Origin of the sequence: Enterobacter cloacae complex sp. ECL411, assembly GCF_021869665.1 — a bacterium.
In the GTDB taxonomy this organism is placed as follows: Bacteria; Pseudomonadota; Gammaproteobacteria; order Enterobacterales; family Enterobacteriaceae; genus Enterobacter; species Enterobacter intestinihominis.
The window spans coordinates 1667396-1780023 of the sequence record NZ_CP091486.1 but is presented as its reverse complement, the minus strand read 5'-3'; the positions used below and the strand labels follow the sequence as shown (position 1 = coordinate 1780023).

Sequence of the window (112628 nt, the reverse complement as noted above, 5' to 3'; positions counted from 1 at the left end):
GCCGCGCTCTCCGGCATGGCACAGTCGATTGGCTATCTGCTGGCGGCCTGTGGCCCACCGCTGATGGGGAAAATTCACGATACCGCCGGAGACTGGCGCATTCCGCTGCTGGCCTGCGCGCTGGCTGCGGTAGTGATGGCCCTGTGCGGCATGCTGGCCGGGCGTGACCGGGAGATCACACCCCGCTGACATTCAAGGCAGACCTGACGGTCTGCTTTTTTTATCCCTGCGCCGCCCGCAGCATGGCCTGCACCAGCACGACCGGGCGCCCTTGAAGCGCAGCCCGCTCATGCTGGAACAGGGTGATGACAAAGAAAGGATGGGTCAGCAGCTCTGCCGCGCGGATTTCGCCCTGCTCGTCCCAGCCCGTTACGCGCATGTCGCCCCGCTCAAGCTGGCTGGCAAACTCAGACGAGACGCCGTAATTGCAGTGATAACCTTCCTGAATTTCCGGCTTGCCGTACGCTTTGGCAATCAGCGTGTTGTTCCGCAGCTCAATCGCGTCGGTTTTTTCCACCAGCGAGCAGGCCAGCGGCGCAATCACCATCCTCCCCTCGGTATCGGTTTCGGCATGGCCTGCATCGTGCCAGCCCAGCACATTACGGGCATACTCAATCAGCGCATGCTGGAACCCGCCGCAGGTGCCGAGAAAAGGGATGCTGTTCTCACGCGCGTAACGCGCGGCAATAAACGCCGCCTCGGTGTTTTTATACGGGCTTGCCGGTACCAGCCAGATGGCATCATACCCGACCAGGTCTTCGGGGTTGGTCAGCTCAGGCGTGGCGAGCCAGTCATAATCAGCGGTGAGATCCAGAACCGCAGCGGCGTCGTCAATCGCCAGCGGGATCGCCTGGTGCGCAATAACATCGGGATTGTAATCACCAACCAGCGCAATGCGCAGCGTCGTTTTAACCGGGGAGAGTTCCATGAGAGATTCCTTATGCCGGAGGATTTTCAGATAACATAAGGAACCTCAGACTACCGATCTTTTGCAATTATCACAATACCTTAAATTGGGTGGTTAAACGCCGGGTGCTATAGTGTTCTTGCCGAACGTCGCACGGTAGGAGGAAAACGGATGATTCAATGTAAGCGCGTCTATGAACAGGCAACGTCAGACGATGGTTACCGGGTGCTGGTAGACAGACTCTGGCCGCGAGGGATAAAAAAGACCGACCTCGCCTGTGATGAGTGGTGTAAAGCGCTAACGCCGTCCAGCGAACTGCGAAAGGCCTTTCACAGTGAAACGATAGATTTCACCGCGTTCAGTGAAGCCTATCGTAAAGAGCTGGCGCAGCAGCAGGATGAAGGCAAACGCCTGGCGGCCCTCGCCCGACAGCAGACCGTGACGCTACTCTATGGGGCGAAAAATACGGAGCAGAATCACGCGCGGGTACTGGCGGACTGGCTGCGTGAACTGTGATTAACCGATTGCCAGCTCATCCACGTTGTGTGGCATCTCGTCGGGAGTAAGCGGCATCAAATGTTCCGGGCGAACAAACGCAAAACCGTGCTGATTATCAAAGGCGTAAACATCACCGGTGACCAGCCACAGCGCACGCGCTGATGTATCAGGTAATTGCGTCATGACGCCGTTAACCGGGTTCACAAAACGCTGGCCCGGCTGACAAAGGCCAAACAGCTCCACGGATTTACCGATATTTCGACGGCCCGCCGTCGTACGCGCACCCACAATTATCGCCATGCTGCCCGGTTTTAACTGAAACATACTTCTTCTCGCAAACGTACCGCCAGAAACTGGCTAAGAATAATCCTAAAGAGAAGTGTATCGCAGTTTTATTGCCGTTGTCATCTGGTCGGTTACGGGTGATCGCGGCGATAGAGATCCCATTCATCGATCACTTCCCCGCCTGGCAATTTGCACTCGGTACGTACGCCCTGCGGGCTTTGTACAGGGATTTGCTCTCCCCCTTTCTCCAGACAGTACACTGACGCCGGATTTGCCATACCAATAGCGTGCGGCGGTTGAGGCGCATCGGGAGGAGGTGCCTTTGTTGAGCATGCGGCCAGCGGTAAAACCAGCGCCAGGAGAAGATATTTCATTATCATGATCCTTCAGGGTGTTGAAAACGTCAGAGTAACGGGTCATCGCCGTTTTCTCCATGATTTCTCCATTAAACCTGCACGATTCATCCCTATAGTGGTGTCTGTTCTCACTCTGACCAGAGAACATCATTCCGTAATCAAGATGTTTTGCCCCGATCTCAACATCGGGGCTTTTTTTTAGCCTCTCCTTCATCCGCTTTCAGAAGAATCTATAAAATTAATCCTGTTCATGTTTTACTATGACCGGAGTCTATATTTTCAGCATAACATTGAAGTGGTCAACAAAAACTGGCCACCGCGTTAGAGTTTTTCCAGTATCGGTTTTCTGATTCGTTTGGCGGTAACCCACCATTATATTCGTGCGGTCTTAGTGCGCTGTAATATCCAACGATATAGTCCGTTATTGCGTGAGCTGCATCGCTGAAGCTTACATAGCCCGTCGCCGGCACCCATTCGTTCTTCAGACTCCTGAAGAAGCGCTCCATTGGGCTGTTATCCCAGCAGTTTCCACGCCGACTCATACTCTGCCTGATCCGGTATCGCCACAGTAACTGCCGGAACTGCCTGCTCGTATAATGGCTGCCTTGATCGCTGTGGAACATCACCCCGACGGGCTTACCACGGGTTTCCCATGCCATTTCCAGTGCTTTCATGGTGAGCCTGCTGTCCGGCGAGAACGACATGGCCCAGCCCACTGGTTTTCTTGCGAACAGGTCGAGAACAACGGCGAGGTACGCCCAGCGCTTACCCGTCCAGATATAGGTCACATCACCGCACCACACCTGATTTGGTTCCGTTACGGCGAACTGTCGCTCAAGATGATTCGGGATAGCAACGTGCTCATGACCGCCACGCTTATACCGGTGAGTCGGCTGCTGGCAACTGACCAGCCCCAGCTCTTTCATGAGTCTGCCAGCAAGCCAGCGCCCCATCTGGTAGCCTCTCTGGGTTGCCATTGTGGCGATGCTTCTTGCTCCGGCAGAGCCGTGGCTGATGCCATGCAGTTCAAGTACCTGACTGCGTAATACAGCCCGTCTGCCGTCTGGCTTTTCAGGACGGTTTTTCCAGTATTTGTAGCTGCTGCGATGAACCCCGAACACATGGCAGAGAGTGGCCACAGGATAACGCGCCCTGAGTTTCCCGATTATCGAGAACTGTTCAGGGAGTCTGACATCAAGAGCGCGGTAGCCTTTTTTAATATTTCATTTTCCATTTCAATACGTTGTAGCTTTTTCCTGAGCTCACGGATTTCAATTTGTTCCGGGGTAATGGGGGAGGCTTTTGGTGTTTTGCCCTGCCGTTCATCACGTAATTGTTTCACCCATCGCGTCATTGTGGAAAGGCCGACATCCATAGCGCTGGCTGCATCTGCCACGGTGTAGTTCTGGTCAACGACCAGTTGAGCGGATTCGCGTTTAAACTCTGCGCTGAAATTTCTTTTTTTCATTATGACACCTGTGTTGTTCTGAGGTGAGCATATCACCTCTGTTCAGGTGGCCAAATTCAGTAAACCACTTCACCCGACCGCTGGCCGGAGTGTGAAGCGGCAAAAGCACTGGGTATTACAACCTATATGAGCGTGCCGGTTCACCTGGCTGACGGTTCTCTGTACGGCACGCTTTGCGCTGCCAGCACCGCACAGAAACAGTTCAGCGAGCGTGGCGAGCAGGTGATCAGGCTCTTTGCCGGGTTAATTGGTCAGTACATTCAGAAAGAGTCGCTTGTGCTTCAGCTTCGTGAAGCAAATGCGGCGCTCATTGCCCACTCTTACACCGACGCCCTTACCGGCCTGCCGAATCGTCGCGCCATTTTTGAAAACCTTACCACCCTGTTCTCACTGGCGCGCCATCTTAACCGCAACGTCATGATTGCCTTTATTGACCTCGATGATTTCAAGCGAATCAATGATCAGTACGGTCATGAAGCGGGCGATCGGTTCCTCGTTCAGGTCGGCAATCGACTGACTCACCAGCAAACGCAGGACGAAATTATCGGCCGGCTCGGCGGCGATGAATTTCTGGTTGCCAGCCTGAGTCACAGCAATGATGGCGACGCCAGCACAGAGGTCAACGCTATCAAAACCCGCCTCAACGGCCGTATCGCGGGTGAATATGGGTTAGGTAATGTCACTATTCTCTATCCCGGTGCAAGCTATGGCGTCGTTATTGTTGATCCTCACTGCACAGATGAAGATAGTGCCCTGCGCACCGCAGACCTCGCGATGTATCAGGATAAAAAAGGAAAAAACAAAACAGGCTTTGTCGCGTTAGATTAAAACCGTACACTCTACGGCCTTATACAAACTCAAACAGGTGATGGCATGAGAATAGGGATCCTCTTTCCGGTGGTTATTTTTATCACGGCAGTCGTGTTTTTAGGCTGGTTTTTCCTTGGCGGTTACGCCGCGCCGGGGGCATAAATGAGAAAAACGACCCTCATCATGCTGATTGTCGCCATCGTGGCCGTCGCCGGTACGCAGTTAGGCTGGTGGTAACGCCCAAAGTAAAAAGGCCGCCCTCAGGCAGCCTTTTTTAACACAGGTCAGATTTAGCTTTTGATTTTTCTGTAGATAAACAGAACAACCAGCGCGCCAATCACCGCGACGACAAAGCTGCCGAAGTTGAAGCCATCAACTCTGCCAAAGCCGAACAGGGTACTGATCCAGCCACCGACGACTGCACCCACAATCCCCAGAACGATCGTGACGATGAAACCGCCGCCATCTTTGCCCGGCATAATCCACTTCGCCAGGATCCCCGCAATCAGCCCAAAGATAATCCAGGATAAAATTCCCATAGCTTTCCTCTCTGTATGGTTTTTGTCATTAAATCAACGACACAGAAAAGGATAGCACAGGATCTGAGAAAGGAAATTTGTGATAAGAATCACACGGTTCGTTTGAGTAAAATCTGAGCAATAAAAATTGCCGTTCCACACTCATCGTGGGGTTGCATCTTTTACTGAGAAAGATTATCTTTCTCATTACTGAATAGTTGAGCAAATCACTCAGGTATTCAGTACGACATTGCTCACATTGCTTCCAGTATTTCTTGCCCACTTTTTAGTGGGCTTTTTTTTGCCTCACCCCACCAAAATCTGGCGTTTTTTCCCAGGAGGTGAACCGCTATTCTCTGTGGCTACTGAACAGCAAAGTGAATCTGATAACATGAACGTATCGAGCAAGTTCGTCATCTGCCTTAATCTTGTTTCTGCCAGTACGCTACTGTTACTGCTCTCAACACGGTTTGAGTGGTTCTGAGATGTAATGAGTCGGCATGGTGGCTTTCCTTTCAATCACGTGCGGGCTCAACGCGCATACTTGTAGCTTTAATGACCTGTGTTAAGATCCCTGCACCTCAGGACGTGGCGGGACAGCAGGAAAATGAACAAGGCCATTGCCGTTGCTATCATCTCAACCTTTATGGTCGTCCTGTCGCTGTATGCGGTTAACGCCATTATCGTTGAGCAGCAAAAGGACCGGCAGAGGGAGATCTCCCACACGCTCTTACGCTATTCCGAAGACTTGACGCAAAATATCGCCAGTACGCTTAAAAATACCTCCGCGAAGGGATGCGATAACGCCAGCCTGAACGTCTACCGTAATTTAAAGATGCAGAGTCTCTATTTCGCCGATGTGGGGTTTATTGAAAATGGGAAAATCACCTGCACCGCATTTTGGGGCAAGCTGGCAAATCCCATCGCCCTTCCCTCTGAGCTTCACAACACCCTGAACGGATTCAGTCTGGCGCAATTTTCAAAGAAAGATTTTTTTGTAGGCAATGCGACAATTTATAACCATCTTATTATCTTCACATCACGTTCAGCCTACGATAAATTCTCTCCGGTCACCGCCAACTATTCACTTCGTTCTACCACGAAAGATTTCGACCGAACCTTTTTTACCGTTACGTCACCTACAGAAAACCTTAGCCGCTTGTCGTCACTGTTATTCACACAGACCGTGACGCAGTGCAGCACGCGCTGGGATTTGTGCGTTACCGTCACCCACCACAATGCCGGACTGGCATCGCTCTCCCGCGTAGTGATGGTGCTCCTGTGCCTGTTTTTATACTTTATCTGGGTATCCCTGACGCTGTTTTCTCTTCGACTTTATGAAGATCGACTTTCTCTTGAGCGAACGCTGGTCAAGGCGGTGATAGCGAATACTATCAGCGTTCATTTTCAGCCCATAATTCGGGTTGCTGATAAGAAAATCGTCGGGGTTGAAGTCTTATCAAGATGGCAGGATAACAATCACAAAGAGGTTTCTCCTGAGCTGTTTATCCCGTTAATTGAAAAAATTGGTCTGTATAACGTTTATTATCAGAACATGATAAAGAAATCCCTGGCGGAAATTGCCGGGCTGGCGGCCGAACATCAGTTAAAGATTTCACTGAACGTTGGCCGGACGGAAATTGAAGACGGCAAATTTCTGGCGGTATTACGTCATGCATGCTTAGAGAACGCTATTCCCTTATCGTTAATCAAAGTTGAATTATCCGAGAATGGCGTTTCCACCTCGGCCATCCTTGAAGAGTTTTGTGAGGATCTTAAATCGGCAGGCGTCAAAATTTCAATAGACGATTTTGGCGTGCAAAACTCTAATCTGGCAAGGCTGTCCAATCTCAAATATGACGAAATCAAAGTGGATAAGTCGTTAGTGGATGGCATCAACGAGCATTATAAACAGGATATCCTGGTGATCTTTAGCGACGCGCTCGCTAAACTGCACAAAACCCTGGTGTTTGAGGGAGTCGAAAGCGAAACGCAATATCAGTTCATCGCGCAGAGATACCCCGATGCCCTCGTGCAAGGCTGGTACTTTTCAAAATCACTAACCCGGCACGACCTCGCCAGCCTGCTGGCTTACTCAGCGCGATGAAGCGTTATTCATTGCCCCATTGATTCAGGAAGTTCGCAATATCGTCAATGCGCGCTTCATCAATCTCCGCCTGGACAGCCATCTCCCGCTGCGCCTCTTCACTGATTTCCTCATTGTTGTATAAGCGAGTGAGCAGCAGCTGAAAATAGTGTGCCAGTGGCGTACGCTCCGCCTCTTCTGGCGGTTTTGCCGTTTCAGTCGCATACTCGTCGACGATGTCATAATACTTGAGCGGGATATCATGGGTCATAGCGTTGTTTTCCGTCTTGTGTGCATAAAAAACGGGAACCCTCAGGCTCCCGTTGTCATTTAACCCAGCGAGTGGATTACATGTTCGCGATAATCGCGTCGCCAAACTCTGAGCATTTCAGCAGTTTAGCGCCTTCCATCAGACGTTCAAAGTCATAGGTGACGGTTTTCGCGTTAATCGCGCCTTCCATACCCTTAACGATCAGGTCTGCGGCTTCGAACCATTCCATATGACGCAGCATCATCTCTGCGGACAGAATGATAGAGCCTGGGTTGACTTTGTCCTGGCCTGCATATTTCGGTGCAGTACCGTGAGTTGCTTCGAACAGGGCGCACTCGTCACCGATGTTCGCGCCCGGGGCGATACCGATACCACCGACCTGCGCTGCCAGCGCATCAGAGATGTAGTCGCCGTTCAGGTTCATACAGGCGATCACGTCATATTCAGCAGGACGCAGCAGGATCTGTTGCAGGAACGCATCGGCGATCACATCTTTAATGATGATCTCTTTACCGGTGTTCGGGTTTTTAATTTTCTGCCATGGGCCGCCGTCGATCAGTTCACCGCCGAACTCTTCGGTCGCCAGCTGGTAGCCCCAGTCTTTGAACGCGCCTTCGGTGAACTTCATGATATTGCCTTTGTGAACCAGGGTCACAGAGTCACGATCGTTGGTGATAGCGTATTCGATGGCGGCACGCACCAGACGCTTGGTCCCTTCTTCGGAGCACGGCTTGATGCCGATGCCGCAATGCTCAGGGAAGCGAATTTTCTTCACGCCCATCTCTTCGCGCAGGAATTTAATCACTTTTTCTGCATCAGCAGAATCCGCTTTCCATTCGATACCGGCGTAGATGTCTTCAGAGTTTTCACGGAAGATGACCATGTCGGTCAGTTCCGGGTGCTTAACCGGGCTTGGAGTGCCCTGGTAGTAACGCACCGGACGCAGACACACATACAGATCCAGTTCCTGACGCAGCGCCACGTTCAGGGAGCGAATGCCGCCGCCAACTGGCGTGGTCAAAGGGCCTTTGATAGCAACGCGATAGTCGCGGATCAGGTCCAGCGTTTCGGCTGGCAGCCAGACGTCCTGGCCATAAACTTGAGTCGATTTTTCACCGGTGTAAATTTCCATCCAGGAAATTTTACGCTCGCCTTTGTAGGCTTTCTCAACAGCGGCATCAACCACTTTCAGCATTGCCGGGGTAACGTCTACACCGATACCGTCACCTTCGATGAACGGGATAATCGGGTTGTGAGGAACGTTAATCTTGCCGTTTTGCAGGGTGATCTTTTTACCTTCCGCCGGAACAACTACTTTGCTTTCCATTAACCTCTCCTTCGAGCGCTTCTGGTTGTTACTGATCTTATGTTAATAAATTGTAATGAGCCTTCCGATAGTACCTGATTGTCCGACGCCATGAAAGGTCTTCGTTATTAGGCTATAATGCGGCAATTGATAACGCCTGAAAATACCATGACGAAAACTTCTTTTAGAAAACACCGGGTTGAGCGATTCAGCTCACGACAAGCCACCAGAAGAACGCCAGAACCCCAGCCAACGCGGGTCATACTGTTCAATAAACCCTACGATGTATTGCCGCAGTTTACCGACGAGGCCGGGCGCAGCACGCTGAAGGATTTTATCCCCGTTCAGGGGGTCTACGCGGCCGGGCGTCTGGATCGCGACAGCGAGGGGCTGCTGGTGCTTACCAATGACGGCGTGCTCCAGGCCAGGCTTACTCAGCCGGGCAAACGTACCGGAAAAATTTACTATGTGCAGGTTGAAGGCGAGCCGGACGACGCGTCGCTGGCAAAGCTGCGCAACGGCGTAACGCTGAACGATGGTCCTACCCTGCCAGCTGGTATTGAGCGCGTGAATGAACCCGAGTGGCTGTGGCCGCGCAACCCGCCGATTCGTGAGCGCAAATCGATTCCCACCAGCTGGCTTAAAATCACCCTTTATGAAGGCCGCAACCGACAGGTCAGGCGCATGACTGCGCATGTGGGCTTCCCTACCCTGCGACTCATTCGCTACGCCATGGGCAGCTACACGCTGGACTCGCTGGCTAACGGGGAATGGCAGGATGTTACCCCTAAGGAGAACTGATGTTTAAACCCCATGTTACGGTCGCCTGCGTGGTCCACGCGCAGGGGAAATTCCTTGTGGTGGAAGAGACCATCAACGGCAAAGCGCTTTGGAATCAGCCAGCCGGGCATCTTGAAGCCAACGAAACCTTATTGCAGGCAGCGAAACGCGAGCTCTGGGAAGAGACGGGTATCCGCGCCGAACCGCAGCACTTTATCCGTATGCATCAGTGGATAGCGCCTGACCAGACACCTTTCCTGCGCTTTTTATTCGCCGTTGAGCTTAACGAAACGTGCGCCACTGAACCGCACGACGACGATATCGATCGCTGCCTGTGGGTGACCGCAGACGAGATCATGAACGCGTCAAACCTGCGCTCGCCGCTGGTTGCGGAAAGCATCCGCTGCTGGCAGTCTGCGGCGCGCCTGCCGCTGGATGTCATTGCAGAATTTAACTGGCCGTTTACAGAGGGTGTCAATGGTGGGGGGGCGTGATAGAATACGCCGCCTTGAAGTTCAATGTCGTGAGTATTCCATGTCAGATAACAGCCAGAAAAAAGTGATCGTCGGCATGTCCGGCGGTGTCGATTCCTCCGTTTCCGCCTACCTGTTGCAGCAACAGGGCTATAAGGTGGAGGGCCTGTTCATGAAGAACTGGGAGGAAGACGATGGCGAGGAATACTGCACTGCCGCTGCGGATCTCGCCGATGCGCAGGCCGTGTGCGATAAGCTCGGCATCGAACTGCACACCGTTAACTTTGCCGCAGAATACTGGGACAACGTTTTTGAACTCTTCCTCGAAGAGTACAAAGCGGGCCGCACGCCAAACCCGGATATCCTGTGTAACAAAGAGATCAAATTCAAAGCCTTCCTGGAATTCGCCGCGGAAGATCTGGGCGCAGACTACATTGCGACCGGCCACTACGTGCGTCGCGCGGATGTGAATGGTAAAAGCCAGCTGCTGCGCGGTCTGGATGGCAATAAAGATCAGAGCTACTTCCTCTACACGCTGAGCCATGAACAGATTGCCCAAAGTCTGTTCCCGGTCGGCGAGCTGGAAAAGCCGGAAGTGCGTAAGATTGCTGAAGATTTGGATCTGATCACCGCGAAGAAAAAAGACTCCACCGGTATCTGTTTTATCGGCGAGCGTAAATTCCGCGAGTTCCTGGGGCGCTACCTGCCTGCACAGCCGGGCAAAATCGTCACCGTTGACGGTGATGAGATTGGTCAGCACCAGGGGCTGATGTACCACACTCTCGGCCAGCGTAAAGGTCTGGGTATCGGCGGCACCAAAGAGGGCAGCGAAGATCCGTGGTACGTGGTCGACAAAGATGTCGAAAACAATATTTTGGTGGTGGCTCAGGGTCACGACCATCCGCGCCTGATGTCCGTTGGACTTATCGCGCAACAGCTGCACTGGGTCGATCGCGAGCCGCTGAAAGGCACGCTGCGCTGCACCGTGAAAACGCGCTACCGCCAGACGGACATCCCTTGCACCGTCACCGCACTGGATGACGATCGCATTGACGTGCGTTTCGACGAGCCGGTTTCCGCCGTTACCCCTGGCCAGTCTGCTGTTTTCTACAGCGGCGAAATTTGCCTCGGCGGTGGGATTATTGAACAGCGCCTGCCGCTGCCTGCTGTTTAAACCGTTTGCACACATAAAGGAGACCGTGTGGCGAAGAACTATTACGACATCACCCTGGCGCTGGCGGGAATTTGCCAGTCAGCCCGTCTGGTGCAACAGCTGGCGCATCAGGGTCATTGCGACGCTGATGCCCTGCACGTTTCACTCAACAGCGTTATCGATCTTAACCCAGGCTCCACGCTGGGCGTCTTTGGCGGCAGTGAAACCAATCTTCGTCTCGGTCTTGAAACCCTGCTCGGCGTGCTCAACGCCAGCAACCGTCAGGGGTTGAACGCGGAACTGACCCGCTACACCTTAAGCCTGATGGTGCTGGAACGTAAGCTGAACGCGGCGAAAGGCGCAATGAATACCCTGGGCGATCGCATCGCCGGGCTACAGCGCCAGCTCGACCACTTTGACCTCCAGTCTGAGACCCTGCTGAGCGCGATGGCCGGTATCTACGTCGACGTAATTAGCCCGCTCGGCCCGCGTATTCAGGTCACCGGTTCGCCTGCCGTATTGCAAAGCCCACAGGTACAGGCGAAGGTACGTGCTTCGCTGCTGGCAGGTATCCGTGCCGCCGTGCTGTGGCAACAGGTCGGCGGTGGCCGCCTACAGCTCATGTTTTCTCGTCATCGCCTGACGACTCAGGCAAAACAAATTCTTGCTCATTGTTAACCTCCCGGAGTTGCGAATTATGGAATTATCCTCACTGACCGCCGTATCCCCTGTCGATGGACGCTACGGCGATAAAGTCAGCGCGCTGCGCGGGATCTTCAGCGAATATGGCCTGCTGAAGTTCCGTGTTCAGGTTGAAGTGCGCTGGCTGCAAAAGCTGGCCGCCCAGACAGCAATCAAGGAAGTTCCTGCTTTTGACGCAAAGGCAAACGATTACCTTGATAAAATCGTTGCTGAGTTCAGCGAAGAAGATGCCACGCGTATTAAAACCATCGAACGCACCACCAACCACGACGTGAAAGCGGTTGAATACTTCCTGAAAGAGAAAGTGGCAGGCGTCCCTGCCCTGCACGCGGTATCTGAATTTATTCACTTTGCCTGTACCTCTGAAGATATTAACAACCTGTCTCACGCGCTGATGCTCTCTACCGCACGCAAAGAGGTAGTACTCCCTTACTGGCGTAAAATCATCGATGCGGTGAAAGCGCTGTCCGTGGAGTACCGCGATATTCCGCTGTTGTCCCGTACTCACGGCCAGCCAGCAACCCCATCCACCATGGGTAAAGAGATGGCAAACGTGGCGTACCGCATGGAACGCCAGTATCGTCAGCTGGAGCAGGTTGAGATCCTCGGCAAAATCAACGGCGCGGTGGGTAACTACAACGCCCACATCGCGGCGTACCCGGAAGTGGACTGGCACCAGTTCAGTGAAGAGTTCGTGACGTCTCTGGGGATCCAGTGGAACCCGTACACCACCCAGATTGAGCCGCACGACTACATCGCCGAGCTGTTTGACTGCATTGCGCGCTTCAACACCATCCTGATCGACTTCGATCGTGACGTCTGGGGCTACATCGCCCTGAACCACTTCAAGCAGAAGACCATCGCCGGGGAAATCGGTTCGTCCACCATGCCGCACAAAGTGAACCCAATCGACTTCGAAAACTCCGAAGGTAACCTGGGCCTGGCGAATGCCGTGTTGCAGCATATGGCGAGTAAGCTGCCGGTCTCCCGCTGGCAGCGCGACCTGACTGACTCCACGGTGCTGCGTAACCTGGGCGTGGGTATTGGCTACGCGCTGATCGCCTACCAGTCCACCCTGAAGGGTGTGAGCAAGCTGGAGGTGAACCGCGACCGTCTGCTGGACGAGCTGGATCACAACTGGGAAGTGCTGGCGGAGCCGATTCAGACGGTGATGCGTCGTTATGGCATCGAAAAACCGTACGAGAAACTCAAAGAGCTGACCCGCGGTAAACGCGTTGATGCTGAGGGTATGAAACAGTTTATCGATGGTCTGGCGCTGCCCGAAGAAGAAAAAGCGCGCCTGAAAGAGATGACCCCGGCAAACTATATTGGCCGCGCCATTACCATGGTTGACGAGCTGAAGTAATCTCCCTCCCCCTTTCCACCCGGAAAGGGGGCTGCTTTTCATCATCGTGTCGACGTTCACACCCCGTTACAGGCTCTGCCGGGATTACAACCTGTTGTCAGGCTGGTTGTTATTTTTCGCCGTGAAATAACTTTCCGGAATATATCGTTTTAAGCCGAACGGGCACAGCCTGAACTGGCACGGGGTCTCAACCGTGCATGGACGATCCATCTCCTGCCGGTTACCTGGACACGCGTTTTTCTGTTTGAACCCCATCCAGCCTATTGATGTATAGGGCATTGCCTGCGCTATCCATACCCTACGCCGCCGATCGTTAATCAGGATACCCTGGTTTGAGGTGGTGATGATTTCACCGGCACGAACGTAATAATCCCCTTTTAGCCAAAGGATATAATTCAGGCCATATTGTGTTTCAACTTTGCAAAAGATGGTTCCACTTTCCGGGCTCGCAATAGTCTCAACAACCTTCCATTCCATAGAATCCTCTTTACTCGCTATATTGCTGTTTTGTTGTGTAAAAATGCTGTTTTTCTGGCACATCTTATGCAAATCTAATTTCGCACCATAAAATAAGCGTAGACAAAGACAGACATAGTGAGAACATCCTTACAAAAAAAAGGGCAATCTTTACAAAACTGGCGTGCCCGTTCTGTCAAAAAAGCGACTCGCCTTCAACCGTTCATAAACGGATGGATGTTTTATCCGGATTGCGAAAGCGTGCGAAAACAAGTCAGTTTATATTACCCGCGCCTTCTGGGGGCGTATGAGGCTTATGTGAGGTGGGTGGGCGATATGAAACAGGATCAGGTCAACATACTTAATAATCAGATGCCTGGCGTAATGCCACCTGTCTTCGGAAGCATGAAAAAAATCATTTAATTTCATAACGCTGGTGTCAACCTGGATAATCAGCGTTAAACTATTCATACCATTTATAAAGGGAGAAATGATGATGCGCGTACTGGTTGTTGAGGATAACGCATTGCTACGTCATCACCTGAAAGTTCAACTTCAGGAGATGGGTCATCAGGTGGACGATGCTGAAGACGCAAAAGAGGCCGATTATTATCTCAATGAACACCTGCCGGACATCGCCATTGTCGATTTAGGGCTGCCGGATGAAGACGGATTATCTCTTATCCGCCGCTGGCGTAGCCATGACGTTTCCCTGCCGGTACTGGTGCTGACTGCTCGCGAAGGCTGGCAGGACAAGGTTGAAGTGTTGAGCGCAGGCGCAGATGACTACGTGACCAAACCCTTCCATATTGAAGAAGTCGCCGCGCGTATGCAGGCGCTGCTGCGCCGCAACAGCGGGCTGGCGTCACAGGTGATCTCTCTGCCGCCGTTCCAGGTGGATCTCTCCCGCCGCGAATTTTCAATAAATGATGAAGTAATCAAGCTGACCGCATTCGAATACACCATCATGGAAACGCTGATCCGTAACAACGGTAAAGTGGTGAGCAAAGATTCCCTGATGCTTCAGCTTTATCCGGATGCCGAACTGCGCGAAAGCCACACCATTGACGTGCTGATGGGCCGCCTGCGCAAAAAAATTCAGGCACAGTACCCGCACGACGTGATTACCACCGTGCGTGGTCAGGGCTACCTGTTCGAATTACGCTAAATGAAAGGGATTTTGCGCCACATTTTACCCCTTTCACTGCGGGTTCGCTTTCTGCTGGCAACCGCCGCCGTCGTGCTCGTGCTGTCCCTCTCTTACGGAATGGTGGCGTTGGTCGGGTACAGCGTAAGCTTCGATAAAACCACCTTCCGCCTGCTTCGCGGCGAAAGTAATCTGTTCTATACCCTGGCGAAATGGGAGAACAACCAAATCACCGTCGAGATGCCGGAAAACCTGAACCAGCAGAGCCCAACGCTGGCACTCATTTACGATGAAAAAGGAAAATTGCTGTGGGCGCAGCGCGACGTCCCCTGGCTGAAAAAGCGCATCCGTCCGGAATGGCTTAAAACCAATGGTTTTCACGAAATAGAAGCCGACCTCAACTCTACCAGCATCCTGCTGCGTGACGATCGGGCGTTACAGAACAAGCTCAATGAGATCCGCGCTGAAGATGACGACACGGAGATGACCCACTCGGTGGCCATCAACCTGTATCCCGCCACTCTGAACATGCCGCAGCTGACCATTGTAGTGATCGATACCATACCGGTTGAGCTAAAACGTTCGTATATGGTCTGGAACTGGTTCGTGTACGTTCTGGCTGCCAACCTGCTGCTGGTGATCCCTCTCCTGTGGGTTGCTGCGTGGTGGAGCCTCCGCCCGATTGAATCCCTTGCCAAAGAGGTGCGCGAGCTGGAAGAACATCACCGCGAGAAGCTTAACCCGGAAACTACGCGCGAACTGACCAGCCTGGTGCGCAACCTCAACCGCCTGCTGAAAAGCGAACGTGAACGTTACAACAAGTATCGCACGACGCTCACCGATCTTACGCACAGCCTGAAAACCCCGCTGGCAGTGATGCAAAGTACACTGCGTTCAATGCGCAGTTCGAAAATGAGCGTGGATGACGCCGAGCCGGTAATGCTGGAGCAAATCAGCCGTATTTCACAGCAGATTGGTTATTACCTGCACCGCGCGAGCATGCGTTCCGGAAGCGCCTTATTGAGCCGTGAACTGCACCCGGTAGCCCCGCTGCTGGATAACCTCACCTCTGCGCTGAACAAGGTTTACCAGCGTAAAGGGGTAAACATCAGTCTGGATATCTCACCGGAAATAAGCTTTGTTGGCGAGAAGAATGACTTTATGGAAGTGATGGGAAATCTGCTCGATAACGCCTGCAAATATTGTCTGGAGTTTGTCGAGGTGTCCGCGCGCGTAACGGATAACGAACTGCATATTATCGTTGAGGATGATGGTCCTGGCATTCCCCATAATAAACGCGAAGTGGTATTCGATCGCGGTCAGCGCGCCGATACGCTGCGCCCGGGCCAGGGTGTCGGATTATCCGTCGCCCGGGAAATTGTCGATCAGTACGAGGGCAAGATTGAAACCGGCGAAAGTCTGCTGGGCGGTGCCCGTATGGAAGTCATTTTTGGCCGCCAACAGCCCGGATTGAACGATAGTTAACCCGAAATGTGAAAAATACGCGGATCTCGCAGCCAGGGGTCGGTGCTTCCGTTATAATCCGTCTCAGTAAGAGCCTGCGGAATACAAAAATATGGATTATCAATTAACGCTTAACTGGCCCGAATTTATTGAACGTTACTGGCAAAAACGCCCGGTCGTTCTTAAACGCGGGATCAGCAATTTTATCGACCCTATTTCTCCTGACGAACTCGCTGGTCTGGCGATGGAAAACGAGGTAGACAGCCGTCTGGTGAGCCATCAGGACGGGAAATGGCAGGTCAGCCACGGTCCCTTTGAAAGCTACGATCACCTGGGCGAAAGCAACTGGTCTTTACTGGTGCAGGCGGTCAACAACTGGCACGAACCCACCGCAGCCTTGATGCGTCCCTTCCGCGCCCTCCCAGACTGGCGAATGGACGATCTGATGATCTCCTTCTCTGTTCCCGGTGGCGGCGTGGGTCCGCATCTTGATCAGTACGACGTGTTTATTATTCAGGGTACCGGTCGCCGTCGCTGGCGAGTGGGCGAAAAAGTGCCAATGAAGCAGCACTGCCCGCACCCGGATCTGCTTCAGGTTGATCCGTTTGAAGGGATCATTGATGAAGAGCTGGAGCCAGGCGACATTCTGTATATCCCGCCAGGCTTCCCGCATGAAGGTTATTCCCTGGAAAACTCGCTAAACTATTCGGTTGGTTTCCGCGCGCCAAGCGGCCGCGAGATGATCAGCGGATTCGCTGACTATGTTTTACAGCGCGAGCTGGGCAGCCATCGTTACAGCGATCCGGATGTTCCGGCGCGTGAGCACCCGGCCGATATTCTGCCAGAGGAGCTGGATAAGCTGCGCGGTATGATGCTGGATCTGATCAACGAACCGGAGCACTTCAGACAGTGGTTTGGCGAGTTTATCAGCCAGTCGCGTCACGAACTGGACGTCGCACCGCCAGAGCCGCCGTATCAGGCAGATGAAATTTATGATGCCCTCCAGCAGGGCGATAAGCTGGTTCGTCTGGGCGGATTACGCGTATTGCGCATTGGCGAAGAGGTATTCGTCAACGGCGAGCGCCTGGACTCTCCACACCGTCCGGCACTGGAAGCGATTGCCAGCCATATGGTGCTGTCTGCGGATACCTTTGGCGACGCGCTGGACGATCCCTCCTTCCTCGCCATGCTGGCCGCGCTGGTGAACAGCGGGTACTGGTTTTTTGAGGACTGAGTCATGATGTTTGCCGGGTGGCGGCTACGCCTTACCCGGCCTACAAAAGCCGTTCCCGTAGGCCCGGTAAGCGATGCGCCACCGGGCTTTTTTTACTTCCGCTCCCCCGCCGCAAAATCCTCAATCTCACCCGCCCAGTCTGCCGGATATAACCCCTCCCGCACGTCCCGATGAAACGATGAATAGGGCCAGTCGACGACTTTCCCGACATAGCCATGCTTCAGCGGATTGATGTAGACGTAATCCATATGCCGCCGATAATCCTGTTCATTGCGAATAGTGTGTTCCCAGAAACGCGGCTGCCAGACGTGGTGCATCTCAATGTTGCGGCTAAACATTTTTTTAATGTCGCGCCAGCGCGACGAAAAGTCACTGTCCCCTTCCGGTAAGGTCCAGATACAGTGCATATGTTCAGGCAGGATAACCCAGGCGTTAATGGTGAAGGGCTTCGCATGCTTAACCGTGGCGGTAGCGGAACGCAGGCTGTCGATGTGGCGGGTAAGTAAATCGCTCTGGCGGTTTTGCAGATTGACGGTGAAAAACCAGGTCCCACCGGGGATGTAGTGGCGGCGGTAGTTTGACATTGGCACTCCTTGCCCATTGCCCGGTGGCGCTTCGCTTACCGGGCCTACGATCGAAATGTAGGCCGGGTAAGGCGTAGCCGCCACCCGGCATGAAACATTACCGCTTCGCGGTTAACTCTGCTATCCGCACAATCACCTGCACCGCTTTTTCCATCCCTTCCAGCGTCACGAACTCATGCTTGCCGTGGTAGTTATATCCACCGGTAAACAGGTTCGGGCACGGCAGGCCCATAAATGACAGCTGCGAACCATCGGTTCCACCACGGATCGGTTTCATCACCGGCTCGATATCACAATCGCGCATCGCCTGCTGGGCGATATCAAGAATGTGCGGATGCTCCATCACCTTCTCGCGCATATTGTAATAGCTGTCTTCGATGATGAGCTCAATATAGCAATCCGGATGCAGCCCCTTGCCGACCTTTTTCGCGATCTCCATCATCTTACGCTTGCGCGCTTCAAAGGCTTTGCGGTCAAAATCGCGGACGATATAGTGCATCTGCGCGCTGTCCACGTTCCCCTTGATGTTGGTCAGATGATAAAAACCCTCATACCCTTCCGTCATCTCCGGGCTCTCTTCGGCAGGAACTTCCGCATGAATACGCGCAGCCAGCGACAGCGCATTCACCATCACCCCTTTCGCAGAGCCCGGGTGCACGTTATTCCCGACGATTTTGATCGTCACCGATGCCGCGTTAAAGTTTTCATACTCAAGTTCACCCACGCCGCCACCGTCGACGGTGTAGGCCCACTGAGCGTTAAACGCCTCGACGTCAAAATGTTTCGCGCCTTTTCCTACCTCTTCATCCGGCGTGAAGGCCACGCGGATATCGCCATGTGGGATATTTTTGCCCTTCAGCACCGCCAGCGCCGTCATGATCTCGGCGATACCCGCTTTGTCATCGGCCCCCAGCAAGGTTTTGCCGTCGGTGGTGATTAACGTCTGCCCCAGCAGCTGATGCAGTACAGGGAACATCACCGGCGACAGCACTTCGTCGCCAATGCCCAGCGCAATATCTCCGCCGCGGTAGTTTTCAACAATCTGCGGATTAACGTGTTTACCGCTAAAATCAGGTGAGGTATCGACATGAGAAATAAAGCCAATCGCCGGGATATCTCCCTCAACGTTGGCCGGCAGCGTTCCCATCACGGTCCCTTTTTCACTGAGCGTGACATCAACCAGCCCCATGGCCTCCAGCTGCTCTTTCAGCAGATTTAGCAGCTTCCACTGGCCTTCGGTGCTTGGCACCTGTCGGACCCCCGGCTTAGATTGGGTATCCAGCGAAACGTAATGTAAGAAACGCTCAAGTAGTTTATCCATGCAGTCACCCTCACTTTTTGTGACAACATTATCATTAAGCAGCAAAACGCAAATATTGCGTCAGGTCACTTTTATCCCGCAAACGAGAACTTTTTACGTTTATATCGTTCTGCGTTAATAAATGTAGCTTATGAATAAGTGAGAAGGATTGGCGATTCAATGGGTTTGCCGTAGAATGTCCGCCCTCATTACGAGTCACCAAGGTGGTTACACACAAACCCCGCTTCAGTCTGCTGCCTGAGGCGTCTATATGGGACAGCGCGAAAATTGAATACACAACCCCGTTCCCTTTCACCGCTGGTGCAACTGGAACGAATTCGTAAAAGTTTCGATGGCAAAGATGTCATTTCCGATCTTAATCTGACCATCAATGACGGTGAGTTTCTCACGCTGCTTGGCCCCTCCGGCTGCGGCAAAACCACCGTCCTGCGCCTTATTGCCGGGCTGGAAAGCGTCGATAACGGCCATATCCATCTTGAGAACCAGGACATTACCCAGGTCCCTGCCGAAGATCGCCACGTCAATACCGTCTTTCAGAGCTATGCCCTGTTCCCGCACATGACCGTGTTTGAGAACGTGGCGTTTGGCCTGCGGATGCAAAAAACACCCGCCAGCGAGATCCCGCCGCGCGTTACCGAAGCCCTGCGCATGGTGCAGCTGGAGACATTCGCCCAGCGCAAGCCGCATCAACTTTCTGGTGGTCAGCAGCAGCGTGTGGCCATTGCCCGCGCCGTGGTCAACAAACCACGCCTGCTCCTGCTGGATGAATCCCTCTCCGCGCTGGACTACAAGCTGCGCAAGCAGATGCAGAACGAGCTGAAAGCGCTTCAGCGTAAGCTCGGCATCACGTTCGTGTTTGTCACTCACGATCAGGAAGAAGCCCTGACTATGTCAGACCGTATCGTGGTGATGCGTGAGGGCAAGATTGAGCAGGACGGCACACCGCGTGAAATTTACGAGGAGCCGAAAAACCTGTTCGTCGCCAGCTTCATTGGCGAAATCAATATTTTCAACGCCACGGTGATTGAGCGTCTGGACGAGCAGCGCGTGCGCGCCAACGTGGAAGGCCGCGAATGCAACATCACGGTGAACTTTGCCGTGGAAAAGGGACAAAGGCTCAACGTTCTGCTGCGCCCGGAAGATCTTCGCGTCGATGAGATCCACGACACGGCTGACGCCGAAGGTCTGATCGGTTACGTTCGCGAACGCAACTACAAAGGGATGACCCTCGAATCCGTTGTGGAACTGGAAAACGGCAAAATGGTGATGGTTAGTGAGTTCTTCAACGAGGACGATCCGGACTTCGACCACTCGCTGGATCAGAAGATGGTCATCAACTGGGTAGAAAGCTGGGAGGTTGTACTGGCTGATGAAGAACACAAGTAAGTTCCAGAATGTGGTGATTGCCACGATCGTCGGTTGGCTTGTGTTGTTTGTCTTTCTTCCCAACCTGATGATCATTGTAACCAGCTTCCTAACCCGCGACGACGCGAACTTCGTCGCGATGGTCTTTACGCTGGACAACTACGCACGCCTGCTCGATCCGCTCTACTTTGACGTGCTGCTGCACTCGCTCAATATGGCGCTGATTGCCACCGTTGCCTGTCTGGTGCTGGGGTATCCGTTCGCGTGGTTCCTGGCTCGCCTGCCGCAAAAAGTGCGTCCGCTGCTGCTGTTTTTACTGATTGTGCCATTCTGGACCAACTCGTTAATCCGCATCTACGGGCTGAAAATCTTCCTCAGCACCAAAGGTTATCTGAACGAGTTTCTGCTGTGGCTTGGGGTTATTGATACGCCGATCCGCATTATGTTCACTCCGAGCGCGGTGATCGTCGGCCTGGTCTATATCCTGCTGCCGTTTATGGTGATGCCGCTTTACTCAAGCATTGAAAAGCTTGATAAACCACTTCTGGAAGCCGCGAGAGACCTGGGGGCCAGCAAGCTGCAAACCTTTATCCGCATCATTATCCCGCTGACCATGCCGGGCATTATTGCCGGATGTCTGCTGGTCATGTTGCCTGCGATGGGCCTGTTCTACGTGTCGGACCTGATGGGCGGGGCGAAAAACCTGCTGATCGGCAACGTGATCAAGAGCCAGTTCCTGAACATCCGCGACTGGCCGTTCGGCTCGGCCACCAGCATTACGCTGACGGTGGTAATGGGGCTGATGCTGCTGGTTTACTGGCGTGCCTCACGCCTGCTGAATAAGAAGGTGGAGCTGGAATGATCGGTCGACTGCTTCGCGGCGGTTTTATGACCGCCATTTATGCGTATCTTTATATTCCGATAATCATTTTGATCGTGAACTCCTTTAACAGTTCACGCTTCGGGATCAACTGGCAAGGGTTTACCACCAAATGGTATGGCCTGCTGATGAACAATGACAGCCTGCTACAGGCCGCTCAGCACTCGCTGACGATGGCGGTATTCTCTGCCACCTTCGCGACGCTGATTGGCTCGCTGACCGCCGTGGCGCTGTACCGCTACCGTTTTCGCGGTAAGCCGTTCGTCAGCGGTATGCTGTTTGTGGTGATGATGTCCCCGGACATCGTGATGGCCATTTCACTGCTGGTGCTGTTTATGCTGCTGGGCGTCCAGCTCGGTTTCTGGTCGCTGCTGTTTTCGCATATCACCTTCTGCCTGCCGTTTGTGGTGGTAACCGTCTACGCGCGACTGAAAGGATTCGATGTACGCATGCTGGAAGCGGCGAAGGATCTGGGAGCCAGCGAGATGACCATTCTTCGCAAAATCATCCTGCCGCTGGCGATGCCTGCCGTGGCAGCCGGATGGCTGCTCAGCTTTACCCTGTCGATGGACGACGTGGTCGTGTCCTCCTTCGTCACCGGGCCGAGCTACGAAATTCTGCCGTTGAAGATCTACTCAATGGTGAAAGTCGGTGTTTCACCCGAAGTGAACGCGCTGGCGACTATTCTGTTGGTGTTATCGCTGGTTCTGGTGATTGCCAGCCAGGTTATTGCTCGTGATAAAACAAAATCTCAGGGGACACAGAAATGAAAAAAATGCTTGCCGCTGCGGCACTGGTGCTCGGAATGGGTGCCGCGCATGCTGATGACAGCAAAACGCTCTATTTCTACAACTGGACCGAGTATGTGCCGCCGGGCCTGCTGGAGCAGTTCACCAAAGAGACGGGCATCAAGGTGATCTATTCGACCTACGAGTCGAATGAAACCATGTACGCCAAGCTCAAAACCTATAAAGATGGCGCGTATGACCTGGTGGTGCCGTCGACCTATTTCGTCGACAAGATGCGCAAAGAAGGCATGATCCAGAAGATCGATAAAACGAAGCTAACCAATTTTTCAAACCTCGATCCTGAGATGCTAAACAAGCCATTCGACCCGAACAACGATTATTCGATTCCGTACATCTGGGGCGCGACGGCAATTGGCGTCAACAGCGATGCCGTTGATCCAAAAACGGTTTCATCCTGGGCTGATCTTTGGAAGCCGGAATACAAAAGCAGCCTGCTGTTAACCGATGATGCGCGCGAAGTGTTCCAGATTGCGCTGCGTAAACTCGGCTACTCCGGCAACACCACCGATCCGAAAGAGATCGAAGCGGCGTATAACGAACTGAAAAAGCTGATGCCAAACGTGGCGGCGTTCAACTCGGATAACCCGGCTAACCCGTATATGGAAGGTGAAGTGAATCTGGGGATGGTCTGGAACGGCTCTGCGTTTGTGGCGCGTCAGGCCGGTACGCCGCTGGAGGTGGTCTGGCCGAAAGAGGGCGGCATCTTCTGGATGGACAGCCTCGCGATCCCGGCTAATGCGAAAAACGTCGATGGCGCCCTGAAGCTGATTAACTTCCTGCTGCGCCCGGATGTGGCAAAACAGGTGGCGGAAACTATTGGTTACCCGACACCAAACCTGGCTGCGCGGAAGCTGTTAAGTCCTGAAGTGGCGAATGATAAATCGCTTTATCCGGACGCTGAAACCATCAGCAAAGGGGAATGGCAGAACGACGTCGGTGACGCGAGCCGCCTGTATGAAGAGTATTATCAGAAGCTAAAAGCAGGCCGTTAATGCACAACGGGCGACGCAAGGTCGCCCGTTACCCTTACAGCCCCTTCAGGAGTTTATCCACAAAGGCTGGCACCACCTCGCTGGCCAGACCGTAATGCTTCTCTTCAAACTCACTCCCGACCTGGCTTGGCTCCAGATTAAGCTCCACCGTATGGGCACCTTGCAGTCGCGCTTCGTGAACAAACCCCGCCGCCGGATAGACATGCCCTGAGGTACCAATGGCGATAAAGACGTCCGCCATGGCCAGGGCGCTGTAGATCTCATCCATTCCCAGCGGCATTTCGCCAAACCAGACCACATGGGGACGCAGACGCGAAGGGAACTGACAGCAGTGGCAGCGGTCTTCGTCCAGCACGTCCTCTTTCCACTCCAGCACCTGCCCACTCCATGCGCACCGCACCTTGAGCAGTTCGCCGTGCATGTGAATGATGTTGTGGTTTCCGGCTCTTTCGTGAAGATTGTCGATGTTTTGCGTCACCAGCAGAAAACGATCCCCCAGCGCCTCCTCCAGCTTTGCCAGCGCCAGGTGCGCCGCGTTTGGCGCAATCTCCGGCTGCTGAAGCTGGCGACGACGGGCGTTGTAAAACGCCTGAACCAGCGCCGGATCGCGGGCGAAACCTTCCGGCGTCGCCACATCTTCTACTCGGTGTTCTTCCCACAGCCCGTCCGCCGCGCGGAAGGTCTGAATACCGGATTCGGCGGAGATCCCCGCCCCGGTCAACACCACCACTCTGGGTTTATCCATCGCTTCTGGCATCATCCTGTCTCTGAAAAAGATCCGCTGACGCAGGCGTTCACGTAAGCGGCGTTTATTTTTGCGAAAACGGCTGAGTCGACCCTGGCGACGCGACAGCATAGTAACCTCGTAAACTAATCGGTGAGATGAAGGAATGCGGCTCCGCGCATGCCTCCTGCGTCCCCGTGTCGCGCACGCTCAATGCGCGGCACGCGGGCGACCGGCAATAAATGTCGGGGCAAACGCCCGGACAGCTGTTCCGTAATCGCAGTGAAATTTGACAGCCCTCCCCCGATCACCAGCAGATCCGGGTCGACGATGGTCAGGATATTCCCCAGACACACCGCCAGCAAATCAAGATAGCGCTCAACGTGCTCACGCGCCTGCGCGTCTCCCTGCTCCCACAGCGTAATGATTTGAGGGGCCTCAAGTTTCTGATGATAGAAGTGTTCATAAAGCCATGCAAACCCGCGCCCTGAAAGGTAACTCTCAATGCAGCCGTGCTGACCACAGCCGCAGCGGGTAAGCGGGAAATCACGACCAACGACGTCCAGCGCATCCACCGGCAGACGGATATGACCAAATTCTCCGGTAATGTAGCTGCGCCCGGTTATGGGCTTACCGTTAATGACAATCCCGCCACCGACGCCCGTTCCGAGGATCAGCCCCATCACCAACGGATAGCGACGAAACTCGTCGTCCCAGGCCTCTGAGAGAGCAAAACAATTGGCATCGTTGTCTAAGCGCACGTCGCGCTCAAGGAGAGCAGAAAGATCGGCACGCAGGGGTTTGCCGCTGGCAGCAGGAACGTTGGCGGCATACAGCGTGCCGTCGTCGGTTTCGGGCATACCCGGTATACCAATGCCGATGCTGCCTTTTACGCCAAAGCGTTCATCCGCCTGCGCCACCAGCGCGGCAATGGCGGTTAAAAATTCATCGTAGCTATCGCGCGGCGTAGGCACGCGGGTTTCCCATTGTAGCTTAAGGTCTTTATCGAACACGCCGAGCGCAATCTTGGTGCCGCCAATATCAAATCCGTAATACATGATGCATTCCTCTGTTTGATTCAGCGGCCAAAAGACCGCTAAACCATGACGAAATTACTGGCCACTTAATACCCTCGCCGGATCAATTCGGCTTGCGCGACGCGCCGGATACCAGCTTGCCAGCAGACTCAGTAAAAGTGCTGTAACCAGCACATAAATGACGTCCAGCCAGTGCAGTTCAGACGGCAGGAAGTCAATAAAATAGATATCGCCTGACAGGAATTGATGGCCGATAAGCGCCTCAATCCCGTTGATAATCGGCGTCAGCTGAAGAGACACCACCACGCCGATGACCACGCCGCAGAGGCTACCAAACAGCCCCGCCAGCAAACCGTACCAGACGAAGATGGCGCGAATAAGACCGTCTTTCGCCCCTAAGGTACGCAGCACGGCAATGTCGCCGCTCTTGTCCTTAACGGCCATGACCAGCGTAGAGACGATATTAAAGCACGCCACGCCAATCACCAGCACCATCGCCAGATACATAATCGCGCGGATCATCTGGATATCACGGTACATATACCCGTAAGTGCCGATCCAGCTTTTGATGTAGACATAGTTATTGGTCACGCTGCCAGCGTCACGCACCAGTGTATTGGCGTTGAAAACGTCGTTAACCTTAATGGCAATGCCCGTCACGCTGTCGCTCATATCCAGATACTGGCGCGCATCTTCCAGCGGCACCATCGCGAAGCTGTGATCGAGCTGGCCGCTCAGCTGCAAAATACCGGTGACGTGCAGACGCACGCGCTTAGGTTGCTGCAATTTGTGATCAGCGCTGGCGTTCGGGATCATGATCGAGACCCAGTCGCCCTGCTTCACCTTCAGTGCATCGGCAACGCCTTTGCCCATGATGATCTGCTGTTCGCCAGCCTTAAAGTTTGCCCATGCACCATTTTGCACATAGCGAGGCAGCGCGCTCAGACGCTCCTCCTGACGTGGGTTCACCCCTTTCACCTGAATGGCGCGCAGGTTTACCCCGCTCTCTACCAGCCCGGTAAAGTTGATGTAAGGTGCAGCCGCCGCAATGCCGGGTACCTTTTCCACTTTGTTCAGGGCATCACGCCAGTTGGACCACGGCTGGTTAACCGGCTCGATTTCACCGTGGGGTACAACGGCCAGAATGCGGTTATTCAGTTCGCGCTCAAAGCCATTCATGGCGCTTAAGCCCACGATTAGAACCGCCACGCCCAGGGCGATACCGATGGTGGAGATCACGGAGATAAGGGAAACCATCCCGCTCCGGCGACGACCGCGGCTAAAGCGTAACCCAATGAGTAACGATAACGGTGAAGCCATTACTCCGCTCCCATCAGCGTCAGTTCTGCATTCAGACGACCGTCGCGCATTTCCAGCTGACGGCCCATCCGCTTAGCCAGCTGCAAATCGTGCGTGACCACCAGAAACGCGGTTCCCTGCGCGGCGTTCAGTTCGCCGAGAAGCTGGAAAATGCTGTCTGCGTTACGCGCATCGAGGTTACCTGTCGGCTCATCCGCCAGCACCAGGCGCGGGTTGTTGACCAGCGCACGGGCGATGGCCACACGCTGACGCTCGCCGCCGGAAAGCTCAGACGGACGATGATTCCCGCGATGACCCAGCCCTACCGCGTTTAGCATGTCGCTGGCGCGGGCATTGATTTCTGCGGGTTTCTTTTTACCAATCAGCAGCGGCATCGCCACGTTTTCCAGCGCCGTAAAGTCCGGCAGCAGGTGGTGGAACTGATAGATAAAACCCAGCTCACGGTTACGCAGTTCGGCTTTCGCCGTAGACGACATTTTACTCAGCGGCTGCCCGGAAAAGATCACATCGCCTTCGGTTGGCGTGTCCAGCCCGCCCAGCAGGTGCAGCAGCGTACTTTTGCCGGAGCCGGAGCTGCCAACAATCGCCATCATCTCGCCTTCACCCACGCTAAAGCTGACATTGTGCAGCACGTCGGTCTGCACAGCGCCTTCCTGATAGCGTTTGGACAGGTTGTCGCACTGCAACAGGATCTTATTCATAACGTAAAGCCTCAGCGGGTTGAGTGGCGGCAGCCCGCCAGGAAGGATAAAGCGTAGAGAGCAGCGCAATAGCCATCGCGGCCAGCGCAATACCGACCACCTGGAGCGGCTCGATAGCCACCGGCAGCGCCGCACCATCAAGCAGCGCGCCGATAATCGGCATGAGATTGTTGAGCTGGCTGGCGAGCAGCGCACCCAGCGCCGCGCCGAGCAGCGCGCCGATGATGCCAGCGCTGGCGCCCTGCACCATAAATACAGCCATGATCTGGCGCGGCGTCAGCCCCTGGGTTTGCAGAATGGCGACTTCGCCTTGCTTCTCCATCACCATCAGCCCGAGCGAGGTGATGATATTAAACGCGGCAACGGCCACGATCAGGCTCAGCAGCAGCCCCATCATGTTTTTCTCCATGCGCACGGCCTGGAACAGTTCGCCTTTGCGGTCGCGCCAGTCCTGCCATTTCGTTCCTTCCGGTAGCGTCTGCTGGCTAAGGGTATCCACCTTCAGCGGCGCATCAAGCCACAGACGCCAGCCGGTGATATTTCCCGCCGGGTAGCGCATCAGACGCGAGGCGTCCTGAATGTTAACCAGCATCTGGTAACCATCGACTTCGCTGTTCGCCGCAAACGTGCCAATCACGTTGAACAGGCGCTGGCTTGGCAGACGCCCCATCGGCGTAAACTGACTGGCTGAGGGCACCATCACGCGCAGTTGATCGCCACGGTTGACCCCGAGCTGCCCGGCAAGCTGCTCGCCGAGGATGACGTTGTATTTACCCGCTTCCAGGTCGGTTTGTTTTACGTTGACCAGGAACGGCGTCAGCGGATCTTTTTGCGCCGGATCGATACCCAGCATCACCCCGACCGCCACGCTGCGGGCGCTTTGCAGCACCACATCGCCCGTCGTGAGGGGCGCAACGCGCGTGACACCCTGTAACTTCACCGCGCTTTCCGGCAGCTGTTGCGGGTTAACGGAGCCCTGAGTGGAAGAGAGAACGGCCTGCGGCATCAGCCCCAGGATATTGTTTTGCAGCTCGCGCTCGAAGCCGTTCATGACGGAAAGCACCGTCACCAGAGCCATCACGCCAAGCGTAATGCCAATAGTTGAAAGCCAGGAGACAAAGCGACCGAAGCGGTCCGCGGCGCGCCCACGCATGTAACGTAAGCCTATGAAGAGTGCGACAGGTTGATACATGAAATCCGTCTGTTTGCTGATAGCAGACCCACGAGTATATAAGCGAATCCGCTAAGCGTAAATGACTGAAACCGTAAGATTCGGTAATCATTTTTCCGAAAAATTCAGATAAATCATCATGCTACTGACTGAACTTCCGCCATACAGCCTCCACCTTTTCCGAAAATCGTCCTGATACAGACTGTTACCCGTTACATCGGGGTTTCATTTTACAACAATCGACCTTTCGTTTATGGCAACAAGGTCGTCACGCACAATGAAACAAAAAGCATTATGGATTAACCAGATAAAAGGGCTGTGCATCTGCCTGGTGGTGATTTACCACTCGGTGATCACCTTTTATCCTCACCTGGACGGGCTACAGCATCCGTTGTCGGGCCTGCTCGCCAAATGCTGGGTCTACTTTAATCTTTACCTCGCACCGTTCCGTATGCCGGTGTTTTTCTTCATCTCCGGCTATTTGATTCGTCGATATATTGACGAGGTGAACTGGCGCACCAGTCTCGACAAGCGGATCTGGAGCATTGTCTGGGTGCTGGCCCTGTGGGGCGTCCTGCAATGGCAGGCGCTGACCCATCTGAATGCCTGGCTCGCCCCCGAGCGTGAACTGGCGACAGCATCCAATGCGGCCTACGCCGATTCCGTTTCAGGGTTTGTACTGGGAATGCTCACGGCCAGCACCAGCCTGTGGTACTTGTACGCCTTAGTAGTCTACTTCACGCTCTGTAAACTGCTGAGCCGCTGGAAACTGCCGATGCTGGGGCTTCTGGCGCTGGCAAGCATCGCCATTAACCTCCTGCCTTTACCATGGTGGGGAATGAACAGCGTGGTGCGCAACATGATCTACTACAGCCTCGGCGCATGGTACGGCGCGCAGTTGATGACGTGGATGAAAGGGATGAATTTGCGCCGCAGCTGGCTGGTACTTATCGCCTCTGGCGCGGTGTCGGTTGTGCTGTGGTTCGCTAATGTTCCTCTGCCGCTATCACTGCTGTCGATCGTGGTCATCATGAAGCTCTTTTACAGCTTCGAGCAGCGTTATGCCGTTCATCCCAATAATCTGCTGAACGTCATCGGTTCAAACACCATCGCGATTTATACCACCCACCGCATTTTAATTGAGGCGTTTAGCCTGCTCCTGATTCGCGAAATGAATGCGGCGTACTGGCCGATCTGGGCGGAGTTAACGCTGATTCTGGTCTATCCGTTCGTCAGCCTGCTCGTCTGCACGCTGGTTGGACTGGGCGCACGTAAGCTCTCGACCGCCCTCTTTGGCGACCTTTTCTTCTCCCCTCCCGCACGGCTTACGCCACAGCTCGCCAGCCGCTAACCTACCCTGCCCCCATCCGGGGGCACTTTTCCTCTTGTGCGGTTACGATTTGCTTATGCATAACGATCGAGGATAATAAAGACATTGCGTATCAGTGATATGCCCCAATACTGTTGGTATATCCCCAAGAGACCCTGACATAGCCATGCCTGAACACTATCGTTTTTCCTTGCCTGTAAAAGCAGGTGACCAACGCCAGCTGGGCGAACTGACAGGCGCGGCCTGCGCCACGCTGGTGGCGGAAATTGCCGAGCGCCATCCGGGGCCGGTGGTGCTGGTTGCCCCGGACATGCAAAACGCCCTGCGCCTGCACGACGAAATTCGTCAGTTCACCGAAAGTCTGGTATTCAGCCTGGCCGACTGGGAAACGCTTCCCTACGACAGTTTCTCTCCGCACCAGGAGATCATCTCCTCACGCCTGTCGACGCTGTATCAGCTCCCCACCATGCAGCGCGGCGTGCTGATTGTGCCGGTGAATACACTGATGCAGCGCGTCTGTCCGCACAGCTATTTGCACGGCCATGCGCTGGTGATGAAAAAAGGCCAGCGCCTGTCGCGCGATGCCCTGCGCGTGCAGCTTGACGGAGCCGGTTACCGCCATGTCGATCAGGTGATGGAGCACGGCGAATACGCGACGCGCGGTGCGCTGCTGGATCTCTATCCGATGGGCAGCGACCAGCCGTATCGTCTGGATTTCTTCGATGATGAGATCGACAGCCTGCGCGTGTTCGACGCCGACACCCAGCGCACGCTGGAGGAAGTGGACTCCATTAATCTGCTGCCCGCCCATGAGTTCCCGACGGATAAAACCGCCATCGAACTGTTCCGCAGCCAGTGGCGCGACAGGTTCGACGTGAAACGTGATGCCGAACATATCTACCAGCAGGTCAGCAAAGGCACCCTTCCGGCCGGGATCGAGTACTGGCAGCCCCTGTTCTTTAACGAACCGCTGCCGGCGCTGTTCAGCTACTTCCCGGCGAATACGCTGATTGTTAACACCGGGGATATCGACGCCAGCGCCAGCCGCTTTGAAAGCGAAACGCGCGCCCGCTTTGAAAACCGGGGCGTTGACCCGATGCGTCCGCTGCTGCCGCCGGAAATGCTGTGGCTGCGTACCGACGAGCTCAACGCCGAGCTAAAACGCTGGCCGCGTATGCAGCTCAAAACCGATTCGCTTGCCGATAAGGCGGCGAACACCAATCTCGCGTTCCGGACGCTGCCCGATCTGGCCGTCCAGGCGCAGCAGAAATCCCCGCTCGATAACCTGCGCAAGTTTCTTGATTCCTTCACCGGGCCAGTGGTGTTCTCCGTTGAGAGTGAGGGTCGTCGTGAAGCGCTGGGCGAACTACTAGGACGGATCAAAGTTGCGCCGAAGCGCATTCATCGCCTGAGCGAAGCGACCGGAAATGGTCGTTACCTGATGATCGGCTCCGCCGAGCACGGATTTATTGATACGCTCAATAACCTGGCCTTGATTTGTGAAAGCGACCTGCTGGGCGAGCGCGTGGCGCGCCGTCGTCAGGACAGCCGTCGCACCATCAACCCGGACACCCTGATCCGCAACCTGGCCGAACTGCACCCCGGTCAGCCGATCGTTCACCTGGAACACGGTGTGGGTCGCTATCAGGGAATGACCACCCTCGAAGCAGGCGGCATCAAAGGTGAATACCTGATGCTGACCTACGCGAACGACGCCAAACTGTACGTGCCAGTGTCGTCCCTGCACCTTATCAGCCGCTACGCCGGTGGCGCGGAAGATAACGCGCCGCTGCATAAGCTGGGCAGCGACGCCTGGTCACGCGCGCGGCAGAAGGCGGCGGAAAAAGTGCGCGACGTGGCCGCCGAGCTGCTGGACATTTACGCCCAGCGTGCGGCCAAAGAGGGTTATGCGTTTAAGCATGATAAAGAGCAGTACCAGCTGTTCTGCGACAGCTTCCCGTTTGAAACTACGCCGGATCAGGCTCAGGCCATAAATGCCGTGCTGAGCGACATGTGCCAGCCGCTGGCGATGGATCGCTTAGTCTGCGGCGACGTGGGCTTCGGTAAAACCGAGGTAGCAATGCGTGCCGCTTTCCTGGCGGTGGAAAACAACAAGCAGGTGGCGGTGCTGGTGCCGACTACCCTCCTCGCCCAGCAGCACTTCGACAACTTCCGCGACCGCTTCGCCAACTGGCCGGTACGCATTGAGATGCTGTCGCGTTTCCGCAGCGCCAAAGAGCAGACGCAAATCCTGGAACAGGCAAGCGAAGGCAAAATTGACATTCTGATCGGCACCCACAAGCTGCTGCAAAGCGACGTGAAGTGGAAAGATCTGGGGCTGCTGATCGTCGATGAAGAGCACCGCTTTGGGGTGCGCCACAAAGAGCGCATCAAAGCGATGCGCGCCGACGTCGACATTCTGACCCTGACCGCCACGCCGATCCCGCGCACCCTGAATATGGCGATGAGCGGCATGCGCGATCTGTCGATTATTGCCACCCCGCCGGCGCGCCGTCTGGCGGTGAAAACCTTTGTTCGCGAGTACGACAATCTGGTGGTTCGCGAGGCGATCCTACGTGAAGTGCTGCGCGGCGGCCAGGTATATTACCTGTATAACGACGTTGAAAACATTCAGAAAGCCGCCGACAGGCTGGCAGAGCTGGTGCCGGAAGCGCGCATCGCCATTGGTCACGGCCAGATGCGCGAGCGCGAGCTGGAGCGGGTGATGAACGACTTCCACCATCAGCGTTTCAACGTGCTGGTATGTACCACCATCATTGAGACCGGGATCGACATTCCGACGGCGAACACCATCATCATCGAACGCGCGGATCACTTCGGCCTGGCCCAGCTGCATCAGCTGCGCGGGCGCGTCGGGCGTTCGCACCATCAGGCCTACGCGTGGCTGCTGACGCCGCATCCGAAGGCGATGACCACCGACGCGCAAAAGCGTCTGGAAGCTATCGCCTCGCTGGAAGATCTGGGTGCTGGTTTTGCGCTGGCGACGCACGACCTGGAGATCCGCGGCGCCGGTGAGTTGTTGGGTGAAGACCAGAGCGGCTCCATGGAAACCATCGGTTTTTCTCTGTATATGGAGCTGCTGGAAAATGCCGTCGACGCGCTTAAAGCCGGACGTGAACCGTCTCTGGAAGATCTCACCAGCCAGCAGACCGAAGTGGAACTGCGCATGCCTTCCCTGTTGCCGGATGATTTTATTCCTGACGTGAATACCCGTCTGTCGTTCTACAAACGCATTGCCAGCGCGAAACGCGAAGGCGAGCTGGAAGAGATTAAAGTCGAACTGATTGACCGTTTTGGGATATTGCCCGATGCGGCGCGCAACCTGCTGGATATTGCCCGCCTGCGTCAGCAGGCGCAGAAGCTGGGCATTCGTAAGCTTGAAGGCAACGAGAAAGGCGGCGTAATTGAGTTTGCCGAGAAGAACCACGTCGATCCGATGTGGCTGATTGGCCTTCTGCAAAAACAGCCGCAGCATTTCCGTCTTGATGGCCCGACGCGTCTGAAATTTACTCAGGATCTGACGGAACGTAAAATCCGCATGGACTGGGTGCGTAACTTTATGCGTCAGTTGGAAGAGAACGCCATCGCATAACGGTTTCCCCCGCCAGCGCCCGGCTGGTGGGGGACAATTTACAAACTCTTTGCACTTCGCCCGATCTTCCCGACCATACATTCACCATAATTATCATTAACGCCTTATAAAACAATAACCTTATCATTTGCATGGATTATGATAATGATGATTTCTTCGCGTTTTACCCGCTGGTTAACTGTGGTTGCGCTGGCCGCGACGGTTGCCGTCGCGCTCCCTGCTCGCGCCAATACCTGGCCTCTTCCGCCCGCCGGCAGCAACGTCGTAGGTGAAAACCGCTTTCACGTGGTTGAAAACGATGGCGGTTCGCTGGAAGCGATTGCTAAAAAATATAACGTCGGGTTCCTGGCACTGTTGCAGGCCAACCCGGGCGTAGATCCCTATGTGCCCCGGGCGGGCAGCGTACTGACGATTCCGCTGCAAACCATCCTGCCGGACGCGCCGCGTCAGGGCATTGTAATTAACCTCGCCGAACTGCGTCTGTATTACTACCCGCAGGGCAAGAACGAAGTGACCGTTTACCCTATCGGTATTGGTCAACTGGGGGGCGATACGCTGACCCCTACCATGGTCACCACCGTCTCTGATAAGCGCGCTAATCCAACCTGGACCCCGACGGCAAACATTCGCGCCCGTTATAAAGCTCAAGGTATCGACCTGCCTGCCGTGGTGCCTGCTGGCCCGGATAACCCGATGGGGCACCACGCGATCCGCCTGGCGGCCTACGGTGGGGTTTATCTTCTGCACGGAACGAATGCGGATTTTGGGATCGGGATGCGCGTCAGCTCCGGCTGCATTCGCCTGCGCGATGACGACATCAAAACGCTCTACCGCGTGATCGCCCCTGGCACGAAAGTGAATATCATCAATACGCCGATTAAAGTGTCTGAAGAGCCGGGTGGCGTCCGTCTGGTTGAGATCCACCAGCCGCTATCGAAAAACATTAATGACGATCCGCAGACGCTGCCGATTAATCTGAATGCCTCGATGGTGAGCTTTAAAACGAATGCAAACACCGATGGCGCAGTGATGGAGCGGGCGATGGAAGCGCGCTCGGGGATGCCAACCGATGTCACGCGGCATCATGAGGTTGCTCAGCAGTCAATGTAGAACGGTAATAACGACAAACGCCCTGCATAAGCAGGGCGTTTTTTTTGCAGTGGCATAACGGAGGGTTGCGTTACGCTTATTTGTAGATAACTGCGGTACCGTGCAGGGTGTTAGGACCGGTCACAGAGGTGATGCGGAATGATTTCGCACCCATTTCGTCAGCTTTTTGTGCCAGCTGATCTTCCAGAGAGCCGAGGTTAGTCCCGGCAGTGGCAGAGATGGTACCGACTTTCTGCTGGTCTGCTGGAGTGGATTGCACTTCAACAGCAGCGAAGCTTGCGAAAGAGAGTGAACTCAGAACGGCGGCAGCGATGAGGGTTTTAACGTTTTTCATGATTTTATACCTTTGGGCAGATGATGTAGTGGTCGTTAGTTATTTAGTTAACGATCGATAGGTAAATGATAGATGTGATCCAGGTCACACGTCAACCTATTTTTATAATGGTCGTTAAATTAATTTCATTTTCCTTATATTTCATAAAGATAAAATTAAATTATTTTTAAGAAATCACCGCTGGTCGTCGCAGACGTTTATTTTTATAATGACTATTCAACAAAACAACAGAGGACCAACGGCACATGACAACCGATGTCACGCGTTGCGCAAAGAAAAGCCGTGGCCGACCAAAAGTGTTCGACAGGGATGCGGCGCTCGATAAGGCCATGACGCTCTTCTGGCAGCATGGGTATGAAGCCACGTCGCTCTCCGACCTGGTGGAAGCAACGGGCGCGAAAGCCCCTACCCTGTACGCAGAGTTCACCAACAAAGAAGGCTTATTCCGGGCCGTTCTGGACAGATACATCTCGCGCTTCGCGGCAAAACACGAAGCCCAGCTATTCTGTGAAGAAAAAACGGTTGAGCAGGCATTGCAGGATTATTTCTGCGCAGTCGCAACCTGCTTTACCAGTAAAGACACGCCCGCGGGCTGTTTTATGATCAACACCTCCGCGACCCTCGCGGCATCGTCGAAAGAGATTGCCAACACGGTCAAATCGCGCCATGCGATGCAGGAGGAGACGCTCAGCACGTTTCTGGCTCAACGCCAGCAGCGCGGTGAAATTCCGGCGCATTGCCGTCCGCAGGAGCTGGCCCAGTATCTGAGCTGTATTCTACAGGGGATGTCCATCAGCGCCCGTGAAGGCGCGACGCTGGAAAAACTGCAGGGGATTACGCAAACAACGCTGCGCCTGTGGCCTGAACTTCTTAAACTCTGACGCAAAAAAAAGCTCCTCAGCCTGAGCGCATGAGGAGCTAAGTTCAGAGAACATCTTTTTTACACTTTGTTATTCAGTATCAGCTGACCATTGCTGTCGAGAGGGATCTGCGTACCAGGATCTTTATCCATGCGGATTTTGCCCTGCTGATCGCCAATTTTGTAGGTTACGTCGTAGCCCAACATTTTTTCAGACTTGTCATACACGGTTTTACAGCGCTGCTGCGTTGTGGTGTAGGTATCATTTTCCTGCATCGCGCCCTGCACCTGGTTACCGGCATAACCGCCACCCAGCGCACCAACTACCGTCGCGACATCCTTACCACGGCCACCACCAAACTGATGACCAATCACCCCACCAGCAACCGCGCCCAGCACGGAGCCAGCGATACGGTTTTCATCCTGAACCGGACGACGATGGGTGACAGAAACATTCCGGCACTCCTGACGAGGCGTCTTGACCGTCTCTTTGATCGGTGTAGCGGAAACCACCTGCGCATACTGCGGGCCACGATCAAGTACGTTCAGACTGGCAACGGCAGCCACACCTAACGCAGCTGCGACGCCAATCCCTATACCCGCCAACATTGATTTATTCACGGGACTTCCTCCTTTGTTGCAATTGGTAGCAATTTTGCAGCGCAATAAACGCTTCGCCAATAAGATAAAGGATCAAAAAACCGGGGGATGAGCTGGGATAGCGTTTGTTTAAGAGAACTCTTAAGCGTCAGGAGCGAAATGCACAGCATGATGTGCTAAGAACTCCCTCCGGAGAGCCCGGAGGGAGGGAGAAATTAGTGCAGCTTCAGGCGTGGGCGGATAACGCGGTTGATGCGGCCGACCAGCATCATCAGGCCGGTTTTGAAGTAGCCGTGCAGCGCAATCTGGTGCATACGGTACAGAGAAATGTACACGAAGCGGGCGATGCGCCCTTCCACCATCATGGAGCCGCGCATCAGGTTGCCCATCAGGCTGCCCACGGTGGAAAAGTTTGAGAGCGACACCAGAGAGCCGTGGTCTTTGTAGACATAGGCTTTCATCGGTTTGCCTTTCATCTGCGCCAGGATGTTATGCAGCACGAGGCTTGCCATCTGGTGCGCGGCCTGGGCGCGAGGAGGCACAAACCCGCCTTCCGGACGCGCGCAGGAGGCACAGTCGCCGATAGCGAAGATGTCCGGATCGCGCGTGGTTTGCAGCGTCGGCTCTGTCACCAGCTGGTTAATACGGTTTGTCTCCAGCCCACCGATATCTTTCATGAAATCAGGCGCTTTGATCCCCGCAGCCCAGACCATCAGGTCGGCCTGGATGTATTCGCCGTCTTTGGTATGCAGTCCGCCCTCATCCGCGCTGGTCACCATGGTCTGGGTCAGCACGCGCACGCCCAGTTTGGTCAGCTCGTTGTGCGCCGCGCCAGAAATACGCGGCGGCAGCGCAGGCAGAATACGTTCACCTGCTTCCACCAGCGTCACATTCAGCGCTTCATTAGTCAGTCCTTTGTAGCCGTAGCTGTGCAGCTGTTTGACCGCATTGTGCAACTCCGCCGATAATTCAACGCCCGTTGCGCCGCCGCCCACGATAGCAATGTTAACCTTGCCGTTAGCACCCATGTTGTTGGTGTACTTCAGGAACAGGTTAAGCATCTCCTGATGGAAACGACGCGCCTGATGCGGGTTATCCAGGAAGATACAGTGCTCTTTTACGCCTGGGGTGTTGAAATCATTGGACGTACTGCCCAGGGCCATCACCAGCGTGTCATAGGCCAGCTTGCGCTCAGGAACCAGCAGCTCGCCTTTATCATCACGCAGCTCAGCCAGCGTGATGGTTTTATTTTCACGGTTGATGTCCACCACCGAACCCAGCTGGAACTGGAAGTGGTGGTTACGCGCATGCGCCAGATAGCTGAGCGCATCCACGCCCTCATCCAGCGACCCGGTCGCCACTTCGTGCAGTAACGGCTTCCACAGATGGCTGTGGTTACGATCCACCAGCGTGATTTTGGCTTTCTTACCGCGACCCAGTTTCTTACCCAGCTGCGTCGCCAGCTCCAGCCCGCCAGCACCACCGCCGACAATCACTATCTTTTTCAATGGCGTAGTCAACGTGACCCCCTCAAATTATTAACCAATTGTTAATTAAAAGTTATATAAATAACCCTTAATTAACAACAGGTTACTGCGCTGAAACCATTCAGATTCACTGAGAATAGCACGTCAGGCGCATTGGTCATACCAAAATTGATATGTATCAAGTTTTGATGGTTTAAAAGTAGACAACTCTGACAAAAAAGAGGCCCGGCACGCTTTCACGTACCGGGCCTTTGTCAGGTTCAGGGAGTTCAGCCCAGCGTTTTAAAGGCCTTAATACGCTGCAAGTGCGGGGAAATATTTTTGAACTTGTGGGTCTGCTCTTCGTCCCAGACAATTTCGTAGTAATGATGCAGAAGTTCGGCAGCGCGGGAGCTGTCCAGCGCTTCATCGTTGCGGGAGAGGATCGCCAGACACCGGTCGCGGTTCTTTTCGCGGAAATTGCTCACGCATTTTGTTGCGATATCGGCGTACTCTTCCGGACGGTCAATCTTGCCTTCCATGTTTTCGTTTGGAAACAGGTTAGGATTAAAAATGACCTGACGGATATCGCACAAAAAACCGATGCGCTCTGCCCAGTATCCCCCCAACCCCACGCCGCAGATCAGCGGACGATCGTCGATATTGAGCTGCAACATTTTGTCCACTTCTTTAAGCAGATGCTGCATGTCATGCTTCGGATGACGCGTGCTGTAACTGATTAGCCGGACATCCGGATCGATAAACTGCAATTGCAGCACTTTCTCATGATTACCAGGACTGTTTGAGTCAAAACCGTGTAAATAAATGATCATCGTCTCACCACGCTACGCCTTCCGGGATGAATTAAAGGGCTGCTTTATGTGCCTGCCAGCGCTCGTTCAGGGCTTCAAGCCGGGCGTTTACCGTTTTCCAGCGCGCCGAGTCCATCAGCTCCTGACGACTAAATGAACCTTTATGATACAATTGTGTAACACGTTCAGCATTGATCGGCGACAGGTTATCCAGCACGCTCACCGCCCCTTTACGATTATTGCAGACGAGGATCATATCGCAACCCGCATCCAGCGAAGCCTGCCCACGTTCGGCATAGCTTCCCATGATCGCCGCCCCTTCCATGGATAAATCGTCAGAGAAAATAACGCCATTGAAGCCCAACTCCTGACGCAGCACGGTTTTAAGCCAGTGCGGAGAGCCGCTGGCCGGACGCGGATCAACGTCACTATAGATGACGTGCGCAGGCATAATAGCGTCCAGCTTGTTATCGGTAATCAGCGAGCGGAAAACAGACATATCTTTAGCGCGAATGTCTGCTTCCGGGCGCGGATCGCGCGGGGTTTCTTTATGGGAATCCGCCGTCACCGCCCCGTGGCCCGGGAAATGCTTGCCGGTGGTTTTCATGCCCGCATCGTGCATACCGTCAATGAAGCGCGTCGCCATTGCCAGCGCGATACGTGGATCGTCATGATACGAACGCTCACCTATTGCCGCACTAATGTGTCCTACGTCCAGCACCGGGGCGAAGCTGATATCGATATCCATGGCGATCATCTCGCTGGCCATCAGCCAGCCAGCGTCCTGCGCCAGTTGACCGCCCTCTTCGGTTCCCAGCAGCGCTGCGAAAGATTGCGCGGCAGGTAAACGGGTAAACCCTTCCCGGAAACGCTGTACGCGGCCACCTTCCTGATCTACCGCGACCACCAGGTGATTGCGCGAAGCCGCGCGGATCTGACGAACCAGCTCACGCAGCTGCGCCGGATCGTGATAATTGCGGGTGAAAAGAATCAGCCCCCCTACCAGCGGGTGCGCCAGGATTTCGCGCTCTTCCGCATCCAGCTCAAACCCCTCAACATCCAACATTACTGGACCCACACCAACCTCTCTTATCCTTTCGTTTGTAACTGGCGCCAGGCATCATCTGCCAGCGCAATAAATTGTTCGTCATCTGTTTGCTGAAAGCGCATTTCAAACCAGCCCGCCATGAGCATGATTACCCATGGTCGCCAGCGCGCAACCTGCCGCGCAAGGGTGAGCGCATTCATGTTGGCGTTTCGGGCATAAGCGGCTATCAGCTGTCCGCGCGAGGCCTCGTCGGGCATCCAGACCGCGGCAAGTTCGAGCGCCACGTCACCGTCCCCGGCATATTCCCAGTCGATAAGTTTCTCGCCTGCCGCCGTATGAACGATATTCCCCGCGTGGACGTCCATATGCAGCGGTGCCAGGCGTAACGCCTGCGGCTCTCCTGCTTTACGCAGCCGCTTCAGCTGCGCCAGCCAGAATGGCGTGCGTCGTCCCGGCGCGGCCTGCTGCCAGTAGCGTTCCAGCAAGGGGAGCAACGTTACCCGCCAGCCCAGACGCGGCTGGCGATGCAGATGATACAGCATGGCTGCCAGCGTCGGGGGATCGGGTAGCTCGCGTTTGATCTCACCCGCAATAAACGTCACCGCCATCCAGTCCCTGATAAAGAGATGAGGTTTCGGGGCAAGGTCGGCGGGAAGGCGCTTCAGGGCGCGGAACTGGCGACGAAAATGGGCGGCAGGCGCGGCGGCATCGTGATGCTGACGTAAAACCAGCCGATGGTCGCCACGCTCAATAATGCAACTCGCGCCGCCAAGCCCGGCGGGGGCTTGCGGCGCGATAACACGGTACTGAGGGAAATAACGCGTCAGGACGTCATGACGCGTGCGCTTATTGTTGCGTAACGGCACCTTTACCTGACCAGATAATTTCGCCGGTCTGAACCAGCATTAACTGCATCTGCAACGACGGCGTGTTCACGTTGCCTGTCGCGTTAGAATAAAGGACATACTGCGCGCCAACGTTGCGGGCGATACCAATCGCTTTACTGCGCGAACCCAGGCTGTCCTGAGGCGACAGACCAAGCTGTTGCTTGGCGACCGCGAGCTGCTGGGCTGAGACCAGCGTAAATTTACCGTTGTTTGCCAGCGCGTTGCGCAGGGTTTCCGTCGCTTCTCCCGCATTCAGGGAACCGTTTGTACGGTTGTTCACGCTGTCCACCAGCAGCACACTGCCAGGCGTAACGCCCTGTGCCTGCAACATTTTGCCCACCATCGGCTGCATCGCGCCGTTCCAGTCATAGTGCCGCACTCGCGGCGCAGGCTGCGCGGTATCGTCCGGATGTTCGATCGGGCCAGGCTGCGCAGGAATAGTCGGTACAGACGGCACGGTTGGAACAGGTTGCGCCGGTGTGGTCGGCTGTTCCGTTCCCGGCTTCGCCTGATCCACCGGTGCAGGTTCTTCCGTTCGCGTCACACAGCCTGCCAGAAAGAGTGCGAACGCACTCAGGAGCGCATAACGGCTCATTGTTTTAATCAAGGTTCACTCCTTACAAATAAAGATAAAGTCTCACCTTATGTGCACCCAGATAGCTGGCGCTGCCGTAGAGCGTGACCGACGATCTTGCCGGGACCGTCACGCTACGCGGCGCCTCAAGCGGGTGCATCTCAAGACCTCTCACGTCATACCAGTAGAAGCGATAATGCACCGTCACTGGCTCTTGCCTTTCGTTATAGAGCGTAGAGGAGGCAGAAGACTGGATTTCGCTTATGGTCAGCGAAGGCTTTTCCGCCGTGATGCCCGCAGCAAGCACTGAGGACTCCATCACCAGCGTCTGTTCTTCACTGACCGGGATGGCGGGACGCGCGCTGCACCCAACCATAACCAGCGTCACGATCAGCGCTGCAATACGCCCAGTTAACATATTAAAGACCTTTATGTGCCAGCATCGGTCCCAGTGGACGTCCACCCAGAAGATGCATATGAATATGATAGACTTCCTGGCCGCCATGGCGATTACAGTTCATGATCAAACGGTATCCATCTTCAGCAATCCCTTCCTGCTCAGCAATTTTCGCGGCCACCGTAAGCATACGGCCCAGCGCCACTTCATGCTCGGTTTTAACGTCATTGACGGTCGGAATCAGAATATTGGGAATAATAAGGATGTGCGTCGGCGCCTGGGGAGAAATGTCGCGGAAAGCCGTGACCAGTTCATCCTGATAGACAATATCCGACGGAATTTCCCGGCGGATAATTTTACTGAAAATCGTTTCTTCAGCCATGACCTTTTCCTTTTATGTTTAATCTGGCGTCGTGCGTCCGTTGTTAACACACATTGTCTGTTTTACTGTGTGACACAACACAAGAGTATGAGCGAGTTTCTCCTGTCCTTTCAACCTTCTCCCGTGATTTCTTTCCTGATTATCGCCCATCTGGCTGAAGAGGCATCGCTTTAGGACATTTCTTTTCTGAAACCTGATTTCAGTTCATCCCGAAACATCTGTTTACAGCGTTAATCACAATGCGTATATTTCGCATTTGCATTTTCATGCGCATTTTTAACATAGAAAACGACGTCAGCCCGTGCTAGCGGGACTGTCGCGCATTACCTTCACCATTCACTAAGGGTTTGATGATGTCTTTCATTAATCACACCAGGGATGGGCAACGTCAGCCTGCCGCAACACCTTCGTTGCTGGCCGCCTGCATTGCTATGGCATTGACGCCAACCACCGCTTTCGCTGCTTCAACAGCCGAAGATACCGTCGTCGTTGATGGGGGTTTTGATAACACACAGGATCTTTCTGCCAGCCAGGATCAGGATTACAGCGTAAAAACCACCACCACCGGCACCAAACTGTTGCTGGTTCCCCGCGACATCCCACAGTCCGTCAGCGTTATCAGCCAGCAACGTATGGCTGACCAGAATCTGCAATCCATCGGCCAGGTGCTGACGAACACCACGGGCATTACGGCGCAGGTGCAGGACAGCGATCGTACCGTATTTTACTCACGCGGATTTTTCGTCAGCAACTACGCCTATGACGACCTTCCAACGTCCATCAGTGAAGTGTGGAACTTTGGTGATACCGCCGCCGATACCGCAATCTATGACCGCATTGAAGTGGTCCGCGGCGCCACAGGCCTGATGTCCGGGACGGGCAACCCGGCGGCGTACGTTAATATGGTGCGCAAGCATGCGGACAGCCAGGAATTTAAAGGCAACGTCTCCGCCAGCTACGGCAGCTGGGACAAGCAGCGTTACGTGCTGGATCTCCAGGCGCCGCTGGTGGAATCAGGTAAGGTACGGGGTCGTCTGATCACGGGTTATCAGGACAACGACAGCTTCGTGGATAACTACCACTACCGGAAGAAATTCCTCTACGGCGTGATGGATGCAGATGTTACCGACAGCACGACCCTCTCGGTAGGGTATGAGTATCAGGAAAGCCATACCGCCGACCCAACCTGGGGCGGGCTGCCGACCTGGTACAGCGACGGAAGTAAGACCAACTACAATCGCAGCCAGACCGTCGCGCCTGACTGGGCCTATTCAGATAAAGACAGCACCCGCATCTTCGCTAACCTGACCCAGCGTTTCGATAATGGCTGGGAAGCGCACATCAACGGCATGCATGCTGAAACCAACTTTGACTCTAAGCTGATGTATATGTCCGGTTATCCGGATAAAGAGACCGGCGCGGGCCTGGTGGGTTACGGCGGCTGGAACCGCGGGGAACGCAAACAGGATGCGGTCGATGCCTTCCTGCGCGGCGGTTTCGATCTCTTTGGCCGTCAGCACGAGATGATGTTCGGCGGCAGCTTTAGCCGTCAGCGTAACCATTACGACAACACCATGCCGGATGCAGTATACGGCATGGTTGATGTCGGCAACTTTAAGAACTGGAACGGGAACATTGCCGATCCGCAGTGGACGCCGTGGAAACTCTACAGCAAGGATGATATTCGCCAGTCTTCAGCCTATTCCTCTGCGCGTTTCTCACTCGCCGATCCGTTGCATCTGATCCTGGGGGCGCGTTACACCCAATACAACATTCGCTATAACCCCGCTGGTTCGCCGAATACACGTCTGGAAAGCACCAAAGATGATGTCACGCCGTATGCCGGCCTGGTGTATGACATCAATAAGGACTGGTCGACCTACGTCAGCTATACCTCTATCTTCCAGCCGCAGGATAAGCGCAATGCCAGTGGACGTTATCTCGACCCTACCACGGGTAAAAGCTACGAAGCCGGGGTGAAGGCAGACTGGTTTAATACCCGCCTCACCACCTCGTTGGCGATTTTCCGCATTGAGCAGGATAACGTGGCCAGCAACACGTATACCTACATGCCGAGCGGTGAGTCGATTTATGAATCGCTGGACGGGGTGGTCAGCAAAGGGGTCGAGTTTGAGCTCAACGGTGCACTGACCGATAACTGGCAGCTGACCTTTGGCGCGACGCGTTACATTGCAGAAGATAAGAATGGCAACGCCGTCAGCTCCGATCAGCCGCGCACAACCATGAAGCTGTTCACCCGTTATCAACTGCCAATGCTGCCGGAACTGACCGTGGGCGGTGGCGTAAACTGGCAGAACAAAGTGTGGACGGACGTGGAAGGCGGTCCGGCAGGACGTTCCCGCGCGGAGCAAGGCAGCTATGGGCTGGTGAACCTGTTCAGTCGCTATCAGGTCACCAAAGACTTTGCTGTTCAGGCTAACGTCAACAACCTGTTCGACAAAGAGTATTACGACTACGTCGGATCGTATGTAGTGTATGGCGCGCCACTGAACGTTTCGGTGAGCGCGAGCTACGATTTCTGAGTATTAAGCCCGGTGGCGCTGCGCTTACCGGGCCTACCCATCACGTAGGCCGGGTTAGGCGCAGCCGCCACCCGGCACCACAAACCGCAATAATAAAAAAGGCAGCCAATCGGCTGCCTTAGTCTCCCCAGATCACAGCTTAGTTGTTGCGGATGTACTCATCCATTTCGGTTTTCAGGTTATCGGATTTCGTTCCGAAGATTGCCTGAACACCAGAACCTGCAACAACGACGCCTGCTGCGCCCAGTTTTTTCAGACCCGGCTGGTCGACTTTCGCAACGTCGGCAACGCTCACACGCAGACGAGTGATACACGCGTCCAGGTTAGTGATGTTCTCTTTACCGCCGAAAGCAGCAACCAGAGCAGGTGCCATTTCGCTGGTCACACCGGCTTTGCTGTCTTCCGTTGCATCTTCACGACCCGGCGTTTTCAGGTCCAGTGCTTTGATCAGCACGCGGAAGACGGTGTAGTACACCACTGCGTAGCCCGCACCCACGATTGGGAACAGCCACAGCTTGCTGCTGTTACCGGACAGAACGATGAAGTCGATCAGGCCGTGAGAGAAGGACGTACCGTCACGCATACCCAGCAGGATACAGATTGGGAATGCCAGACCTGCCAGTACCGCGTGGATGATGTACAGGATCGGCGCAACGAACATGAAGGAGAACTCGATCGGCTCGGTGATACCGGTCAGGAACGAGGTCAGCGCTGCGGAGATCATGATACCGCCCACTTTTGCACGGTTCTCTGGTTTAGCAGAGTGCCAGATAGCAATTGCAGCGGCCGGCAGACCGTACATTTTGAACAGGAAGCCACCAGACAGTTTACCTGCCGTTGGGTCGCCCGCCATGTAGCGTGGGATGTCGCCGTGGAACACCTGACCTGCTGCGTTGGTGTATTCACCAATCTGCATCTGGAATGGAACGTTCCAGATGTGGTGCAGACCAAATGGTACCAGGCAGCGCTCAATGAAGCCGTAGATACCGAACGCCACAACCGGGTTCTGGTAAGCTGCCCACTGAGAGAAGGTCTGGATTGCCGTACCGATTGGTGGCCAGATGAAGGACAGGACCACACCGGTGAAAATCGCGGCCAGACCAGAAATGATCGGCACAAAACGTTTACCCGCGAAGAAGCCCAGATACTCAGGCAGCTTGATGCGATAGAAGCGGTTAAACATATACGCTGCAATCGCACCGGAGATGATACCACCGAGAACACCGGTGTCCGCCAGGTGCTTAGCGGCAATCTCTTCAGCAGGTAAATGCAGTACCAGCGGCGCAACCACAGCCATGGTTTTCACCATGATGCCGTAAGCAACAACGGACGCCAGAGCGGAAACACCGTCGTTATTGGTGAAGCCCAGAGCAACACCGATAGCGAAGATCAGCGGCATGTTAGCAAAAACAGAACCGCCTGCTTCGGCCATCACGTGGGAAACTACGGCTGGCAGCCAGCTGAAGTTTGCAGAACCGACACCCAGCAGGATACCTGCGATAGGCAGTACGGATACTGGCAGCATCAGCGATTTACCGACCTTTTGCAGGTTAGCAAATGCATTCTTAAACATAATTGAGAGTGCTCCTGAGTATTTGTGCTTTTTTTTACGTTTTCACGCATTGGCCCGGGGGGAGTACCGCGCCGTGGACAGGACATCTAAGCGCCCTTTATTTATTACACAGAGTAAAATAATTCCCTCTGAGTTTGTTTGACGGCTATCACGTTTCAGTTCAAGACGGCCAAAAAACTTGCAGATATTTACATAAAGCATGTCTGGATGTGTCTAAAAACGCCATCACCGCCCCGAATGAGGCGGTGAACTTTACTCGCTTTACTTATTAATTACGAGCCTAAAAATAACAGGTGTATCAGACAGATTGCAGGCGGGCGGGGTCAATATGGAACAGGCTGGCGAAGTTTTCCGTTGTCACGCGAGCCAGTTCTTCAATACTGACACCTTTCAGAACGGCCATATACTCAGCGACATCCCGGGTCATCGCTGGCTGGTTCTCTTTGCCACGATGAGGCACCGGCGCCAGGTACGGGGAATCGGTTTCCACCAGAATACGATCCAGAGGAACATAGCGCGCCGCATCACGCAGTTGCTCAGCATTACGGAACGTGACAATCCCCGAGAACGAGATATAAAAGCCCAAATCAAGCAGCTTACCCGCCGTTTCTCTGTCTTCTGTGAAACAGTGTAGTACGCCACCGCAATCCGTCACCTTTTCTTCCCGCAGGATACCCAGCGTGTCGGCGCGCGCATCTCGGGTGTGAACGATAACCGGCTTATTCAGTTCCCGGCCAATGCGGATGTGGTTACGGAAGGATTCCTGCTGGCGAGGTTTCGTTTCCGGAGTGTAGAAATAGTCCAGGCCGGTCTCGCCCATCGCCACTACGCCCTCTTCTGCGGCAAGACGGCGTAAATCCTCAACGTCGTACGCTTCATCCTGATTCAGCGGATGCACGCCGCAGGAGAAGACGACATTATCGCGCTCGCCTACCAGTTCACGCATGGAGCGGTAACCCGGCAACGTGGTTGCCACGGCCAGGCAAAATTTCACATCGCGCGCGGCGGCTTTCGCCAGCACGTCGTCCACATTTTTATGCAGGGATTGATAATCCAGGCCATCGAGATGGCAGTGTGAGTCGACTAAAAACATAATGTCTCTCTCAGAGGTGGGAAACCGGCGGTATGACGCCCGGTTGCAGGTAGTGTTCGATACGCAGTAACTGGTCAGTCAGTAAAAGCTCGCGATTGAGACCGGTTACCGTCAAAAGTTGTTCACGACTCTGGCAGATATCATGAAGGATAGCGTGCAGCGACTGCCCTGACAGGCGATTCGCCAGCGTGGTGACCAGCGCCCACACGTCAGGGTTAGTCAGAAGCGTAGCCCCCTGCTGAATTTTGAGCGCATCCAGCAGCAGCGCGGCCAGCCAGTGCAGCCGTTCCGGAGCCTGATCGCTGTTCAGCGCTGGCAGCACGCTCAGCCAGTCATGGCTGTCGAGGGCTGATTCAACCGCACGACACAGCGTTTCACGCTGGGACCACACCTCGGGCTGTAATAAGGCCAGCGCAGCCGCAGGCGCACCGCTGCACAGGCGCAACGCTGAGAGCGCCGCGTCTTGTGACACCGTCACTTCCCGCTCAAGCCAGGCGAGTGCCCAGGATTCCTGAGGGACAGCAAGGTGGTGAAGACGGCAGCGACTGCGCAGCGTCGCCAGCAAGCGTTCCGGCTCGCGGCAGGAGAGGAAAAACCAGGTGTTTTCTGGCGGCTCTTCCAGGGTTTTTAACAGCGCGTTGGCTGCGGCTTCCGTGAGCAGCGCGGCGTCTTTCAGCCACACCACTTTCGCCCCCCCCAGACGCGCATATTCGTACAGTTTCTCACTGACCTCACGCACCGCGTCGATACCGAGCGTATTTTTGCCCTTCTCAGGTTCGAGGGTGTAATAGTCAGGATGCGTGCCCGCCTGCATGAGCTGGCAACCCCGGCACTTACCGCAGCTTTTATGTCCTTCCGGCTGTTGGCACATCAGAAAGCGGGTGATGGCATAAATCAACGCATCATCACCCATTCCCGGCAGCGCCTGGATCAGTAACGCATGATGCCCCCGACCAACCTGATAGCTGCCGATCAGCTGTTCAAAGTGTGGGCGCAACCATGGATACCATTTCATGCCTGCTGCTCCTGTAGCCACTGCGTAACGGTCTGCTGAATATCACATGTAACGTCTTCAAGGGATTGCGTCGCATCGATGGTACGAATGGTCTTGTCCTGCCCGGCCAGTTCCAGATAACGCGCACGGGTGCGGTTAAAGAAATCAAAAGACTCCTGTTCAATGCGGTCCAGTTCGCCGCGGGCACGGGCGCGCTTCAGGCCCACCTCAGGGGTCACGTCCAGATACAGCGTCAGGTCAGGACGGAAATCGCCCAGAACCGCGTCGCGAAGCGTAGCCAGCATGGCCTGATCGATACCCCGGCCACCGCCCTGATACGCCTGGGTTGAGAGATCGTGGCGATCGCCAATCACCCATTTGCCTTCTGCCAGAGCGGGTTTGATCACCGTCTCCACCAGCTGAACGCGCGCCGCATAGAACATCAGCACTTCCGCTTTGTCGGTAATAACTTCATCGCCAACGGATTTGATATCCAGAACCAGGCTGCGCAGTTTTTCCGCCAGCTGCGTACCGCCCGGCTCGCGGGTGAAGACCATGTCGGCGACGCCAAGCGATTTCAGCGTATCCACCACCACGTTACGGGCGGTGGTTTTGCCCGCCCCTTCGAGTCCCTCAATGACAATGTATTTACTGCGCATTTTTTTCCTTAAGTGCCTTCAGATAGTCCTGAACGGAGCGATTGTGACTGGCCAGGTTGGTATTGAACGTATGCCCCCCTTTTCCGTCAGCCACAAAATAGAGATACGGCGTTTTGGCCGGGTGCGCGGCGGCCTTCAACGATGCTTCACTCGGCGTCGCAATCGGTCCAGGCGGCAGGCCGCTAATCACGTAGGTATTATACGCCGTTGGCGTTTCCAGATCTTTTCTGGAAATCCTGCCGTTGTAGTTTTCGCCCATGCCGTAGATGACGGTAGGATCGGTTTGCAAACGCATGCCGATGCGCAGACGGTTAATAAACACCGAGGCAACCTGGTCACGTTCGGCAGCAACGGCCGTCTCTTTCTCGATGATCGAGGCCATCGTCATGAACTGGTTTTGATCTTGATAAGGCAGGCCCTCTGCTCGCCCTTTCCACGCAGCGTCTACCGCCGCGACCATTTTGTTGTGCGCGCGCTTCAGAATTGCCACATCCGTCGTGCCTGCCGTATACATCCACGTATCGGGCCAGAACCAGCCTTCCACCCACTCGGGATGTTCGAATTTTAAGGCGTCTGCCACGGTCTGGTAGCGGTCATCTTTCAGCGTATGCTTGATGTACGGCGCGTCACGCAGTTGCCTGAGATAATCGCTCAGACGCATACCTTCCACAAAACGCAATGGAAACTGGGCTTCTTTACCACTCTCCAGCAGTTGCAGCATCTCGCGCACGGTCATGCCAGGGGTGAAACGATAGGTACCGGCCTTGAAATGGGACAGGTCCGGCTGAATACGCAGCAGCCACTGGAATACGCGTGGACGATTGATAATTTTGTCGTCATACAGCTGCTGACCAAGCGCCTGCCGCCCGGTCCCCGCTTTCAGGGTAAAAATCGTCTCGTCTTTAATCAGGATCTGACTTTCAGCCAGCTGACGGACTTTCCACACTCCCGCTCCGCCAGCGATTCCGAACGCAACGATAAGAAGGAGGACAAAGCGTAACATTTTCTTCATGACTACCTGGTTTGCTCACATAACGGGGCCAGAAACTGGAACAGCTCGCGGGATGACCAGCACTTGCGGTCATAAGCGCGAACGGGGACAACGGGCATCAGCGCATTGCAGATAACAACTTCTTCGGCAGCCAGCAGCGCCTCTTCCTTAGCGTTAAGTTCGACAACGCGAAAGCCTGCGCGTGCCAGCTGTTGCAAACAAAACTGCCGCATAATGCCGTTGACTCCGGCCTGCTCCAGCGAAGGCGTGAATACGTCACTGCCCTTCCGCCAGAGTAAATTAGCCGCACAGCATTCCGTAATGTACCCTTCGCTGTCAAGAACCAGCGCCTCCCCGGCCTCCGTCTGCTCAAGATGAGTACGAATAAGCACCTGTTCAAGACGGTTAAGATGTTTTATGCCAGCGAGCATCGGGTTTCGCCCCAGACGTACCGGGCTAAGCGCCAGGACTACGCCCTCTTCACGCCAGTGCGCGTAATGGGAAGGATAATCTGAAACGGAAAGGATCCGCGCAGGATGCTGGCAGGCAGAACCGCTATAGCCCCGACCACCGCTGCCGCGGCTGATAATGACTTTCAGGACGCCGCTTGCTTTCTCTGACGCCAGCCGACGCATTTCACTTTCAAGAATGTCCCACTGCGAAAAGGGGATCAGTAATGCTTCGCAGGCTTTTTGTAAACGAAGGATATGGGCCCCGAGCAGGCACACGCCACCGTCGAGAATACGCGCGGTCGTGAAACAGCCATCGCCAAACTGGGTCGCCCTGTCGCTTGCCGGCAGCATTTCTTGCTCAAGGCCATTAATTAAAAACATAGTGGCTCCTTATGCATGGAGGCTCAGTCTGGCAGGATGTGGTTAGCCGGACAAGGGGATATCACCTAATAAAAAAGGCCCGGCAAGCGGACCTTTATTATCGTCAGCGACTAACCAGACTCAGACCTTTTTGAAGATCAGAGAACCGTTAGTCCCACCGAAGCCGAAGGAGTTACACAGGGTGTACTCCATACCGCTAACCTGGCGCGCTTCGTGGGGAACGAAGTCCAGATCGCAACCTTCATCTGGATTATCCAGGTTGATAGTTGGCGGTACAGCCTGATCGCGCAGCGCGAGAATAGAGTAGATTGATTCTACTGCACCCGCCGCACCCAGGAGGTGACCGGTCATGGATTTCGTGGAGCTCACCAGTACACGGCTGGCAGATTCGCCGAAGATAGACTTAACCGCCTGCGCTTCTGCTTTATCGCCCGCAGGGGTAGATGTCCCGTGCGCGTTAACGTAGCCAATCTGTGCCGGCGTAATGCCCGCATCACGGATGGCGTTTTCCATCGCCAGCGCAGCACCTGCGCCGTTCTCTGGAGGAGACGTCATGTGGTAAGCATCGCTGCTCATGCCAAAGCCAACAACTTCAGCATAAATTTTCGCGCCACGTTTTTTCGCGTGTTCGTACTCTTCCAGTACGATCATGCCTGCACCGTCACCCAGCACGAAACCATCACGGTCTTTATCCCACGGACGGCTCGCCGCCTGAGGATTATCGTTTCGGGTAGAGAGCGCACGCGCTGCACCGAAGCCACCGACGCCCAGCGGGGTACTGGCTTTTTCAGCACCGCCCGCAACCATAGCATCTGCATCGCCGTACGCGATGATACGCGCGGCCTGGCCGATGTTATGCACGCCAGACGTACAGGCTGTCGCGATTGAGATGCTTGGGCCACGCAGGCCGAACATAATGGTCAGGTGACCTGCCACCATGTTTACAATCGTAGACGGAACGAAGAACGGGCTGATTTTACGCGGGCCGCCATTCACCAGAGATGTATGGTTTTCCTCGATCAGGCCAAGACCGCCAATCCCGGAGCCGATAGCAGCGCCGATACGGGTAGCGTTCTCTTCCGTAATCTCAAGGCCAGAATCCTGCATGGCCTGAACGCCAGCGACAATTCCATATTGAATGAAGGCATCCATCTTGCGCTGTTCTTTGCGCGAGATGATCTCTTCACAGTTAAAATCCTTTACTAAGCCAGCAAATTTCGTTGCATAGGCGCTAGTATCGAAATGGTCGATTAGGCTGATGCCGCTCTGACCGGCAAGGAGAGCTTTCCAGGTGGACTCTACGGTATTGCCGACAGGAGACAACATGCCAAGTCCGGTCACAACTACACGACGCTTAGACACGTTTGTCCTCCAGGGAGGGATAAAAAAAGAGATTCGTGGGACTACAAAAGATAAAACTCAGGCGGTCGAATGACCGCCTGGAGATGTTCACTTACGCCTGGTGACCGTTGATGTAATCAATGGCAGCCTGAACGGTGGTGATTTTCTCAGCTTCTTCGTCCGGAATCTCAGTATCAAACTCTTCTTCCAGAGCCATTACCAGCTCAACGGTGTCAAGAGAATCTGCGCCCAGGTCTTCAACAAAGGAAGCGGAGTTCACAACTTCTTCCTGCTTAACGCCCAGCTGTTCGCCGATAATTTTCTTAACGCGTTCTTCGATAGTGCTCATACTCTTAAATTTCCTATCAAAACTCGCTTTCGCGATGGTTTTCGTAGTGTATAAAATGTTGAAAAATTTGCAACTAAATCCCGGCAGGTCTTACCACGATTTTACGTTATTTTGAGGCCATTTGCCCAAATAACGCAAATATTTTCGATCGTGATTAAACCATGTACATCCCGCCGTTGACGTGGAGGGTTTCACCAGTGATGTAACCCGCTTCGTCAGAGGCTAAAAATGCAACCGCGCTGGCGATTTCTTTAGGGTCGCCAAGACGACCCGCTGGAACTGCCGCCAGCGTACCCGCACGCTGATCATCGGTCAGCGCACGCGTCATGTCCGTTTCAATAAAGCCCGGAGCAACAACGTTTACAGTAATTCCGCGGGACGCGACTTCGCGCGCCAGCGACTTACTGAAACCGATCAGACCTGCTTTCGCCGCAGCGTAGTTAGCCTGACCAGCATTTCCCATGGTACCAACCACAGAACCTACAGTGATAATACGTCCATGACGCTTTTTCATCATAGCGCGCATTACCGCTTTTGACAGACGGAATACCGATGACAGGTTGGTTTCGATAATATCGTTCCACTCATCATCTTTCATTCGCATCAACAGGTTGTCGCGAGTGATCCCGGCATTATTGACCAGAATATCCACTTCGCCAAACTCTGCGCGAATATTTTCCAGAACAGATTCGATAGATGCTGGTTCAGTCACATTCAGTACCAGACCTTTGCCGTTCGCACCCAGATACTCGCTGATGGCCTGTGCGCCATTCTCGCTGGTCGCAGTCCCGATCACCGTCGCGCCGCGCGCAACCAGTGTTTCAGCAATAGCACGCCCGATACCGCGGCTTGCGCCGGTCACCAGGGCAATTTTTCCTTCAAAACTCATGGTATTCCTCTTTTATTGCGAGAGTGCCGCTTTCATTGCTTCCGGCTCGTTAATCGCCGAGGCAGTCAGGGTGTCTACAATACGTTTTGTCAGACCGGTAAGTACCTTACCTGGACCGACTTCATACAGATGTTCAACGCCCTGAGACGCCATAAATTCAACGGTTTTGGTCCACTGAACTGGGCTGTAGAGCTGGCGAACCAGCGCGTTACGGATAGCCTCCGGCGCGGTTTCGCACTTGACATCGACGTTATTCACAACGGTAATCGTCGGTGCGTTAAAGGTCATTTTTTCCAGCTCAACCGCCAGCTTATCGGCAGCGGGCTTCATCAGCGCACAGTGAGACGGCACGCTCACCGGCAGCGGCAGTGCACGTTTTGCACCCGCAGCTTTACAGGCAGCGCCTGCACGCTCAACCGCTTCTTTATGACCCGCGATAACGACCTGGCCTGGCGAGTTAAAGTTTACCGGAGAAACGACCTGACCTTCAGCAGATTCTTCACAGGCTTTAGCAATAGAAGCATCATCCAGACCGATGATGGCAGACATGCCGCCCGTGCCTTCTGGCACCGCTTCCTGCATAAACTTACCACGCAATTCAACCAGACGGACCGCGTCAGCGAAGGCAATCACTCCTGCGCAGACCAGCGCAGAGTATTCACCCAGGCTATGACCCGCCATCAGCGCCGGCGTTTTGCCGCCCTGCTGCTGCCATACGCGCCACAATGCGACGGAGGCTGCCAGCAGTGCCGGTTGAGTCTGCCAGGTTTTGTTCAGCTCTTCAGCTGGGCCCTGCTGGGTCAGCGCCCACAGATCATAACCCAGCGCGTCAGAAGCTTCACGGAAAGTCTCTTCAATAACCGGATAGTTTGCTGCCATTTCAGACAACATCCCAACAGTTTGTGAGCCCTGTCCCGGGAACACAAAAGCAAATTGCGTCATTTTTTAATCCTTATCCTAGAAACGAACCAGCGCGGAACCCCAGGTGAACCCGCCACCAAAGGCTTCAAGCAAGACCAGTTGGCCCCGTTTAATTCGTCCATCGCGTACCGCTTCGTCAAATGCGCACGGTACCGATGCCGCAGAGGTGTTGCCGTGGCGATCAAGCGTCACCACAACGTTATCCATAGACATGCCCAACTTCTTCGCCGTCGCGCTGATAATACGCAGGTTAGCCTGATGCGGTACCAGCCAGTCGAGTGCGGCGCGATCCAGATTGTTCGCTTCCAGCGTCTCATCAACAATGTGAGCGAGTTCGGTCACGGCCACCTTGAACACTTCATTACCCGCCATTGTCAGGTAAATCGAACTGTCCGGATTAACGCGATCGGCGTTAGGCAGCGTTAACAGCTCGCCGTAGCGACCGTCAGCGTGCAGGTGCGTGGAGATAATGCCTGGTTCTTCGGACTGCCCCAGCAGTACCGCGCCCGCGCCATCGCCAAAAATAATGATTGTGCCGCGATCGGTTGGATCGCAGGTACGCGCCAGCACATCAGCACCGATCACCAGCGCATATTTTACGGCACCCGATTTAACATACTGATCGGCGATGCTCAGCGCATAGGTGAAACCCGCGCACGCCGCTGCAACATCAAATGCCGGGCAGCCTTTGATGCCGAGCATGTTCTGCACCTGGCACGCTGCGCTTGGGAAGGCATGAGTGGCAGATGTTGTCGCCACCACAATAAGCCCGATCTGTTCTTTATCAATGCCAGCCATCTCAAGCGCTCGCTGAGCGGCTTCGTAGCCCATGGTGGACACAGTTTCGTCTGACGCGGCGATACGACGTTCACGGATACCTGTGCGCGTGACAATCCACTCGTCAGACGTATCTACCATTTTTTCAAGATCGGCGTTGGTACGCACTTGTTTTGGCAGGTAGCTGCCGGTACCTAAAATCTTCGTATACATGTACGCTCAGTCACTTTTAGCTAATACAGATCCCAGGCGAGCGGCAATCCTCTGAGGGACTTGTCGCTGCACCGCCTGCACTGCCTGTTCAATCGCGACGGTAAATGCTCGCTGATTGGCGGCGCCATGACTCTTAATCACGATGCCGCGCAATCCTAACAGACAGGCGCCATTATACTGGTCGGGGTTGAGGTGACTGAATCGCCGCGTCAGGCTTTTTTGTAACCAACGCTTTAATAAAATCAGCCACCAGGACCTTTTTTTACCTTCTCCCTGCGATTTCAGCAGAGAAAGGAACATTCGTACGACCCCTTCCATGGTCTTCAACGTCACGTTTCCGGTGAAGCCATCACACACTAATACATCCGTTTTGCCCGTCAGCAACTCATTGGCTTCGAGATAACCAATATAGTTGATGGAGGGAACCTGTTTGAGTAATTCCGCAGCGTCGCGGATACTGTCCAGGCCTTTGGTCTCTTCTTCACCAATATTCAATAACGCAACGCGGGGATTGGTAATCCCGACCACGTCTTCTGCCAGCACCGACCCCATCACGGCAAACTGAGCCAGCATTGTACTATCACAATCTACGTTAGCGCCCAGATCGAGCACCACCGTTTTGCCCTTCTGCTGATGCGGTAACACCGTCACCAGCGCCGGACGCTCAATGCCCTCAATCGGCTTGAGCAATAATTTCGACAGCCCCATCAGCGCGCCAGTATTTCCCGCGCTGACGCAAGCCTGCGCTCGCCCTTCTTTCACCAGCTCCAGCGCCATGCGCATAGAGCTGCCGCGGCTATTACGAATAGCCTGCGATGGCCGGGCATCACTGGCAATAACTGACTGCGCAGGAATAATCTGCAGACGCGAACGTTGTTCAAAGTCAGCTTTTGCAAGTAATGGCGTGATTGTGTCGGGATTACCGACTAAAAGAAGTGTGAGTTGCGAATTAGAATTCAGTGCCTGCAATGCTGCAGGCACTGTCACGGTAGGGCCAAAATCTCCCCCCATGACATCTAACGCCAGGGTTAGACGTGTCAAGGTATCGTCGCAGCCTGGTTCGGTAAACTCCCCGTTTTCACGGGGAAGTTCCTCACTAAGCCTAATCACGCTGACGCGTGATTACTTAGTGATAACCTTGCGGCCGCGGTAGAAACCGTCAGCGGTGATGTGGTGACGCAGGTGTTTCTCACCAGAAGTCTTGTCTACAGACAGGCTGGTAACTGCGGTCAGCGCGTCATGGGAACGACGCATGCCACGTTTGGAACGGGTTGGTTTATTCTGTTGTACGGCCATGGACCTTACTCCTCAATTACTTACGCTTTAAGCTGGCTAATACGGCAAATGGATTTGGTTTTTGCGCTTCATCAGGCAGTTCCCCAAAGACCATGTCCGCCTCGGACACTTCACAGTGTTCAGAATCATGCACCGGAACGACTGGCAGGGAGAGGATGACTTCATCTTCAACCAGCGCCAGAAGATCGATTTCACCGAATTCGTTAACCTCAATCGGTTCATACGCTTCCGGGAGTGCTTCAGCCTGTTCGTCAGAACGAACCGGACTGAAACAATACGTTGTGTGAACATGCTGTACAAACGGTTTCCCGCAGCGCTGACATTCGAGCGTTACCGTCACCTTTGCATCACCGGTTAAAACGGCGAGGCGCTGGTTGTCGATAGCGAACGACATGGAGCACTCTACATCACTGTCCACACTGACTACAGATTCGGCAATACGCTCAGCCTGATCGGAAGAATAGATTCCTTCGTAATCGAGGCGTTTTTGAGCCGTACGAACCGGATCAAGAGTCAGGGGTAATTTTACCTTTTGCATAGGGCGCGCATATTAACTTTGTAACGTCATAGAGTCAAAGAAAAAGGCAACCAGAGCTGCCTTTTGCCAATTATTCGCACACATTGCGGCCTGTAGTTTAAAATGGCTGGCATCGATACGCTATATCTGGTGATAAAAATATGCCAAATCTCGTCCTTGCTTCCACTTCACCTTATCGCCGAATGCTGCTGGAAAAGCTCGGGATCCCGTTTGAATGCGCCGCGCCGGAGGTGGATGAAACGCCACAGCCGGGCGAGTCACCGCGTCATCTGGTGACCCGTCTCGCGAAAGAGAAAGCACAGTCGCTGGCCGTACGTTACCCCGCTCATCTGATTATAGGCTCCGATCAGGTTTGTGTGCTGGGCGGCGAAATCACCGGTAAACCGCATACGGAAGAAAACGCCTGCCAGCAGCTTTTGCGTGCGCGAGGCAGTATCGTGACCTTTTATACCGGCCTGGCGCTTTATAATTCCGCCTCCGGTCATCTGCAAACCGAGTGCGAGCCATTTGATGTGCACTTCCGTCATCTCAGCGAGGAGGAGATTATGGATTACGTGCGTCGGGAACGTCCTCTGAACTGCGCAGGGAGTTTCAAAAGTGAAGGACTGGGAATTGCACTGTTCGACAAGCTGGACGGGCGGGATCCCAACACGCTGGTGGGGTTGCCGCTGATTGCGCTCTGCCAGATGTTAAGGCGAGAAGAGTGTAATCCGCTGACGATGTGATTTTTGCCCAGCAGCGCTTCGCTTGTATGGGCCTACGGGTTTCGTAGGCCGGGTAAGCGCAGCGCCACCCGGCACATAATCAGCCGCGCAGAACTTTCAGGCAGCGTTTCAACTGATCATCCAGCGGCGCTTCAATACGGATAACTTCACCGGTATTAGGATGGGTAAACTTCAGCGCTGCCGCATGCAGGAACAGACGCGACAGCCCCGTACCCGCCAACTGCTTATCAAACTCGCGATCGCCATAGCGATCGTCGAACGCAATCGGATGGCCTGCAAACTGGGTATGGACGCGAATCTGATGAGTACGCCCCGTCACCGGACTACAGCGCACCAGCGTGGCGAATTCGTAGCGCTCTTCTACTTTAAATCGCGTCTCAGACGGTTTCCCTTCCTGATTAACACGAACAATGCGCTCACCGCTTTGCAGAATATTTTTCAGCAGCGGCGCCTGCACCACTTTCACGTGGGACTGCCACTGGCCGCGCACCAGCGCCAGATAATCTTTCTGCATCCCTTTTTCGCGCAGCTGTTCATGCAGGGAACGCAGTGCAGAACGTTTTTTCGCCACCAGCAGCACGCCTGAGGTATCACGGTCAAGACGGTGAACCAGTTCGAGGAAACGCGCTTCCGGGCGCAGCGCACGTAAACCTTCGATCACTCCGAAGCTCAGACCGCTCCCCCCGTGTACCGCCGTTCCGGACGGTTTATTCAGCACCAGAATGTGGTCGTCCTCATAAAGGATAACGTCACTCAGGGCCGCGACTTTTTGCAGCTTCGGAGAAACGACCTCTTCTTCACGCTCTGCAACACGTACCGGTGGAATGCGGACTTCATCGCCCGCCTCGAGCTTGTACTCGGGCTTCACACGTTTTTTGTTCACCCGCACCTCACCCTTACGCAAGATGCGATAAATCATACTTTTTGGCACACCCTTCAATTGGGTGCGCAAAAAATTATCGATACGTTGCCCCGCCTCGTCGTCGGCGATGGCAACCATTTTTACGGCTGGAGTCTCTGTTTTCATGGTTGGCGATTCTAAATAGCGTCTGACATTAGCGCCACTCATTTTTCTATGCTTATATTTACTTTTATCCGGACCACTCCCCTTTCGCGCAATCGATTTGGTGGTTATTAAACCAATCACCCCGTTGAAGTGAAGAAACTGTGAGTAACCGGGTGATAATTGGTAAAAGTCATCTTGCTATAACCCGGCGAGCAGTGGAATAATGAATCCGTTTTCCGCGTTAAATCCGGGTTTTGTAAGGATGTCGACGGAATGACCAATTTTGTCTGACCGATCATCCACGCAGCAATGGCGTAAGACGTATTGATCTTTCAGGCAGTTAGCGGGCTGCGGGTTGCAGTACTTCCCGGTATAAGGATTGTTCTCTGGAGAGTTTTCCCAGGCAATTCCCCTGATAATTGCGCTGTGTTTCCCTATGAAATACAGGCAACCGACACTCTGCGCCTCTTAAGCGAGCGACAACCGTGAGGTTGGCGACGTGAATAGACACGAGGCCATCGGTTCATACCCCGGAAAGCGTCACCTTGCCCGCAGCTTTGTCGTCAATGTAAGAATAACGAGTAAGTTACGATGAAAAGAATGTTAATCAACGCAACTCAGCAAGAAGAGTTGCGTGTCGCCCTTGTGGATGGGCAGCGCCTGTACGATCTGGATATCGAAAGTCCTGGACACGAACAGAAAAAAGCGAACATTTACAAAGGCAAAATCACCCGCATTGAACCAAGCCTTGAAGCTGCATTTGTCGATTACGGTGCTGAGCGTCACGGTTTCCTTCCTCTCAAAGAAATCGCCCGCGAATATTTTCCTGCAAACTACAACTCCCATGGCCGTCCGAACATCAAAGATGTTCTGCGTGAAGGTCAGGAAGTTATCGTCCAGATCGATAAAGAAGAGCGTGGCAACAAAGGCGCCGCGCTGACCACCTTTATCAGTCTGGCAGGAAGCTATCTGGTATTGATGCCAAACAACCCGCGTGCGGGTGGCATCTCTCGCCGTATCGAAGGCGATGACCGTACCGAGCTGAAAGAAGCACTGGCAAGTCTTGAACTGCCAGACGGCATGGGCCTTATCGTGCGCACCGCAGGCGTTGGCAAATCTGCCGAAGCGTTGCAGTGGGACCTGAGCTTCCGCCTGAAACACTGGGAAGCCATCAAGAAAGCGGCAGAAAGCCGTGCTGCGCCGTTCCTGATCCACCAGGAAAGCAACGTCATCGTGCGTGCCTTCCGTGATTATCTGCGTCAGGACATCGGTGAAATTCTGATTGATAACCCGAAAGTGCTTGAGCTGGCTCGCCAGCACATCGCCGCACTGGGTCGCCCGGATTTCACCAGCAAAATTAAACTGTACACCGGTGAAATCCCGCTGTTCAGCCATTATCAGATTGAATCCCAGATCGAGTCTGCCTTCCAGCGTGAAGTGCGTCTGCCGTCCGGCGGTTCTATCGTTATCGATACCACCGAAGCGTTGACCGCCATCGACATCAACTCCGCGCGAGCAACCCGCGGCGGCGACATCGAAGAGACCGCCTTCAATACCAACCTTGAAGCCGCTGATGAAATCGCCCGCCAGCTCCGCCTGCGCGACCTGGGTGGTCTGATCGTTATCGACTTCATCGACATGACCCCGGTTCGCCATCAGCGTGCGGTTGAAAACCGTCTGCGTGAAGCGGTGCGCCAGGATCGCGCGCGTATCCAGATCAGCCATATTTCTCGCTTTGGCCTGCTGGAGATGTCCCGTCAGCGCCTCAGCCCGTCTCTGGGTGAGTCCAGCCATCACGTCTGCCCGCGCTGTTCCGGTACAGGTACCGTTCGTGACAATGAATCTCTCTCCCTCTCTATTCTGCGTCTGATTGAAGAAGAAGCGCTGAAAGAGAACACCAAAGAGGTTCACGCTATTGTTCCGGTGCCGATTGCCTCCTATCTGCTGAACGAAAAACGTGCAGCGGTGAGCGCAATCGAAGCGCGTCAGGGCGGCGTTCGCTGCATCATCGTGCCAAACGACGAGATGCAAACCCCGCACTATCACGTGCTGCGCGTGCGCAAAGGCGAAGAGACAAGCACCCTCAGCTACCTGCTGCCGAAGCTGCATGAAGAAGAAATGGCGCTGCCGTCTGATGAAGAGCCTGCCGAGCGTAAACTGCCTGAGCAGCCAGCTTTAGCGACCTTCATCATGCCGGAAGCACCGCCAGAAGCGACGCTGGAAAAACCAGCGGAAAAACCTGCTGTGCAGAAAGTGGCTCCTGCCGCGCCAAAAGCGCAGCCTGAGCAGCCTGGTCTCCTGAGCCGCATCATCGGTGCGCTGAAAAAAATGTTTGCCGCCGAAGAAGTTCAGCCTGAGGAGCCGAAAGAAGCGCCAAAAGAAGCGAAACCAGAGCGTCAGCAAGACCGTCGTAAGCGTCAGAACAACCGTCGTGACCGCAACGACCGTGGCGATCGTAATGAGCGCCGTGATAATCGTTCCGATAACAACGAAGGTCGTGAACAGCGCGAGGACAACCGTCGCAACCGTCGCGAGAAGCAACAGCAGAACGTTGAAGATCGTGAGATTCGCCAGCAGGCGGGCGATGAGTCCGAGAAGAGCAAACAGCGTGACGAGCAGCAGCCTCGCCGCGAGCGTAACCGTCGTCGTAACGATGACAAACGCCAGGCTCAGCAGGAAGTCAAAAACCTGAATCGCGAAGCGCCTGTAGAACAGCAGGACACTGAGCAGGAAGAGCGTACTCAGGTTATGCCGCGTCGTAAGCAGCGCCAGCTGACCCAGAAAGTACGTGTGGGTGTTGTTCAGGCCGAAGAAAACGACGTTATCGCGGTTGAAGCGGCTGAAAGCACAACGGGTACCCAGGTTGCGAAAGTTGACCTGCCAGCCGTAGTGGAAAATCAGGTTGAGCAGGACGAAAGCAGCGAAAACCGTGATAACGCAGGTATGCCGCGTCGCTCCCGCCGTTCTCCACGCCATCTGCGCGTGAGCGGTCAGCGTCGCCGTCGTTATCGTGACGAGCGTTACCCGACCCAGTCTCCAATGCCAATGACCGTGGCGTGCGCGTCACCTGAGATGGCATCCGGTAAAGTCTGGATCCGTTATCCGGTTGCACGTCCGGAGCAGGCTGTTGAAGAACAGGCTGTGACCGAAGAGGTGATTGCACCGGTCGTCGCGGTGGAAGATGTCGTGACTGAAGCGGCAACCGTGGTCGAACCGCAGGTTGTTGAAACAGCGCCGCCGCAGGCTGTGGAAGTGGAAACGACCCATCCTGAAGTGATTGCTGCGCCGGTTGATGCCGCACCGCAGATCATTGCCGAAGAAGATACCGTGGTGGCTGAAGAAGTCGCGGAAGACGCTAAGCCTGTATCCGCAGCAGAAGAGCCCGCAGACGTTGCCGTCGAAACGGTGACGGAAGAGGTTGTTCAGGACGTCGAGATTCAGGTTGAACCTGTTGTCGAAGAGGTCAAAGCGCCTGAAGTGAAATCTGAGCCGGTTGAGATCGTTGAAGCTGTAGCGCCTGCTCACATTGCTACCGCGCCAATGACTCGTGCCCCGGCACCTGAGTACGTGCCTGAAGCACCACGCCATAGTGACTGGGTTCGTCCGGAATTCAACTTCGAAGGTAAAGGTGCTGCCGGTGGTCACAGTGCGACGCACATGGCTACTGCCCCAGCTACTCGTCCTCAGCCTGTTGAATAACGCACGCTAAGACTGAAAGCCGACCTTCGGGTCGGCTTTTTTATGGCTGTTGCAGGGGCTTTCTCATCCCGGTGACCTCCGGCATTATCTGCCGCATCAGCTCCAGAAAACGCCGCAAGCGCGCCGGATAATAGCGTGACCAGGGATAAACCAGATGTACCGGTAGCGCTGCTGGCTGCCACTCTGGCAGTAAATGCACCAGTCGCCCTTCCCGAATATCATCCTGTACCGTCCAGCTGGATACCACCGCCACGCCTAGCCCGGTGAGTGCCGTATTGCGCGCTACATACAGGCTGTCGGTACTCAGGCGTGGCGTAATGGTAACTCTCGCCGGGGTGGGTGTTGCCTCGTGGAAGAGTTCCACATGGCGTTGATAAAAAGAGCTGATTGCAATCCAGGGGAGATGTTGCAGATCGTCCGGCGTGTTAACGGCGGGATAACGGGCCAGGAGTGCCGGTGACGCTACCACCGAGCGCGGCACTTCAGCCAGTAGCACAGACACGGTTGCCGGATCGACTTCCACGCCCACCCGAATAGCACAGTCAAGGTTGTCGCCGAGGAAATCAACCGAGCGATCGTTAAGCATCCATTCGATTGAGAGTAGCGGATAGCGCTGCAAAAATTCGGTTAACGGTTTTAGTAGCTGATCCTGGCCAAACGCGTGAGGGGCGCGCACCCTCAGCACCCCGACCGGTTCATCTTCCGTCTGCCCCACCTCGTCTTCCAGCGCCAGCCAGCTGTCAATTACCCGTCGGGCATGCTGATAGCAACGTTCACCGTCATCGGTAAGCCGTGTGGTATGGGTTGTGCGCAGCATCAGGCGCACGCCCAGCATGGTTTCAAGTGACTGCAACCGTCGGCTCACCGTGGCCTGGGTTGTTGCCAGCTGACGTGCCGCCGCAGAAAGGGACCCCGCCTCCACAATGCGAACAAAGGTTCGCATCAGTTCTACACGATCTATACGCTCAGTCCGTTTCATATCATTTACACCTATACACTACACGTATAAGCGTTTTACCACCGCGCCCGCTACCGTCGCAAGGCGTACTGATAAAAAATAGCCGCACACGACGAATGAGGAACATCTTATGAACACAACCACCACCCGGGCCGTAAGCCGCTGGGTAATCTTAATGCTGGCGCTCGGTGCGGGCTTCAGCGTGGCATCCATCTATTATGCCCAGCCTCTGCTGCCGCTGATGGGCTCAGACCTGCACCTGAGCATCGAAGGCATGGGCATGGTCCCGACGCTCACCCAGGCGGGTTATGCCTTAGGCATCCTGTTTCTGCTCCCGCTCGGCGATCGTTATGACCGCAGAACGTTGATCCTGATAAAAAGTGCAGCTCTGGCGCTGTTCCTGCTGAGTTGTAGCCTGACCGGACAACTGCACTCCCTACTGCTCACCAGCCTGCTGATTGGCATGGCCGCCACCATGGCGCAGGATATTGTCCCGGCCGCAGCGATCCTCGCGCCGGAAGGCAAACAGGGAAAAACAGTCGGCACGGTGATGACCGGCCTGCTGCTGGGGATTTTGCTCTCCAGAACCGTGAGCGGCGTGGTGGGTGAAGCCTTTGGCTGGCGAGTGATGTATCAGCTGGCCGCAGCAAGCATTGCCTTTATCGGCGTGGTGATGTGGGCCGTGCTTCCCCGCTTCGCCGTTCATTCCACGCTGAGCTACCCGGCGCTGCTGCGCTCCATGGAACACCTCTGGCGTCGCTACCCGGCGCTGCGTCGGGCTGCGCTGGCTCAGGGTTTTCTGTCGATTGCTTTTAGTGCGTTCTGGTCGACGCTGGCGGTCATGCTGCTGGAACGGTATCACCTTGGCAGCGCCGTGGCGGGTGGGTTTGGTATTGCCGGAGCCGCAGGCGCGCTGGCCGCACCGCTGGCAGGCGGTCTGGCCGATAAGCTGGGCGCCGGTAAAGTGACCCAACTGGGTGCCGCGCTGGTGACCCTCTCGTTTGCTCTGATGTTCCTGATACCAGCCCTGGGTGTACACGGCCAGTTGCTCCTGATTGCCCTCTCCGCGGTCGGTTTCGATCTCGGTTTGCAGTCCAGCCTCGTGGCGCACCAGAACCTGGTCTACAGCCTTGAGCCGCAGGCCCGTGGGCGCCTTAACGCCCTGCTGTTTACCGTCATTTTCATCGGAATGGCGCTGGGTTCGGCATTAGGCAGCAATATCTATACGCTGGCAGGCTGGACGGGCGTGGTAGCACTGGCAACCCTGTGTGGTGCCATTGCGCTGGCTATCAGAGTGATTGAAAGCGCCCGGGTGGTGTCCGCTCAGGCAGAAAGTGTGTAAAAAAAATGCCCAACCCGGACGGGTTGGGCAGTCAAAACATGCCCAGTTTCAAGACATGTCAAACAGGTCAGAGTCTTATCTGTTCATCTGGAACAAAGACATACCCTGCATATCGCTAAAGGCTTTATACGAGGCCTGCAAAGCCGCCTGCTGCATGGTGTAGGAAGAAATCACCGAGTTCCAGTCCACGTCGACCAGGTCGCTCATCTGCTGAGTCTGGCCCAGCGCGCGGTCTTCACCCAGAGAATCCAGCTTGCCCAGCTCGTCCAGCTTGATGCCGAGGTCGGCGCGCACGGTCAACACGTTGTTGAGGGAGTTGCTCAGGCCACGGTTGGCTTTATCAATAGCCGCCGTAAATGCTTCAGCCTTCGTTTCGTCATCGCCAATCGGCTTATTCAGCGCTTCAATTGCGGAGTCGAGGATCTTGAACAAATTCGTTTCCGGCGTACTACCATCTGGCTCTGGCTTCGCATTGCTGGTGAAGCTATCGAAAACTTCAGTGCCCGTATGGCTGATTTGCATCGTGCGCGCAGAGTCAACCTGCTGGCTGATTGGCGTTCCGCCACCCTTATAATCACCCGTAGCCTGGTCGAAAGCCGCCGCTTCGGTTTTGTAACCGGAAAAAATATAGCGACCGTTACCGTCCGTGCTGTTAGCCAGGTTCATGAGCTGATCGCGAATACCTTGCAGGTTCGTTGCCAGCGAAGCGCGGTCATCGTCACTTAACGTACCGTTGCCTGCATTGACAATCTTTTCCTGAGCAGCCTGGATAGCGGTTGTCACTTGCGATAACACGTTTTCTTCCAGCGAGACTTTCGTCGTAGCGAAGGAGCGCGCCAGCGCATACTGGCTATTTTGCGTTTGGGCCTGAGAGAGCACAACGGCCTGCGAAGCGGCAATCGGATCGTCAGACGGACGGTTGATACGCTTCCCCGTAGACATCTGCTCGCCGTAGCTGAGCCAGAGGCTTTGGGAGTTCGTCACGCCGCGCATGCTTTGCTCATACATCATTTGAGTACTAATACGCATTTTTTATGCCTCAGCCTTAGCGGATATTGATCAATGCATCAAACAGCGTGCTCGCCGTTTGCAGCACCTGCGCATTCGCCAGATAGTACTGCTGATAGCGTTGCAGGTTGCCATACTCTTCGTCCAGGTTAACCCCGGAGATTGACTGCTGTTGTTTGGTCAGCTGCGTAACAACGTTAACTTTGGTTTCGCTGCTGGTTTTCAGCGACGCCGTGGTGCTGCCCACCGTACTGACCAGCGCGGCATAAGCATCGTTAAAGGTTTTGTTCCCCCCCACCAGCTTGGCGCTCTGCAAATCCAGCAGCTTTTGGCCATTGGTATTGTCGCTTTCGCCGCTTCCTTGCGCGGAGGCCATCGCCAGTTTGGACTCGTCGCTGATCGCAACGTCCATATTCACGATAACGTCATTCACCGGCTTCACGATAAAGCTGTCTTTATTATTGGCCGAGCCGCTAATGTTGACGTTGAGGCCATCAAACGACAGATTACCGCTGGTATCCGGCATAGCCGTGAAGCTGGTGTTGTCTGACAGACGCGTGATTGTCCAGTCAGTACCGTTATACTCAACTTTGTAGTTTGTCGCCTGGACCTTGGTACTGTCCGTCATCGTTGCCGTCACGGACGCGCTTCCGGTGTTCTTACCGTTACTCAGCACTGCCGGGGAGCCAAAATCAAACAGCTTGCCGCCTGCGTCCCCGTTGGCATCAAAGCCCGCCTGGTGCTGGGTATTCATGGCATCCGCAAACGCCAGCGCCATCTGGTTAAGCGTATTTCGCGCCTGATCCAGATCCTGAGAACGGAACGTTAACAGCCCCCCAAGCGACCCCGTGGTGATCTGTTTTTCTGAGATCTCCACGTTGCCTGCTGCGGCATCCACATACGCAATCGTTGTACGTGCAGGGTCCGCGCTGGATTTCACCGCAGCCAGCTGGCTGGCGTTGCTGCCCTGTACCAGGGTGTAGCCGTTGGCGATAGAGATGTTGTAGGTGCCGCTGTCCTGTACGGTCACGTCCACACCGACTATTTTGTTCAGTTCGCTCACCAGCTGATCGCGCTGATCGAGCAGTTCGTTCGGGGATGCGCCCGCCCCTACGCCAGTCAGCCGGGAAATCTGATCGTTAAGGTTGGCAATCTGCTTCGCATAGTTATTGATCTGATCGACGCTGGTAGAAATCGCCGTATTGACCTGCGCATCCTGATCGCGGAGATATTGATCGTTAGTTTTGAACTGGTTTACCAGACCATCTGCCTTCCCGAGTACCGTCTGGCGTGCAGCCGGATCTTCTGCGTTACTCACCAGCGTTTGCAGGCTTTTAAAGAAATCCTGGAGGTTGGCAGAAAGCGAGTTCGTGGTATCCGACAGCACGTCGTCAATTTTCGACATCTGCTGGTAGCGCGTGGTCAGGCCGCTGCTCTGGTTCTGCGCCGCGCGCAGCTGGTTGGTAATAAACGCATCATATTCACGCTGAACGCCGGAGACATAGACCCCGTTACCCACCCAGCCGCCGCCGGTCAGGGTGCTGTTTGATGCGCCCAGAATGGTAGTCTGGCGGGTATAACCTGCCACGTTGTAGCTTGAAATATTATTACTGACGGTATTGAGTGCCGACTGCGCAGCACTGAGGCCACTCATGGCGCTGTTAATCAAACTGGACATGGGGGTTCCTTTTATACGTTCAGACACGAGTCCTGATGAAGGTTATCGGCAACCTCCACCGGGACTTGAGAACTTTCAGAACAGATTTTCGAGATCTGTGCTATACGCTTTGCTGACCTTCTCAGACATGGATTTCAGCTGCTGGATCATGCTGGTCAGCTTGCGTGCATAGTTTGGATCGGTCGCGTAGCCGGCATTCTGCAATGCCTGAGCGCCCTGCTCTGGCGTGGTGGCCTGGGTCACGGCGGTGTAGCGCGGATTCCGGCTCAGCAGCCCGACATAATCCGACAACGCTTCCAGATACGAGCTGTAGACGCGGAATTTGGCTTTCACCTTCACTGCCGCACCGTTCTCATATTCGGTGGTGGTAATTTCCGTGGTCGGCCCCTTCCAGCTGGAAGTGGCCTTCACGCCAAAGATGTTGAAGCTCGGCTCGCCGTTCTCCCTGCGGATCTGACGTTGCCCCCAGCCCGACTCCAGCGCCGCCTGCGCCAGAATCAGATGGTGTGGCACGCCGCTTTCTTCACTGGCAAGACGCGCCGGCAGGGAGAGCTGCGCCAGGAAGTCTTTGCTGTCGCCGGAGAGCGGCTCGTCACGCGCTTCTGTCGGCTTCGGCATCGCCTTACGCACCATCTGGGTCAGCGCCTGATTTTGATAACTGGTCACCTTTTCCAGATCAAACTTCAGCGGCACCTGCGGCGGAGCCTCTTCAGGTGGCAGCCCCTGAGCTGCTGCGGTCTGTTTCACAATCATGTCTGCCAGGCCGAGCCCCTTTCCGGCGGTCATTTGCTGGGCAATCTGCTGATCGTACATGCTGGTGTAAAGCCGTGTGGAATCGCTGCTGAACATGCCATCTTTCGGCAGGGTTTCACGCATGCTTTTCAACATCATCTGCACGAACATGCCTTCCACCTGACGGGCAACCGGGCGGATATTCGCCGCCGGATCCTTGCCCGCTTTGGTTTTCAGCTCGTTGAGCGACTGGGCATCCCAGGCGGCACTGGTCAACAGTTTGCTATCGGTCAGCATTTAGATGATTTCCAGTTTAGCGCGCAGGCAGCCTGCACTTTGCATGGATTGCAGAATGGACATCAGATCCATTGGCGTTGCACCCAGCGCGTTCAGGGCACGCACCACGCTGTTCAGGTTGGCGCTGGAGCGCACGCTCTGCAACGATCCACCGCTCTGTCGTAAATCAATCTGCGTTTGCGGGGTCACTACCGTCTGACCGCCACCAAACGGGGTATCCGGCTGGCTGACGTTGGCCGAGCGGTTAACCGTGACGGAGAGGTTGCCCTGCGCCACGGCGCAGCTGTCCAGCGTCACTTCGCGGTTCATCACCACCGATCCGGTACGGGAGTTGATAATGACTTTTGCATCCTGCACCGACACGTTCACTTCCATATTCTGGATATCGGCCAGCATCCGCACCTGGTTGCTGCTACCGGTTGACGTGCGGATCTGCACGGTGCGGGCATCCAGCGCGGTGGCGCTGCCGTAACCCCGGCTGCGGTTGATGGTGTCAGCAATCTGCTGCGCCATCGTGAAGTCTTCGTTATTCAGTTGCAGGTTAATGGTGTTGCCGGTGCCGAACTGGGTCGGCAGCTCACGTTCGATGATCGCGCCGTTGGTAATACGTCCCCCGTTCAGCTGGTTCACCTGCACGCTGCTGCCGCCCGCCGATGCACCTGCCCCGCCAACCAGAATGTTGCCCTGCGCCAGAGCATACACCTGGCTGTCGACGCCTTTCAGCGGCGTCATCAACAACGTACCGCCGCGCAGGCTTTTGGCGTTACCCATCGACGAGACAACCACGTCGATGGTTTGCCCCTGACGCGCAAAGGCCGGATAAGACGCGGTCACCATCACCGCCGCCACGTTTTTCAGCTGCATGTTGGTCCCCGCCGGTACGGTAATACCGAGCTGAGAGAGCATGTTGTTCAGGCTCTGGGTGGTGAACGGCGTCTGGGTCGTCTGGTCACCCGTCCCATCCAGCCCCACCACCAGGCCGTAGCCAATCAGGGAGTTTTCGCGCACGCCCTGCACGCTGGTGAGATCGCGAATGCGATCGGCCTGCGCAACGGTAGCGACCAGCGACAGCGCCACGGCGAAGAGAAATTTATACATAGGTCACCTCGCTTACATCGGCGATAAGTTAAGGAAGAAGCGTTGCAGCCAGCCCATATTTTGCGCTTCGTTGATGTAGCCGTTGCCGACGTACTCAATGCGCGCATCCGCCACCTGTGTGGACGGTACGGTGTTGGTGCCGCTGATAGTGCGAGGGTTAACCACACCGGAGAAGCGAATGAATTCCGTACCCTGGTTAATGGCGATCTGTTTTTCGCCCACCACGTGCAGGTTGCCGTTCACCAGAACCTGGTCAACCGTTACCGTCAGCGTTCCGCTGAAGGTATTGCTGGCGTTCGCGCCACCTTTACCGTTAAAGGTGTTGCCGCCGGAGGCTTCCACATCCGCACGGGCGTTGCCGAACAGCCCTTGCAGATAGCGCGGTACGGTGTCGAAGCCAAAATTGGTTTTGCCGTCGCGGCTGGCGTTCGCCGACGAGCTCTTGCTCGCGCTGACGTTTTCCTGCAACACAATGGTCAGCGTATCGCCGACGTTACGCGGACGACGGTCTTCAAACAGCGGCTGATAACCGTAGTTAATCGGCTGCGCGGTCTGGAAAATAGAGCCGTTCACCACCGGCGAGGGGCCGGGAACGGGTTGGGCGGTAGTCGCACCCTGTACCAATGGTTTAGACGGGATCCAGGCACACCCGCTGAGGGTGACAGCCAGAACAGTCAGGATCGGATAACGAAACGCCGCGTTTTTTTGCATTGCCTTCATCTTCGAAAACAGGGAGCCGGTGCGACGTTTACCGCACCGGGCTACACCTTAGAGTTGCGTCAGTTTTTGCAGCATCTGGTCGGTCGTCGACACTGCTTTACTGTTAATTTCATAGGCGCGCTGGACCTGGATCATATTCACCAGTTCTTCCGCCACGTTAACGTTCGAGGTTTCCACATACCCCTGGTACAGCAGCCCCGCACCGTTCAGGCCGGGGGTACTTTCATTTGGCGTGCCGGAAGACTGCGTTTCGGTGTAGAGGTTCTCACCGATGCTTTCCAGTCCGGTATCGTTCATGAAGGTCGTCAGGTTGAGCTGACCAACCTGGACCGGCGCGGCCTGACCTTGCTGAGTGACACTGACGATACCGTCACGGCCAATGGTGATGCTCAGCGCGTTCGCCGGGATGGTGATCGCAGGCTGAACCTGGAAGCCGCCCGCCGTCACCAACTGACCATTCTGATCCACCTGGAACGAACCATCGCGGGTATAGGCGGAGGTCCCGTCAGGCAGTTGCACCTGGAAGAAACCCTGACCTTTGATGGCAACGTCTTTGCTGTTGTTGGTCTGGGACAGGTTGCCCTGGCTGTGCAGACGCTCGGTGGCGACCGGGCGTACGCCGGTACCAATTTGCAGACCGGACGGCAGCGTGGTTTGCTCAGAAGACTGCGCCCCTGGCTGACGAATCGTTTGATAAAGCAAATCTTCGAAAACCGCACGCTGGCGCTTGAAACCATTGGTGCTGACGTTTGCCAGGTTGTTGGCAATTACATCCATATTGGTTTGCTGTGCGTCCAGACCGGTTTTCGCGATCCATAAAGAACTGATCATAGGGAGTCCTGTTAACTCATAGCCAGAAGTTGGTTAGCCTTGCCTGCGTTTTCATCGACGCTGCTGATGATTTTCATCTGCATTTCGAAGCGGCGGGCGCTGGCGATCATGTCGGTCATGGCTTCGACCGGTTTGACGTTACTGCCTTCCAGCACGCCGGACATCACGCGGATGGTCGGGTCGGCCTGTAACGTGGCGCCACGCGTGGCCTGCGCCGCCTGGGTCAGACGGAACATTCCGTCATCACCACGCTGCACTTCGTTGCCTTCCGCTTTCACCAGCTTCAGACGACCGACAGGCGCAACGGTGTTCGCCGGGTCGCCCGGATTCAATGCCGAGATCGTCCCGTCTGCCGCAATGGTCAGCTCTGACCCTTCCGGCACCGTCAGCGGACCGGCTTCGCCCATCACCGGATGCCCCTGAATCGTCAGCTGTCCGGTGGCGCTCACCTGAATGTTACCGTTGCGGGTATACCCTTCTGCGCCGTCAGCCGTTTGCACCGCCAGCCAGCCGTCCTGCTGAAGGGCAACGTCCAGCGGACGCGCGGTGTAATCCATCTGGCCTGGCGTCATGTCGGCGCCCGGCGTGGAGGCGGTGACCAGCGTACGCGTGGGCAATGACAGCCCTTCTACCGGCACCGCACGCAGTGCGTTGAGCTGTGCACGAAAACCAGGCGTGGAGGCGTTCGCCAGGTTGCTGGCGGTAACAGCCTGCTGATTGAGCGTCTGGCTTGCAGCCCCCATCGCTGTATATATTGCGTGATCCATTGCGCTTTCCCGTCAGCCGCTTAACGCAGGTTAACCAGCGTGTTGAGGATCTGATCCTGGGTTTTGATGGTCTGCGCGTTGGACTGGTAGTTACGTTGCGCGACAATCATGTTCACCAGCTCTTTACTCAGATCGACGTTGGAGGCTTCAAGCGCGCCGTTGGTCAGCGTGCCGAAGTTACCGGAACCCGCGGTTCCCAGCAGGGCAACCCCGGAAGACTGCGTGGCAGACCAGACGTTATCCCCTTCGGATTTCAGGCCTTCGTTGTTGGCGAAGTTTGCCAGCACGATCTGGCCCAGCACCTGGGTCTGTTCGTTCGAATAGTTACCGACAACGGTACCGTCATCGTTGATCTGGTAGCTCACCAGATCGCCCGGCTTATAGCCGTTCTGGCTCGTCGCCACGATGTTGTTCGCACCGGTGTTTTGCTGCATGGAGTTGGCGAAACTCATGTCAAACGTGGCTGGCGTCGCGCCCGGAACGGTGCCCGTTGTGATCTTGATATCATCGCCACCCGTCAGCACACCACTCTCGTTAAAGGTCAGCGTGGTTGCCAGTTTCGCTGCATCTCCCGCTACGCTGCCGTCCTGCGAATACACTTTCCAGGAGTTAGCTGGCGTCTCGTTTTTGACATAAAACAGGTTCATGTTGTGCGCATTACCCTGACTGTCAAACACCGTCACGGTGCCTTTCTTGTTGTAAGAGTCAGGGTTGGACGGATCGAATGCGACGGTTGGCGCGGTATCGGTGGAGTTCAGGTTGATCTGCTGAGAGGCAGTGGTGGTGGACTTCGCCGCCATCAGCGTCGTTGGGATGGAGATCGCCTGCGGATTCGCACCGGTTTGCACCGTAGGCGGCGTGCCGGCAACCGGATAACCGGTTAACTGAAGCCCCTGCATGTTCACCAGGTTACGGTTTTCATCCAGCTTGAACTGGCCGTTGCGGCTGTAGAACACGGAACCGTTGGCATCTACCATACGGAAGAAACCGTTCTGGCTGATGGCGACATCCAGACCACGACCGGTGTTGGTGGTCGTCCCGTCAGTGAAGTCCTGGGTGATACCCGCAACCTTCACGCCCAGGCCCACTTTAGAGCCTGCAAACATATCTGCAAAAGACGCAGAACCGGATTTAAAACCATAGGTCGCGGAGTTGGCGATGTTGTTGCCAATGACGTCCAGGTTGGTGGCCGCAGCATTCAGGCCGCTGACCGCTTGAGAAAAGGCCATGACTTACTCCTGATAAGTATGAAGGCTTAGATAATCTGCCGAACTTCGTCGAGTGTGGTGGTACCGGAGGTACCCAAATCCAGTTTGTTGCCATCGCTACCTTTGATGACGCCCTGAACCAGGGCAAACTGTAGCGGCTGAGCTACCAGCTGCGTGGTGCCGTTGCTGGCGCTAATCGCAACCTGATACGAGCCGTTAGGCGCTTTAGTGCCGTCGGTCAGGCTGCCATCCCAGGTAAAGGTATGAACGCCCGCTTTAAGCTCGCCAATCTCAATCGTGCGCACCACGTTGCCGCTGGCGTCTTTGATGGTGGCGGTGACTTTGTCGGCTGGCTGCTGCAACTCTACGCCAAACGGCGTCGTGGTGGTGGTGGACGTGCCATCGGTGGTGCTGGTACCCGCCAGAATCGTGGTCCCCGGGATCATCACCCCGTGACCGATCAGGTTGGCGGCCTGCAAGGACTGGCTGTTATCGATTTGACCGGAGACCGAGCCGAGCGTGGTGTTCAGTTTCTCAATGCCGCTGACGGTACTGATCTGCGCAAGCTGCGTGGTCAGTTCGTTATTCTGCATCGGATTGGTCGGGTCCTGATTTTTCAGCTGTGCCACCAGCAGGGTCAGAAAGCTGCTCTGTAAATCGGAGGCATTGCTCCCGGTGAGAGAGCTGGAACCGGTCGCACTACTGGTGCTGTTGACGCCGGTATTTGTCGGGTCATTCACGTTTACGGCGATGGACATGCGTGTCTCCTTTACTGGCCGAGAGTGAGTGTTTTGAGCATCATGCTCTTCACGGTATTAAGCACTTCGACGTTTGCCTGGTAGCTGCGCGACGCGGACATGGAGTTCACCATCTCCCCGACCACATCCACGTTCGGCATTTTCACGTAGCCGTTGGCATCCGCGAGCGGGTTGCCTGGCTCGTAAACCAGCTTGTCAGGCGCCTGGCTCTCAACCACGTCCGCCACTTTCACGCCGCCCGTTGCCGCACCCGGTGCAGCATCAACCTGGAAGACGACCTGTTTAGCGCGATACGGTTGTCCGTCAGGGCCGGTCACGCTATCGGCGTTGGCCAGGTTACTGGCTGCCACGTTCAGTCGTTTGGACTGCGCCGTTAATGCCGAACCGGCGATATCAAAAATATTCAGCAAGGCCATTTACTAATTGCCCCCCTGCAGGACGGTCATCATGCCTTTGATTTGCCCGCCGAGTAGCGTCAGGCCTGTCTGGTATTGCAGGCTGTTATCGGCAAACTGTGTGCGTTCCCGGTCCATGTCGACGGTGTTGCCATCAAGCGAGGGCTGATCGGGGACACGATAAAGTAAGTCAGTTGATGGCGCGGTCATCGCCTGAGCGGGAATATGCCGTGAGGATGTCAGGGCAAGTGAGACACCCGTCCCTTCGGCACGTCCACGCTCCATCACTTTTTTGAGTTCACTGGAAAAATCAATATCGCGCGCCTGATACCCGGGGGTGTCCGCGTTGGCGATATTGGCGGCTAAAATTTCCTGCCGCTGGGCGCGTAAGTTGAGCGCTTCCTGCTGAAAACGTAACGCGGCGTCGAGTTTATCGAGCATGTCTCCTCCGCTGATGAGAAAATTTCAGTTCACAGCTTAAATCTCACCCCGTCTCCCCTATCGACGGAATAAGCGCAAAATGCGTCGCTATTTGTTGCGTTGATGGAAAACCACTGCGGGTAGAATTTGCTTAATTCTGGACATGGTGGAACGTGCGATGCGGACTTTTAAACGTGGCCTTGCGGCGACCCTGCTGCTTTTGAGCCCTCTTGTGCAGGCTGAGGGGTTAGAGAACCAGCTCAATGCATTCTTTGCGCAGAAGCTGGCCGGTTTCAGCGATGACGTACGCGTGACCGTACGCACCCCGCCTAACCTTTACCCTTCCTGCGAAGCCCCGTCATTTAGCGTGACCGGCAGCACCCGATTATGGGGCAACGTGAATGTGCTGGCGCGTTGCGCCAACGAAAAACGTTATTTACAGGTTGCGGTTCAGGCGACAGGCAATTATGTTGTCGCCGCCGTTCCCATTCCCCGGGGCAGCCTGCTGCAACCAGACAGCGTAACGCTGAAGCGAGGCCGTCTGGATCAGCTTCCACCGCGGACGATGCTGGATATTAACCAGGCTCAGGAGGCGGTCAGCCTGCGCGATGTCGCCCCTGGACAGGCGATACAGCTCTCTATGCTGCGCCAGGCGTGGCGGGTGAAGGCGGGACAACAGGTGATGGTGGTCGCCAATGGCGAAGGCTTTAGTATCAACAGTGAAGGAAAAGCGCTGAATAATGCCGCAGTAGCACAAAATGCCCGGGTCAGAATGTCCTCAGGCCAGGTGGTCAGCGGCACGGTCGGTCCTGATGGGAATATTCTGATTAACCTGTAATCTTTTTAAAGATTTCGCGGCGACTGCCGATAAATATTCAACAAATGATGATGTCAGGCGCAAACGCCGCGAACCCTCGATGAGGACAACACTATGAGCATTGATCGTACATCAGCCCTGAAGCCGGTTAGCACTGTACAACCTCGCGAAACGAATGAGGCTGCCCCGCAAAAAACGCGTCTGGAAAAAACCTCGACGGCTAACAGCACCAGCGTCACGCTGAGCGATGCGCAGTCGAAGCTGATGCAGCCAGGCAGCAGCGATATCAACATGGAACGAGTTGAAGCGCTGAAAACGGCTATCCGTAACGGCGAACTGAAAATGGATACCAGCAAAATCGCTGATGCGCTGATTCAGGACGCACAGAGTTTCCTCCAGAGTAACTAACCGTATGAGTCGACTGTCAGAAATACTGGATCAGATGACGGTGGTCCTGAACGACCTGAAAACGGTGATGGACGCAGAACAGCACCACCTCTCTTCTGGTCAAATCAACGGCAGCGCGTTGCAACGCATTACTGAAGATAAAAGCTCGCTGCTGGCGACCCTGGATTATCTGGAAAAACAGCGACGCGCTGAGCAAGACACGAAACGCAGCGCCAATGATGAGATCAACGAACGCTGGCAGACCATTACAGAAAAAACCCAGCATCTTCGCGATCTCAACCAGCATAACGGCTGGCTGCTGGAAGGTCAGATTATCCGTAATCAGCAGGCGCTTGAGGTGTTAAAGCCCTATAAAGAGCCGGGGCTGTACGGTGCGGATGGTCAAACGGCCACGGCACGTATCACGGGCGGGAAAAAGATTTCGATTTGACGCACTAGCGGCATGTCATGAAGCGGGGAGCACCTTCTGGTGACTCCCCTTTTGGCGTTTATACCGTGCGGCGGGTAAACTCTTTCACCTTGAAGCCAAGCACCGCCAGCGTGGCAAAGTACGCCACCACCCCGACCACCACCACGGCCATCAGACGCATCAGGCGGTAAGGCATGGTGCCCTGCGCCCATTCAGGCATGACATACAACATGCCAACCAGCGCGGCCGCCATCACTACTACCGCGATCGCCAGACGCAGCAGGAAGCTTGCCCAGCCCGGCTGCGGGGTGAAGATATCCTGCTTACGCAGCTGCCAGTACAGCAGCCCGGCGTTGAGACAGGCCGCCAGACCAATCGACAGTGACAGACCCGCGTGTTTCAGCGGACCAATAAACGCCAGGTTCATCAGCTGCGTCATGATCAGCGTCACAATGGCAATCTTAACCGGCGTTTTGATGTCCTGACGTGAATAGAAGCCGGGCGCAAGCACCTTCACGACAATCAGCCCCATCAGCCCCACTGAGTAGGCTACGAGCGCACGCTGGGTCATGGTGGCATCAAAGGCGGTGAATTTTCCATACTGGAACAACGACACCGTCAGCGGTTTCGCCAGGATCCCCAGCGCCACCGCGCTTGGCAGCGCCAGCAGAAAACAGAGACGCAGACCCCAGTCCATCAGGCGGCAGTATTCATCGTGGTTGCCGCTGGCGAAACTTTTCGACAGCGACGGCAGCAGAATAGTCCCCAGCGCCACGCCCAGCACCCCGGATGGAAACTCCATCAGACGATCGGCGTAGTACATCCAGGACACCGAGCCCGACACCAGGAAAGAGGCGAAGATGGTATTGATGATAAGCGAGATCTGGCTGACGGACACGCCGAGTATTGCCGGTCCCATCTGTTTGATAACGCGCATTGCGCCCGCATCTTTGAAATTAATGCGCGGCAGAACCAGCATGCCGATCTTTTTCAGGTGCGGGAGCTGGTAAGCAAGCTGTAACACCCCGCCGACGGTCACGGCCCAGGCCAGCGCCAGCACCGGTGGGTTAAAATGCGGCGCGGCGAACAGCGCAAAGCCAATCATGCTGACGTTAAGGAACGTGGGGGCAAAGGCCGGCACGGAGAAGCGGTTCCAGGTATTCAGGATGGCGCCCACCAGCGACGCCAGCGAAATCAGCAGAATATAGGGGAAGGTTATCCGCAGCAGTTGCGTCGTCAGGGCAAATTTATCCGCCGTGTCGGCAAAGCCCGGCGCCGTTACCATGATTACCCAGGGCGCTGCCAGCATCCCCAGTACGGTCACGATCGCCAGCGCCAGCGTCAGTAAACCGGAAACGTACGCCACAAAGACGCGGGTGGCATCTTCGCCCTGCTTGCTTTTATATTCCGCGAGGATCGGGACAAATGCCTGTGAGAAAGCCCCTTCGGCAAAAATACGGCGCAGCAGGTTCGGCAGCTTGAACGCAACGAAAAAGGCGTCAGTCGCCATCCCTGCGCCAAAAACCCTTGCCACAATGGCATCGCGAGCAAAGCCAAGCACGCGGGAAAACATGGTCATCGAGCTGACGGCCGCCAGCGATTTTAATAAGTTCATTAACGTGAAGTTCCACAACCCTACGGATTTCCAGGACGGATAAGCGAAAGCGCCACCCGGCAAAGCCAACAAGCGGCGCTTAGTCTAACCGGATTTCAACGAATTACTATCGGCAGATGTTACAGCGAGTTATTCCGACATCGCTTCGCGCCAGAGTCGTTCCACGATGCGCTGCGCCAGAATGGCCTGCTCCCCGGACGTTTCAGGAACCGTCTGATTCTGCACGCAGGTAATGAAGTGACGCGCGCAGCCCACAAAGCCACGCTGCTCCAGGGTGCTCTGCCAGCCGGGAACGGGTAACGCGAGCACGCCATTGCCCTTCTCTTCCCGCCACTCTCGCATATCGGTGACGTCATACAGCGCGCCATCCGTAACGGCCTGCACGGACTCGCGTTGGCTGCCCGCACGACGATGCATGCTGGTCGTCACCTGTAAATGCTCAACGGCAAAATGATGTTCGGCGTAAACCATTTCACCCTGCTCGTTGGTCAGCAGCGTGCCGCTTTGCAGCTGGGCTTTTCCGTTACTCAGCCACAGGGCCGTATCCACGACGTGGAGATAATCATCCAGCAGCGTGAACCGCAGATCGTTCGGCCCTACGCTGTCGGTACGGTGCTTATCCATACGCAGAGAGGCAAACGAGCCGGACTGCGCTTTAAGCTGCTGATAGAGCGGCGCAAAACGGCGGTTGAAGCCGACCATCAGCGTCAGCTTTTTACGCGCGGCCAGCTCAATCAGTCGTTCAGCATCCTGCACATTTTCCGCCAGCGGCTTATCAACGCAGACGTGAACGCCTGCGTTCAGCAACTCGCTCACCACCTGGAAGTGCGTCGCGGTTGAGGTATGCACAAATACCGCATCACATTCACGGGCTAAATCCTGGAGTGAGCCAGCATAAGGGATGCGCCAGGTTTTGCAGATGCGCTCTGCTTTCTCGCGGGTGGGCGACCACGCCCCTTGCAGCGTCCAGTCTGACGCGGCGCCTAAAACGGGCAGCCATGCTTTTTGCGCAATCCCGCCCAGCCCCACCACTCCAATGCGTAATGTAGTCACGGTTAATCTCCCAGGTGTGCGAGTAAAGCATCCAGACGCTGCTTCAGCCCGGCAACCTCGTCTTCCAGGGCTGCAACGCGCGCGGTCAGGCTGTCGTTTGATGCTGGCGTGTCGGATTCGACGGCCAGCGTAGAGGACTCCACGTCGCCGCTAAACAGGTGCATGTAGCGGCTTTCACGCTTGCCCGGCTCGCGGGCCAGACGCACCACGTAAGGACCGTCCTCGCGTGAGGCTAATCCCTCCAGCGTCTGTTCAACGTCCTGCATATCCTGAAACTCATGCATGCGGGAGGCGCGTGTTCGCAGTTCACCCGGCGTCTGCGCCCCGCGCAGCAGCAGCGTGGTGATAACCGCCACTTCTGCGGCGCTGAGTTTTAAATCGCCAAATTCGGAATTACAAAAGCGCTGTTCATATTTAGTGACGCGATTACCGAAGCCGCTGACGGTGCGCAGGTAGTGGCGCTTCACCAGCTCATCAAGGATATCCTGCACCTCGTGCTCGCCAAGGTTCATCACCGGCTCACGGTTCGTCTTTTGGTTGCAGGCCATCGTGACGGCATTCACGGAAAGAGGATACTGTTCCGGCGTCGTAACCTGCTTTTCCAGCAGGCAGCCAATCACGCGCGCTTCGGCGCCATTTAACTGATATTTCATCTTTTCTCCTTAACGACCCGCGGTCCACTCCTGCGTGGTGAGCGCGGTGAGGACATGGTCCCGCCACTCGCCGTCAATCAGCAGATAATCTTTGGCATAGCCCTCTTTCTCAAACCCCAGGCGGGCCAGCAGATCGCCGCTGCGCTTATTGTGCGGCATGTAGTTCGCCATAATGCGATGGATATGTTGCGTGCGCTGCATGTAGCGAATCGCCGCCGTCAGCGCCTCAAACATGAGCCCCTGCCCCTGCCATTTCTGGCCGATGGAATACCCGAGATAGCAGGCGTGAAACGACCCGCGTACTACGTTTGAAAAATTGGCAATGCCAACGATCTCTTTCTCTTCCGGATCGAGAAGCGCGAAATAAAACGCACTTCCCTGTTTGTGAAATTCCGCAATCATACTGAGGCGCGCCTGCCAGCCAGAGGGGTAGCAATGGCTCTCGTCCCGAACGGGTTCCCAGGGTTTTAAAAACTGGCGATTCTCGGCGTAATAATCCGCCAGACGCCAGGCATCACGCTCATGCACCAGACGAACGACCAGCCTGTCCGTCGTCAGACGCACTTTTGGCACATTACTGCGATAGCCAAACATCGATACCACTCCTTCCCGTCGCTTCTGCTCTGCCTGTTAGCTTTACTATACCTGCGCCTGTGCCTTCTGTGAAAACAGTGACATACCATTTTTATCGCTTTTCACATTTTTCGATGAGAACTCTCTATCAAAGCACCTTTTTGATAAAAAAATATTGTCGCCAGCAGGTATGTGAAAAAGCGCGGCGACACCGCAGAATATTAGCGTGCTCACCTTTTATTTTCCCTGGAGGGAAAATGTCCCGCGTATCACAGGCCAGGAGCCTGGGTAAATATTTCCTGCTCGTCGATAACATGCTGGTCGTGCTCGGCTTTTTTGTCGTTTTTCCACTTATATCGATTCGTTTTGTCGATCAAATGGGCTGGGCGGCGCTGATGGTCGGGATCGCGCTGGGCTTACGCCAGTTTGTACAACAGGGTCTTGGCGTGTTTGGCGGGGCAATAGCCGACCGCTTTGGTGCGAAACCGATGATCGTCACCGGCATGCTATTACGTGCGGCGGGATTCGCCACGATGGCAATCGCTCATGACCCCTGGCTGCTGTGGTTCTCCTGTTTCCTTTCCGGGATTGGCGGCACCCTTTTCGACCCACCGCGTACCGCGCTGGTGGTTAAGCTTATCCGTCCGCAACACCGGGGTCGTTTCTTCTCAATTTTGATGATGCAGGACAGCGCTGGCGCGGTAGTGGGCGCCCTGCTGGGAAGCTGGCTGCTGCAATACGATTTCCGCCTGGTCTGCGCCACCGGCGCGGTGCTGTTTATTCTCTGCGCGCTGTTTAACGGTCTGTTTCTGCCTGCATGGAAGCTGTCGACGGTAAAAGCGCCGGTGCGGGAAGGGCTTGACCGCGTGCTGAGCGATAAACGCTTCGTCACCTATGTTTTAACGTTGACCGGCTACTACATGCTCGCCGTGCAGGTCATGCTGATGCTGCCGATTATGGTTAACGATATTGCCGGCACGCCGGCGGCGGTAAAATGGATGTATGCCATTGAGGCCTGCCTTTCTCTGACTCTGCTCTATCCGATTGCCCGGTGGAGCGAGCGCCGTTTCCGGCTTGAGCACCGTCTGATGGCCGGGCTGTTGCTGATGACGCTGAGCATGATGCCCATCGGCCTGGTGAGCTCACTCCAGCAGCTGTTTATGCTGATTTGCACCTTCTATATTGGCTCAATCATTGCCGAGCCGGCCCGTGAAACCCTGAGCGCGTCACTTGCCGACGCCCGGGCCCGTGGCAGCTACATGGGCTTCAGCCGTCTCGGACTGGCGCTTGGTGGCGCGCTGGGTTACACCGGTGGCGGCTGGCTGTTTGATGCCGGAAAAGCGCTCCATCAGCCGGAGCTGCCGTGGGTCATGCTCGGTATGGTCGGCTTTATGACGCTGATTGCCCTCTGGTGGCAGTTCAGTGATAAACGCAGCACCCGCGGGATGCTGGAGCCTGGCGCCTGACCTTCTGGGGGAGGATATTTACCTCCCTTCACTATCAGTTTTTTCTGCTGGTTTCTCCAGGATCACCCTGACATACTGGCGTATCAGGACAGATGCGCCGATTTTATGTTGAGGAACACCATGAAAAAGATCGTTATTGCCGCTGCGTTAATTGTCAGTGGGCTGCTGGTGGGATGTAACCAGCTTACGCAGTACACCGTCAGTGAGCAGGAAATTAATCAGGCGCTGGAAAAACATAATAACTTCTCAAAAGATATCGGCGTGCCCGGCCTTGCGGATGCACATATCGTCCTGACGAATCTCGCCAGCCAGATTGGGCGCGAGGAGCCTAACAAAGTCACCCTGTCCGGCGATGCCAGCCTCGACATGACCTCGCTCTTCGGCAATCAGAAAGCGGATATCAAGCTGAAGCTCAAGGCGCTGCCGGTCTTCAATAAAGAGAAAGGGGCAATTTTCCTGCAAGAGATGGAAATCGTCGATGCGGTCGTCACGCCGGATAAAATGAAACCGGTGCTGCAAACGCTGATGCCTTATCTCAACCAGTCGTTACAGAACTATTTCAACCAGCAGCCCGCCTACGTTCTGAGCGAAGACAAGAGTAAGGGCGAATCTCTGGCGAAAAAATATGCCAAAGGGATAGAGGTGAAACCGGGTGAAATCATCATTCCTTTCACCGACTAAATACTCCGGGCGCTCAGGCGCCCGTTTTTTTTAACGGAATAGTGTGCAAACGAAAACGTTTCCGCTTATGATTTGTGTCCGGCAAAAACAGCCATCTTATGACTGATCCCTTTCAAGCCGGAGCTTCCATGACTGTACAATCCCAGGTTCTCAAAATCCGCCGCCCAGACGACTGGCATATCCATCTTCGTGATGGCGACATGCTGAAAACCGTCGTGCCGTATACCAGCGAAATTTATGGCCGTGCGATTGTTATGCCTAACCTGGTTCCGCCAGTCACCACCGTCGAGGCCGCGATCGCCTATCGCCAGCGTATCCTTGACGCCGTTCCGGCCGGGCACGATTTTACTCCGTTGATGACCTGCTACCTGACGGACTCGCTGGATCCCAATGAGGTTGAGCGTGGGTTTAACGAGGGTGTGTTCACCGCCGCGAAACTCTACCCGGCAAACGCCACCACCAACTCCAGCCATGGGGTGACGAGCATCGACGCCATCATGCCCGTTCTGGAGCGTATGCAAAAACTGGGAATGCCACTGCTGGTGCACGGGGAAGTGACCCACGCTGACATTGATATTTTCGATCGCGAAGCGCGTTTTATCGAAACGGTCATGGAGCCGCTGCGCCAGCGTCTTCCTGGGCTGAAGGTAGTGTTTGAACACATTACGACCAAAGATGCCGCAGAGTATGTCCGGGATGGAAACGAATTGATTGCCGCCACCATCACCCCGCAGCACCTGATGTTTAACCGTAACCACATGCTGGTGGGTGGCGTTCGTCCACATCTGTATTGTCTGCCGATCCTCAAGCGCAATATCCACCAGCAGGCGCTACGTGAGCTGGTCGCCAGCGGCTTCCCGCGCGCGTTCCTCGGCACGGATTCCGCCCCGCATGCCCTTCACCGAAAAGAGGCGAGCTGCGGCTGTGCAGGCTGCTTTAACGCCCCGACCGCCCTGGCAAGTTACGCAACCGTCTTTGACGAGATGAACGCGTTAGGCCATTTCGAAGCCTTCTGCTCCCTTAACGGCCCGCGTTTCTACGGTCTGCCGGTTAATGACTCGTTCATTGAGCTGGAGCGCAAAGAAAGCCAGGTTGAAGCGTCGATTGCGCTCACCGACGATACGCTGATCCCCTTCCTGGCCGGTGAAACCGTAAGCTGGACGGTAAAAAGCTAAAAAATTGTCATCCCCCTGTTGTCAAACCGCCAATATAACTGTATAAATAAACAGTATATTACACAGGGGGCATTTATGCTTATTGAAGTCACCATTGCCAAAACCACCGTCCTGCCTGCTGGCGCACTCGACGCTCTGGCGGGTGAGCTATCCCGACGTATTAACAGCACTTTTCCTGAAAACGATGGCGCCATAACGGTACGTTATGCGACAGCAAACCATCTTTCCGTCATTGGCGGCGCGAAAGAAGACAAAGACCGCATCAGCGAAATTTTGCAGGAAACATGGGAAAGCGCCGACGACTGGTTTATCACTGATTAAAATTTGCTCCCTCATTGTGTTTTTTTGCCGGGTCGCCCCGGCTTTTTTTCGTTTCGTCTCCTGGAAGTTCAAAATATTTCAGTATCTTCTTAGAAAATCGTGAACAAGATGACGTTTTATTGTTCGAACAATCCTAAAAAGCAGAAAAATGTGTTGCTACCCGTTTATTTTTTCCTGCGGAACCCTTATTAATTGATATACTGAAAAAGCTTTCAGAAAAACATGCATTGAACCTCAAAGTCGTTGTCTTCTAACACGCATTAAGGGGGTTATAATGGAAAAGAATAATGAAGTCATCCAGACCCATCCACTCGTTGGCTGGGATATCAGCACCGTAGACAGCTACGATGCGCTGATGCTGCGTTTGCACTACCAGACCCCGAATCAGCTAAACCGTGACGAAGCGGAAGTTGGACAGACGCTGTGGCTTACAACAGACGTCGCCCGTCAGTTTATTTCTATTTTGGAAGCAGGCATCGCAAAAATAGAATCTGGCGACTACCAGGAAAATGAGTATAAACGGCATTGACCTTATGCCCCTTTTCACTCAACAGGCACCCTCGCGGTGCCTTATTTATTTCGCTCTTGTATAAGCCCACATAGTTAATTACTCTGCTAACAAAGCGTTAGTAAAGAGAAGCCTATGAAATACGATTTGATCATTATCGGAAGCGGCTCCGTTGGATCTGCAGCCGGTTATTACGCCACGCAGGCGGGTCTGAATGTGCTGATGATTGACGCCCACCTACCCCCTCATTCTGAAGGAAGCCATCACGGCGATACCCGTCTTATGCGTCACGCTTACGGCGAAGGTGAGCGCTATGTACCGCTGGTGCTTCGGGCTCAGACGCTGTGGGATGAGCTGGCCGCACTCACCGAAGAACGCATTTTTGAGCGCACCGGGGTCATTAACCTGGGGCCCGCCAACTCCACGTTTCTGGCGAATGTCGAGGAGAGCGCGAAAGCCTACCGTCTGGACGTTGAGCGTCTGGATGCGAACGACATAATGGCGCGCTGGCCGGAAATTTCTGTCCCTGAAGACTACATTGGATTGTTTGAAGCCAATTCCGGGGTACTGCACAGCGAAACGGCCATTAAGACCTGGATTGATCTCGCCGCCAAAGCGGGCTGCGCACAGTTGTTTAACTGTCCGGTCACGGGTATCACCCACCATGCCGGGGGTTCAACCGTCACCACGTCTGAAGGTGAATATACCGCCACGCGCCTGCTGGTGAGTGCGGGAACGTGGGTGACGAAACTGCTGCCGGATCTGCCCATCCAGCCGGTACGCAAAGTCTTCTCCTGGTTCCAGTCTGACGGGCGTTACAGCAGCCAAAACAAATTCCCGGCGTTCACGGGCGAGTTACCTAATGGCGACCAGTACTACGGTTTCCCCTCGGAAAAAGACGCGCTCAAGATTGGCAAACATAACGGCGGACAGGTAATTTCCTCTGCGGAAGAACGCAAGCCGTACGGAGCCTATCCGCAGGATGGTTCCGAAGCCTTCACGTTCCTGCGTAATATTCTGCCGGGCGTAGGCGGGTTGCTTTATGGCGCAGCGTGCACCTACGACAATACGCCAGATGAAGACTTCATCATCGACACCCTGCCTGGGCACGACAACACCCTGATCGTAACCGGGCTCAGCGGTCACGGGTTTAAATTTGCCTCTGTGTTAGGTGAAATCGCCGCCCAGTTTGCTCAGGGGATTGCGCCTTCGTTTGATCTCAAACCCTTCGCGCTCTCGCGCTTTAGCCGATAATACCGCTACAGGCTCCGAATAACCGGAGCCTGATTTGCGAGAGGATCATGATGCGCAGACTGGTGAATTACCTTATCAATAACATCCGCGAGCATTTCATGCTCTACATTGTCCTTTGGTCGCTGCTGGCGATTGTTGACGTCATCTTTATTGTATTCTTCTGAAAACCATCACTGACGTTTATTGACACTCCTTTAAACTTATTTAACTTATAGTTTTTATAAAAAGTCATCTCAAATTTATTGAACGAAGCGATTGAAATACATTGCGGAAACATATTCAAATTCGCTGAAATAAAATAACTAAATAACATTATTCCTTTTTTTCAGTTGCATTATTTAATTAATCCGGCCATTTTTATTGCTCAGACATTTGAGAACGGAAATTCATATGCAATGGCGTAACTCCTCCAGCCGCTACGGAATAATATCCATGTGTTTACACTGGCTATTTGCACTTGCTGTCTATGCCATGTTTGGTCTCGGCCTCTGGATGGTGACATTAAGCTATTATGACGGTTGGTATCATCAGGCCCCCGAATTGCACAAAAGCATTGGGGTTCTGCTGATGATGGGTCTGGTTTTTCGCGTGATCTGGCGACATCTCTCTCCGCCCCCTCCTGCCCCCAAAAGCCATGGCCGTCTTACCCGCATAAGCGCTGTTGGCGCACATATCGCACTCTATGCCCTGCTGTTCGCCATTCTGATCAGCGGTTATCTCATTTCGACCGCAGACGGCAAACCGATCAGCGTGTTTGGGCTCTTTGACGTCCCTGCCACGCTGGCTGACGCCGGTTCACAGGCTGACACCGCAGGTGTGGTTCATCTGTGGCTGGCATGGAGCGTGGTGATCCTGTCTGTTCTGCATGGCCTTGCGGCCCTGAAACACCACTTTATCGATAAAGACGATACGCTGAAGCGCATGCTTGGCCGTTCGTCAGTTGACTCTGGAGCATAAAATGAAAAAACGCCTGTTGGGTATCGCATTAGGTTCGCTGTTATTTACCACCGGTTCGGCCATTGCCGCCGACTATAAAATTGATAAAGAAGGCCAGCATGCCTTCGTCAATTTCCGTATTCAGCATCTGGGTTACAGCTGGTTATATGGTACGTTCAATGATTTCGATGGCACATTTAGTTTCGACGAGAAAAACCCTGCTGCCGATAAAGTAAACGTCACCATTAATACTAACAGCGTCGACACTAATCACGCCGAGCGTGATAAACATCTGCGCAGCGCTGAATTCCTGAACGTAGGCAAATTCCCGCAAGCTACTTTCGCGTCGACAGAAGTGAAGAAAGACGGTGATAAGCTCGCTATTACCGGTAATCTGACGCTGAACGGCGTAACAAAACCGGTAACACTGGATGCGAAATTAATCGGCCAGGGAGACGATCCGTGGGGCGGAAAACGTGCTGGCTTTGAAGCCGCCGGCAAAATTCATCTGAAAGATTTTAATATCACCACAGATTTAGGACCGGCATCGCAGGATGTAGAGCTGATTATTTCGGTGGAAGGCGTTCAGCAGAAGTCATAAAACAGGCCCGGCAGGCTTTTACGCCGCCGGGCAATGTTTTACTCCGGGTCTGGAATACCCAGTTTGGTATTCAGTCGGCCCCGGGATTTATTAAAGATCTTATTCCCGTTCTCGCGCCCGGCACGGCGACGACGTTGCTCTTCTTCAGGCAAGATACTCTCTTCACTGCACAGCTCGCTACAGCAGCCATTAAACTTCTCGGCACATGCAGGACACTGAATAAACAGAAGATGACAACCGTCGTTTTTGCAGTTGGTATGCGTGTCGCACGGCGTACCGCACTGGTGGCAGTGAGCGATTACGTCCTCTGAAATTCGCTCGCCCATACGCTCATCAAACACAAAGTTTTTACCGATAAAACGCACCGGTAACCCCTGCTCGCGGGCGCGGCGGGCATATTCAATGATCCCACCCTCAATATGCCAGACTTTATTAAAACCGTTGTGTTTCATCCAGGCACTGGCTTTTTCGCAGCGGATCCCCCCGGTGCAATACATAACGATCTTTTTGTCTTTATGCTCCTGCATCATCTCAACCGCTTTCGGCAGCTGTTCACGGAAAGTGTCGGCAGGAATTTCCATCGCATTCTCGAAGTGGCCCACTTCATATTCGTAGTGGTTACGCATATCGATGAACACTGCATCCGGATCGTCGAGCATCGCGTTCACTTCAGCGGCCTTGAGGTACTCCCCCACATTCGCGGCATTGAAGCTCGGATCGTCGATGCCATCCGCCACAATACGCTCACGCACCTTCATGCGCAGCACCCAGAACGATTTGCCGTCATCATCCAGCGCAATGTTCAGGCGTAAGCCGTTAAGCGCCGGATCAAAACCATAAAGGAGCTCGCGGAAGGCGCTGACTTTGCTTTCCGGCACGCTGATCTGCGCGTTAATACCCTCACGCGCCAGATAGACGCGACCAAACACGTTCAGGGCGGTGAAAGCCTGGTAAAGCGCATCGCGGGTCGCCTGTGGATCGTTGATGGTAAAATATTTATAGAAAGAGATCGTTGTGCGCGGTTCGGTTTCGGCCAACATACGCGCTTTCAACATCTCATTCGAAACGCGGTTGTGTAACACTGGCATGGTGTACAAGTCCTGCAATCGTTGAGAAATAAAAATCGGTCGGCATGATATAGCAAACAAAGACAATTTACATCCACACAATTTACGCTACATTTCAGTCAACCTGATTAATCAGACTTAACACTTGCATATTCTTTCATGTTTCGATGACAGACATTTTGGCTATGCCTCAAAAAATGAGACAATAGCCCTTCAGGACGTTAGAACACAGGACAGACATGACCCAGTTACCGAAATTTACTGCCGCGCTTTTACACCCACGCTATTGGTTAACATGGTCAGGCATTGGCTTGTTGTGGCTAATTGTACAGCTGCCTTATCCCGTAATTTTCCGCATGGGTAAAGGACTGGGCCGCATTGCTCAACAATTTATGAAGCGTCGCGCCAGGATCGCGTATCGAAATCTTGAGCTTTGCTTTCCTCAGATGAGCGAATCTGAGCGTCACGACATGGTGGTTAAAAACTTCGAATCTGTCGGCATGGGACTGATGGAGACCGGTATGGCCTGGTTCTGGTCGGATAAGCGCATGGCGCGCTGGACGGAAGTGGCCGGAACCGGCATGGATCCGGTGCATAATCTCCAGGCCAACCAGACTGGCGTCCTGCTGATTGGCGTTCATTTCCTGACGCTCGAAATTGGCGCGCGCATGTTCGGCATGCAGGCGCCGGGTATTGGCGTTTATCGTCCCAACGATAATCCGGTGATCGATTTGATACAGACCAACGGACGCATGCGCTCGAATAAAAGCATGATCGACCGCAAAGACCTTAAAGGGATGATCCGCGCCCTCAAATCAGGTGAAGTGGTCTGGTATGCCCCGGATCATGACTATGGCCCGCAATCCAGCGTGTTTGTCCCGTTCTTTGCGGTGGAAGATGCGGCGACAACCACCGGGACCTGGATGCTGGCGCGGATGTCCAAAGCGGCTATCGTGCCGTTTGTACCGCGCCGTAAACCAGACGGTTCAGGCTATCAGCTCATCATGCTGGAGCCGGAACTCACGCCGCCGCTGGATGATGCAGAAACCACCGCGCGCTGGATGAATGCTATTGTCGAGAAATGCATTATGCTCGCTCCCGAGCAGTACATGTGGCTGCATCGCCGCTTCAAAACCCGGCCTCAGGGCGTCCCTTCTCGTTATTAATCTGCATGCGGTCTTCCGGGCCGCAAGCTGTTTTAGCTTTAAAAGCTCCCCGTCATTGCGGCAATCATACCCCAGGCGCATAATTAGCAGGCTTATTACCTCACTGGTCACGGTGCCCTGCACCTCATTATGCGGATAGTTATGTCCTCCACAGATGCTCCCATAAACTGGAAACGCAACCTGACGGTTGCATGGCTGGGTTGTTTTCTTACTGGCGCCGCCTTTAGCCTGGTAATGCCCTTCCTGCCCCTCTACGTTGAACAGCTCGGCGTCACCGGCCATAGCGCACTGAATATGTGGTCCGGCCTGGTGTTCAGCATTACGTTCCTGTTCTCCGCCATTGCGTCGCCTTTCTGGGGTGGGCTTGCGGATCGCAAAGGCCGCAAAATTATGCTGCTGCGCTCCGCGCTCGGCATGGCGATCATAATGCTGTTGATGGGGGTGGCGCAGAATGTCTGGCAGTTCCTGATATTACGCGCGCTTCTGGGTCTGCTCGGGGGATTTATCCCCAATGCCAACGCCCTGATCGCAACCCAAATCCCACGCCATAAAAGCGGCTGGGCATTAGGTACGCTCTCCACTGGCGGCGTAAGCGGCGCACTGCTGGGTCCGCTGGCGGGCGGGCTGCTGGCCGACCACTACGGACTGCGGCCGGTATTCTTCATTACCGCCAGCGTGCTGTTCCTCTGCTTCCTCGTGACGCTTATCTGCATCCGCGAGAATTTCACGCCGGTAGCCAAAAAAGAGATGCTGCACGCCCGGGATGTGCTGGCCTCGCTGAAAAACCCAAAGCTGGTGCTGAGCCTGTTTGTGACCACCATGATTATTCAGGTGGCCACCGGTTCAATCGCGCCTATTCTGACGCTCTATGTCCGCGACCTGGCCGGCAACGTCAGCAATATCGCCTTTATCAGCGGCGTGATCGCCTCTGTTCCCGGCGTGGCCGCGTTGCTGAGCGCGCCGCGGCTCGGCAAGCTGGGCGATCGCATCGGCCCGGAGAAAATTCTGATCTGCGCCCTGATCCTCTCCGTTCTGCTGCTGATCCCCATGTCGATGGTGCAGTCTCCCTGGCAGCTCGGCGTATTGCGCTTTCTGCTGGGCGCAGCGGACGGCGCGTTGCTTCCGGCGGTGCAGACGCTGCTGGTCTATAACTCCACCAACCAGATTGCCGGACGTATTTTCAGCTACAACCAGTCGTTTCGCGATCTGGGTAACGTCACCGGGCCGCTGGTCGGCGCGGGGGTTTCGGCCAGTTTCGGTTTCCGGGCGGTCTTTATCGTGACGGCAGGCGTCGTGCTGTTCAACGCTGTTTATTCCTGGCTCAGCTTATCCCGGGCGCTACGCCCGGCGCGCATAACACAACATCGTGACGGCTAATTTACGCATTCATACTTGCACAATCATATAATCAGCTATTCTTTCCCTGAATACCTTCACAAAAAACAGGGAGACACCAATGACCATGTACGCCACGCTGGAAGAAGCTATCGATGCCGCTCGCGAAGAATTCCTCGCCGATAATCCCGGCATTGAGGAAGAAGATGCTGACGTGCAACAACTCAATATCCAAAAATACGTCCTTCAGGACGGCGATATTATGTGGCAGGCCGAATTCTTTGCTGATGAAGGTGAGGACGGAGAATGTCTGCCGATATTGAGTGGTGAAGGTGCGCAGGCGGTATTCGACGGCGACTATGACGAAATTGAGTTACGTCAGGAGTGGCTGGAAGAAAATACGCTGCATGAATGGGATGAAGGTGAGTTTCAGCTCGAACCGCCGCTGGATACCGAAGAAGGTCAGGCCGCAGCGGACGAATGGGACGAGCGATAAGCTCTCGTTACTCGTAAGGGCCGTGGCTGGCATCGATGGGCAGCAGTAGCGTGTCGAAAATCAGCGAAAACGGCAGATCGAGCACGGTGAGATAGCGCCATGCGGAATCGCGGACATCCCACTGTACGCCGGGGTAGTACTGATTCCCGTGGCCCTGTCCGGGAATGGTGCGGCTGATGATGCTGCCGCAGCCGCTGAGCAGGCATGCCATCATGACGACGATGATTACTTTCATTTCTGACCTCTAAAAAAATACCGGCCTCACAGCCGGTATTTTATTTGGCGGGTGGCGCTTCGCTTACCCGCCCTACTTAACAACTTACTTCGCCTTCAGGGCCAGCGGATTCAGCTTCACGTCCTTGTAGTAGTTCACCCACGAAGAGTATCTCTCCGGAGAAGTCCACACGCGGTAGTGAAGCCGTGCCATCGTCACCGGATCGCTCAACAGCACCAGACGACGGTCGCGGTTAAGCTTTTCTGGCGTCTCATTCAGCGCCTGCTCAACGTGGCGATCGCGGGCGATCTCCAGCACCTGGCTGGCGCGGTGACGCGCAGTCGCCATCGCGGTTGCCAGCGCATTGAATGACGGGTTAAACACGGCGTGCATAAAGCCATCATCCAGCGTGCGTTTGCGGTTCTGCTCCAGATAGGTATCGGTATCCACCAGCACCTGCGGCGGAGAATACTCTTCCGGGATCAGGAACAGCTTCCAGCGTTTGGTACGCAGGCCCACCGTAGAACGACTGGAGATCACCGACACAAATGGCGACAGGATCAGCGAGAAGACGATTGGCGCCAGCCAGAACAGGAAACGCAGATCCAGCCAGGCCATACCAACGGCCCACACCAGGCCTAGCAGCAGCTGAGAGCCGTGGCGCATAAAGGCTTCACTCCATGGCGTAGAGTCATCGTCACGCTGCGGTGAATTCCACACCACTTCCCATCCCAGGAACGCGCTCACCACGAATACCGTGTGGAACAGCATACGCACCGGTGCCAGCAGGACCGAGAACAGCACTTCCAGCAGCAGTGAAAGGGTTACGCGGCAGAAACCACCGTACTCCTTCGAACCTTTACACCAGATCAGAATGATACTGAGCAGCTTAGGCAGGAACAGCAGCACCATGGTCGACGCGAACAGCGCAATCGCCAGCTCCGGACGCCACTGCGGCCACACCGGGAACAGCTGGCGCGGTTGCAGGAAGTACTGCGGCTCCGTCAGGGCATGCACAACCTGCAACGCGGTCGAGAGTGCCAGGAACATAAACCACAGCGGCGCAGACAGATAGGACATCACGCCCGTCAGGAACACCGCACGGTGAACAGGGTGCATCCCCTTCACCAGGAACAGGCGGAAGTTCATCAGGTTACCGTGACACCAGCGGCGGTCACGCTTGAGCTCATCCAACAGGTTCGGCGGCAGCTCTTCATACGAGCCCGGCAGATCGTAGGCAATCCAGACGCCCCACCCTGCGCGACGCATCAGCGCGGCTTCCACAAAGTCATGCGACAGAATGGACCCGGCAAACGATCCTTCACCCGGCAGCGGCGCCAGGGCGCAGTGCTCGATGAATGGCTTCACGCGGATAATGGCGTTGTGGCCCCAGTAGTGAGATTCACCCAGCTGCCAGAAGTGCAGACCGGCAGTAAACAGCGGCCCGTAGACGCGGGTCGCAAACTGCTGGCAGCGCGCATATAGCGTGTCCATACCGGACGCTTTTGGCGAGGACTGAATAATACCCGCGTTCGGATTGGCTTCCATCAGACGGACCAGCCCGCTCAGACAGTCGCCGCTCATCACGGAGTCCGCATCCAGTACCACCATGTAGCTGTACTGGTTACCCCAGCGACGGCAGAAGTCATCGATGTTCCCGCTCTTACGCTTAACACGACGACGACGACGACGGTAGAAGATCTGCCCTTCGCCCTGCACTTCAGCAATCAGCTCCATCCAGGCTTTTTGCTCTGCCACGCAGATATCCGGGTTGTAGCTGTCGCTCAGGATGTAGACGTCGAAATGCGCCGCGTTACCGGTCGCCTTTACGGACTCCCAGGTGGCACGCAGCCCGGCGAATACGCGGTCAACATCTTCGTTACAGATAGGCATGATCAGCGCGGTACGGTGCTCAGGATTGAGGGGTTCATCCCCGACCGTCGACGCGGAAATGCTGTATTTGTCACGCCCCATCAGCAGTTGCAGGAAGCCCATCAGCGCCGTCCAGAACCCGGCGGAGACCCAACAGAACAGCACGGCAAACAGCAGAAGGATGCCGCTCTGTAAAATATACGGCAGCAGCTGCATGAAGGAGACCCAGATATCCTGGCCAATCATGTCAGCAGGGTTAATCAATGCCCAGCCCTGGTACGGCAGAATAGTTTTCATGTACCAGGTGGCGACAACCGTCTGTGCCAGCGTCAGCAGCAGCAGAATGTAACGACGAATCGTTCCCACGGTACGCCATTTCTGCTCGGACGCCTGCTGTTCTTTGGTCAGACGTGACAGATAGCGCGGCGTCACGTCACGCCCACGCAGGCGATCCCAGAAGCGACCCACCGGGTTGGTGCGCCACGGATCGGGGAACATAGAGGAACGCGTGGCCTTCGGCATCGCCTGTAGCTGGTCACGCCCTTCGTCATCCTTGATTAACTGCCCTTCTGCCAGCGAGTCTGGCCATGCCTGCTCCAGACGTGCCTTCACTGACCCCAGCGGCGTATCATCATCACGGGAAAAGTGACGATGTTCACCATCCAGCGCGGTGTGAACCGCGCGGATGTCGCTCGCAGGGAGTGCCGCTTTTTCAATGTCCGTTAGCGGCATGGCATCAATATATTCAGATGTATTATTCATTGGCAGGTAGCTGATAGCTCCAGGTTTCACTCAGCGGCTTATCGTTACTGACCAGCGCGGCGCGCATTTCAGTGGTCTGTTTCGGATCTTTCACCTTCACGCGCAGGGTCAAACGCCACCCTTTGGTGACCGGATTGTAACGCACAGCGTTCTCAACGATTTCACCGTTATCGCCAATGCTGGCCTGTGCCGTCACGGCAGTATCCGGCGCCAGTTTTTTCATATCCTGCCCGGTGAAGTCCACGATAAATGCCAGCGTGCCATCCGGCTGACGAATCAGGTTGGACTGCTTCACGTCCCCCGTAGAACGACGCGTCTGCATCACATACGCGTTATCCGGTGCGTGCAGTTTGTCTTCGTCACGGCTGAAGGTGATCGCATACTTGAAGTTCATCTCTTTACCGGCTTCAGGCAGCTGATCCGGTGTCCAGTACGCCACGATGTTATCGTTGGTTTCATCATTGGTTGGAATTTCAACCAGCTCAACCTTGCCTTTACCCCAGTCGCCTTTCGGTGTAACCCAGGCGCTTGGGCGCAGATCGTAGCGGTCGTCCAGATCTTCAAAGCGGGAGAACTGACGGCCACGTTGCAGCAGACCAAAGCCCTGCGGGTTTTCCATCGCAAAGCTGCTGACGGCGAGGTGTTTCGGGTTGTTCAGCGGACGCCAGATCCACTCGCCGTTACCAGCATGAATGGAAAGACCATTAGAATCATGCAGTTGAGGGCGGAAGTTAGTCGCCGGAGACGGCTGATTCGGCCCGAACAGGAACATGCTGGTCAGCGGCGCGACGCCCAGTTTGCCCACTTTATCGCGCAGGTAAACTTTAGACTGTACGTCAACCACCGTGTCACGCCCTGGCATGATCACGAAACGATAAGCGCCTGTCGCACGAGGGGAGTCCAGCAGCGCATAAATTGTCAGACGTTTGTCGGTTGGTTTTGGACGTTCGATCCAGAACTCGCGAAAACGTGGAAATTCTTCACCTGATGGCAGCGCGGTATCAATTGCCAGACCGCGCGCAGAAAGCCCGTACACCTGCCCCGCGCCAATCACGCGGAAGTAGCTGGCGCCAAGCATGCTGACGATTTCGTCGTTTTTATCTTTGCTGTTAATCGGGTAAAGCACCTTGAAGCCTGCGAAGCCGAGGTCTTTCACCGTGTCTTTATCGTGTTGCACATCGCCAAAATTGAAATAATCCGGGCTGTACTTGATTTTACGTACCGCGGTCGCCGTCACTTCATTGATGGCAACCGGCGTGTCGAAGTACATACCCTGGTGGTAAAATTCAAGCTTGAACGGGGTTTTAATATTGTTCCAGTACGCTTTATCGTGATTGAACTGGATCTGCTGATAGTCCGCGTATTTCATGTCGCGGAAAACGGAGGGCAGGTTACTTTTTGGCGCTTCGTAGCTCTTGCCCGCCATCGATTTAGCCTGTTTTGCGACATCATCGATGTTAAAGGCCAGTGCAGATGAGGTATACAGTGACAACAGCACTGCTACACCCAACCAACGCATTTTCATCATTTGTGGTTTATGTTTCATAATAAGTAAGCACTTCCCCCTTTGTGTGCTTATATCGATCCGATCCATTTTAATGGAAACTCAGGCAATCCGACAACATTATCACTGCTTTGTTCAGCTCGCTGGCTCATGGATTAAGCAAATGAAAGAACCCGCTTTTCACTTTGCGTGCTTATCCTGGAGACAGGGTGTCGGTCTTGGTGTAGGGTTGGCTCCGAATGTAACCATTATGAGCCTTAGGGATAAGGCGAAAAGTCTGAGAATGCGCAAAGTTATATGAGCACAACCCCTGTACAACGTGAATATTTCCTCGACTCGATCCGCGCATGGCTCATGCTATTGGGGATCCCTTTTCATATTTCACTGATCTATTCCAGCCACACCTGGCATGTGAACAGCCAGATGCCCTCCTGGTGGCTGACGCTGTTCAATGATTTTATCCATGCCTTCCGCATGCAGGTGTTTTTCGTCATTTCAGGCTATTTCTCTTACATGCTCTTCTTGCGCTATCCCCTCAAGCGGTGGTGGAAAGTGCGCGTGGAGCGCGTGGGCATACCAATGTTGACGGCCATTCCGCTGCTGACGCTGCCGCAGTTCATCATGTTGCAGCATGTTAAAGGCAAGGCGGAAAACTGGCCTAATCTCTCGTTCTATGAGAAATACAACACCCTGGTCTGGGAGCTGATTTCCCACCTCTGGTTCCTGCTGGTACTGGTGGTGCTAACCACGGTGAGTTTGCTGATCTTCAGTCAACTGCGCCAGCGCGCGAGCGCCGCAACCTCGACCTTCTTCGCCAACATCACCCTGGGCAAGCTGTCGCTGCTGTTTCTTGCGCTGGGGGTCGCGTATGCCGCCGTCAGGCGTACGCTGCTCATTGTCTACCCTCCCATTCTGAGCGATGGGCTGTTTAATTTCGTGGTGATGCAGACCCTGTTCTACATTCCCTTCTTCCTGATTGGGGCGCTGGCATTTATTCATCCCCGGCTTAAAGCGCTGTTTACCACCCCCTCCCCCTGGTGTGCGGTGGGTGCTGCGCTGGCCTTTGCCGCCTATCTTCTCAATCAGCGCTTTGGCAGCGGGGACGCGTGGATGTATGAGACAGAGAGCGTGATAACGATGCTGATGGGCCTGTGGATGGTTAACGTGGTGTTCGCCCTTGGCCATCGTCTGCTGAATTTTAAATCAAGTCGCGTCACCTATTTCGTTAATGCTTCACTGTTTATCTACCTGGTCCACCATCCGCTGACGCTGTTTTTCGGGGCGTACATTACGCCGCATATCAAATCGAATGCGCTGGGCTTCTTCACCGGTCTGGTCTTTGTGGTTGGCATTGCCATCGTGTTGTATGAAATCCACCTGCGGATCCCGCTTTTGCGTTTCCTGTTCTCAGGCAAACCTCAGGTTAAAGCGGGATAAAAAAACGGCGCCTCCAGAGCGCCGTTTTTGCTTTTCAGACATCAAAATGCCTGGCTGCGCGCGGTCAAAAGCCGCTGATACAGGTCGGCGGTGTGCTCATCGAAACAGACAAAAATGACTTTTTCCGGCATGGGTTTGAGGGAAAGGTAGTGATAAACGGTATTCACGGCGATCGTAGCTGCCGCTTCCTTTGGATAACCGTACACCCCGGTGCTAATGGCGGGGAATGCCATGGTCTTATAGCCGTTATCTGCCGCAAGCCGCAGGCAGTTACGATAAGCCTGCTCCAGAATCTCAGCCTCATGGCGGTCGCCACCGTGCCAGACGGGTCCAACGGTATGGATCACCGCTTTGGCCGGGAGATCGCCCGCAAGCGTAATAACAGCATGCCCCGGCGGGCACTCTCCCTGCTGCTGGCGCACGGTTTTGCATGCTTCAAGGAGCTGAGGGCCCGCGGCCCGGTGAATGGCACCGTCTACCCCGCCCCCACCCATCAGGGAGGAATTGGCTGCGTTGACGATCACGTCAACGTGCACCGTCGTGATATCGCCATGAATAACGTCGATTTGCGGTCTCATAAACACCCTCTGCAACCCGCCTTTTTCATCAGTGTATCGCAGAGGGAGAAGGAGAAAAACTGTCGCGAAAAAAACGGCGGTTAACGGTAATCCACCTGAACGACCGCAAGCGTTTTCTTTTCATTCAGGTATTTCATGGTGACAGCGGCCAGCTCTGAGTGAGGATGATGGCCCCGGAGCGCCTCGTCATAACTGATGGTATGCGTTTTCATACGGTTATTTTCCGGGCAGGAAATTGCAAACTGCTGATGCCGGGGCGTGACTTCGCACGGGTCAGCGACCACCGCGCCACGAAAATGAATCACCCCACCATTCTCTATAGTTGCTGAATAAGCCGGAGAAATAAAAGAGGACAGGATCAGTCCCAGACCAGAAATAATACACGCTGCGGATTTGAACATTATTTGTACTCCTCAATGAAATTCGTCCTTGAGGGGTAAAAACGCTCCGTTATGACGTATCAATTTAAGCAACCCGTTTGCTGGGTTCTTGATATCAGCATAGCTTACCTGTGCAGCGCCGCCACTTTATTAAATCATTGATTTTATGAATGATTAAAGCGTACTTGCCGGTGCGTTCCACTGCTGTGATAAATGAAGCGATTTTCCATCGGAAACGGTGACGATTATTTTTACCGCATCCCCTGAGCGAATATTTAAACTGATTCGCGTTAAATCAATCGGCTGATTAGCGGGTATAAAAAGAGTATTTTTCTGCCGCGATGTACTTTGTCCCCCCTGCCCCTGTCGGACAGATAACACCTCAACCTGACATTCGCAGGCGTCTGCCAGCGTGACCTGAGGAATAATGGTTGTCACATTTGCCTGCTGTGAGGTACTGAACGTTATCTGGCTGGCAAGCGCGGCAAGGAGAATGAATGTGCTCATGAGATCCTCCCGAAAAAAAACAGGGCGGATGCCCTGTTTTTTGGTACAGAAATGAATCAGTACTGGTGTGCGGTCGCGTTGTTGCCGAAGCCAACCTGGTTCACAGTCACCGTTGAGCCGGACGCTGTCTGGTCTACCGCCGCGCCGTTGCCGCCGCCGAACTGTTTCACGTTGATAACAGAATCTTTGCTATTCCACTGGTCGATGGTGGCGCTGTTACCAAAGCCTTTTTGCAGCAGATCGATAGAACTGTCATCAGAGCCCTGGCCAACGTCTGCGCCGTTACCGCCACCATGCTGGGTAATGGTCAATTCAGAATCTCGGGCGTCCGTCTGCAAAGCAAGCGCGGAGTTACCGCCGCCGTACTGGTAAATGCTCAGGGTTGAGTCAGGGCCGTTATTGCCGCCACCCCAGCCACCACCGTGACCGCCGCCAAATTGTGGTACCGCACCTGCGAAAGCACTGCCAGAAACTACGATTGCTGCAATAACTGCCACTTTGAAAAGTTTCATGGTAAACCCCCATCGGATTGATTAAGGCGTCACACATCGCTAGCGTTGAATAACGCGAATAGCCATTTGCGACTGTCTCTGTACTACAACTGCTGTTTTCTGCGTACCATACTGCGTTATATTCGCCCTGTTACCCGAGCCTTTCTGGATAATCATGGCGGTGTTGCCAAAAGCGCCCTGCTTAATACTCGCATCGTTGCCGTTGCCGGTCTGATCGATATAAGCAAGGTTATACGTCCCTGACTGATCAACATTCGCGCGGTTATTCCCGCCCTCCTGGGAAATAACGGACAGCAATTTAGAACCGCCCTGGCGTACATCAGCATTATTTCCTGAACCCTGTTGACCAATAATGGCTGCCTGATTGTATGAAGCTTTACTTAATTCATTTATCGCAAAATTATATTCAGAACTGGCTAAATCTGAATCACCTGCGATTACAAACCCAGGCGCACCCAGTAATGTAAACATCATAAACAACGTTTTGTTTTTCATGCTGTCACCCTGGACCTGGCTATAAAAAAGGTATTCCTTACTCCGTTAACGCGATTCGTTTTGTTAACGCCGCGTTACGGAAAAGAGTATGTCTGCCGAAACATGTTTAATATCTCACCCGTGCGCCTTATTTTTATATTCCCCTTCACCTCAAAGTCGTAAATCTCGCCTGAAACGACGGGATACTCGCCTAAAGCAGAAACCAAAAATGTCTTCCTGCGCTTGTACAACAGCGAGACAGGCTGTCCAACCTGTACCGGCTTCTTCAGACAAAAACGACAATGCCCTTTGTCACGCGCGTGACACGAAGCAAGTTTTCTTAAGAAAAAATTCCGGCTTAGGGAAGTCTTATGTTTTTAGCAGAGTTCATACTTTTTACCGGCTGGCTTACAATAATAAAAAACCAGATAATACAACTCATTATAATATACCGTATGGTTTTTAAAATCTGTGCACGTTTATACACCTGTACAACTTTCCCCTTATCTTAAAATCTATTAACCCTGCAAAATACACAAATAAATATCGAATTTTACATTCTGTTACACGATTAACACTTGCTTTAAAGTTTGCAATAGCTAGATTGAAAACAGCAGTACATTATTTGTTTTTAATTTTACCGCCTCCTTTGGAGGAAGGTTTTTTAACTACACACAGCAGTGCCACACCTGCAGTACTTCTGGTGCCCTTTTCAATAATACGAGGGCAACTGCCGGGTGTCATAAATAACGTGGGGTTTCATCATGTTTAATGAAGTCCATAGCTTACCCGGTCATACATTATTGTTGATCACAAAACCTTCCTTACAAGCGACAGCGTTATTGCAGCTTTTAAAACAATGCCTGTCACTTAACGGGAAACTTCATAACATTCAACGTTCTTTTGATGATATCGCTCCTGGCAGCATCATTCTTCTCGATATGATGGAAGCGGATAAAAAACTGATCCATTACTGGCAAGATAATTTAAGCAGGAAAAACAATAATATCCGCGTGTTGTTATTGAATACGCCTGATGAGTATCCTTTCCGCGAAATTGAGAGCTGGCCGCATATTAACGGCGTGTTTTACGTTACAGAAGAAGAAAACCGTGTCGTGGAGGGTTTGCAGGGCATATTGCGGGGGGAGTGTTATTTCTCGCAAAAACTGGCCAGCTACCTCATTACCCACTCCGGAAATTATCGCTATAACAGTTCGGAATCGGCCCTTCTGACGCACCGTGAGAAAGAGATCCTGAACAAACTGCGTATTGGTGCTTCAAATATTGAAATCGCCCGTTCGTTATTTATCAGCGAAAATACGGTTAAGACGCATCTTTATAATCTTTTCAAAAAGATAGCTGTTAAAAATCGCACGCAGGCGGTGTCGTGGGCAAACGATAACCTCAGGCGTTAATAGCATGAAACGCACCCTAAGTTGGATTGCCGCCGCAGGCATTATGCTTGCTGCCGGAAACCTTCAGGCTGTTGAGGTGGAAGTTCCTGGACTGTTGACCGACCACACCGTCACCTCTGTCGGACACGATTTTTATCGTGCCTTCAGCGATAAGTGGGAAAGCGATTATCCGGGTAATTTAACCATCAACGAACGGCCCAGTGCGCGGTGGGGAAGCTGGATCACAATAACCGCTAATCAGGACGTTATTTACCAGACTTTTTTATTCCCAACGAAAAGAGACTTCGATCAGAACGTCGCTTTCGCACTGGCACAAACAGAAGAAGCTATTAACCGCCTACAGTTAGATAAAGCCCTTTTGAGCACAGGCGATTTAGCAAAAGATGAGTTCTAGCAACGACACCTATTTCGGAGGCTGTAATGCGTCTCGCACACACAGTGATTTCGTTAATGCTCATTGCGCCGTTGAGTTGGGCCGGAAATATGACATTCCAGTTCCGCAACCCTAATTTTGGCGGCAACCCGAATAACGGAGCCTTTATGCTTAACCAGGCGCAGGCTCAAAATTCCTATAAAGACCCCAGCTATGACGATGATTTCGGTATCGAGACCCCGTCAGCTCTGGATAATTTTACTCAGGCCATCCAGTCGCAAATATTAGGTGGCTTATTAACCAACATTAATACCGGAAAACCCGGCCGGATGGTCACTAATGACTTTATCGTCGATATTGCCAATAAAGACGGGCAGCTTCAGTTAAATGTGACAGACCGAAAAACCGGTAAGACGTCGACAATCCAGGTTTCCGGTTTGCAGACCAGTTCAACTGATTTCTAAACAACCCCGAAATAAGGACAATTATTATGCAGCGCTTTTTTATTTTAGTTGCAGTGTGCTTATTAAGCGGTTGTTTAACTGCCCCGCCAAAAGAAGCCGCTAAACCCACCCTAATGCCCCGTGCCCAGAGCTATCGGGATCTGACGCATCTGCCGGGCCCTACCGGGAAGATATTCGTCTCGGTCTATAACATTCAGGATGAGACGGGCCAGTTCAAACCGTATCCGGCCAGTAACTTCTCCACGGCCGTACCGCAGAGCGCCACCGCGATGCTGGTTACCGCCCTGAAAGATTCGCGCTGGTTTATCCCGCTGGAACGCCAGGGGCTGCAAAACCTGCTTAACGAACGAAAAATCATTCGTGCTGCACAGGAGAATGGTACCGTTGGCGTCAATAACCGCATGCCGCTACAGTCTCTCACCGCAGCCAATATCATGGTGGAAGGCTCGATTATCGGCTACGAAAGTAACGTGAAATCGGGCGGCGCGGGTGCCCGTTACTTTGGTATCGGGGCCGACACGCAGTATCAGCTGGATCAGATTGCCGTCAACCTGCGCGTGGTTAACGTGAGCACGGGTGAAATTTTATCCTCCGTGACCACCAGCAAAACGATTCTCTCATATGAAGTGCAGGCGGGGGTATTCCGCTTTATCGACTACCAGCGTTTGCTGGAGGCTGAAATTGGCTATACCTCTAACGAGCCGGTCATGCTGTGTCTGATGTCGGCCATCGAAACCGGGGTGATTTTCCTGATTAATGACGGCATCGATCGCGGCTTGTGGGATCTTCAGAATAAAAGTGACGTGAGTAATGCGGTGCTGGTGAAATACCGTGAGATGTCGGTTCCGCCGGAGTCATGATTGGCGGCGTATAAAAAGGCGAGATTTTCGTCTCGCTTTTTTTTATTTACTTACCACAGGAACGTTCTGGCTCTTCTCGCGTCGGGCTGCAAGCCAGAGACCGCTGTTCTTCATAGCGTAGCCAAACAGTAATCCCAGCATGAGCGAAGGGACCACCAGCTTCCAGTCCCCCTGGCCTGCAAAGGTCGCGCAGGCACCCATGAACGTGCCGGGCACAAAGGACAACAGCAGATGTTTTGCCTGAACGCACATCAGGAAAGCCACAATACCGGTCATGACGTACCCCAGGATTTCCACATGCGGCGCCAGCGCGCTGCCCTTCATAATGATCAGCGCCCAGACCACGCCACTCAGTAACGTGCTGCCTGAAATAAAGAGCCCTTTAAAACCACCCTGCGGACAGGCGAAATAGGCCGTGCAGCCAAGAAAACCGGCCCAGCTCAACAAACCGAGAGATACCGCCACCCAACCCCAGAGGCCGGAGAGGATGCCAGTCGTGATTGCAATACAAAGTAATATGTTCATGGTGCGCATCTTAGCAGATGCGCACCCTAGAAATGAGATCAGAAGCACGTTACGTGCAAGTTGAAATGTATCGTTGCAAGATTTTTGTGATTTAAATCACTCTTCACTCTCTTCTTCCAGCTCATCCCACATGGCAGCGATAGCGTCACGCGTCAGCGGAGCCAGCGTTCTCCAGAACGGAGAGGTGGCGTGGGCTTCAACTTTACCCAGGAAGGTTCCGACCCACGGCAGCAGATACGTTTCGAACAGGGTTTCAATCGCCTCATTCTCATCATCACCTGCTTTATCTTCAATCCATGAGGCCGCCAGCAACAGGGTACCGATATGATCGGCAGGCATATCCGTCAGCGGCATGCCGCGTTCTGAAAGAAACGCCCGAACTTCCGCTTCGGTCGCACCTTCCTGCCAGGCAGAACGATACGGCGACACGCGACACTCTTCCCCCACGAACAGCGCGTTGTAATCCGTTGAAATCTGCTGCATATCGCAACTTTTTTGCAAGCGTTCCAGCAACTCATCCTGTTCCAGCGGCCAGCTCTGCGCCAGTTTACCTTCACGAATCAGGGTAAACAGCGGAACCAGCAGCGGATCCTGCGGCTGGCGGTAATATAAGGTGCCCAGCACGCGGCAAAGGATGGAAAACTCATTCATGTTTTTATTCCGTTATTAATTAAAGATCGGCAAATTCGTCAATCGGCGCCATGCCGCGCGACTCAAGGAAGTCGAGCATACGACGCGGCGTGACGTTCAGGATCTGTTCTTCCGGGAAATTCACGTCCCGCAATATTTTCAGGCACTCGCTGAAATCACCCAGCGTGAAGGCCGTGTGTGAATCAGAGCCCAGCGCCACCATTCCGCCCGCGTCACGCACGGCCGCCGCAACGTCGCGACAGTTGGCCTCACTGCCCTTACGCGAATGCACGAACGAGGAGTTGTTGATCTCCAGCGCCACGCGGTGCTTCGCTGCGGCCTGTGCCACGGCCTGAATATCGATCGGGTATTTCGGATTTCCCGGGTGGCTGATAATGTGCACATTGCCGCTGGCAATGGTGGCAATCATCGCCGCAGTGTTGGTCTCTTTATCCTGGGGCGCAAAGACCGGCTCGTGGAAGCCGGCGAGGATCAGATCTAACGAGGTCAGCATCGGGCCGGTGCAGTCAATTTCCCCGTCGGTATTTTTGATGTTCGCTTCGATGCCGCGCAGTATCCCGATACCGTCAACCAGACGTGGCCAAATACGCATATTCACAAAATGCCAGTAGTGCGGCGCATCCGCCATATCCGGACCGTGATCGGTTATCGCAAACAGTTTGATGCCTTTCAGCTTCGCCTGAGCGATATAATCATGGAGGTTACTGTAAGCGTGGGTACTGGCGACGGTGTGCATATGCAGGTCAACGGGATACATCTTTCTCTCCTCTGCGGTTTTTCCAAAGGATAGCAGTTATCAGCGGCGAATATTAGCAAAAACCCGGCGAACGTCGGGTTTCTCTCAGTAGCCTCGCTGTCTGTCTACCTGTCCGGTCACCGCATTGCCCTTCTCTATTTCGCTGATGGTATGCGAGATATACGCCACGGCCTCCGCCGGTCGCGTCACGGCCGCAATATGGGGCGTCATCGCCACGCGCGGATGTGCCCAGAGCGGGCTGTCTGTCGGCAGCGGTTCGCGGCTATACACATCCAGCATTGCGCCTTTCAGTTTACCGCTATCCAGCGCTTTCAGCAGATCGTCTTCCACAACGTGTACCCCGCGCGCCAGGTTCATTAAGTAGCTATCTTCTGCCAACTGGTTGAGGAGCGTGCCATTGATAATGCCGACCGTTTCCGCCGTATTCGGCAGCAGGTTAATGAGAACGCGTGTCCCTTTCAGGAACGCCGGGAGTTCGTCCGTTCCGGCAAAGCTCTCGACGCCCGGATAATCCTTACGGCTCCGGCTCCAGCAGCGCAGTGGGAAGCCCCACGGGGCGAGCGCTTCGGCGACTTTCGAACCCAGCACACCCGCCCCGAGGATGCCGATGGTGAAATCTTCACGCTGATAATCCGGGAGCGGTTCCCAGTGGGATTGCTGTTTAAACGCCTGATAATCGTCGAAGCGGCGGAACCAGTGCAGCACCTGGCTTACGGCGTATTCCTGCATCTGCTCCCCCATACCGGTATCTTCCAGACGAAACAGGGGAATATCTTCCGGCAGCATTTCAGGGTGTGCCTTCAGCTTACTGAGAATGGAATCCACCCCCGCACCAAGAGCAAACACCGCCTTTAAACGGCGTCCCTGTAGCATTTCGACCGGGGGATGCCAGACCAGCGCGTAGTCGCCATGTTCATTATCGCCCTGTTTCCATTCGCGAACGCGTGCGCCAGGCAGTGCCGCCGTGAGCGCCTTAATCCAGTAAGCCGTATCAAAAGTGGGGTGATAGAAGATAATATCCATAGTCATTGCCTTTTAGTGCGCTGTTTTATTTTCATTTTCAACTGGCTTGTCAGCATAACAAATTTATCGCTAAACCGCGTTGCTGATAAAAGAGGCGCTTTTCGCACATTTCGAAATCAGGTTGCCTGAAGTTTGTCTAAACACGCTAAATTACTGAAAAAGTGGGTTGACGGCAGTACGGCTTTTCCTTACATTAGCGCCCGTCCCGACAACAACGGGATGACAATATGGTGAGGTGTCCGAGTGGCTGAAGGAGCACGCCTGGAAAGTGTGTATACGGCAACGTATCGGGGGTTCGAATCCCCCCCTCACCGCCATATTCAAGACGAGAGCTCGTACGAAAGTACGGGCTTTTTTCTTATATATTCTCCGCAAGGGGGGGATGAGAACCCCCGACCGGGGTTCGACAACTGGCGCAGCCAGTTGGACAGACTGAGAGCGTAGCGAACAGGCTGCCCGAAGGGCGAGCGAAGCGAGTCAATCCCCCCCTCACCGCCATATTTGAAGAAGAGCTCGCATGAAAATGCGGGCTTTTTTCTTTTATATTCTATTCGCTCCCTGCGCTCTTTATGTCGGGTGGCGCTACGCTTACCCGACCTACGAAAAGCTAGTCCTCAACCATCTTTGCATACTCTTCGGTCAGAAAATCCACCAGCGTCCTGACCGATGGCAGCAGGCCGCGCCGGGAAGGATACACCGCATGGATCACTTCCCGTCTGGGTTCCCAGGCATTCAGCACCCGAACAAGCTCACCTGAAGCCAGCTGATCCTTCACCATCAAAATGGGTAACTGTACCACGCCCACGCCCGCCATCGCTGCCTCCCGCAGCGCCAGCATATCGGTAGTCACCAGGCGCGGCGTGAAGTGAATGTCTGCTTTCGCCCCCTCCGGCCCGCTCAGCTCCCACTTATGCAGGTGTTTACCAGCGCCCATACTTAAACCCGGCCATTCGCTGAGCTCAGAAGGCATCGCCGGGTTGCCCATCCGTTCAATCAGTGTCGGCCCGGCAACCAGACAGTGTCCCCTGTCCGCCAGCACCCTTAATACCAAATCGCTGTCATCAAACGGGCGCGGACGAACGCGGATCGCCACATCCACCCCCTCCCCCACCAGATCGACCCGGCGGTTGGTGGCTTCAAGCTGGAGGTTAATTCCCGGATAGCGCGCCATAAACCTCGCCAGCATGGGCCCCACGTGAACGTGCAGTAGGGTTACGGGGCAAGTGATCCTGACCATACCGCGCGGCTCAGCCTGTAAAGCAGCCACCGCCTCCTCCGCAGCTTCAGCCTCCACCAGCATGGCTTTACAGTGCTGATAGAACGTCTGCCCCACTTCAGTCACCGCAAACTGCCGCGTAGTACGTTGTATCAACCGAACACCCAGGCGTTCTTCCAGCTGCGCAATCCGACGGCTCAGTTTCGACTTTGGCTGATCGAGCGCCCGCCCCGCCGCCGCAAAGCCGCCATGCTCCACCACCTTCACAAACCATACGAAATCATTGAGATCCTGCATACGCCCCCATTGTTCTATTTAAGGAACAGTGAATGTCATTTTTGCTATCTACCGGGATATTAGCCCTGAATATAAGCTAATTACATCAACAGGACATCAGGAGTTAATCATGAAAAACGTAACAGGCGTGTATACCGCACCTCGTCCGCACTGGGTCGGTGATGGTTTTCCGGTTCGTTCGATGTTTTCTTACCAGACGCACGGCGAACCGCTGAGCCCGTTCCTGCTGCTTGACTACGCCGGACCACATACCTTCCCGGCGGATGGCGCAAAACGCGGCGTGGGCGAGCATCCTCATCGCGGTTTTGAAACGGTGACCATCGTCTACTCAGGCGAAGTTGAGCACCGTGATTCCACCGGCAGAGGCGGCGTTATTGGTCCAGGCGATGTGCAGTGGATGACGGCAGGCGCAGGCATTTTGCACGAGGAGTTCCACTCCAGCGCGTTCTCGCAGAAAGGCGGTGAACTGAAAATGATGCAGCTGTGGGTCAACCTGCCCGCTAAAGACAAAATGGCGACGCCTGGCTACCAGAGCATCACTCAGGCGGATATCCCGGTGGTCACCCTGCCGGATAACAGCGGAACAATGCGCGTGATTGCTGGCCGCTTTGGAGAGGTAACCGGCCCGGCGCATACCTTCTCACCGCTTAACGTATGGGATCTCGCGCTGCACCAGGGCAGCCACCTGACGCTCAATCAGCCCGAAGGCTGGAGCACGGCGCTGGTTGTTGTTGAGGGCAGCGTAACGGTGAACGGCACCACGCCTGCGGGTGAGGCGCAGCTGGTCGTGCTAAGTCAGAGCGGCGACAAGCTGCATCTCGAAGCCAGCAGCGATGCCAAAGTGTTGCTGATGGCCGGGGAGCCACTGAATGAACCCATCGTGGGCTATGGCCCGTTTGTGATGAACAGTAAAACCGAAATCGCCGAAGCTATTCGCGATTTCAACTCCGGCCGCTTTGGCCAAATCTAAACGTAATAAAGGAGCGCATTATGTCTACCCCTGCAAACTTCAACGGTGCACGTCCCGTTATTGACGTCAATGATGCCGTTATGCTGCTTATCGATCACCAGAGCGGATTGTTCCAGACTGTTGGAGACATGCCAATGCCTGAGCTGCGCGCTCGTGCAGCAGCGCTGGCAAAGATCGCCTCGCTGGCGAAGATCCCGGTGATCACCACGGCGTCGGTTCCACAGTGACCGAACGGCCCGCTTATCCCGGAGATCCACGCCAATGCGCCGCACGCACAGTATGTGGCACGCAAGGGTGAGATCAACGCATGGGATAATCCGGAGTTCGTGGCGGCGGTGAAAGCCACCGGACGCAAAACGCTGATTATCGCGGGGACGATTACCAGCGTTTGCATGGCCTTCCCGTCCATCAGCGCGGTGGCGGACGGATATAAAGTGTTTGCGGTGATTGATGCCTCCGGCACCTACAGCAAAATGGCGCAAGAGATCACCCTGGCGCGCGTGGTGCAGGCAGGCGTGGTACCGATGGACACAGCGGCAGTGGCCTCAGAGATCCAGCGCACGTGGAACCGTGAAGATGCGGGAGAATGGGCAGAGGTGTACACACACATCTTCCCTGCCTACCAGCTGCTGATCGAAAGTTACAGCAAAGCGCAGGACGTCGTGAAAAACAGCGAAGTGCTCGATTCGCAGCGTTGATCCTGCGCGGTGCGCCATAAGCTGATTAAGGCTTAACCGAACAGGCACGAATGCAGAAAATCTGCTTGACCGCTTTCGCGCAACTCCCTATAGTAGCGCCCCGTTGCCCCCCAAGCGGTCAGGCAGCAAAACAATATGGTGAGGTGTCCGAGTGGCTGAAGGAGCACGCCTGGAAAGTGTGTATACGGCAACGTATCGGGGGTTCGAATCCCCCCCTCACCGCCATATTTCAAGAAGAGCTCGCATGAAAATGCGGGCTTTTTTTTCGCATGTTGCACGTCTGCGGGGGGATGAGAACCCCCGACCGGGGTTCGACAACTGGCGCAGCCAGTTGGACAGACTGAGAGCGAAGCGAGTCAATCCCCGCCGGTGCGGGTGATACCGCCTCACCCATACAAAAAGCCCGCGCATAAGCACGGGCCCGTTTTAAACTATTCCTCAGTTATTCAACTTCCCCGCCGGCTGCTTTCCTTCAGGAGAAGAAACCTGCCCCGGCAATCCCCCCTCTTCATCTCTGCGCTCCCCCAGCCAGTAATCCGCATTTTTAATCCCAAGCCGAACCGGATCAAACTGTGGATCAATTCCCTGCGCATTCTGGGTTTCATAATCCTTCAGGCTGGCAAAGGCTTTTTTATGCAAGAGGACAATGGCAATAATGTTGAGCCAGGCCATCAGCCCTACCCCGATATCCCCTAATCCCCATGCCAGATCCGCGGTGCGGATTGTGCCATATACCGTGGAAGCCATCAGACATAATTTAAGCAGGAATGTCAGCCACGGACGGTGAATTTTACGGTTGATGTAGGCGATATTGGTTTCAGCGATATAGTAATAGGCAATGATGGTGGTGAAGGCAAAGAAGAATAGCGCGATGGCGACAAAGTAATTACCAAAGCCCGGCATCATACTTTCCATCGCTGTCTGCACATAGCCAGGACCCGCCGCCACGCCTGCAATACCGGTATAAAGGGCTGCGCCGTCGACGCCCTGAACATTATAAAGCCCGGTGATCAACAGCATAAACCCGGTCGCGGAGCAGACAAACAGCGTGTCGATATATACGGAGAACGCCTGAACCAGCCCTTGTTTCACCGGATGACTTACGGCTGCTGCCGAGGAGGCATGTGGCCCGGTGCCCTGCGCCGCCTCGTTGGAATAGACACCGCGTTTAACGCCCCACATGATAGCCTGGCCCAGAATAGCGCCAAATCCCGCTTCAAGGCCAAAAGCACTTTTCCAGATCAGCAGGATAACAGCAGGCAGTTTTTCAATATTGATCGCGATAATAACGCAGGCAACAATAATATAGCCGAGCGCCATAAACGGAACGACCATACTGCTAAAGCTGGCGATCCTTTTTACACCACCGAAAATAATGAAGCTTAACAGTACAGCCAGTATTGCCGCCGTAACGTTTGGGTTAAGACCGAAGGCAATATCCAGGCTGGCGGCAATTGAGTTTGCCTGTACGCCCGGAAGTAATAAACCGCAGGAGAAAATGGTCACAATAGCAAATAACCATGCGTACCACTTCACCCCCAACCCTTTTTCAATATAAAAGGCAGGTCCCCCACGATATTCGCCGTTAATTTTTTCTTTATAAACCTGACCTAACGTGGATTCAACAAAAGCAGAGCTGGCGCCTAAAAATGCCACTACCCACATCCAGAAAAGCGCACCGGGGCCACCAAAGGTAATGGCGGTCGCCACACCGGCGATATTCCCTGTCCCTACGCGGCCCGCCAGCGTCATCGTCAACGCCTGAAACGATGATACGCCGGCATCGGTAGCCCCGCCCTGAAACATCAGGGTAATCATATGTTTTATATGACGTAATTGCAGAAAACGACTACGCAGTGAGAAATAGAGACCGACACCCAGACATAAAAATATTAACGCAGGGCTCCAGATAACACCATTAATTGCACTAACCAGTTCGTTCATGTATGACCCTCAGCGTGATGTTCCAGAGGAAACGATCCCCTGGTGTGTTTCTTCTTAGAATTTAATTTGAACAAGTACGAAACATAGATAATTACCCAAAAGACACCAACTTAATTTTTACTGCTTAGTCATGTTCTGTGACAACATTCACGTTTAATTTTCACCTAACAATTAGCGCGATCATTATATTTACAGGTATTTTGTGGGTATTGTAAATACATATCACATTTTTGCGACCTGTATAAAAAGCGTTCGCAGCAAATTTACAGCAATATTATTATTACCGAAAAACGGTGCGTAAATCCCGTTGAATGCTATAGGAAATAAATATGATTAAAAAAAAGCCATGCGAACAGAGGGAATAAAAGAAGCTTCCCGGCATGACGCCGGGAAGAAATGACTTAAAATGTGAAATGATCTTAGTCGGAGTACACTTCCAGCGTTCGTTGACACAGCGCTGAGCGGACGCAGTCCTCTTTTGTGAAGCGGACCACCCCTATCATCTCATCTTCCTCAAAACGTGACATGGCATCGCTCAGGCCAGACTTCACGCCCGACGGCAGGTCACACTGGGTAATATCGCCGTTGACGATAACCGTCACGTTCTCCCCGAGGCGCGTTAAAAACATCTTCATTTGCGCAGCGGTCACGTTCTGAGCCTCGTCAAGAATAACGACCGCATTTTCAAATGTACGTCCGCGCATATAGGCGAACGGCGCGATTTCCACCTTGCCAATCTCTGGTCGCAGGCAGTACTGCATAAAGGAAGCGCCCAACCGCTTCACCAGCACGTCATAGACGGGCCTGAAGTACGGGGCAAACTTCTCAGAAATATCGCCAGGCAGGAAGCCCAGATCTTCATCCGCTTGCAGTACCGGACGGGTAACGATGATCCTTTCCACGTCCTTATGAATCAGCGCCTCCGCCGCTTTGGCGGCACTGATCCAGGTTTTCCCGCATCCGGCTTCCCCGGTTGCAAAGATGAGCTGTTTACTCTCGATAGCATTCAGGTAGTGCGCCTGAGCTTCATTCCGCGCCACTATTGGCGATGCATCGCGGCTGTCCCGCGCCATGCCAATGGATTCTACGCCGCTCATCTGCACAAGCGAGGTGACCGATTCTTCTTCACGCTGTTTATGGCTACGTGAATCCCGTCTCAGCACACGTTTTGCTTCGCGACGAGCTTTGATCACTGCTTTCTGTCTTCCCATGGATAGCACCTTGAGTTGTTGGTATTCATCACACGCGCCAGCATCGGCACGATTATGCGCACGAACATCAGAGGGTTGGCTTCCTTGTAAGCCATTGCTTGCATTACCGGATGACGATACAGAACGGCTACGCGCACCGTTATGCACGTCGGTAGAAATCGTATTTAGAGGTGGAGGGGAGAATTTTGTGGTGAGGAAATCGCTGCCGGAGTCTGAGCCTCCGCGCCGGGTGCTGCGGTTGATGTGTTTACCTTGTCCAGTACAGGACGCAACCATTCGCGATCTCCATAGTGAGTCAATATCACTGCCGGGAACTACCGCTGTCTTATCTTAAGTACATCAGGAATTATCATAAATGCAACATTTATTTTACCTAGATGCAACCTTTAAGACTGCTCCTGCAGCGGAATCAGTCTCATATATGAATATTACAGAAATATAACAACAAGATAGTCATATGGAAAAATAATGTCCCCGCGAACTGTCGCAGGGACGATTATCAGGCTTCTATCAGACCTTGAGCGAGCCAGGTCTTCGCGTCACGCGCGCCGGGCAGGGCAAAGAAATAGCCGCCGCCGATGGGCTTGATGTACTCCTCCAGCGCTTCGCCGTTGAGCCGCTTCTGCACGGTGAGGAACCCTTTCTCCAGATCGTGCTGATAGCAGACAAACAGCAGTCCCATATCAAGCTGACCGGAATTGGTCACCCCCAACGAGTAGCTGTAGCCCCTGCGCATCATCAGGCTGGACTGGGTCTCTTTGGTGCGAGGATTGGCGAGACGAATATGGCTGTCCAGCGCGATGACATCTCCGTTCGGATCGCGGGCGTAGTCGGGTTCATCGTGCTCGTGCTTCATGCCGAGCGGTGCGCCGGTTTGCTTATCGCGGCCGAAGATCGTCTGCTGCTCTTTCAGCGGCGTGCGGTCCCAGAACTCCACGTGGAACTGAATGATACGCACCGCCTGATAGCTGCCACCCGCCGCCCAGGCCGGTTCGCCCTGATCCGCCGTCACCCAGACCACGTTTTTCATCAACACGGTATTGCTGCTGTCCGGGTTGGCGGTACCGTCTTTGAAGCCCAGCAGGTTGACCGGCGTCTCTTTCCCTTTACTGCGCGCGGCGTGGTCAGAGATAAAACCTTCCCGCTTCCAGCGCACGCTGAGCAGATCCGGGGTGTGCTTGATGATATCGCGCAGGGCGTGG

At 54.5% G+C, this 112628-nt stretch carries 119 protein-coding genes, 2 tRNA genes, 1 other RNA gene and 2 pseudogenes (2 of these 124 running past the window's edge); 52 read left to right on the top strand and 72 right to left on the bottom strand.

Features of this window, described 5'->3' with window-relative positions; translation table 11 throughout:
• Positions 1-189, top strand: the 3' end of a protein-coding gene (locus L3069_RS08460) for a CynX/NimT family MFS transporter (protein ID WP_038415869.1). Its footprint begins 999 nt before the window's first position; 189 of the gene's 1188 nt are visible here — the last part of the coding sequence; the start codon falls outside the window, past its left edge; it ends in the stop codon at positions 187-189.
• 31 nt (positions 190-220) lie between these two features.
• Here the strand turns inward: L3069_RS08460 and L3069_RS08455 are convergent, their stop codons facing one another.
• On the bottom strand, positions 221-928 hold the full coding sequence (locus L3069_RS08455; protein WP_022647780.1) for a CTP synthase: 708 nt from the start codon (positions 926-928) through the stop codon (positions 221-223).
• A gap of 150 nt (positions 929-1078) precedes the next feature.
• Between L3069_RS08455 and L3069_RS08450 the strand changes: the two genes are divergently transcribed.
• A complete protein-coding gene (locus L3069_RS08450) occupies positions 1079-1423 on the top strand; it encodes a DUF488 domain-containing protein (protein WP_022647779.1) in 345 nt (114 codons plus the stop codon).
• On the opposite strand, the gene L3069_RS08445 is transcribed toward L3069_RS08450, so the two are convergent.
• The 3 genes from L3069_RS08445 to L3069_RS08435 all read right to left on the bottom strand — a co-directional run bounded on the left by L3069_RS08445 (position 1424) and on the right by L3069_RS08435 (position 3514).
• Complete coding sequence (locus tag L3069_RS08445) at positions 1424-1729, bottom strand: hypothetical protein (protein WP_022647778.1); 306 nt, start codon at positions 1727-1729, stop codon at positions 1424-1426.
• A 92-nt stretch (positions 1730-1821) separates the two neighbouring features.
• On the bottom strand, positions 1822-2064 hold the full coding sequence (locus L3069_RS08440) for a DUF333 domain-containing protein (protein WP_038415868.1): 243 nt from the start codon (positions 2062-2064) through the stop codon (positions 1822-1824).
• Positions 2065-2345: 281 nt separating this feature from the next.
• Positions 2346-3514, bottom strand: a protein-coding gene (locus L3069_RS08435; RefSeq protein WP_085929673.1) for an IS3-like element ISEc52 family transposase whose coding sequence is annotated in 2 segments (ribosomal slippage) — positions 2346-3265 and positions 3265-3514 — 1170 coding nt in all. Because the reading frame shifts where the segments join, the coding sequence is not laid out codon by codon here.
• Positions 3515-3586: 72 nt separating this feature from the next.
• Here L3069_RS08435 and L3069_RS08430 point away from each other — a divergent pair.
• The 3 genes and pseudogenes from L3069_RS08430 to yoaJ all read left to right on the top strand — a co-directional run.
• Positions 3587-4342 (top strand): annotated as a pseudogene (locus L3069_RS08430) (sensor domain-containing diguanylate cyclase); the annotation flags it as partial.
• Between the two features lie 45 nt (positions 4343-4387).
• Complete coding sequence (locus L3069_RS08425; RefSeq protein ID WP_015570793.1) at positions 4388-4486, top strand: YoaK family small membrane protein; 99 nt, start codon at positions 4388-4390, stop codon at positions 4484-4486.
• Positions 4487-4561 (top strand): protein YoaJ, encoded by a 75-nt coding sequence (gene yoaJ / locus L3069_RS27440; RefSeq protein WP_071785224.1) that lies wholly within the window; start codon positions 4487-4489, stop codon positions 4559-4561. It abuts the gene before it with no gap.
• Positions 4562-4614: 53 nt separating this feature from the next.
• On the opposite strand, the gene L3069_RS08420 is transcribed toward yoaJ, so the two are convergent.
• The gene (locus tag L3069_RS08420) at positions 4615-4863 is read right to left on the bottom strand and encodes a GlsB/YeaQ/YmgE family stress response membrane protein (protein ID WP_022647775.1); all 249 of its coding nucleotides are present in this window, start codon (positions 4861-4863) and stop codon (positions 4615-4617) included.
• 370 nt (positions 4864-5233) lie between these two features.
• Between L3069_RS08420 and yncL the strand changes: the two genes are divergently transcribed.
• Positions 5234-5326, top strand: coding sequence for a stress response membrane protein YncL (gene yncL / locus L3069_RS08415; protein WP_071524166.1), 93 nt, complete (start codon positions 5234-5236; stop codon positions 5324-5326).
• A gap of 123 nt (positions 5327-5449) precedes the next feature.
• Entirely contained in the window at positions 5450-6949 is a 1500-nt protein-coding gene (locus L3069_RS08410) for a cyclic diguanylate phosphodiesterase (RefSeq protein ID WP_038415867.1), read from the top strand.
• Between the two features lie 4 nt (positions 6950-6953).
• Here the strand turns inward: L3069_RS08410 and L3069_RS08405 are convergent, their stop codons facing one another.
• The gene (locus tag L3069_RS08405) at positions 6954-7199 is read right to left on the bottom strand and encodes a DUF2543 family protein (RefSeq protein WP_022647773.1); all 246 of its coding nucleotides are present in this window, start codon (positions 7197-7199) and stop codon (positions 6954-6956) included.
• Between the two features lie 76 nt (positions 7200-7275).
• The gene (gene icd / locus L3069_RS08400) at positions 7276-8526 is read right to left on the bottom strand and encodes an NADP-dependent isocitrate dehydrogenase (protein ID WP_003857898.1); all 1251 of its coding nucleotides are present in this window, start codon (positions 8524-8526) and stop codon (positions 7276-7278) included.
• 117 nt (positions 8527-8643) lie between these two features.
• On the opposite strand from icd, the gene rluE reads away from it, so the two are divergent.
• The 5 genes from rluE to purB are packed head-to-tail and all read left to right on the top strand — an operon-like array spanning position 8644 to position 12979.
• A complete protein-coding gene (rluE, locus tag L3069_RS08395; RefSeq protein ID WP_038415866.1) occupies positions 8644-9306 on the top strand; it encodes a 23S rRNA pseudouridine(2457) synthase RluE in 663 nt (220 codons plus the stop codon).
• The gene (locus L3069_RS08390; protein WP_038415864.1) at positions 9306-9779 is read left to right on the top strand and encodes an NUDIX hydrolase; all 474 of its coding nucleotides are present in this window, start codon (positions 9306-9308) and stop codon (positions 9777-9779) included. The genes rluE and L3069_RS08390 overlap by 1 nt, the downstream gene beginning before the upstream one ends.
• A 40-nt stretch (positions 9780-9819) precedes the next feature.
• The gene (mnmA, locus tag L3069_RS08385; RefSeq protein ID WP_032103856.1) at positions 9820-10932 is read left to right on the top strand and encodes a tRNA 2-thiouridine(34) synthase MnmA; all 1113 of its coding nucleotides are present in this window, start codon (positions 9820-9822) and stop codon (positions 10930-10932) included.
• Positions 10933-10959: 27 nt separating this feature from the next.
• Complete coding sequence (gene hflD, locus L3069_RS08380) at positions 10960-11589, top strand: high frequency lysogenization protein HflD (protein ID WP_006809213.1); 630 nt, start codon at positions 10960-10962, stop codon at positions 11587-11589.
• A gap of 19 nt (positions 11590-11608) precedes the next feature.
• Positions 11609-12979, top strand: a complete 1371-nt coding sequence (gene purB / locus L3069_RS08375) for an adenylosuccinate lyase (RefSeq protein ID WP_038415861.1) — start codon at positions 11609-11611, stop codon at positions 12977-12979.
• A gap of 84 nt (positions 12980-13063) precedes the next feature.
• Here purB and L3069_RS08370 read toward each other — a convergent pair whose 3' ends face one another.
• Positions 13064-13528 carry a hypothetical protein gene (locus L3069_RS08370; protein WP_236901910.1) on the bottom strand — a complete coding sequence of 155 codons (465 nt, stop codon included), beginning with the start codon at positions 13526-13528 and terminating at the stop codon, positions 13064-13066.
• A 403-nt stretch (positions 13529-13931) separates the two neighbouring features.
• On the opposite strand from L3069_RS08370, the gene phoP reads away from it, so the two are divergent.
• From phoP to L3069_RS08355, 3 genes are all read left to right on the top strand, one after another.
• A complete protein-coding gene (gene phoP / locus L3069_RS08365) occupies positions 13932-14603 on the top strand; it encodes a two-component system response regulator PhoP (protein WP_026094318.1) in 672 nt (223 codons plus the stop codon).
• A complete protein-coding gene (gene phoQ / locus L3069_RS08360) occupies positions 14604-16067 on the top strand; it encodes a two-component system sensor histidine kinase PhoQ (protein WP_038415856.1) in 1464 nt (487 codons plus the stop codon).
• Positions 16068-16158: 91 nt separating this feature from the next.
• Complete coding sequence (locus tag L3069_RS08355) at positions 16159-17280, top strand: cupin domain-containing protein (protein WP_022647767.1); 1122 nt, start codon at positions 16159-16161, stop codon at positions 17278-17280.
• A 92-nt stretch (positions 17281-17372) separates the two neighbouring features.
• Here L3069_RS08355 and L3069_RS08350 read toward each other — a convergent pair whose 3' ends face one another.
• Positions 17373-17864 (bottom strand): transposase, encoded by a 492-nt coding sequence (locus tag L3069_RS08350; protein ID WP_038415854.1) that lies wholly within the window; start codon positions 17862-17864, stop codon positions 17373-17375.
• A gap of 97 nt (positions 17865-17961) precedes the next feature.
• Positions 17962-19185 carry a peptidase T gene (gene pepT / locus L3069_RS08345; protein WP_022647765.1) on the bottom strand — a complete coding sequence of 408 codons (1224 nt, stop codon included), beginning with the start codon at positions 19183-19185 and terminating at the stop codon, positions 17962-17964.
• 237 nt (positions 19186-19422) lie between these two features.
• On the opposite strand from pepT, the gene potA reads away from it, so the two are divergent.
• The 4 genes from potA to potD are packed head-to-tail and all read left to right on the top strand — an operon-like array spanning position 19423 to position 23231.
• Entirely contained in the window at positions 19423-20571 is a 1149-nt protein-coding gene (gene potA, locus L3069_RS08340) for a spermidine/putrescine ABC transporter ATP-binding protein PotA (RefSeq protein WP_165771749.1), read from the top strand.
• Positions 20555-21412, top strand: coding sequence for a spermidine/putrescine ABC transporter permease PotB (gene potB / locus L3069_RS08335; RefSeq protein ID WP_022647763.1), 858 nt, complete (start codon positions 20555-20557; stop codon positions 21410-21412). The genes potA and potB overlap by 17 nt, the downstream gene beginning before the upstream one ends.
• Positions 21409-22200 carry a spermidine/putrescine ABC transporter permease PotC gene (potC, locus tag L3069_RS08330; protein WP_015570805.1) on the top strand — a complete coding sequence of 264 codons (792 nt, stop codon included), beginning with the start codon at positions 21409-21411 and terminating at the stop codon, positions 22198-22200. Before potB ends, potC begins: the two co-directional genes overlap by 4 nt.
• A complete protein-coding gene (gene potD / locus L3069_RS08325; protein ID WP_022647761.1) occupies positions 22197-23231 on the top strand; it encodes a spermidine/putrescine ABC transporter substrate-binding protein PotD in 1035 nt (344 codons plus the stop codon). The genes potC and potD overlap by 4 nt, the downstream gene beginning before the upstream one ends.
• Positions 23232-23265: 34 nt before the next feature.
• Here the strand turns inward: potD and cobB are convergent, their stop codons facing one another.
• Genes cobB through lolC form a run of 5 tightly spaced genes read right to left on the bottom strand, consistent with a single transcriptional unit; the run spans position 23266 to position 28205 of the window.
• Positions 23266-24087 (bottom strand): Sir2 family NAD+-dependent deacetylase, encoded by an 822-nt coding sequence (gene cobB / locus L3069_RS08320; RefSeq protein ID WP_022647760.1) that lies wholly within the window; start codon positions 24085-24087, stop codon positions 23266-23268.
• 14 nt (positions 24088-24101) lie between these two features.
• Entirely contained in the window at positions 24102-25013 is a 912-nt protein-coding gene (nagK, locus tag L3069_RS08315; protein WP_038415849.1) for an N-acetylglucosamine kinase, read from the bottom strand.
• A gap of 54 nt (positions 25014-25067) precedes the next feature.
• Positions 25068-26312: a lipoprotein-releasing ABC transporter permease subunit LolE gene (gene lolE / locus L3069_RS08310; protein WP_038415848.1), complete on the bottom strand. Its 1245-nt coding sequence runs from the start codon at positions 26310-26312 to the stop codon at positions 25068-25070.
• Positions 26312-27013 (bottom strand): lipoprotein-releasing ABC transporter ATP-binding protein LolD, encoded by a 702-nt coding sequence (gene lolD / locus L3069_RS08305; protein ID WP_032624471.1) that lies wholly within the window; start codon positions 27011-27013, stop codon positions 26312-26314. The genes lolE and lolD overlap by 1 nt, the downstream gene beginning before the upstream one ends.
• Positions 27006-28205: a lipoprotein-releasing ABC transporter permease subunit LolC gene (gene lolC, locus L3069_RS08300; protein ID WP_017384712.1), complete on the bottom strand. Its 1200-nt coding sequence runs from the start codon at positions 28203-28205 to the stop codon at positions 27006-27008. Before lolC ends, lolD begins: the two co-directional genes overlap by 8 nt.
• Before the next feature lie 256 nt (positions 28206-28461).
• Between lolC and L3069_RS08295 the strand changes: the two genes are divergently transcribed.
• From L3069_RS08295 to L3069_RS08285, 3 genes are all read left to right on the top strand, one after another.
• Complete coding sequence (locus L3069_RS08295) at positions 28462-29535, top strand: acyltransferase family protein (protein ID WP_038415846.1); 1074 nt, start codon at positions 28462-28464, stop codon at positions 29533-29535.
• A 145-nt stretch (positions 29536-29680) separates the two neighbouring features.
• Complete coding sequence (mfd, locus tag L3069_RS08290; RefSeq protein WP_038415845.1) at positions 29681-33127, top strand: transcription-repair coupling factor; 3447 nt, start codon at positions 29681-29683, stop codon at positions 33125-33127.
• Between the two features lie 144 nt (positions 33128-33271).
• A complete protein-coding gene (locus L3069_RS08285; protein ID WP_038415843.1) occupies positions 33272-34237 on the top strand; it encodes a L,D-transpeptidase family protein in 966 nt (321 codons plus the stop codon).
• Positions 34238-34313: 76 nt separating this feature from the next.
• Here L3069_RS08285 and bhsA read toward each other — a convergent pair whose 3' ends face one another.
• Entirely contained in the window at positions 34314-34571 is a 258-nt protein-coding gene (gene bhsA / locus L3069_RS08280; RefSeq protein WP_006809234.1) for a multiple stress resistance protein BhsA, read from the bottom strand.
• Positions 34572-34816: 245 nt separating this feature from the next.
• Between bhsA and comR the strand changes: the two genes are divergently transcribed.
• Positions 34817-35452: a TetR family copper-responsive transcriptional repressor ComR gene (comR, locus tag L3069_RS08275; protein WP_022647753.1), complete on the top strand. Its 636-nt coding sequence runs from the start codon at positions 34817-34819 to the stop codon at positions 35450-35452.
• A 59-nt stretch (positions 35453-35511) separates the two neighbouring features.
• Here the strand turns inward: comR and L3069_RS08270 are convergent, their stop codons facing one another.
• The 8 genes from L3069_RS08270 to hinT form a co-directional block, all read right to left on the bottom strand.
• Positions 35512-36051: a glycine zipper 2TM domain-containing protein gene (locus tag L3069_RS08270; RefSeq protein ID WP_017384715.1), complete on the bottom strand. Its 540-nt coding sequence runs from the start codon at positions 36049-36051 to the stop codon at positions 35512-35514.
• Between the two features lie 194 nt (positions 36052-36245).
• Positions 36246-37550, bottom strand: coding sequence for an NAD(P)/FAD-dependent oxidoreductase (locus L3069_RS08265; protein ID WP_017693633.1), 1305 nt, complete (start codon positions 37548-37550; stop codon positions 36246-36248).
• Between the two features lie 236 nt (positions 37551-37786).
• Positions 37787-38329: an alpha/beta hydrolase YcfP gene (gene ycfP, locus L3069_RS08260; RefSeq protein ID WP_022647750.1), complete on the bottom strand. Its 543-nt coding sequence runs from the start codon at positions 38327-38329 to the stop codon at positions 37787-37789.
• Positions 38330-38360: 31 nt separating this feature from the next.
• Positions 38361-39386 carry a beta-N-acetylhexosaminidase gene (nagZ, locus tag L3069_RS08255; protein ID WP_038415840.1) on the bottom strand — a complete coding sequence of 342 codons (1026 nt, stop codon included), beginning with the start codon at positions 39384-39386 and terminating at the stop codon, positions 38361-38363.
• Between the two features lie 11 nt (positions 39387-39397).
• On the bottom strand, positions 39398-40222 hold the full coding sequence (thiK, locus tag L3069_RS08250; protein ID WP_038415838.1) for a thiamine kinase: 825 nt from the start codon (positions 40220-40222) through the stop codon (positions 39398-39400).
• Entirely contained in the window at positions 40203-40847 is a 645-nt protein-coding gene (gene lpoB, locus L3069_RS08245) for a penicillin-binding protein activator LpoB (protein ID WP_085929697.1), read from the bottom strand. Before lpoB ends, thiK begins: the two co-directional genes overlap by 20 nt.
• Before the next feature lie 13 nt (positions 40848-40860).
• Entirely contained in the window at positions 40861-41235 is a 375-nt protein-coding gene (locus tag L3069_RS08240; protein WP_038415836.1) for a YcfL family protein, read from the bottom strand.
• A 1-nt stretch (position 41236) separates the two neighbouring features.
• Entirely contained in the window at positions 41237-41596 is a 360-nt protein-coding gene (hinT, locus tag L3069_RS08235; RefSeq protein ID WP_006809243.1) for a purine nucleoside phosphoramidase, read from the bottom strand.
• Between the two features lie 353 nt (positions 41597-41949).
• On the opposite strand from hinT, the gene fhuE reads away from it, so the two are divergent.
• Positions 41950-44139: a ferric-rhodotorulic acid/ferric-coprogen receptor FhuE gene (fhuE, locus tag L3069_RS08230; protein WP_038415834.1), complete on the top strand. Its 2190-nt coding sequence runs from the start codon at positions 41950-41952 to the stop codon at positions 44137-44139.
• A gap of 139 nt (positions 44140-44278) precedes the next feature.
• On the opposite strand, the gene ptsG is transcribed toward fhuE, so the two are convergent.
• The 14 genes from ptsG to yceD form a co-directional block, all read right to left on the bottom strand.
• Positions 44279-45712, bottom strand: a complete 1434-nt coding sequence (ptsG, locus tag L3069_RS08225; protein WP_006809245.1) for a PTS glucose transporter subunit IIBC — start codon at positions 45710-45712, stop codon at positions 44279-44281.
• A gap of 298 nt (positions 45713-46010) precedes the next feature.
• Positions 46011-46805 (bottom strand): metal-dependent hydrolase, encoded by a 795-nt coding sequence (locus L3069_RS08220; RefSeq protein WP_023299800.1) that lies wholly within the window; start codon positions 46803-46805, stop codon positions 46011-46013.
• Between the two features lie 10 nt (positions 46806-46815).
• Positions 46816-47820: a DNA polymerase III subunit delta' gene (gene holB / locus L3069_RS08215; RefSeq protein ID WP_022647744.1), complete on the bottom strand. Its 1005-nt coding sequence runs from the start codon at positions 47818-47820 to the stop codon at positions 46816-46818.
• Positions 47817-48458, bottom strand: a complete 642-nt coding sequence (gene tmk, locus L3069_RS08210) for a dTMP kinase (protein WP_022647743.1) — start codon at positions 48456-48458, stop codon at positions 47817-47819. Before tmk ends, holB begins: the two co-directional genes overlap by 4 nt.
• Complete coding sequence (gene yceG / locus L3069_RS08205) at positions 48448-49470, bottom strand: cell division protein YceG (RefSeq protein ID WP_038415832.1); 1023 nt, start codon at positions 49468-49470, stop codon at positions 48448-48450. The genes tmk and yceG overlap by 11 nt, the downstream gene beginning before the upstream one ends.
• Before the next feature lie 2 nt (positions 49471-49472).
• On the bottom strand, positions 49473-50282 hold the full coding sequence (gene pabC / locus L3069_RS08200) for an aminodeoxychorismate lyase (protein ID WP_038415830.1): 810 nt from the start codon (positions 50280-50282) through the stop codon (positions 49473-49475).
• 120 nt (positions 50283-50402) lie between these two features.
• Complete coding sequence (gene fabF, locus L3069_RS08195) at positions 50403-51644, bottom strand: beta-ketoacyl-ACP synthase II (RefSeq protein WP_022647740.1); 1242 nt, start codon at positions 51642-51644, stop codon at positions 50403-50405.
• Between the two features lie 91 nt (positions 51645-51735).
• Positions 51736-51972: an acyl carrier protein gene (gene acpP / locus L3069_RS08190; protein ID WP_003857954.1), complete on the bottom strand. Its 237-nt coding sequence runs from the start codon at positions 51970-51972 to the stop codon at positions 51736-51738.
• A gap of 154 nt (positions 51973-52126) precedes the next feature.
• Complete coding sequence (fabG, locus tag L3069_RS08185; protein WP_022647739.1) at positions 52127-52861, bottom strand: 3-oxoacyl-ACP reductase FabG; 735 nt, start codon at positions 52859-52861, stop codon at positions 52127-52129.
• A 12-nt stretch (positions 52862-52873) separates the two neighbouring features.
• Positions 52874-53803 carry an ACP S-malonyltransferase gene (fabD, locus tag L3069_RS08180; RefSeq protein ID WP_038415828.1) on the bottom strand — a complete coding sequence of 310 codons (930 nt, stop codon included), beginning with the start codon at positions 53801-53803 and terminating at the stop codon, positions 52874-52876.
• 15 nt (positions 53804-53818) lie between these two features.
• Positions 53819-54772, bottom strand: coding sequence for a beta-ketoacyl-ACP synthase III (locus L3069_RS08175; RefSeq protein WP_032624477.1), 954 nt, complete (start codon positions 54770-54772; stop codon positions 53819-53821).
• A gap of 6 nt (positions 54773-54778) precedes the next feature.
• Positions 54779-55813: a phosphate acyltransferase PlsX gene (gene plsX, locus L3069_RS08170; RefSeq protein ID WP_198921375.1), complete on the bottom strand. Its 1035-nt coding sequence runs from the start codon at positions 55811-55813 to the stop codon at positions 54779-54781.
• Positions 55814-55894: 81 nt separating this feature from the next.
• Positions 55895-56068, bottom strand: coding sequence for a 50S ribosomal protein L32 (gene rpmF / locus L3069_RS08165; protein ID WP_003857964.1), 174 nt, complete (start codon positions 56066-56068; stop codon positions 55895-55897).
• A gap of 16 nt (positions 56069-56084) precedes the next feature.
• Positions 56085-56606 carry a 23S rRNA accumulation protein YceD gene (yceD, locus tag L3069_RS08160; RefSeq protein ID WP_003857966.1) on the bottom strand — a complete coding sequence of 174 codons (522 nt, stop codon included), beginning with the start codon at positions 56604-56606 and terminating at the stop codon, positions 56085-56087.
• A 140-nt stretch (positions 56607-56746) separates the two neighbouring features.
• On the opposite strand from yceD, the gene L3069_RS08155 reads away from it, so the two are divergent.
• Entirely contained in the window at positions 56747-57331 is a 585-nt protein-coding gene (locus L3069_RS08155) for a nucleoside triphosphate pyrophosphatase (RefSeq protein WP_032624478.1), read from the top strand.
• A gap of 79 nt (positions 57332-57410) precedes the next feature.
• Here the strand turns inward: L3069_RS08155 and rluC are convergent, their stop codons facing one another.
• Entirely contained in the window at positions 57411-58358 is a 948-nt protein-coding gene (gene rluC / locus L3069_RS08150; RefSeq protein WP_041907418.1) for a 23S rRNA pseudouridine(955/2504/2580) synthase RluC, read from the bottom strand.
• Positions 58359-58928: 570 nt separating this feature from the next.
• On the opposite strand from rluC, the gene rne reads away from it, so the two are divergent.
• Positions 58929-62036 carry a ribonuclease E gene (gene rne, locus L3069_RS08145; RefSeq protein ID WP_023305866.1) on the top strand — a complete coding sequence of 1036 codons (3108 nt, stop codon included), beginning with the start codon at positions 58929-58931 and terminating at the stop codon, positions 62034-62036.
• Between the two features lie 40 nt (positions 62037-62076).
• Here rne and L3069_RS08140 read toward each other — a convergent pair whose 3' ends face one another.
• Positions 62077-63015 (bottom strand): LysR family transcriptional regulator, encoded by a 939-nt coding sequence (locus L3069_RS08140; protein ID WP_038415827.1) that lies wholly within the window; start codon positions 63013-63015, stop codon positions 62077-62079.
• Positions 63016-63124: 109 nt separating this feature from the next.
• Between L3069_RS08140 and L3069_RS08135 the strand changes: the two genes are divergently transcribed.
• Positions 63125-64336 (top strand): MFS transporter, encoded by a 1212-nt coding sequence (locus L3069_RS08135; protein ID WP_023299792.1) that lies wholly within the window; start codon positions 63125-63127, stop codon positions 64334-64336.
• Between the two features lie 75 nt (positions 64337-64411).
• Here the strand turns inward: L3069_RS08135 and flgL are convergent, their stop codons facing one another.
• The 11 genes from flgL to flgB form a co-directional block, all read right to left on the bottom strand.
• Positions 64412-65365, bottom strand: a complete 954-nt coding sequence (flgL, locus tag L3069_RS08130; protein ID WP_022647731.1) for a flagellar hook-associated protein FlgL — start codon at positions 65363-65365, stop codon at positions 64412-64414.
• Between the two features lie 16 nt (positions 65366-65381).
• On the bottom strand, positions 65382-67022 hold the full coding sequence (gene flgK, locus L3069_RS08125) for a flagellar hook-associated protein FlgK (protein ID WP_038415826.1): 1641 nt from the start codon (positions 67020-67022) through the stop codon (positions 65382-65384).
• A 75-nt stretch (positions 67023-67097) separates the two neighbouring features.
• A complete protein-coding gene (gene flgJ, locus L3069_RS08120) occupies positions 67098-68051 on the bottom strand; it encodes a flagellar assembly peptidoglycan hydrolase FlgJ (RefSeq protein ID WP_023305862.1) in 954 nt (317 codons plus the stop codon).
• Entirely contained in the window at positions 68052-69149 is a 1098-nt protein-coding gene (locus L3069_RS08115; RefSeq protein ID WP_022647728.1) for a flagellar basal body P-ring protein FlgI, read from the bottom strand.
• 12 nt (positions 69150-69161) lie between these two features.
• Positions 69162-69860 (bottom strand): flagellar basal body L-ring protein FlgH, encoded by a 699-nt coding sequence (gene flgH, locus L3069_RS08110; RefSeq protein ID WP_023299788.1) that lies wholly within the window; start codon positions 69858-69860, stop codon positions 69162-69164.
• Between the two features lie 57 nt (positions 69861-69917).
• Entirely contained in the window at positions 69918-70700 is a 783-nt protein-coding gene (flgG, locus tag L3069_RS08105; protein WP_000625853.1) for a flagellar basal-body rod protein FlgG, read from the bottom strand.
• A gap of 11 nt (positions 70701-70711) precedes the next feature.
• Entirely contained in the window at positions 70712-71467 is a 756-nt protein-coding gene (locus tag L3069_RS08100) for a flagellar basal body rod protein FlgF (RefSeq protein WP_022647727.1), read from the bottom strand.
• Between the two features lie 20 nt (positions 71468-71487).
• Positions 71488-72696, bottom strand: a complete 1209-nt coding sequence (gene flgE / locus L3069_RS08095; protein WP_015570832.1) for a flagellar hook protein FlgE — start codon at positions 72694-72696, stop codon at positions 71488-71490.
• A gap of 26 nt (positions 72697-72722) precedes the next feature.
• The gene (gene flgD, locus L3069_RS08090; protein ID WP_003857994.1) at positions 72723-73433 is read right to left on the bottom strand and encodes a flagellar hook assembly protein FlgD; all 711 of its coding nucleotides are present in this window, start codon (positions 73431-73433) and stop codon (positions 72723-72725) included.
• An 11-nt stretch (positions 73434-73444) separates the two neighbouring features.
• The gene (gene flgC, locus L3069_RS08085; protein WP_100167849.1) at positions 73445-73849 is read right to left on the bottom strand and encodes a flagellar basal body rod protein FlgC; all 405 of its coding nucleotides are present in this window, start codon (positions 73847-73849) and stop codon (positions 73445-73447) included.
• 3 nt (positions 73850-73852) lie between these two features.
• Positions 73853-74269, bottom strand: a complete 417-nt coding sequence (gene flgB / locus L3069_RS08080; protein WP_022647724.1) for a flagellar basal body rod protein FlgB — start codon at positions 74267-74269, stop codon at positions 73853-73855.
• Positions 74270-74426: 157 nt separating this feature from the next.
• Between flgB and flgA the strand changes: the two genes are divergently transcribed.
• The 3 genes from flgA (at position 74427) to flgN (ending at position 75903) form a co-directional block, all read left to right on the top strand.
• Positions 74427-75086 carry a flagellar basal body P-ring formation chaperone FlgA gene (flgA, locus tag L3069_RS08075; RefSeq protein ID WP_022647723.1) on the top strand — a complete coding sequence of 220 codons (660 nt, stop codon included), beginning with the start codon at positions 74427-74429 and terminating at the stop codon, positions 75084-75086.
• Between the two features lie 93 nt (positions 75087-75179).
• Positions 75180-75473 (top strand): flagellar biosynthesis anti-sigma factor FlgM, encoded by a 294-nt coding sequence (gene flgM / locus L3069_RS08070; protein WP_003858002.1) that lies wholly within the window; start codon positions 75180-75182, stop codon positions 75471-75473.
• 4 nt (positions 75474-75477) lie between these two features.
• Entirely contained in the window at positions 75478-75903 is a 426-nt protein-coding gene (flgN, locus tag L3069_RS08065) for a flagella biosynthesis chaperone FlgN (RefSeq protein WP_022647721.1), read from the top strand.
• Between the two features lie 58 nt (positions 75904-75961).
• Here the strand turns inward: flgN and murJ are convergent, their stop codons facing one another.
• From murJ to rimJ, 4 genes are all read right to left on the bottom strand, one after another.
• Positions 75962-77497, bottom strand: coding sequence for a murein biosynthesis integral membrane protein MurJ (gene murJ, locus L3069_RS08060; protein WP_038415825.1), 1536 nt, complete (start codon positions 77495-77497; stop codon positions 75962-75964).
• Positions 77498-77626: 129 nt separating this feature from the next.
• Positions 77627-78550: a Gfo/Idh/MocA family protein gene (locus L3069_RS08055; RefSeq protein WP_023305857.1), complete on the bottom strand. Its 924-nt coding sequence runs from the start codon at positions 78548-78550 to the stop codon at positions 77627-77629.
• 2 nt (positions 78551-78552) lie between these two features.
• Positions 78553-79203 (bottom strand): YceH family protein, encoded by a 651-nt coding sequence (locus L3069_RS08050; RefSeq protein WP_022647719.1) that lies wholly within the window; start codon positions 79201-79203, stop codon positions 78553-78555.
• Positions 79204-79212: 9 nt separating this feature from the next.
• Positions 79213-79797, bottom strand: a complete 585-nt coding sequence (rimJ, locus tag L3069_RS08045) for a ribosomal protein S5-alanine N-acetyltransferase (protein WP_003858007.1) — start codon at positions 79795-79797, stop codon at positions 79213-79215.
• 236 nt (positions 79798-80033) lie between these two features.
• Here rimJ and mdtH point away from each other — a divergent pair, with 236 nt between their 5' ends.
• The 9 genes from mdtH (at position 80034) to L3069_RS08000 (ending at position 86718) form a co-directional block, all read left to right on the top strand.
• Entirely contained in the window at positions 80034-81242 is a 1209-nt protein-coding gene (mdtH, locus tag L3069_RS08040) for a multidrug efflux MFS transporter MdtH (protein ID WP_022647718.1), read from the top strand.
• A 120-nt stretch (positions 81243-81362) separates the two neighbouring features.
• Positions 81363-81923 carry a lipoprotein gene (locus L3069_RS08035; protein ID WP_023305855.1) on the top strand — a complete coding sequence of 187 codons (561 nt, stop codon included), beginning with the start codon at positions 81363-81365 and terminating at the stop codon, positions 81921-81923.
• Positions 81924-82051: 128 nt separating this feature from the next.
• Entirely contained in the window at positions 82052-83098 is a 1047-nt protein-coding gene (pyrC, locus tag L3069_RS08030; RefSeq protein WP_038415824.1) for a dihydroorotase, read from the top strand.
• 75 nt (positions 83099-83173) lie between these two features.
• Positions 83174-83419, top strand: a complete 246-nt coding sequence (gene dinI / locus L3069_RS08025; RefSeq protein ID WP_038415822.1) for a DNA damage-inducible protein I — start codon at positions 83174-83176, stop codon at positions 83417-83419.
• Between the two features lie 274 nt (positions 83420-83693).
• Positions 83694-83948: a biofilm formation regulator BssS gene (bssS, locus tag L3069_RS08020; protein WP_023299782.1), complete on the top strand. Its 255-nt coding sequence runs from the start codon at positions 83694-83696 to the stop codon at positions 83946-83948.
• A 114-nt stretch (positions 83949-84062) separates the two neighbouring features.
• Positions 84063-85181 (top strand): N-methyl-L-tryptophan oxidase, encoded by a 1119-nt coding sequence (gene solA, locus L3069_RS08015; protein ID WP_038415820.1) that lies wholly within the window; start codon positions 84063-84065, stop codon positions 85179-85181.
• Between the two features lie 50 nt (positions 85182-85231).
• On the top strand, positions 85232-85345 hold the full coding sequence (locus L3069_RS08010) for a YceO family protein (RefSeq protein WP_022647713.1): 114 nt from the start codon (positions 85232-85234) through the stop codon (positions 85343-85345).
• 226 nt (positions 85346-85571) lie between these two features.
• Positions 85572-86138 (top strand): cytochrome b, encoded by a 567-nt coding sequence (locus tag L3069_RS08005; RefSeq protein WP_022647712.1) that lies wholly within the window; start codon positions 85572-85574, stop codon positions 86136-86138.
• Between the two features lies 1 nt (position 86139).
• The gene (locus tag L3069_RS08000; protein ID WP_022647711.1) at positions 86140-86718 is read left to right on the top strand and encodes a YceI family protein; all 579 of its coding nucleotides are present in this window, start codon (positions 86140-86142) and stop codon (positions 86716-86718) included.
• A 38-nt stretch (positions 86719-86756) separates the two neighbouring features.
• Here the strand turns inward: L3069_RS08000 and L3069_RS07995 are convergent, their stop codons facing one another.
• Complete coding sequence (locus L3069_RS07995; protein ID WP_032624487.1) at positions 86757-87806, bottom strand: rhodanese-related sulfurtransferase; 1050 nt, start codon at positions 87804-87806, stop codon at positions 86757-86759.
• A 218-nt stretch (positions 87807-88024) separates the two neighbouring features.
• On the opposite strand from L3069_RS07995, the gene L3069_RS07990 reads away from it, so the two are divergent.
• From L3069_RS07990 to L3069_RS07980, 3 genes are all read left to right on the top strand, one after another.
• Positions 88025-88951 carry a Kdo(2)-lipid IV(A) acyltransferase gene (locus L3069_RS07990; RefSeq protein ID WP_023305852.1) on the top strand — a complete coding sequence of 309 codons (927 nt, stop codon included), beginning with the start codon at positions 88025-88027 and terminating at the stop codon, positions 88949-88951.
• A gap of 141 nt (positions 88952-89092) precedes the next feature.
• On the top strand, positions 89093-90328 hold the full coding sequence (gene mdtG, locus L3069_RS07985; RefSeq protein WP_023305851.1) for a multidrug efflux MFS transporter MdtG: 1236 nt from the start codon (positions 89093-89095) through the stop codon (positions 90326-90328).
• A gap of 79 nt (positions 90329-90407) precedes the next feature.
• Positions 90408-90782 carry a MysB family protein gene (locus L3069_RS07980; protein ID WP_003858026.1) on the top strand — a complete coding sequence of 125 codons (375 nt, stop codon included), beginning with the start codon at positions 90408-90410 and terminating at the stop codon, positions 90780-90782.
• A 7-nt stretch (positions 90783-90789) separates the two neighbouring features.
• On the opposite strand, the gene L3069_RS07975 is transcribed toward L3069_RS07980, so the two are convergent.
• The 3 genes from L3069_RS07975 to mdoG all read right to left on the bottom strand — a co-directional run bounded on the left by L3069_RS07975 (position 90790) and on the right by mdoG (position 95176).
• Positions 90790-91017, bottom strand: a complete 228-nt coding sequence (locus L3069_RS07975) for a YceK/YidQ family lipoprotein (RefSeq protein ID WP_003858030.1) — start codon at positions 91015-91017, stop codon at positions 90790-90792.
• A gap of 84 nt (positions 91018-91101) precedes the next feature.
• Positions 91102-93630 carry a glucans biosynthesis glucosyltransferase MdoH gene (gene mdoH, locus L3069_RS07970; RefSeq protein WP_023299777.1) on the bottom strand — a complete coding sequence of 843 codons (2529 nt, stop codon included), beginning with the start codon at positions 93628-93630 and terminating at the stop codon, positions 91102-91104.
• Entirely contained in the window at positions 93623-95176 is a 1554-nt protein-coding gene (mdoG, locus tag L3069_RS07965; protein WP_032622136.1) for a glucans biosynthesis protein MdoG, read from the bottom strand. The genes mdoH and mdoG overlap by 8 nt, the downstream gene beginning before the upstream one ends.
• Positions 95177-95431: 255 nt before the next feature.
• Between mdoG and mdoC the strand changes: the two genes are divergently transcribed.
• A complete protein-coding gene (gene mdoC, locus L3069_RS07960) occupies positions 95432-96571 on the top strand; it encodes a glucans biosynthesis protein MdoC (RefSeq protein ID WP_022647705.1) in 1140 nt (379 codons plus the stop codon).
• A gap of 41 nt (positions 96572-96612) precedes the next feature.
• Here mdoC and ymdB read toward each other — a convergent pair whose 3' ends face one another.
• The 5 genes from ymdB to csgB form a co-directional block, all read right to left on the bottom strand.
• A complete protein-coding gene (ymdB, locus tag L3069_RS07955) occupies positions 96613-97149 on the bottom strand; it encodes an O-acetyl-ADP-ribose deacetylase (protein WP_038415816.1) in 537 nt (178 codons plus the stop codon).
• A gap of 80 nt (positions 97150-97229) precedes the next feature.
• Entirely contained in the window at positions 97230-97550 is a 321-nt protein-coding gene (locus L3069_RS07950) for a type 1 fimbrial protein (protein WP_038415815.1), read from the bottom strand.
• A gap of 153 nt (positions 97551-97703) precedes the next feature.
• Positions 97704-98036, bottom strand: a complete 333-nt coding sequence (gene csgC, locus L3069_RS07945; protein ID WP_023299776.1) for a curli assembly chaperone CsgC — start codon at positions 98034-98036, stop codon at positions 97704-97706.
• Between the two features lie 56 nt (positions 98037-98092).
• A complete protein-coding gene (gene csgA, locus L3069_RS07940; protein WP_038415814.1) occupies positions 98093-98548 on the bottom strand; it encodes a curli major subunit CsgA in 456 nt (151 codons plus the stop codon).
• Positions 98549-98587: 39 nt separating this feature from the next.
• Positions 98588-99043 carry a curli minor subunit CsgB gene (gene csgB / locus L3069_RS07935; RefSeq protein ID WP_023299774.1) on the bottom strand — a complete coding sequence of 152 codons (456 nt, stop codon included), beginning with the start codon at positions 99041-99043 and terminating at the stop codon, positions 98588-98590.
• 743 nt (positions 99044-99786) lie between these two features.
• Here csgB and csgD point away from each other — a divergent pair.
• The 4 genes from csgD to csgG are packed head-to-tail and all read left to right on the top strand — an operon-like array spanning position 99787 to position 102134.
• Positions 99787-100437 (top strand): biofilm master transcriptional regulator CsgD, encoded by a 651-nt coding sequence (gene csgD / locus L3069_RS07930; RefSeq protein WP_100167848.1) that lies wholly within the window; start codon positions 99787-99789, stop codon positions 100435-100437.
• A 4-nt stretch (positions 100438-100441) separates the two neighbouring features.
• Positions 100442-100831, top strand: a complete 390-nt coding sequence (gene csgE / locus L3069_RS07925; RefSeq protein WP_003858052.1) for a curli production assembly/transport protein CsgE — start codon at positions 100442-100444, stop codon at positions 100829-100831.
• Between the two features lie 26 nt (positions 100832-100857).
• Positions 100858-101274, top strand: coding sequence for a curli production assembly/transport protein CsgF (gene csgF / locus L3069_RS07920; protein ID WP_003858054.1), 417 nt, complete (start codon positions 100858-100860; stop codon positions 101272-101274).
• A gap of 26 nt (positions 101275-101300) precedes the next feature.
• Complete coding sequence (gene csgG / locus L3069_RS07915; RefSeq protein ID WP_023299773.1) at positions 101301-102134, top strand: curli production assembly/transport protein CsgG; 834 nt, start codon at positions 101301-101303, stop codon at positions 102132-102134.
• Between the two features lie 42 nt (positions 102135-102176).
• Here the strand turns inward: csgG and L3069_RS07910 are convergent, their stop codons facing one another.
• The 4 genes from L3069_RS07910 to ghrA form a co-directional block, all read right to left on the bottom strand.
• The gene (locus L3069_RS07910; RefSeq protein ID WP_072202167.1) at positions 102177-102659 is read right to left on the bottom strand and encodes a DUF1097 domain-containing protein; all 483 of its coding nucleotides are present in this window, start codon (positions 102657-102659) and stop codon (positions 102177-102179) included.
• Positions 102660-102755: 96 nt separating this feature from the next.
• Complete coding sequence (locus L3069_RS07905; RefSeq protein ID WP_022647698.1) at positions 102756-103310, bottom strand: molecular chaperone; 555 nt, start codon at positions 103308-103310, stop codon at positions 102756-102758.
• Positions 103311-103329: 19 nt separating this feature from the next.
• Positions 103330-104067: a phosphatase gene (locus L3069_RS07900; RefSeq protein ID WP_022647697.1), complete on the bottom strand. Its 738-nt coding sequence runs from the start codon at positions 104065-104067 to the stop codon at positions 103330-103332.
• An 84-nt stretch (positions 104068-104151) separates the two neighbouring features.
• Positions 104152-105090: a glyoxylate/hydroxypyruvate reductase GhrA gene (ghrA, locus tag L3069_RS07895; protein ID WP_038415812.1), complete on the bottom strand. Its 939-nt coding sequence runs from the start codon at positions 105088-105090 to the stop codon at positions 104152-104154.
• Between the two features lie 229 nt (positions 105091-105319).
• Between ghrA and L3069_RS07890 the strand changes: the two genes are divergently transcribed.
• Positions 105320-105407, top strand: a tRNA-Ser gene (locus L3069_RS07890).
• A gap of 44 nt (positions 105408-105451) precedes the next feature.
• Positions 105452-105588: non-coding RNA, RtT sRNA (locus L3069_RS07885), on the top strand.
• A 109-nt stretch (positions 105589-105697) separates the two neighbouring features.
• On the opposite strand, the gene L3069_RS07880 is transcribed toward L3069_RS07885, so the two are convergent.
• Positions 105698-106603 carry a LysR family transcriptional regulator gene (locus L3069_RS07880; protein WP_032622131.1) on the bottom strand — a complete coding sequence of 302 codons (906 nt, stop codon included), beginning with the start codon at positions 106601-106603 and terminating at the stop codon, positions 105698-105700.
• A gap of 109 nt (positions 106604-106712) precedes the next feature.
• Here L3069_RS07880 and L3069_RS07875 point away from each other — a divergent pair, with 109 nt between their 5' ends.
• The 3 genes and pseudogenes from L3069_RS07875 (at position 106713) to L3069_RS07865 (ending at position 108496) form a co-directional block, all read left to right on the top strand.
• Positions 106713-107573: a pirin family protein gene (locus L3069_RS07875; RefSeq protein ID WP_022647694.1), complete on the top strand. Its 861-nt coding sequence runs from the start codon at positions 106713-106715 to the stop codon at positions 107571-107573.
• A gap of 20 nt (positions 107574-107593) precedes the next feature.
• Positions 107594-108271, top strand: a pseudogene (locus L3069_RS07870) (isochorismatase family protein).
• Between the two features lie 137 nt (positions 108272-108408).
• Positions 108409-108496: transfer RNA gene (locus tag L3069_RS07865), tRNA-Ser, on the top strand.
• Positions 108497-108709: 213 nt separating this feature from the next.
• Here L3069_RS07865 and L3069_RS07860 read toward each other — a convergent pair.
• The 3 genes from L3069_RS07860 to efeB all read right to left on the bottom strand — a co-directional run.
• On the bottom strand, positions 108710-110215 hold the full coding sequence (locus tag L3069_RS07860) for a sodium:alanine symporter family protein (protein ID WP_022647693.1): 1506 nt from the start codon (positions 110213-110215) through the stop codon (positions 108710-108712).
• A gap of 419 nt (positions 110216-110634) precedes the next feature.
• The gene (gene phoH / locus L3069_RS07855; protein WP_017384762.1) at positions 110635-111426 is read right to left on the bottom strand and encodes a phosphate starvation-inducible protein PhoH; all 792 of its coding nucleotides are present in this window, start codon (positions 111424-111426) and stop codon (positions 110635-110637) included.
• Positions 111427-111925: 499 nt separating this feature from the next.
• Positions 111926-112628: the 3' portion of an iron uptake transporter deferrochelatase/peroxidase subunit gene (efeB, locus tag L3069_RS07850; RefSeq protein ID WP_038415811.1), read on the bottom strand. The gene runs 581 nt beyond the window's last position; 703 of the gene's 1284 nt are visible here — the last part of the coding sequence; the start codon falls outside the window, past its right edge — the gene reads right to left on this strand; it ends in the stop codon at positions 111926-111928.

Bases quoted from the DNA above. Each gene is read 5' to 3' on its own strand.
- L3069_RS08050 (WP_022647719.1), bottom strand. From the start codon at position 79,203: ATGAAATATCAGTTAAATGGCGCCGAAGCGCGCGTGATTGGCTGCCTG.
- flgA (WP_022647723.1), top strand. From the start codon at position 74,427: ATGCGGACTTTTAAACGTGGCCTTGCGGCGACCCTGCTGCTTTTGAGC.
- L3069_RS08115 (WP_022647728.1), bottom strand. From the start codon at position 69,149: ATGTATAAATTTCTCTTCGCCGTGGCGCTGTCGCTGGTCGCTACCGTT.
- L3069_RS07990 (WP_023305852.1), top strand. From the start codon at position 88,025: ATGACCCAGTTACCGAAATTTACTGCCGCGCTTTTACACCCACGCTAT.
- L3069_RS07910 (WP_072202167.1), bottom strand. From the start codon at position 102,659: ATGAACATATTACTTTGTATTGCAATCACGACTGGCATCCTCTCCGGC.
- phoP (WP_026094318.1), top strand. From the start codon at position 13,932: ATGCGCGTACTGGTTGTTGAGGATAACGCATTGCTACGTCATCACCTG.
- flgM (WP_003858002.1), top strand. From the start codon at position 75,180: ATGAGCATTGATCGTACATCAGCCCTGAAGCCGGTTAGCACTGTACAA.
- ghrA (WP_038415812.1), bottom strand. From the start codon at position 105,090: ATGGATATTATCTTCTATCACCCCACTTTTGATACGGCTTACTGGATT.
- L3069_RS07905 (WP_022647698.1), bottom strand. From the start codon at position 103,310: ATGAATGAGTTTTCCATCCTTTGCCGCGTGCTGGGCACCTTATATTAC.
- L3069_RS08155 (WP_032624478.1), top strand. From the start codon at position 56,747: ATGCCAAATCTCGTCCTTGCTTCCACTTCACCTTATCGCCGAATGCTG.
- L3069_RS08240 (WP_038415836.1), bottom strand. From the start codon at position 41,235: ATGTTAACTGGGCGTATTGCAGCGCTGATCGTGACGCTGGTTATGGTT.
- potD (WP_022647761.1), top strand. From the start codon at position 22,197: ATGAAAAAAATGCTTGCCGCTGCGGCACTGGTGCTCGGAATGGGTGCC.
- comR (WP_022647753.1), top strand. From the start codon at position 34,817: ATGACAACCGATGTCACGCGTTGCGCAAAGAAAAGCCGTGGCCGACCA.
- L3069_RS08355 (WP_022647767.1), top strand. From the start codon at position 16,159: ATGGATTATCAATTAACGCTTAACTGGCCCGAATTTATTGAACGTTAC.
- L3069_RS07900 (WP_022647697.1), bottom strand. From the start codon at position 104,067: ATGTATCCCGTTGACCTGCATATGCACACCGTCGCCAGTACCCACGCT.
- pepT (WP_022647765.1), bottom strand. From the start codon at position 19,185: ATGGATAAACTACTTGAGCGTTTCTTACATTACGTTTCGCTGGATACC.
- ymdB (WP_038415816.1), bottom strand. From the start codon at position 97,149: ATGAGACCGCAAATCGACGTTATTCATGGCGATATCACGACGGTGCAC.
- L3069_RS08035 (WP_023305855.1), top strand. From the start codon at position 81,363: ATGAAAAAGATCGTTATTGCCGCTGCGTTAATTGTCAGTGGGCTGCTG.
- L3069_RS08440 (WP_038415868.1), bottom strand. From the start codon at position 2,064: ATGAAATATCTTCTCCTGGCGCTGGTTTTACCGCTGGCCGCATGCTCA.
- tmk (WP_022647743.1), bottom strand. From the start codon at position 48,458: ATGCGCAGTAAATACATTGTCATTGAGGGACTCGAAGGGGCGGGCAAA.
- L3069_RS08010 (WP_022647713.1), top strand. From the start codon at position 85,232: ATGCGCAGACTGGTGAATTACCTTATCAATAACATCCGCGAGCATTTC.
- L3069_RS08175 (WP_032624477.1), bottom strand. From the start codon at position 54,772: ATGTATACGAAGATTTTAGGTACCGGCAGCTACCTGCCAAAACAAGTG.
- acpP (WP_003857954.1), bottom strand. From the start codon at position 51,972: ATGAGCACTATCGAAGAACGCGTTAAGAAAATTATCGGCGAACAGCTG.
- L3069_RS08425 (WP_015570793.1), top strand. From the start codon at position 4,388: ATGAGAATAGGGATCCTCTTTCCGGTGGTTATTTTTATCACGGCAGTC.
- ptsG (WP_006809245.1), bottom strand. From the start codon at position 45,712: ATGTTTAAGAATGCATTTGCTAACCTGCAAAAGGTCGGTAAATCGCTG.
- L3069_RS07950 (WP_038415815.1), bottom strand. From the start codon at position 97,550: ATGTTCAAATCCGCAGCGTGTATTATTTCTGGTCTGGGACTGATCCTG.
- icd (WP_003857898.1), bottom strand. From the start codon at position 8,526: ATGGAAAGCAAAGTAGTTGTTCCGGCGGAAGGTAAAAAGATCACCCTG.
- L3069_RS08140 (WP_038415827.1), bottom strand. From the start codon at position 63,015: ATGAAACGGACTGAGCGTATAGATCGTGTAGAACTGATGCGAACCTTT.
- mnmA (WP_032103856.1), top strand. From the start codon at position 9,820: ATGTCAGATAACAGCCAGAAAAAAGTGATCGTCGGCATGTCCGGCGGT.
- L3069_RS08000 (WP_022647711.1), top strand. From the start codon at position 86,140: ATGAAAAAACGCCTGTTGGGTATCGCATTAGGTTCGCTGTTATTTACC.
- yceG (WP_038415832.1), bottom strand. From the start codon at position 49,470: ATGAAGAAAATGTTACGCTTTGTCCTCCTTCTTATCGTTGCGTTCGGA.
- flgB (WP_022647724.1), bottom strand. From the start codon at position 74,269: ATGCTCGATAAACTCGACGCCGCGTTACGTTTTCAGCAGGAAGCGCTC.
- L3069_RS08350 (WP_038415854.1), bottom strand. From the start codon at position 17,864: ATGTCAAACTACCGCCGCCACTACATCCCCGGTGGGACCTGGTTTTTC.
- flgE (WP_015570832.1), bottom strand. From the start codon at position 72,696: ATGGCCTTTTCTCAAGCGGTCAGCGGCCTGAATGCTGCGGCCACCAAC.
- cobB (WP_022647760.1), bottom strand. From the start codon at position 24,087: ATGCTGTCGCGTCGCCAGGGTCGACTCAGCCGTTTTCGCAAAAATAAA.
- bhsA (WP_006809234.1), bottom strand. From the start codon at position 34,571: ATGAAAAACGTTAAAACCCTCATCGCTGCCGCCGTTCTGAGTTCACTC.
- L3069_RS08420 (WP_022647775.1), bottom strand. From the start codon at position 4,863: ATGGGAATTTTATCCTGGATTATCTTTGGGCTGATTGCGGGGATCCTG.
- L3069_RS08100 (WP_022647727.1), bottom strand. From the start codon at position 71,467: ATGGATCACGCAATATATACAGCGATGGGGGCTGCAAGCCAGACGCTC.
- pyrC (WP_038415824.1), top strand. From the start codon at position 82,052: ATGACTGTACAATCCCAGGTTCTCAAAATCCGCCGCCCAGACGACTGG.
- flgH (WP_023299788.1), bottom strand. From the start codon at position 69,860: ATGCAAAAAAACGCGGCGTTTCGTTATCCGATCCTGACTGTTCTGGCT.
- flgJ (WP_023305862.1), bottom strand. From the start codon at position 68,051: ATGCTGACCGATAGCAAACTGTTGACCAGTGCCGCCTGGGATGCCCAG.
- bssS (WP_023299782.1), top strand. From the start codon at position 83,694: ATGGAAAAGAATAATGAAGTCATCCAGACCCATCCACTCGTTGGCTGG.
- lolC (WP_017384712.1), bottom strand. From the start codon at position 28,205: ATGTATCAACCTGTCGCACTCTTCATAGGCTTACGTTACATGCGTGGG.
- L3069_RS08005 (WP_022647712.1), top strand. From the start codon at position 85,572: ATGCAATGGCGTAACTCCTCCAGCCGCTACGGAATAATATCCATGTGT.
- csgD (WP_100167848.1), top strand. From the start codon at position 99,787: ATGTTTAATGAAGTCCATAGCTTACCCGGTCATACATTATTGTTGATC.
- flgC (WP_100167849.1), bottom strand. From the start codon at position 73,849: ATGGCCTTGCTGAATATTTTTGATATCGCCGGTTCGGCATTAACGGCG.
- L3069_RS07995 (WP_032624487.1), bottom strand. From the start codon at position 87,806: ATGCCAGTGTTACACAACCGCGTTTCGAATGAGATGTTGAAAGCGCGT.
- rne (WP_023305866.1), top strand. From the start codon at position 58,929: ATGAAAAGAATGTTAATCAACGCAACTCAGCAAGAAGAGTTGCGTGTC.
- mdtG (WP_023305851.1), top strand. From the start codon at position 89,093: ATGTCCTCCACAGATGCTCCCATAAACTGGAAACGCAACCTGACGGTT.
- lolD (WP_032624471.1), bottom strand. From the start codon at position 27,013: ATGAATAAGATCCTGTTGCAGTGCGACAACCTGTCCAAACGCTATCAG.
- rluC (WP_041907418.1), bottom strand. From the start codon at position 58,358: ATGAAAACAGAGACTCCAGCCGTAAAAATGGTTGCCATCGCCGACGAC.
- rpmF (WP_003857964.1), bottom strand. From the start codon at position 56,068: ATGGCCGTACAACAGAATAAACCAACCCGTTCCAAACGTGGCATGCGT.
- L3069_RS08295 (WP_038415846.1), top strand. From the start codon at position 28,462: ATGAAACAAAAAGCATTATGGATTAACCAGATAAAAGGGCTGTGCATC.
- L3069_RS08445 (WP_022647778.1), bottom strand. From the start codon at position 1,729: ATGTTTCAGTTAAAACCGGGCAGCATGGCGATAATTGTGGGTGCGCGT.
- mfd (WP_038415845.1), top strand. From the start codon at position 29,681: ATGCCTGAACACTATCGTTTTTCCTTGCCTGTAAAAGCAGGTGACCAA.
- csgA (WP_038415814.1), bottom strand. From the start codon at position 98,548: ATGAAACTTTTCAAAGTGGCAGTTATTGCAGCAATCGTAGTTTCTGGC.
- csgF (WP_003858054.1), top strand. From the start codon at position 100,858: ATGCGTCTCGCACACACAGTGATTTCGTTAATGCTCATTGCGCCGTTG.
- L3069_RS07975 (WP_003858030.1), bottom strand. From the start codon at position 91,017: ATGAAAGTAATCATCGTCGTCATGATGGCATGCCTGCTCAGCGGCTGC.
- mdoG (WP_032622136.1), bottom strand. From the start codon at position 95,176: ATGAAACATAAACCACAAATGATGAAAATGCGTTGGTTGGGTGTAGCA.
- flgK (WP_038415826.1), bottom strand. From the start codon at position 67,022: ATGTCCAGTTTGATTAACAGCGCCATGAGTGGCCTCAGTGCTGCGCAG.
- purB (WP_038415861.1), top strand. From the start codon at position 11,609: ATGGAATTATCCTCACTGACCGCCGTATCCCCTGTCGATGGACGCTAC.
- L3069_RS07980 (WP_003858026.1), top strand. From the start codon at position 90,408: ATGACCATGTACGCCACGCTGGAAGAAGCTATCGATGCCGCTCGCGAA.
- L3069_RS07860 (WP_022647693.1), bottom strand. From the start codon at position 110,215: ATGAACGAACTGGTTAGTGCAATTAATGGTGTTATCTGGAGCCCTGCG.
- pabC (WP_038415830.1), bottom strand. From the start codon at position 50,282: ATGTTTTTAATTAATGGCCTTGAGCAAGAAATGCTGCCGGCAAGCGAC.
- csgC (WP_023299776.1), bottom strand. From the start codon at position 98,036: ATGAGCACATTCATTCTCCTTGCCGCGCTTGCCAGCCAGATAACGTTC.
- flgL (WP_022647731.1), bottom strand. From the start codon at position 65,365: ATGCGTATTAGTACTCAAATGATGTATGAGCAAAGCATGCGCGGCGTG.
- solA (WP_038415820.1), top strand. From the start codon at position 84,063: ATGAAATACGATTTGATCATTATCGGAAGCGGCTCCGTTGGATCTGCA.
- flgN (WP_022647721.1), top strand. From the start codon at position 75,478: ATGAGTCGACTGTCAGAAATACTGGATCAGATGACGGTGGTCCTGAAC.
- csgB (WP_023299774.1), bottom strand. From the start codon at position 99,043: ATGAAAAACAAAACGTTGTTTATGATGTTTACATTACTGGGTGCGCCT.
- L3069_RS08410 (WP_038415867.1), top strand. From the start codon at position 5,450: ATGAACAAGGCCATTGCCGTTGCTATCATCTCAACCTTTATGGTCGTC.
- hinT (WP_006809243.1), bottom strand. From the start codon at position 41,596: ATGGCTGAAGAAACGATTTTCAGTAAAATTATCCGCCGGGAAATTCCG.
- yncL (WP_071524166.1), top strand. From the start codon at position 5,234: ATGAACGTATCGAGCAAGTTCGTCATCTGCCTTAATCTTGTTTCTGCC.
- fhuE (WP_038415834.1), top strand. From the start codon at position 41,950: ATGTCTTTCATTAATCACACCAGGGATGGGCAACGTCAGCCTGCCGCA.
- potC (WP_015570805.1), top strand. From the start codon at position 21,409: ATGATCGGTCGACTGCTTCGCGGCGGTTTTATGACCGCCATTTATGCG.
- rluE (WP_038415866.1), top strand. From the start codon at position 8,644: ATGCGGCAATTGATAACGCCTGAAAATACCATGACGAAAACTTCTTTT.
- L3069_RS08285 (WP_038415843.1), top strand. From the start codon at position 33,272: ATGATGATTTCTTCGCGTTTTACCCGCTGGTTAACTGTGGTTGCGCTG.
- holB (WP_022647744.1), bottom strand. From the start codon at position 47,820: ATGAAATGGTATCCATGGTTGCGCCCACACTTTGAACAGCTGATCGGC.
- mdoC (WP_022647705.1), top strand. From the start codon at position 95,432: ATGAGCACAACCCCTGTACAACGTGAATATTTCCTCGACTCGATCCGC.
- fabD (WP_038415828.1), bottom strand. From the start codon at position 53,803: ATGACGCAATTTGCTTTTGTGTTCCCGGGACAGGGCTCACAAACTGTT.
- phoQ (WP_038415856.1), top strand. From the start codon at position 14,604: ATGAAAGGGATTTTGCGCCACATTTTACCCCTTTCACTGCGGGTTCGC.
- L3069_RS08405 (WP_022647773.1), bottom strand. From the start codon at position 7,199: ATGACCCATGATATCCCGCTCAAGTATTATGACATCGTCGACGAGTAT.
- L3069_RS08455 (WP_022647780.1), bottom strand. From the start codon at position 928: ATGGAACTCTCCCCGGTTAAAACGACGCTGCGCATTGCGCTGGTTGGT.
- yceD (WP_003857966.1), bottom strand. From the start codon at position 56,606: ATGCAAAAGGTAAAATTACCCCTGACTCTTGATCCGGTTCGTACGGCT.
- fabG (WP_022647739.1), bottom strand. From the start codon at position 52,861: ATGAGTTTTGAAGGAAAAATTGCCCTGGTGACCGGCGCAAGCCGCGGT.
- mdtH (WP_022647718.1), top strand. From the start codon at position 80,034: ATGTCCCGCGTATCACAGGCCAGGAGCCTGGGTAAATATTTCCTGCTC.
- potB (WP_022647763.1), top strand. From the start codon at position 20,555: ATGAAGAACACAAGTAAGTTCCAGAATGTGGTGATTGCCACGATCGTC.
- rimJ (WP_003858007.1), bottom strand. From the start codon at position 79,797: ATGTTTGGCTATCGCAGTAATGTGCCAAAAGTGCGTCTGACGACGGAC.
- csgE (WP_003858052.1), top strand. From the start codon at position 100,442: ATGAAACGCACCCTAAGTTGGATTGCCGCCGCAGGCATTATGCTTGCT.
- csgG (WP_023299773.1), top strand. From the start codon at position 101,301: ATGCAGCGCTTTTTTATTTTAGTTGCAGTGTGCTTATTAAGCGGTTGT.
- L3069_RS08390 (WP_038415864.1), top strand. From the start codon at position 9,306: ATGTTTAAACCCCATGTTACGGTCGCCTGCGTGGTCCACGCGCAGGGG.
- nagK (WP_038415849.1), bottom strand. From the start codon at position 25,013: ATGTATTACGGATTTGATATTGGCGGCACCAAGATTGCGCTCGGCGTG.
- ycfP (WP_022647750.1), bottom strand. From the start codon at position 38,329: ATGATCATTTATTTACACGGTTTTGACTCAAACAGTCCTGGTAATCAT.
- flgG (WP_000625853.1), bottom strand. From the start codon at position 70,700: ATGATCAGTTCTTTATGGATCGCGAAAACCGGTCTGGACGCACAGCAA.
- lolE (WP_038415848.1), bottom strand. From the start codon at position 26,312: ATGGCTTCACCGTTATCGTTACTCATTGGGTTACGCTTTAGCCGCGGT.
- murJ (WP_038415825.1), bottom strand. From the start codon at position 77,497: ATGAACTTATTAAAATCGCTGGCGGCCGTCAGCTCGATGACCATGTTT.
- L3069_RS08220 (WP_023299800.1), bottom strand. From the start codon at position 46,805: ATGTTTTTAGTCGACTCACACTGCCATCTCGATGGCCTGGATTATCAA.
- L3069_RS08450 (WP_022647779.1), top strand. From the start codon at position 1,079: ATGATTCAATGTAAGCGCGTCTATGAACAGGCAACGTCAGACGATGGT.
- L3069_RS07875 (WP_022647694.1), top strand. From the start codon at position 106,713: ATGAAAAACGTAACAGGCGTGTATACCGCACCTCGTCCGCACTGGGTC.
- dinI (WP_038415822.1), top strand. From the start codon at position 83,174: ATGCTTATTGAAGTCACCATTGCCAAAACCACCGTCCTGCCTGCTGGC.
- L3069_RS07880 (WP_032622131.1), bottom strand. From the start codon at position 106,603: ATGCAGGATCTCAATGATTTCGTATGGTTTGTGAAGGTGGTGGAGCAT.
- mdoH (WP_023299777.1), bottom strand. From the start codon at position 93,630: ATGAATAATACATCTGAATATATTGATGCCATGCCGCTAACGGACATT.
- flgD (WP_003857994.1), bottom strand. From the start codon at position 73,433: ATGTCCATCGCCGTAAACGTGAATGACCCGACAAATACCGGCGTCAAC.
- L3069_RS08135 (WP_023299792.1), top strand. From the start codon at position 63,125: ATGAACACAACCACCACCCGGGCCGTAAGCCGCTGGGTAATCTTAATG.
- phoH (WP_017384762.1), bottom strand. From the start codon at position 111,426: ATGGGAAGACAGAAAGCAGTGATCAAAGCTCGTCGCGAAGCAAAACGT.